Here is a 115,343-nt window from a genome sequence, read left to right as displayed (position 1 = left end):
CGGCAATGGTCTCAACGGATCCCGGGTCTTCATACCCAATTGCTTCAAGGGCCTCGTCCAACGCCAAACGGCTCATTTGCTCCCCAGATGCATTATGAGCGGGCCAGTAGCCCACACCAACTGCCGCAAGCATTTCCCAATCAAACAGCTCTCCAGGATCCTGTTTTCGTTTTGGTGCAATATCCGAATGTCCAACAACGTTTAAGGGTTCAATTTCATAGCGATTAACGATTTGCTGGCTCAACGCCTTAACGGCCAGCATCTGTTCTTCTGGGAACGGGACATACCCAAACTCATGACCAGGATTAACGATCTCAATTCCGATGGAGGCTGAATTGACGTCGGTAATCCCATTCCAATAACTGACCCCTGCGTGCCAGGCACGTTTATCCTCAGCCACTAACTGATGAATTAGTCCCTCTTCCGTGATCATGTAGTGAGCGCTCACACCTGCATCCACATCACACATCCGCCTCAAGGCACCTTCGGCCGTTTGCATGCCGGTATAATGAAGGACGAGCATTGAGACAGACATTTCGTTCCGACGTTCATTACAGTTCGGAGATGGTGACTGAAGGATGTTAAGCTGCTTCATCAGATGTCTCTGACTTTTGCAATCTCATCATAAGCTGCATTAATTTTGGCCAACTTATTATTAGCGAGGTCGATTGCTTCTTGCGGCAGACCCTGAGAAATAACCGTATCCGGATGGTTTTCCCGGATTAGCTTCCGATAAACTTTTTTCAACTCAGCATCTGAAATGGAAGGTTCGACGCCAAGTATTCTATAGGGATCCTCTGCAGGGGCTCCAGAATGCAGGCTGCGAAGCCGATCATAATCATGATCCGTCAGTCCAAAGATACGAGCGATGGTCTTCAAATACTCATCTTCATCTGGATGAAGCACTCCGTCTGCCATGGCAATAGCAAACAGACTGATCAGCAAATCCTCTTTAATTTGAGGGTTATTACGAAACATTCGGGCAATTTGCTTGGCATAAGCCTCATACCCAGCTGTATGCTGCCGGGCCTTATCAAAGAATTTGCCAAAATTGGCCTCTTCTTCTTTTGGTATCCGGAAAACCCGCTTAAACGCATCCACCTCGTCACGTGTAACAACGCCATCAGCTTTGGCCATTTTGGCGCCCAGAGCGACAACAGCAACCGTAAAAGCCACTTGCTTCAATCCGGTATCGATCGTTTCTGGGGCGTCGTCTTCATCCTCGGCCTCGCGATACTTATCAACGACATGACCAGCAACACCTCCGAGAAGTGCACCAATAGGCCCACCTAGGAACAGTCCAGCCGCACCTCCCAGTAATTTTCCCCAAATCGCCATCCGGTTTCCTTTAACTTACCCTTTGGCCGACTATAACAAGCACAAGATCATTGGACCAGCCTCAGAAGCTGTGACATTTTACCACTTCCTAGAAATTCAGATCACCTTGCATTTAAACAGTGACCGGTTGAATTGACTTTTCTATAAAAATATGGCGTTGTTGGACTTCAATCATTTTTTAAACCGGACCTAACAAAAAACCGGGCTAAAAAAAAGAGTGTGTAAACCCCTTACATGAGACGCTTGCCATGACGACACGTGACTGGAGAAGCCCAGAAATCCTTCTGATGATTACGGCTGCTGCGTGGGGCGCGGGTTTCGCCGTCTGGATGGCACTTCTGAATAATTTTGCTGTCGATATTGTCAATTTCACAGGTAAGGAAATTGGGATATTGCAGTCCTTAAGGGAAGTTCCAGGGCTTCTTGCTTTTACAGTTATTTTTGTCCTGATGGTCATTGCTGAACAGAGGTTACTGGTACTCTCGCTTCTGGTATTTGGCATCGGTGTTTCAATTACCGGGTTTTTCCCGACGGAATATGGCTTCTATTTCACGACTGTCCTGATGTCAGTCGGATTTCATTACCATGAGACACTTCGCCAGTCCTTGACCTTACAACTGGTCAGCAAGGAGAGAGCGCCGCTGGTCATGGGTAAGCAGCTTTCAGCGCAAGCTTTTGCCTCACTCGCTGTTTACGGGGTCATCTATGTCACCACTAAGTTCTTGGGACTTGAGTTTGCGACCCTCTATGCGTTAGGTGGAGCGGTTTCCATCTTTGCAGCGCTCGTATGCTGGGGGGCTTTCCCACAATTCCATGTGGAAGTGATCCAAACTAAAAAAATCATTTTGAGAAAGCGTTATTGGTTGTATTACGCCCTCACTTTTCTTGCAGGCGCTCGGCGACAGATCTTCATGGTTTTCGCAGGCTTCATGATGGTGGAAAAGTTTGGATATGATGTTTCCACCATCACAGCCCTGTATTTGCTCAATCACGCTATCAATATATTCCTGGCGCCGCGCATTGGTCGGCTCATTTCCCATTGGGGAGAGCGAAAAGCATTGGTCTTTGAATATTCAGGACTGGTTCTTGTCTTTATTGCCTATGCCTTCGTGAGCAATGCAACACTTGCAGGTGCACTCTACATTATCGATCACTTGTTCTTTGCCTTCGCAATCGGCATTAAAAGCTACTTCCAAAAAATTGCAAACCCCAAGGACATGGCAGCAACAGCTAGCGTCAGCTTTACGATTAACCACATTGCCGCCGTGGTTATACCTGTCGTTTTTGGAATTCTATGGCTAACGTCACCGGCAAGCGTATTCCTTGCAGGTGCAGTAATGGCTGGGCTTTCCCTGATCGCATCTCTGAATATCCCCCGACACCCAGAACCCGGGAATGAAACCCTAAAGGGTCCCCGTTTCCCTGAGGATGATGTACTAATCCAGACAAAAATTGCGTAGGTAGGATTTAGCTTTCTGGTTTGTCATCATCTAGAAGGATGCGGTTCGCCGCTCCGTCCAGATCATCATACTGACCAGATTTAAGACTCCAGAGAAAAGCAACTAAGCCAAGGGCACCCATAAAAAGTGCGATTGGGATAAGGTAGATAAGTACGTTCATGAGGCTGCCCCTTTACGCCGGCTCAAACGCATGGAATTCGCGCAAACTACGAGCGATGACGCTGACATGGCAATTGCTGCAAAAAGTGGTGTAACAATACCGAGGACGGCGAGCGGAACTGCAATTGCGTTGTAACCAAAGGCCAAACCAAAATTCTGCATAACCAGTCGTTGGGAAAATCTTGCAACCCGCACCGTTTCTATAACAGCTTTCAGGCTGCGCCCTTGAAATACAAAATCAGCTGCAGTCTGACTAACATCTGCCGCCGTTGCGGGTGACATAGATGCGTGGGCGGCGGCCAATGCGGGCGCATCGTTCAAACCATCCCCCACCATCAACACCTTCCGACCTGAGGCTCTTAATTCCTCAATCCGTTGAACCTTGTCTTCTGGCTTCACTTCTGAGGTCCAGCAATCAATTCCAGCAGCCTCAGCCATTACACTCGCAACTTCTTCGCGATCACCAGACAGAAGTTCAACTGACAGACCAATTTTCTTTAAAGCTTCAATGGTCGCTGCAGCATCAGGGCGAAGATGATCTTCAAACAAAAACTGGACTGGTTGGTGATCAGGCCTTTTAAGCCAAAGCTCCGGTAAATTGTCTCCAGATCCAGCCATTTGAGCAACCGCTTCCTCATCAAGACACCAACGGCGACTTCCGAGCCGGATCTCTCCGTTTCCAGTATTTGCGCTTAAGCCACGCCCCGGATGCTCTGCAACACCTGCAATTGGGACAACCTGACCTGCCGCCCTGCTTACGGCTTGAGCGAGTGGATGACGGCTGGATATAGCAAGGCTTGCAGCCACCTGGAGGGCTTCAGGATCAATTTGATCCCCATTGACCAAATCAAGTCGTCCTTCTGTTAATGTCCCAGTCTTATCCAAGACAACTGTATCAATTCCAGCAAGCCGTTCGAGCCCGTCCGCCGCCTTTACTAAAACACCACTGGCGAGCAGCCTACCGCTGGCAACAACCTGCACGACTGGCACTGCAAGTCCAAGCGCACAAGGACAGGTTACAATTAAAACAGCAACAGCATTCAACAAGGCAACTTGCCAGTCTGTGCCAATTAGCCACCACCCGGCAAAGGTTATGGCGGCCAGAATATGAACGGCAGGTGCATAATATTCCGCAATCCGATCAGCAATCCGCACATAAGTCGCCCGGCCCTGCTCTGCGTTTTCCATAAGCCGGACAATGTCTCCAAGCAGCGTATCTTCCCCAGTCTTGGTGGCTTCCACAACAACTGGTGCAGTCAGATTGAGCGTCCCGGCATAAACGGCTGTCCCCTCTCCAGCTTGAATGGGCAGGCTCTCTCCAGTTACGAGGCTATTGTCCACATCACTCTGGCCTTCCAGAACAATTCCATCCACTGGGAAGCGATCACCGACGGCAACGTGCACCCGACTTCCAGGCACAACAGCGTCGACAGGAACAGAACGATGGCTACCGTCTGGATCAATGACTGTCGCAGCTACAGCCTTTAATAGCAGCAACCTTTCAGCCGCAGAACGAGCTTTGGTTCGAGCTCTATTATCGAGATAACGGCCAATCAAAAGAAAGAAGAGCAAGGTTACCGCAGCATCAAAATATGCATATTCGCCGCTTTGAATGGTTTCCGCCAGGCTCATTCCCACTGCAAGAATAACGGCAAGGGAAATTGGTACATCCATATTCAAACGGCCCGCTTTTAAAGCGCGGACAGCGGATCGGAAAAAGACCTGTCCCGAATATGCAACCGCAGGCATCGCAATTAATGCTGACATCCAATGCATAAAGTCCCGTGTTGCAGTTCCCATATCGTCTGAGAAAATACCTGCCCAAACGGAGACAGACAAAAGCATCACGTTTGCAGCTGCAAATCCTGCAACCCCCATCGCACGGAGTAGCTTTTTATCTTCCTCATCTGCAGCGGTCGATAACAGAGCCTGATCATAAGGTGTTAAGGCATACCCAAGATCAATAATAGGATGGACAAGGTCGGCAGCGTTAGCCTCCGCCTCCTTCCAGCGAACCAGAAGTCGCCGGGTAGAAAAATTCACACGCGCTTCAAGCACAGCTGGATTTGCTTTCAGCGTCCCTTCAATATTGCGAATGCAATTAGCGCAGTGCATCCCCTCGACAAGTAAGTGCAGCAGGGCATCACCATGTTCATCGTGGGTCACGAAAGCGGAAGGGTCTGCAGCGACAAAATTGGCGAATTCCGCTTCCGGGCTGTTGCTATCTGCAAGTGACAGAGCCCCACCAGAGCAACAGCTTGCCCCTCCCCGAAAAATCGGAGGCTGTAATGGTCCGTCAACTTGCCTTGCTACTTCACCCATAACCTTTTCTCGATATGGTAGGCCTTTTCATAGTTGCCAGCGTCAGCATATAGTTTCATGTCCCAGTTGCCAGGTGCCGAGACAACTGATTCTGCAACCAATCGATCGCCATTCCTGTTGAATTCAAGAACCACATCCTGACCTTCAACCGTTGGACGCACAAGTATTCCCTGAACGGATCTGATATCAACGGCACGTCCGTTAGCATCCTCCAACGCGAGGCTAATGCTGACCTGGTTGTTTCCAGCGGCAACAATGTCCACGCGAGGGGTCCATCCTCTGGTCAGCTGTTCCCGCTGCGTAGCCAGCTCAGCGTTATAGTTCAAGCCTTTCTTATAGGCGTCTTCAGTCGTTAAGCCCGAAAAACTAGTCAACGCAAAGTAAACAAAGAAACCATTGGCTATCAGCATAAAGGTAAAAAAACCTATTAAAATGAATAGAACATGCCGACCTTCGAGTTTCTTTTCAGCCATAGCAACCATCACCTTGGTCCTTTAAATGTCGTTTCCTGGGAGTCAGTTTTTCCGGTCACAATATCTTTAATGACAATATCCAAATCTAAACTGCTCTCATCCCCCATGACCTCTGGATCAACCGCGATAAAGAGTTTAACCGCGGAAACGGCGTCACCTGGTACCCGAACAATCATGTCATGGTTTCGGGGTCCTTCAGTCTGTAGCCAAATATTACTGGTTTCAAGACCTTCTACCTGAATCTGATATCTTCTTGTTTCATGCAGCTTATTCAGAATTTTAACAGTATACCCGTTTCGAATTGTGCCATCAGAAAGCTGAACGAATAAGGGGTTCCGATCCCGAATGACATTCACGTCCAACTCTGAGCGTGTCAGCAGCGTGAAGAGCATAATTGACCCGACAACACAAAGGAGTGCTGCGTAAGCAATTGTTCTTGGGCGAATAAAGCGAACATTCAGTTTCTTGATTGGCTCGGCGGTTTTTTGTCCCGTATAGGTATCGTAACTAATTAACCCTTTCGGCAGGCCAATTTTCTCCATCACACTATCGCAAGCATCAATACAAAGCGCGCAGGTAATACATTCAAGCTGTGCGCCATCACGTATATCAATACCCATCGGGCAGACCGCGACACATTGATTACAGTCGATACAATGCCCACGCCCTTCCCAGCTGTCATCCTTCTTATGAGGTCCTCGAGGCTCACCACGTTTTTCATGATAAGTCACGCTCAAGGATTCCTCATCGATCATTGCACCCTGAATACGCGGCCATGGACACATGTATGTGCAAACCTGCTCCCGCATCATGCCACCAAAAACATAAGTGGTAGCGGTCAGGACAGCGATCGTCGTGTAAGCAATAGGACGCGCATCAAAATAAACCAGATCTTGAAGAAGCGTTGGGGCATCTGCAAAGTAGAAAACCCAGGCTCCACCAGTGAAAAGCCCAATCAGTAGCCAAATGATATGCTTTGAAACCCGTTTCCGGATTTTATCAAAGGACATAGGCGCTTTATCCAATCGAAGGCGGGCATTCCGGTCGCCTTCGATGGCGCGCTCCACAAAAATAAATAAGTCCGTCCAAACTGTTTGCGGGCAGGAATAGCCGCACCAGGCACGACCAAATAAAGATGTTACCAGAAACAAGGACAACGCCGCGACAATCAGTATGCCCGTAATATAATAGACTTCTTGCGGCCATAATTCGATGAAGAAGAAATAGAAACGATTGTGTTCCAGATCGATCATGACAGCCTGATCTGGCGCGCCACCCGGCCGATCCCACCTAATCCATGGGGTCACATAATAGATCGCAAGGGTAATTCCCATGATGATCCATTTGAGTTGACGGAAAGTACCCGTCGCTTTCTTTGGGTGGATCTTCTTGCGTTTGACGTAAAGGGAACGATTTTCTTTTTTATTGACGGGTTGAACGTCAACCTTTTCAACGGGGGCACTGCTCACTGGTCTAGCTCCAAACTGGTGCGCCACTTTTGGGAGCGGCGCACCTCATCAAGCAATGGAAAAAAGGTACTTCTAAGGGCGGCTTATTCGCCACCGCCCAAAGAATGAACATACAGGCTGATCTGGCGGACAACGCTGTCATCCAGTCGATCAGTCCAGGCTGGCATTACGTTAGCGCGGCCATTTGCGATTGTTCTGACAATAGTTTCCTTGTCGCCACCGTAAAACCAAATGGCGTCAGTCAAGTTTGGCGCACCAAGCTCATAACTACCTTTTGCATTTTCACCATGACAAGCTGCACACTCATTGGCGTAGATTTCCTGGCCACGTGCAACAGCCTCTCCATCACGCCCTTCCTGTGACAAGGACAGAACATATTCAGCAACATCCAGAACTTGTTCTTTTTCAAGAATTTCGTCTCTCAGAAAAGCTGGCATTTCCCCGGTACGGGTCTCTTCATGATCTGAACGAATGCCGAATTTGACCGTCTGATAAATGGCGTCGACAGAGCCACCCCACAGCCAGTCATCATCATTGAGGTTCGGAAAACCTGGGCCGCCTTGAGCACCGGATCCATGGCACTGCGAACAATTCACAGCGAAATGGGAACGGCCACCGGCCAGAGCAAACTGATAGAGCTCCTCATTATTCTTAACCTCAGACAGGTCGGCAGTAACCAGAGCGTCGGTAATTTCAGACCGACTAGCCTCAACCTCAGCAATTTCCTGCTCAACTTCACTTCGGGAAGAATATCCAAAAGTGCCTGCTGTATAATCGCTAATCATTGGCCAGGCTGGGTAAACGACCCAATAGCCGATTGACCAGATGATTGTGGCGTAGAATGTCCACAGCCACCACCGAGGCATCGGTGTGTCTAGCTCTTTAATCCCGTCCCATTCGTGGCCGGTTGTCTCAGTACCTGAGACTTCATCTTTTTCCACTTTGGACATTATTCTTTCTCCTCAAGCGGGATCTGTGCTGCTTTGTCAAACTTATCCTTGTTTTTTGGCCACAAGGCGTAGACGAGCACGATCAAAAATAAACCGAACAGATATACCAGCCCATATGTCTGGGCGAAGTGAGAGGCGTCTTGAAACGTTACATCCATTTCTTCCTCCTATCTGTGACCGGATTCCGGATCATATGAAGTGAAGTCCACCAAAGTTCCGAGCATCTGCAAGTAAGCAATCAACGCATCCAACTCAGAAACCATATCTGGATTTCCATCAAAATTCCGAACCTGTGCCTTTGGATACCGAGCCATTAGGTCATCATAACCATCTGAGTCTGGATCCACTTGAGCCTTCAGATCAGCTTCCGCATTTTCGATCATTTCATCTGTATACGGAACACCAAGCATCCGGTTTGCAACCAAGTCACCTTTGATATCCGGTACCTTAAGCTCAGTTTTCTCAAGCCAAGAGTAAGATGGCATTACACTTTCTGGCACCACATCCTGTGGACGGCGCATATGGGTGACATGCCATTCATCTGAATAACGCCCCCCCACACGAGCCAGATCTGGACCAGTCCGCTTAGAACCCCACTGGAATGGATGGTCATACATACTCTCCGCTGCCAGCGAGTAATGGCCATACCGTTCAGCTTCATCCCGAAGCGGACGAACCATCTGACTATGACAGTTGTAGCAACCCTCACGAAGATAGATATTACGGCCCGCCAGCTCTAAAGGACTGTAGGGACGAACCCCCTTCACCTTCTCAATGGTGCTTTCCAGATAAAACAGCGGCGCAATTTCGATGATACCGCCAATGGAAACCACCACAAGAGTGAGGACCAGCATCAGTATGGAATTTTTCTCAATAATTTTATGACTGAACATATTCCTTACCTCCCAACAGCGACTTCAGCGTTGAGGATAACTGTATCCTCTTCGGTTTTACGAACATCACCACGGGCTGTTCTCCAGAGGTTGTAGGCCATGATGCCGGATCCGATCAGGAAGAGGACACCACCTAGGGCCCGAATTACGTAGAAAGGATGCATAGCTTCAACAGTTTCACTGAATGAATACTCCAGGAAGCCAAAGGCATCATAAGCACGCCACATCAGACCTTGCATGATACCGGATACCCACATCGCAGTGATGTAAAGCAGGATACCAATTGTTGAGACCCAGTAGTGAACTGAGACCAGTTTGTCTGAATAGAGAGACTTCCGTTTCCAGACAACTGGAGCAAGGAAGTAAAGGGCGCCAAAGCTGACATAAGCAACCCAGCCAAGCGCACCTGAATGCACATGACCAATCGTCCAGTCAGTGTAATGGCTAAGCGCGTTCACAGCCTTCACAGACATCAGCGGACCTTCAAATGTACTCATGCCATAGAAAGCTACTGAAGTGACCAGGAAGCGAACAACCGGATCAGTTCTCAACTTATCCCAAGCACCAGAGAGTGTCATCAGGCCGTTGATCATTCCGCCCCAGGATGGCATCCACAACATGATTGAGAATGTCATACCCAAAGTCTGAGACCAGTCAGGCAAAGCTGTGTAATGAAGGTGATGAGGGCCTGCCCAAATATATAAGAAAATCAAAGCCCAGAAATGGATAATGGACAGTCTGTAGGAATAGACAGGACGATTGACCCGTTTCGGAATGAAGTAATACATAATTCCGAGGAAGCCAGCTGTCAGGAAGAAACCAACCGCGTTATGACCATACCACCACTGTGTCAACGCACTTTGAACACCAGCGAAAAGTGAGTAACTCTTCGTTCCTGTCAAGCTAACAGGCAACGCCAAAGCGTTCACAACATGCAACATCGCAATCGTAATGATGAAGGCCAAATAGAACCAGTTGGCCACATAAATATGTTTTTCCTGCCGCTTCCAAAGCGTTACCAAGAACACCAGTAGGTAAACGACCCAAACAACCGTCAGCCAAAGATCAACATACCACTCAGGTTCAGCATATTCCTTACCTTGGGTTACACCCAGTAGGTAACCTGTTGCTGCCAGCACGATAAAGAGCTGGTAACCCCAGAAAACAAACCAAGGGGAATAAGTCCCTGCTAGCCGAGCCCGACAGGTTCTCTGGACCACATGGAAGGAAGTTGCCAGCAGGATGTTGCCCCCAAAAGCAAAAATCACTGCAGACGTATGTAACGGACGCAAGCGTCCAAAAGAAGTCCATGGCAAATCCAGGTTGAGAACCGGGAAAGCCAGTTGCAAGGCAATTACAACACCAACGAGAAAGCCGACAACACCCCAAAATGTTGATGCGACAACGCCATATTTGACGATCTCAGTATTGTATTCAATTTCACCCGCGGCTACCGCTGGTTTTGCTTTTGTACCATATGCTCTGGAAATCAGGGCATATGCTGCCAAAACAGAGGCAACTGCGAATGTCATGCCGTGAATCATCATTCCTTGGTCTTGTGCCTTGGCAGACATCAAGAGGCCAAGGACCGCTCCGATGATTGAAAAGCCTATCCATAACAGATTCATACCAGTCATCCGTTTAATTTTGTTTCATTGCTTGATGATGAGAAACGTCAGAAATCAATTCTCATTGAGCCAGACCTAACCCCTCAGGCTGCAAGATGTTCTCATCGTTCGATTACTGCATTGACCTCAGTCAATTCACTCAGACTTATAACTTTATTGATACTAAACTTCTGAACTGAATTAAGCATAGGTTAATATTCAGGAAATTCTCAAATCGCACGAGAATGTTTTCCAACACCCCGCCCCATATATGTATCAAAAACAGCACATATGGTTCGAACTAAAAATCTACCTTCTTCGGTGACTTCTATTGCCTTACCTTTAATATTTACCAAGCCGTCCACCTTGAAATTTTCAAGTTTACTTAGCTCATCATCAAAAAAATCTGGCGAAATACTGTGCTTCGTTAACACTCCAGCAAGATCAATTTCCAAATTACACATCAGGGTTTCGATCACTTCGCGGCGGAGGATATCCTCGGCCGTCACTTCCAGCGCCTTAGCTAAAGGAAACGCACCAGAAAAGACCGTTCTCTTATATTCCGGAATACTCACAATATTTTGGGTATAACCCTGAGGCAGGCGACCGATGGCTGAAGCCCCGATACCGATCAGCGCCTCAGCATCATCTGTCGTATACCCTTGGAAATTCCGTTTCAAATTATTGTCCGCAAGGGCGACCGCCATAGGATCATCTGGGTGAGCAAAATGATCCAGTCCAATCATGACGTAACCCAACTCTTGAAGACAATCCGCCGCTACGGTTGCTTGCTCAACCCTGGCCTTAACTTGAGGAAGAGCTTCCTCGCGGATCATCTTCATATGGGTCTTCATCCAAGGAACGTGGGCATACCCAAAAAGCGCTACCCTGCTTGGCTTCAGTTCATGGGACAGCTCTATAGTCCTTCTGACATCATCTGTGGTTTGCAGAGGAAGGCCATACATCAAGTCAAAATTGAGCTGAGTGATACCTTCATGTCGCAAATTATCGACAACCTCTTTCGTCAGCTCAAAGGATTGAATTCGGTTTATCGCTGCCTGCACACCGGGATTAAAATCCTGGATACCAAGGCTCGCCCGATTGATTCCGGCTTCTGCAAGGGCTTTTACTTTAGCCGCGTCAGCTGTTCGAGGATCAATCTCGATCGCCCGCTCAGCATCCGGCGTATACTCAAACCCTTCTTCCAACATACCCATGATGGACTTAAAATCATCTGCCGACAAAATACTGGGTGTACCGCCACCCCAATGAACATGAGATAAAGCAAAGCGCCCAGGCAAGACGTCCATCAACTTATTGAGCTCTGCCCGCATCGCCTCCGCATAGTCTGCGATCGGCTCATATTTTTTAGTGACCTTTGTATGGCATCCACAGTACCAACACATCTCACGACAAAAAGGCACGTGAAAATACAGTGACAACGGCTTGGTTGGATCCAGTTCCGAAAGCCATTTCGCATAAAACCCGCTATCAGTGACAGGTTGAAAGTGCGGGGCTGTCGGATAGCTCGTATACCGGGGAACGGGCGCGCTGTATTTTTCAGCGAGGGCTGTAACCATCTTACACCTCTAACTCTAGATTAGGTTACTCGTCACTATTTGCCTGGACCCGAAGTTCATCCAGATCACAGATTTTCACATCCTGAGACGTCTTCAGCTCAATCAAACCGCTTTTCTTTAGTTTGGTGAAGGTACGACTAACCGTCTCAATCGTCAGACCCAGAAAATCAGCGATATCCACCCTGCTCATTGGCAAGTGAAATTCAACTTCATTGACATCTTCAGCTAGCCCATTTCGTTCGATATGTCGCTCCGCTCGGTCCAAAAGAAAATTAGCAATTTTTTCAATCGGTGTTTTCCGGCCCAAAAGAAGCATTTGATCCTGCAGATCAATAACCTCTGCCTGCATCATCTCCATCAGGCGCACTTGAACAGCTGAAAAATTTTCCAGAGATTTATTTAATCCTGCGAGTGAAAACTGGCAAACGACAACATCATCAATAGCCTCTGCGTCCGCAGTGTAGAGACCTTTGGTGCTCAGCCCCAAAAAATCCCCTTGCGATTTGAACCCGGTGATCTGACGACGCCCGTCATCTAACATGCGTGATAACCGCACTTCACCAGATACGACAGTATAAAAAGAGGTTGCCTCATCATACTCGCTGTAAAGGGTCTGGCCGGCATCGATTTTCCGATGGGTGCTATTCGCTCCAAAAGCAGCAAGCGCTTCTCCGTCAAGCTTTGAGCACAGAGCATACTTGTGTGCAGAGCAACTTGCACAATAGCTTACCTTGGACTTATTCGCATCTTGATTGAAACGACACCCGCCGAGCTGACTATCTAAAGTTTCTTCGGAAGTTATACCAATGGCCATCACTCCATCCCCTCTTTCTCGCTTCTCCACAACCAAGATAGTGCGAAAAAACTCAAAAGGGAACCATGTGGTAGGATGTCGCAGGGAATTAAATCAGAATTTTTAAATACATACGCCGAAACAATTAGTCATTCAAAAACAATATCTTAAATAAAATTATGCGGGGTGAAGCGACAAAATGCCACATCCACCCCCACAATTTTTTAATTTGATATCAAACGTCTCGCAATCAAATCTGGAGCAAATCTGTTGCTTCTTCCAATGTCACAAGATCATCGCTCAGCAACCGATTTCCGGCTTCAATCTCAAATTCGGTCTCGCCTACCACCAGCGGATCTGACGGCTTCAGGTGATGGTCCCTTACAAAACGAGATAACAACAGACGCCTCGCATCCTTACCCTGCCGACCCAAGATGGTTCCCTCTTCAGCAAAAAGAGTAGCAGTCGTTGCATGATAAAGAGCATTTGAAGCCTGACGCGCCAGAGTTTCATTCTCTGTTCGTGCCACTTCGTCGGCAAAACCGCGAGCTCGATCGACTAAAGCCACCATCTCTCCAGCAAATTGACCCGGCAGAGCCTCTGTTTCTGTCAGGCGCTTCTTCAAATCATCTGCGAGATCATTATGGGCACCAACCTTCCCAACCGCACGCGTTGTGATATCCAGCGCGTTAATGTTGGATGTTCCCTCCCACAAAAGGCCTGTGTAAGCATCACGCACAAGGCGTGGGTTGACCCAATCCTCGATAAACCCATTTCCCCCACGAATTTCCAGCGCCCCGCCTGCGACATCCACATTGTCGCGGCAGGTCCGGAATTTCAGTAACGGTGTGAGAATTCGATTGAGCCGCTCCGCATCCTTGTCTCCTTGGTCGCTCTTATGGAGTTGAACAGCGACGTTCAAGAACATGGAAAGGGCCTGTTCTGTTGGAACCATCATTTTCAAGAGCTGGCGTCTCAACAATGGTTTTTCCAAGATCGGCTCACCAAAAACCTCCCGGTTCTGAGCGGCAACCAAGGCCTCGTTCAAGCAACGACGCATCATTCCTGCAGCGCGAACGCCATGAGACAGGCGTGACATGACCACCTGATCCATCATTTGCCGAAGACCAGGGTTCTTTTTCGCGCCGACATCCCCAAAGGCGTACCCGACGGCCCCCTCGAACTTGGCCTCGCCTGACGCCATAGACTTGGTTCCCATCTTGTCCTTCAGGCGGACAAACCGGTATTTATTCCGGCTACCATCTTCAAGATGGCGAGGAACCGCAAAAATCGCCAAACCGGAGTTTCCTTTTGGCGCCCCTTCCGGGCGAGCAAGGACAAGCGCCACCTCCGCACCCGCACATGAGCAGAACCACTTATCACCATAAAGGCGCCACTGGCCATCCTCAAAACGAGCTGTCACTTCCAGGTTGGCCACCTCAGAACCGCCAACTTTTTCAGTCATAAACTGTGCACCCATATGGATTTCATCCATATTTTGGCTCAGCATCTGCCACCCAAACTTATCCATAGCTTCCTTCGGACCATGTTTTTCAAGCAAGCCGTAGGATGTATCTGTGACAGATATCGGGCACATTAATCCGAATTCAGACTGCACAAATAAATAGGTGAAAATGTATTTTGCCATGGGCGGAATTTTCTCAGGCCACCCATGAACACCCGATTTGTGAGACATGCAATGGATACCAAAATCTCCATATGCAATCTTTTCCATTTCCTGATAGGCAGGATGGAACTCAATCCACTCCTCATCTTTGCCGCGTGCATTGCGCGGATGAAGAACCGGTGGGTGACGCTCGGCTGTTCTCGCCAGATCGTCAAGACGGTTACCCACCACCTCGCCTAGATTCTGGTAAACTGGGGTCATATGTTCCCGCAGATCCTGCGGCAAATAGATCTCCATCAAGCTCTTGAGACTACTATCAATGTCAAAAAAGTTCAGTCCATGACAATCGGGAGCAACCCAGTCTTCCAGTTCACGGTCCGCACGATCTTTCAAGCTTTTCGCAAAAAACATGATCTATCCTATTGAGTGATTTTTATTTCGACAGAATTTCTTTCGCCTGGTCGAGAGTGACATGGCCTTCAAACAAAAGCGCATCTCCTGCCAGACGATCAAACTCGCCGTTTTCCATTGAGAACGGATCTTCTGAGCCCAAGCGACGATCCACAATCATCCGGGACAGGAGCAAACGGCTGGCGTCACCGCCCGCAGCGCCGATTTTTGCCCCCTCAGTTGCCATCAAACTGGCTGTTACAGTGTGATAGAGTGCACTCGATGCCTTGCGGGCCACGGTTTCCTTACCTTCTTTGGCAACTTGATCGGCAAATGAAATTGCCCGATCAACCAGACCCTTTAGTTGACCAGCAAACTGGCCTGGCATATTGGCTTCGCCTTCAAGCATCTCTGTCACCGCTTCCCCAAGTGCTTTGTGGGCACCCGTTTTGGCAACTGCTCGGTTTATCACGTCAAGAGAGTTGATATTGGACGTCCCCTCCCACAGCACACCCAAGTGAGCATCCCGGACAAGTTTGGCATTCACCCAATCTTCGATATATCCGTTGCCGCCACGAACTTCCATGGCGCCAGTAGCAACCTTCACATTGTCACGGGCAGTCCGGTATTTCAAAAGAGGCGTCAGGATCCGGGTAACTTTCGCGGCATCGGTATCCCCCGCATCCCCTTTTTCCATCATCACGGCTGTGTACATATACATAGACAGTGCCTGTTCCGTCGGCACCATCAGTTTCAGCAATTGTCGCCGCAACAGGGGCTTATCAATCAGCTTGCTACCGAATGCGCGTCGATAGCCAGAGACCATCAAAGCTTCGTTAAGGCATCGACGCATCATGGCCGCAGCCCGAACACCATGTGAAAGGCGCGACATATTCACCTGATCCATCATCATTTTCAGACCACGGTTCGCCTGTGCACCCACCTCACCCAGCGGATAAACTGTTGCGCCATCGAAAATGATCTCCCCAGACGCCATCGAACGGGATCCCATTTTTTCCTTAAGACGGACAATCCGATATTTATTCCGGCTCCCATCCTGCAGATTGCGGGGAAGTGCAAAAAGCCCAAGCCCAGCATTTCCGGCAGGCGCTCCCTCAGGGCGGGCCAGCAGAAGTACGACATCTGCATCTGCACAGGAACAGAACCATTTCTCACCGTATAACTTCCAGGTGCCGTTTTCATCTTGCCGCGCGGTCAATGCAATGTTGGAAACATCGGAGCCACCAGTTTTTTCGGTCATGAACTGCCCCCCCTTCAGGAGGTCGTCCATGTCTTGTGTCACCATCCGGTCAAACAACAAAGCACGCGTTTCTTCATCTGCATATCGATCGATTAGCATGGCTGTTGTTTCAGTTGCAGAAATTGGACAGAGCTGCCCAAACTCCGACTGGCCAAACAAATACTGAAAAACATATTTAGCGATGGGAGGAACCTTAGCGTCCCATCCGAGCACCCCCGGTCGGTTCGTCATGGCATGAAGACCAAACTGTCCAAAGGCAACCTGCTCCATATTCCGATAGGACTGGTGAAATTCGATCCAGTCCTCATCCCTCCCACGGGCGTCCCTTGTGTGGAGGATTGGCTGATGCTTGTCGGATTGCCGTGACCAATCATCCAAATCGGTGCCAGATATTTGGCCCAACCGTTGATAATGGGGCACCATGTGATCCCTCACATCTTTCGGCATATAGACATCAAGCAAGCCCTGTAATGATTTATCAACGTCAAAGAAATTCAATCCATGACAATCGGGCGCAAGCCAATCGGAAAGGCTCTGGGGACTAAACTCTGCACTGCTCTGATAAAAAGTCATCGCGTTTCCTCACTCCACATCAGGGGAATTTGTTTTTATTTTTTGAAAGTGTGCCTGAACGACTACCTCTCGACAAACGATAAATCTTCAGTTTATAATTGAGAAAAACTCAATCGAAAGCACGACATGCATGCTTACAATTCCTTCAATTTCAGGACTTAGAGCATTTGAAGCCTCTGCTCGTTACTTGAGCTTCAATCAGGCAGCAGAGGAATTAAACGTTACCCCTGGCGCGATCAGCCGACAAATTCAATCCCTGGAAGAATTTCTGGGCAAATCTCTGTTTCACAGATCCCATCGCAAAGTGACCTTGACGGCTGTCGGTCGCCAGTATCTCTCAGAAATTGCACCGTCACTTCAAAAAATTTCAGCAGCCTCCCAAAGGCTAAAAAGCGAACCCAGACGAAACAAGATTTCGATCTGCGCCTATCCCACCTTTGCTATTCGGTGGCTAATTCCTAGATGGGCGGCGCTCCATGAAGCCTTTCCTGACATGGACATCCAACTGACCACTTCCCTTAACCCCACAGATTTTGAAGATGAAAGCTTTGATATATCGCTACAGGTTGTCAAAGAAGGAACAGAACGAAAAGGCTTTCAAATAGACAAACTTCTGGATGTTGCAACCTATCCCGTTTGCAGCCCAGAACTCGCGAAGCGAATTCAAAAACCTGAGGATTTGGCTAACGTTAACCTCCTGCATGAAAGTCCGCGCCCGACCGATTGGCCCCGCTGGCTAAAAATTGCTGGCATTGAAAGTATCGATGGAAATAAGGGGCTGAATTTCGAAAGTGCGGATATGGCTCTGCATGCGGCCATAGAGGGAGTTGGGGTCGCTATCGGAATTGACGCCTTGATTGAAGAGGATGTTGCAAGGGGCCGACTTGTAAAATTGTTCGACATACCGCGCCTGTCCCGATTTCCGTTTCAGGTCGTAACACCACTCAACAGCATGTCGAACCCAAGGCTTGTAGAGCTCCGAAATTGGCTTATCACAGAGGGAATGGGCAAGGCTCCCTAGTCAAGCCCGTTTTCCCCTGATATAAATCGTCACAACAAGAGTTAATAACGATCAGATATTGGTCCGAGCGAACCACCGAAGGTTATTCATGAAAGCCCTCATTATCCCAGTGACACCATTTGCGCAAAACTGCTCATTGATCTGGTGCGAAGAAACAAACAAGGCCGCCATTATTGATCCCGGAGGAGACCTGGATCACATTCTGAAAGCGGCAGAAGATCAAGGCGTTGAAATTGAAAAAATTCTAATCACTCATGGTCACCTTGATCATGCAGGAGGCACAGAAGAATTACGGCAACGCTTGAATGTGCCTATCGAGGGACCTCATGAAGCGGATAAATTCTGGATTGACCAGCTACCAAGCCAGTGCGCACGTTATGGCTGGCCTCCCTCATATGCATTTACGCCAGATCGGTGGCTGCATGATGGTGACAAAGTGACCGTAGGAAATGTCGAACTGGATGTGGTGCATTGTCCTGGTCACACACCCGGACATGTGGTTTTCATTAGCAAATCAGATCGTGTGGCAATCGTCGGTGATGTCCTGTTTCAAGGGTCAATTGGACGGACTGATTTTCCGATGGGTAATCACGAAGATCTGATCAATTCCATTCGAAACAAGCTTTGGCCCTATGGCGATGATATTGCCTTTATCCCAGGCCACGGCAATATGTCGACATTCGGTCAGGAGCGACAAACCAATCCGTTCGTCTCCGATTTGAACTTTGGCTAATCTGTTCTTTTAACAGACCAAACCTCCACAGCTTCTTCACGCCCTCGAATTTCCTGAGGGCCTGCAGATCTGTAATTCAAATCGGACGCCAATTCTTTACCGGCCCCACGGATAACTGCGTCGCTCGCCACAATTGCGGCACCCATCGGTCTGGTGATCGCCTCCAACCGGCTGGCTACATTCACAACATCCCCGAGCACTGCATATTCAAGGCGACGTTCAGATCCAATATCTCCCAAAACGACATCGCCATAATGCATCCCGATGGAGAGCTTGACCGGAGCATGACCTGCTGCAATCCGCTTCTGGTTCCACTCCTCCATACTTGCCTGCATTTCAACAGCACATTTCAAGGCGTTTTCGGCATCTTGAGGTGTCGTATTTGGTGTTCCGAACGTGATCATCAAACCATCACCCAGAAACTTATCAAGCGTACCATGATGCTCAAACACAACCTTTTCCATGCGCTTGTGAAACTCCCGAAGAAACGCAACAACCCGCTCTGGTCGTTCATGCTCAGCCATTTTGGTGAAACCGACGATATCCACGAACATGACAACTACAGGTTGCTCCCGCACTTTGCCCAGAGGATCATTTGTTTCCGCCAAATGATCAACCATGCTAGGCGCAAAGTATCTTGCAAGATTAGCGCGCTCCCTGGCAGCATCGGCTTGACGCTCCAACAGTCGGTTTGAACGCCACATATTCAAAGACAAAATTCCGCAAACGATGACGAAAATAACAACTTCCTGAACGCGACTATGCCAGCTCAGATTTTCAAGTGATACCTGCTCCAGAATATCCGGATAGTCAGCCAGAAGGACATTGATCTGCGCACTGATTTCGGGGAGGACATTTGGCTGATAAGTTGCCCACCAGAATAACCCGCCCCAAATAAACACTGTATACCAGGCAAGCGCAAACATAGTGCGCCAAGAATAAATCAAGGTGGCGCCTGCCAAAATCACATAAAAGTAGGGGAAATTTCCCCACTTATACTGAAGGGCAACCGACCAGGTTTCATTCATGAAGGGATTGGGCACCCCAACCGTTATTGCCATTAGGGTCAAATCAGCAAACAATAACAACAACTCTTTACGCGATCTGGCGACCCGGCCAACTTTCAACTGCAAATAGCCGTTCAGCATGAAGAGTGCGATCAGGGCGTGATAATAAAGAACACTCCAATCCCCGACCAGAAAGGTTGTCAGAATGGCGATGGCTATTAGGGAAATAAACCTGGCCCGGACGGCTAGTTGCAGCCCCTCCCGTTTATTCGTAATCAACGCATCCTTCAGATACTGGTTTTCGATATCATTCTCATCGACGATATAACGACCCAGTTTTTCTCTCTCGGTCATCGCAGCCGGTCTCACTGAGACGTCAGCCATAGCACCCCCTCTGTCGTATGATTGAGAGTTCAGATGAGTTTTATATAAGGCCTCACTCACTCATTTTCCAAAGAAAAATAAAAAGCCCGATCAAACAGTTAGATCTTCTTTTAATTCCTTTAATCTGTTTTTGACTTTTTCAACCGCAGCCTCTTTCACCGGACCATACCCTCTGATCTGTAACGGCAAAGAGACGAGCTCGTTCACTAAATCTGGTTTATTGACAACATCCTCCGGACGCAGCTGGTCCACTTCCTCCCGATACCAGTCGATCAGCTGCCGCTCCATTTTCCGTTCTGCATGATAACCAAACAGGTCAAATGGCGTCCCCCTCAGCACCTTCATTTTTGCAAGAACAGGAAACACCTTTCGCATCCATGGTCCATATGTCCCTTTTTGGGGCCGTCCTCTTTCATCCTTTGCACTTGGTACAAAGGGAGGAGCCAGATGGTGATGAATTTTAAATTCTCCCTCAAACTGACGACTAATCTCATTCATGAATTCTGGATCGCTTTGAAGGCGGGCAACCTCATATTCGTCCTTGTAGCTCATCAACTTGAACAAGGACTTTCCTATTTTATCCAGCAGGTGCGAACCATCCTCAAGACTTCCAAATTTGGCTTCCTGCTTTTCCATGAATTTCTGATATTGAAAGGCCCAGGCCTTGCTTTGGTATTCAGTCAAGAATTCCTCATGCCGTGCTTGAAGCGCCTTACCCTTGAGTTCCGTTTGCTGATTATGCTCTTCCTCGATAATTGCAGGCTGAACAAATAAAACGCGCCCCCAATCAAACGCCTGTTTATTGGCTTCGATAGCCACGCCATTTAGCTCGATCGCTCTAAACAACGCCTCCCGGCTTAACGGAACAAGTCCCTGTTGCCAGGCAAAACCTAAAAGAAGAATATTAGCAAAGACACTATCACCCAACAGCTTCTCAGAGGCTCGATTAGCGTCAATTCCCCTTAAGCGATCCTCCCCAAAAACATCGGTCAAGGACTGGTACCTTTGATCCATTTTCAGGTCAGCATCCGGGTTCAAGGTAAAATCCCCAGTTGGCATTGCAGCCATGTTAATCGCCGCCTTTGTTTTACCCTGCCGATATGTGGCTGATGCTTTTGGAGATGAGCTAACAACCAGATCACATCCGATCAGTGCATCAGCAGATGCCTTATCGATCCGAACCTGATTTAACTGATCCGGATGAGCCGCAAGACGGACATAACTAATGACGGGTCCAAATTTCTGCGCAAATCCCATGAAATCAAGGACAGAACCACCTTTACCCTCTAGGTGAGCCGCCATTGTGATCAGTTGCCCGACAGTCACAACACCTGTGCCGCCAACGCCAGTTACGATCACATCATGGGGCACTTCCAGACTACTAAATTCCGGCTCTTCGATAGTGTCCAAGGCGGCTTTTAAACGCGCTTCATTTTCTGTTGGTGATGGTTTTCGCCTTTGACCTCCCTCGATGGTCACAAAGCTTGGACAAAACCCATCGAGACAAGAGAAATCCTTATTACAGGCATTTTGGTTAATTTGCCTTTTGCGGCCAAACTCAGTCTCCACCGGCTCTACTGACAAACAATTGGAGGCAACGGAGCAATCACCACATCCTTCACAGACAGCCTTGTTGATGTAGGCAAACTTAGGCTTATCCTGGATCAACCCCCGCTTGATCCGCCGACGCCGCTCTGTTGCACATGGCTGATCATAGATAAGAGCTGTTACCCCAGGTATTTGCCGAAGCTCTCGCTGGACACGATCCAGCGCGGACCTGTCATCAAAAGTCACATTGGCAGGAAAATCCGATTTATCAAATCGCCCAATATCGTGGGAGAGAAGCGCAATTCTCTCGATCCCTTCTGCCCGAAGGGAGTGAGCGATAGATTCTACACTTACCGGACCATCGGCTGGTTGCCCGCCAGTCATGGCCGTCACATCATTAAATAGGATCTTGTAGGTAATATTTGTTTTAGCCGCGATGGCTTGGCGAATAGCCAGAATTCCCGAATGATAGTAAGTCCCATCACCCAGATTTTGGAAAACATGCTCCCCACCATTAAACCTGGAATTGGCCACCCAATTGACCCCTTCACCACCCATCTGGATCAGGTAATTGGTATTTCTATCCATCCAACTCGCCATGAAGTGACAACCAATCCCGGCAAGAGCCTGTGACCCTTCAGGTACCTTGGTGGAACGATTATGAGGACAGCCAGAGCAAAAATACGGTGTTCGAGTTGCCCCTGGGGTATTCAAGCATACAGCTTGTTCGGCCATAATTTTATGAGCCCGATCCGTCAGTCGAAGATCTGGAAAGACAGCATCCAAACGCTTAGCCACAATCTCAGCTAGTTGCAACGGGGATAACTCTCCAATCCAGGGGATCAGGCGTTCACCATTTTCGTCATTCTTTCCAACCATCCGCGCTGGCTTTGCACCCGGATAATCATAGAAATATTCTTTAAATTGGCTTTCGATAATTCCCCGCTTTTCTTCAACGACGAGAACCTCACGCTTTCCCTTCACAAACTCTAGAGAGGACTTCTTCGCAAGCGGCCAGACCAATCCTATTTTATAGATATCAATACCGATCCAGCGCGCCTCCGCCTCGTCAATCCCCAGCAAACGAAGGGCTTCCATTAGGTCGAGATGGGCTTTGCCTGTTGTCACTATTCCGTAAGTCGCATCAGGCACATCATAAATATGACGATCAATGGGATTAGCTTCACAGAAGGCATAGACAGCATGTTTTTTTGCTTCCAGCCGTTCTTCTATTTGGGGGCCCGGCAAATCAGGCCAACGATAATGCAAACCAGTGGCAGGAATTTCGAATGCCGGCGTAATGAAACTGCGCGGTGTTGGTAGCTCAACGCTCATGGCACTTTCAACAGTCTCGGTCGCCGCCTTAAAACCAACCCACATGCCGCTATAACGGGACAACGCGTATCCATACTCCCCAAAGCTGAGATATTCAGCCACACTGGCAGGGTTCAGGATTGGCATAAAGAATGTGAGAAAAGCAGCATCAGACTGATGGGGCATGGATGATGAGACACTGCCATGATCATCACCGGCCACGACCAAAACACCTCCATGCGGAGAGGAGCCATAAGCATTTCCGTGTTTAAGGGCATCACCAGCCCGGTCAACCCCCGGCCCCTTGCCATACCACATGCCGAACACACCCTGCACTTGGCGTTTGGGATCTGTCTCAACTTGCTGGGAGCCGAGAACAGCTGTTGCAGCGAGCTCTTCATTTACGGCTGGAATAAACTCAATCTGACTAGCTTTCAATCGATCCGAGATGGACCAAAGCTCTTTATCCAGCATCCCAAGAGGTGAGCCTCGATACCCGCTAATAAAGCCTGCCGTTTTTAAACCAGCTGCTTCGTCACGTCTTTTTTGCATCAAGGGAATGCGAGCCAAGGCCTGAGTGCCGGTCAGAAAAACCCGCCCGGTTTCCTGATCATATCGATCCAGCAATTGATAGCTTGTGTTGACTGCTTGTTGTGATCGGCTCTTTTTCAGCACGTTTTGCGCTCCTGCTCTCATCCCATAGACCGAATAGGATTTTATCACGCCAAGGCTGAAAACTTATTTCATTCTAATCCGCATTCCCTACAAATATGATAGAATTTCCAAATTATTTATATAATATGAAAAAATCTACCGAACTTGAATAGAATTTTGAAATGCTGGACAATACAGACAAGCAACTTTTAGAACTTATTCAAAAGGACTGCCGCCTCACCAATGCGCAGCTGGCAGCAGAGCTGAATATCTCTGCATCTTCCTGCTGGCGACGGATTAAAAGTCTTGAAGATATTGGCCTTATAACTGGCTATCACGCCTCGATAGATCGGAACATTGCTGGGTTTGCATTTTCAGCCATTGTTCATGTCAGTCTGTCCCGACAAAAAGCGGATACAGTTTCAACTTTTGTGAATGCCATTCGCAATCGGCCGGAAATCATGGATTGTTATGCAACCACTGGCGATGCAGATTACCACCTGAGGGTTGTTGTTGAGGATATCAACGCCTTCAATAAGTTCTTGGATGAGTTTCTCTTTCCCTTACCGGGAATAGCTCATGTTAAATCCAATATCGTGCTAAAGGACGTTAAGCAGGGAGGGCATCTGCCTTTCAAGATAGTAGGCCGTTAAAATACTGTCCGCCAGAATAAGTAAGCACCTGCCCCCTGGCCCTATCGCCAGAAAAAGAACAATGAACCCAACCGCTTGACGGGACATCCGGGCGATAACATTCAAGGATCAGTTGATCAAACACAAGATGTTCTCGGATCCAGTGGGCCAGCCTCAGATTAGAAACCCCTGGAAGTTCCAGATCGACAGCTTCTCCTCGTACATGTTGAGATCCTTCTGATGAACCCAACAACCGATTTAAAGTGGCAGATCTGTATCCACTGGAAGGACTGAAAGGCGTGTTAAACGCCGCTCGAATTGGCTCCAAGATATGGACGGCTACCAATCCCAGCCTTTCAACAACATTTGTAGTTGGCCAATTATTCAAACCATTGCGGTTTGCGGTTTGGCTACGGCATAGCTCCGCAACCGTGAAATGCGAAGTTAAACGCATATCCTCCCCCATCTAACATTTTTTATTGACGAAACTTATTTCGAATTTTGACTAGCTAGTCGCGTGTCGCCCATCCGATATTGATCCAGGTGTAATTCCAGCATACCCAGTTGCGTTTTAACCTGCATACGGACAGGAACAGGTCTTGTATCATTTGTAGGAGAAGCAACCCAAACGACTAAATCCGAAGGATCTTCTAACTCGTAGCTTTTTTCCTTACGAAAGCCGCCTTTTTCAACTACTTCAAAGGCACATCCCCGGGCTTCTCCCCGAAAGACTGAATAGTTTGATTTTTTAAAGCTCCGAACACCCGCGTCCCTTAGAAGGACATCATATCTGCGGCGCCCGTCATAGACGGGATAACTTCCTGAACAGCTTCCATTTTTTTCAAACCTGTTAAGCGCGGCCAACACCATGGTCAATGGATCCATACTGCCAGAAATACTGCCAGACTTGACCGGTGTATATTTGTTCATATCTGAATATGGTTTTCCAACCAGGTCAACCTTAACATCACCTGAGTTGGTGTAGGTCAAGTCTGCGCCGCGTTCTTTATCCCGCCACTTACTGTAATGCGTGTGCATTTCAGGCTTGAATTTCAACTCCTCAAACGTTCCTTGGCTAGCCCCCTTTGCTATCCAGCTGAACATCCAGCTCATTGACTTATTGGTCGCAGCGTCAGTCTGTATAAGATAACGGTTCTTGTCCTGCTCAACTTCTGTGTTGAAAGACCCCATATACAATCCGCCCAAATAAACCGTGTGCGTAAGCTCCAGTGTATTGGCAGCGACTACACCGCTCCATGCATTGACGAGCACAAAGGCTCCCGCCGCTAGCGATCTTTTAAATCTGGTGAAATGTGAAAGTTGAATAGACAAATAGATTCCCCACTGCAACCTGCTGAAGGTTATATGGATATTAGATTAGCCTATTACAAGGAAGTGGCAACAATATGTCCGAGTGAAGATTTTGAGGCTCTGATTAACCTGACCATCCAGTAAGGTAAAGGCCCAAGAGAAAGCCCCCCAGGCATAACCGGTAAATAACAAAGGGCATGAAGCCGATCTTGTCTATCCAAGCCATCAAACTCCGGATCACCACATAAGCGACAGCAAAGGACACCCCGGCTGTTATCAATGCGTCATGACCAAATTGAACGTCTTCCTCCAATATTCCTTTCAGGCTAGCAGCGGTGCCCGCCGCCATAATGATGGGAACGGAGAGAAGCATTGAAAATCGTGTGGAAGCCTGACGGTCAAGCCCCCGTATCAAGGCCGCTGTCATGGTTACACCGGAGCGACTAGTTCCCGGGAACAGTGAAAAAATCTGAAAAATTCCGATAAACAAGGCATCCCAGCTGTTCATGTCCCTGATTTTTCTGCTGCCTTTCAGGTAATAATCAGCAATTCCAAGTGCCACTCCGAAAAATAGAGTTGTCATGGCGATTAAAAGAAGGGATCGCAAATCCAGCTTCAGGATAAAGAACAATAAACCGCCAGCAACCAAAGCAGGAATGGAGCCAACAATGACATGAAAGGCAAGTTGTCGCCCTTCGATAATCTCGCTTGCAGAACCACGCCCCATGAGGGCTAAAATCATGTTGATGAAATCTTGGCGGAAATACAGAAGTACCGCGAACAGGGTTCCAACATGGGTTGCAATGTCCAGACTGAGCCCTTGGTCCTGCCAGGTCGTCAGCAAAGGGACGAGCAAAAGGTGACCACTAGAGGAGATGGGAAGAAATTCGGTAATTCCCTGAACAAGCGCCAAAACCAAAATATGAAAATATGACACGCTAACCCATTCCCCCAAGCTGAAGCTCCGCATGGTCGAACCTCAGTAAGTGGCAACCATGTCAAAACCGTGACAATTTGTGTCAAAACTTATTGGTAGTGTCAAAGGCTTAAGAAAGCGTTCAATTCTCTGGAATGCACAACCATTTCGGATATTAGGATGTAGTTACCTCGTTGACGGCGCCATTTTCTTCTCGGATAAGCCAAGCAACAAAGCGTTGATCTGCATCTTCAAACAAGCCCTCGAATGGATAGCAAGTCACCAATAGGATCAACTCTTCACCAACATCCTCTGGGATAGAGAGATCACCTGCTGAGACAATATCAAACTTTGCAATTGTCCATTTTTCCTCAGGCAAGCCAGCAAACTTAAAGGACACTCGGTCCTCAAGAGCCATTTCCCTCAAAAAATGAAAATGGGTATCCCGGTGCGCAAAAATCACACGATGGTCACCAACCTTTTGAAGACTAGGCCCAAACGCAAGATTGCGCATGTTGGCATCTGACAAAACATATCGATGAACACCTAATTTCGGTACGTCAATTTTTGCCACTGGATAGGCATCTGACCAAGACCAGGGTTTTACAGGCTTGCCTAGAGTTTCTGATTGCAAAAAAGCATGTTCAATCATTATAGGTGCGGCCCAAGCCTTTGCTGCAAGCAAGCCAGCTTTACCGACTTGCCAAATACCCAAAGCCGCGAAAACGGTAATCCCAAGAATTAGAAAAAAACGGATCACTTTCGCACACCTCCTCTCATCGCGAACACGAGCAGCACACCGGCCAAAGCAAAGGCAATCATTGCGAAAAGAATGTTCGCCTTAAGGGGAGTTGCAGTTGCAAGCGCACTCACTCTCATAGATTTGGCAAGATTAGCGGCCGGCGGCTGCATTTGAGCTCGCTTCTTGAACTCCTCCCGGATACGTGCTGGCGTCTTATCAACCGCGACAAAACTAGTGTAGGGGCTCATAATTTGATGATGTAGCGCGACATCCAAGATACCTTGACGTACCATCTCATGGTCCATACCACGCGCACCTGCATCTATAAGGGCTTCGACCTTTTTATGAGCCCATAACTTCGATATTCCGGCCTGATCAAGGGAACCTGACTGATTAACTTCCAACTCGGAGAATTTTCCGTCTGCAGACAGCCCCTTCAAACTGATTGTGTCTGAACCCTGACGTTGACGGGACAGAAAAACAACCGGTCGCTGACCAAACAAATCTGGGATCAAACGGGGATAGGTTTCTGATCCATGACCTGCATCCAACTGAACATCCCGAAAACTCGGAGCTGACATGTCATGAAATAGCTCGCTCAGTTTTTCACTGGTATTTTGGATATTATCGATCTGGATATGAACACCGCGACCAAATTCTGCGGCTTTTCGCATAAACCAGCTGTTAGGTGCGTACCCCAAACCAACCGTGAAAAGACGGGCCCCGTTCAATTTCCTGTCCACCAGATTGAACATCTGCTCTTCATTTGTGACTGCGCCGTCAGTTAGGAAAACAACCTGCCGGTTAAGATCTGAAATCATAGGCTGATCTAGGGCAGCTTCCAACGCAGGGTACATCTCCGTTCCCCCATCCGCCTTCAGCCGAGCAATTCCATAGGCTGCAAGTTTAATATTTTTCTCTGTAGCTGGCTGAGAGATCGGAAAAAATGTTGCGGATTGATTGTTAAAAATGATGACTTGAAAGTAATCTTTCTCCCGCAATTGGCCGAGTGCCTTCGTCAAGGCCTGCTTTCCCTGCTCAATACCCTCACCTTGCATGGAACCAGATACATCAAGAATAAAGATAACCTCACGCGGTGGCCTGGGTAATTCATCTGTGCTTTCAGGTGGCAAGACCAAACCCAGCACATAAGTCTCTCCATCCTTTTGCTCTTTAAACAGAAGCGTTTTCGCCACATCCGCTTGCACAAACTGCCAGTTCAGGGTGAAATCCTTCCCTGCAGGCATCTCCCCTCCTTTCAGGGACACGATAATCTCTCCGTTTTCACCTTCTGCTTTATTGATCAGATGGCTATCACTCCAGATATCCTTGATCTCTGAACCTTGCTGAAAATGAATGGAATAGGAAACCTGAGGACGATAACCACCATTAACATTTTGTGGAATTTCACCCTCTGGTGTCAGCTCGAAGCCAGCTAGAACCAAGAGATCCGGATTGTATCGCGGGGTGATGATCTGCGGCATCACATAAGAAAAGATATTACTCTTTTGGCTCGCCAGTGTTTGAAAGGCAATCTCTACGCTGATCTCACTTCCCGGCTCGATATTGGCAACCTTGGTTGAAAAGGTATTCGGCCGATATTGCTCCAGAAGCGCTGCCACTTTCCCTTGTTTGGCTGCATCCTGATATGTTTTCTTGGCCTGCTGCTTTTCCTGGATCTCGGAGACAATGGTCCGATCCCCGATTTTTAGTTTCATACGGTCGACTGCCGCCTTGTCGGGCAAGGGGAAGTAATAAACTCCCTCAACCCAGCTATTGCTCGGGTTTTGGAATTTCTGAATGACCGTTGTCCGGATAATGTGTCCTGTCACAACAGAATGAACCTCTGTTTCGATCGACATCGCAGGCACAGGATCTGGAATTTCCGACCCTTGCTCCAAATACATTGGACGGATCAATAGCTCTGCCGGACTTTCTGCCGCATGCGCCGCTGTTACCCACAAAGCAAACAAGCCGACAAGATTTAGGCAGATCAACAGACGGTTTAACCGCTTCCAGCCCAAAAGAATTGGATAATTTGTTCTACTGAAAATCCGGTGTCTTTTCCGGACTGATATTGAGTGTTGATTTGATGCCATAATCCGCGTCCCCAAATGTTGAGGAGAGCAGATTGCATAGAGATTGCGGCTCTTTTTTACCGAGAAGTAGGCATTCCTTGGGTAAGATTGAGGCAGCGATTTGCCTCAATCTCAATATTAATCAGCCTTAATCAATGAATAGCTGAGAATTTTGTAGGCCAGTTTCGCCGCAAGGAAATCTGGTGCATGGAAGTTCTCCATAGGAGCAAGTTCGTTGATATCAGCCCCTACGATTGTCCCAACCTTTGAAGCTCCTCGGATAATCTCAATAGCGTCATCCCAGAAAACACCTCCTGGTTCCGGCGTGCCGGTTGCCGGCATAACAGAGCTATCGAACCCGTCCAGATCAAAGGTGAGATAAATTGGACGCCCTTTCAAAGGTGCAATTATTTCTTCCACATTCCACTTTTTGCGGTCTTTTCCCCAGTGAATTGTGATCCGATGCCGGTTTGCATCCAGGAAAGGAATTTCCTCAGCTGAAATATTCCGAATGCCGATCGACACAATCGGTAGGGTCTCATGATCCAATACTCGGCGAATGGCAGCTGCGTGGGAAAAGTGTTCTCCCTCATAACCATCCCGAAGATCCGCATGAGCATCAAAATGCAACACGATCAAATCAGGATATTTCTCCAGATAAGGTCGAATGGCTCCCGGCGTAATCGAATGCTCTCCTCCAAAAACCAGCGGAAACTTACCGAGCTCCAAGACTTCTCCAGTTAGGCTTGCCAGTTTGTCGAGGGCCGCTGGAATATTGCCGCCATCTACGGGATCATTGGATAAAGTTACCACCCCATAATCCAGATAGGCTTCCTTCCAGAACTCCTCATCAAACAGCTCAACCTGATGGCTGGCTTCCAGCATGGCAGCAGGACCTTTTGCAGTCCCTCCGCCATAACTCACACTCGCTTCCAGGCCAAACGGGATGATGACGGCTTTCGCAGTTTCCAGCGTAAAGCCATCTTCGCCCTCAAGTCCCAGAAACCCCTCCTCAGAGGGGATTATCTTGAGATTTTCAGTCATTCCCAATCTCAGGCCGTAACTGGTGTTTTTTCAAAAAGGGTTGCAAAGTTCCGTTTCTTGCGGCCCTTCCATTTACCTTCATGATAAACGGCGGATCCTAGAAGTGGGACGACAGATGTTGCTTCCGCATAAACCATCTGCTCCCATACTGTATCCACCTTACCCCAGCTGGAGGCTTCTTTCAGGGTAGAAGATGAACAAGCGCCGTCACGCACATCTGCAACGGTGATCTGTACCGCATAACGATGCATTTCTGCTTCGACACCCAAGATTTCGGCACAAACAACTGTATCCTGAATGAAGTTCTTCGGAACACCGCCACCGATCATGAATAAGCCTGTCCGGCCTGCTGCAATTTTCACATCAGTCAACTCACGAAAATCAGCAACACTGTCGATGGACATGTAGTTACCTGGATTTTCCACCTGATGCTTAACCAATCCAAAGCCAGCGGAGCAATCAGAGAATGCAGGCACAAAGATCGGAACATTATGATCGTAACAGGTTTCAATCAGTGAGCCTTTTTTGACTGAGTTTTCTTTCAGCCAGCGGCCCATTTCCCAGATAAATTCCCGAGAGGAATAAGGACGGGGCTCCAGGCTATCTGCAATGATTTTGATGGTTTCATCGCAAGCTTGTAACTCTTCCTCATCAATGTAGGTATCGTAAATGCGGTCGATATAATGATCCCGGAGAAAACCGTCATTTTCAGTCGGATCTCCTTGATAATGTTTGTAGCCAAGAGCCTCGAAGAAATCCATATCCACAATTGAAGCACCTGTAGCGACAATCGCATCAATCATACCATTAGCAACCATATCCCGATAGACATGCATGCAACCACCGGCAGACGTCGAACCCGCTAGGCTCAAAATTAGTGAACAGTCCTGGTCTTCAAGAGCCATATTCACAATCTTGGTTGCCCGGGCAAGGTCCCGCGAGGTGAAGGACATTTTGTCCATAGCGTTGATAATAGGCCGTGCATCGAAAGAGGAAATATCGACATGCTCGACGGTTTTTGAAAGAAGTTCAGCCTTCTTTGCTGCCTTTGATGTTTCTGTCATCACAAGCTCCAGAGAATAGAATAAGTGGCCACCCGTAGGTGGCCTTAAGAATGGGATTATTGATTGAGAATGGCAACCGCTGTATCGGAATAAAATCCGTTGAAGCGGGTTTGCATGGAATAGCCGTAAGCACCAAGATGATGGAAAAGGATCCAATCCCCCTCCTCAATATCATCAGGCAACAGGAATGGTCCCTGCATCACATCAAGGCTGTCACATGTTGGACCGTATAGGCGAAAAGCCTCATCTCCAACAGGTGAAAGTCGCTGATCATCCACATCGATCATGTCGAGCGGATATTGCCAGGCAGGTGTTCCTGCATCGAACAGTGAGCCATAGGTTCCATCGTTAAGATACAGGCTGGTACCTTTGCGCATTTCAACGCGAACAGCCACACTCCCGCTTTCTGCAACCAACGCACGGCCGGGTTCACAGTAAATTTCGATATCATCGAAACCGTTTTCGCTAAGAGCGTCTTCAATGACCTTAAAGTAGGACAAGAGGCAGCCAGCTTCCATTCCAGGATAAGCAACCGGGAACCCACCACCAACGTCCAGAGCATCAATTTTGATGCTGGCTTTGGCAAGCATATCAGCCACTTGCCAAATCGCATGACGATATGACTGTGGGTCCATGCATTGTGAGCCGACATGGAAAGTAACGCCAACTTTTTGGGCATGTGTCGCAGCACGCTGAAGCAACAAGGGCGCTTCGCTAAGTTTAGCGCCAAATTTGCCGCTCAAAGGATGCGCCGCAGCCCCTTGATCCACGCCTAAGCGCAGGAACAAGTTTAAATCTTCTGCATATCCAGACTCTTCTTCAATCTTGATCAACTCCTCAAGGCAGTCGAAAGCAAAATTGCGCACGCCACGATCATAGGCAAAGCGGATCGCCTGCCGACTCTTGATCGGATGCATGAAATAGATCTGTGCGTCTGGGAAATTATCAGTGATGTATTCGATTTCGCGGAGAGATGCGACTTCAAATTTTCTAATACCACAATCCCACAAATGATCCAGAACTACTGGATGGGGATTGGATTTCATTGCATAGAGGCAATTACCCGGGAAGTTATCCAGAAAGAGCCGGGCTTTTTCTGTAAGTTTCTGCGGATAGAACAGATGCACAGCATCATTGCATTCCTCAGTAAAAATGGCATCAGCCGCAGAGGAATACACGTTCAATCCTTTAAACACCCCTTGGTCGCACACTTTTGCTTTAAGGGTTGGCCTAACATACTGCATATCGGTTTTCCTACTCGAATACAGGTGGACGATCTTTAATTGTTCGAAGATAACAATCTGATCAGTCGCCGTATGCTAGGACCTATTTCAACTGGAAATAATCTCGGCTAAGTCCATCAAATTGTCAAAAATGCATTTGCGATAATTTGCTTCCAAAATCAAGCACTTTTTGCAAAATTTTGAAATCTATTTCTAGGAAATTGGATTTCAACTTTTGTGCCCTTGCCAACCTGGCTCGTCAACAGCAGTTTTCCGCCATGCAATTCGACTATGGATTTTGATAACGGAAGACCAAGACCAGTTCCTTCAACCGAGCTTGAAACTGCATTCATCGTTCTGACAAAAGGCTTTAGAACTGTTTCCAACTCCTTTGCATCAATTCCGATTCCATTATCCTCAACGAAAAGGCTGTAATGCTCGGGACCTGTCATCTCAGCATATAAGCGCACTTTCCCGCCATCAGGGGTAAATTTGATCGCATTGTTAGTAAGATTAATCAGGACTTGTTTAATTTTGCGTTCGTCACCGCGCATGATGAGATCTTGTGGAATATCATGCGTAAGACTGATCTTTTTCTCCATTGCTTTGGAGTTTAGCAACAGTTCAGTCCACTTAACCACTTCATAAAGACTAATATCAGTCTCTTCCAAATCATGTTTGTCAGCTTCCAATCTTGAAAAATCCAAAATATCATTAATCAAGGACAGAAGATGTTGACCAGACGACAAGATGTTATCTGAATATTCTTTGTACTTATTGTTGTTAATTGGGCCAAAGATTTCTTTCGTAATCACCTCAGCAAAACCAATAATCGCGTTCAGAGGTGTCCTGAGCTCGTGACTCATATTCGCAAGGAAAAGCGATTTTGCTCTCGTTCCTTCTTCGGCCCGGACTTTGGCTTCCATTAACTCCATTTCTGTTTGGTGCTGAGCCGAAATATCCTGAATAGTGCCTCTGAAAAATTCTGTCTGACCACTGCTATCTTTTTGGACCCGACCAATTTCCCTGACATATACAATTTCACCATTCGGCCGGACCATCCGATAATCAATCTGATAGTTCTCATCATTCTGCTGCGCCCAGCGTACCAAAGAGCGCATCCGATCCATATCATCTGGATGAACCCGATCCAAATAGGCATTGGTAGTGATTTCAAGGGTATTCGGATCATATCCCATAATCCTGGAAACCTCATCAGACCAGTCGTGCCGCTCATTCTTAACATCATAGGACCAGTGACCGATATGAGCGACGGATTGTGCTTCCTGCAATCGCTCATTCAGGATCCGCAAGGCTTTTTCCCGAGTTCTCAGATCAGTAATATTTGTCCGGATCGCAACAGTACCGCCGGATGGCGTCTTGACTTCACTCAAGCGGTAGATCTCGCCGGTCTCGAAAACCTGCTCTTTCGTTCCAACCGGGTTGTTATGCTCTTCCAAACGCCGTTGGATCCACTCTTCAAGCGCCGCCTCATCCTCAAATATACCTAGCTGTTTTGCTTGTCGGCGGATCAGTTCCTCGAAAGTAACACCTGGCTTCAGGTATGCTCCCACGCTTTCAAACAGCTCCCTGTAGCGGGAGTTATAAGCCACTACTCTGTCGTTTTTATCGAAAATAATGAAGGCTTCGGAAATCGTTTCCAGCGCTTCAAACAAAAACTTCTCTGCATCTTCCGCCCGCATTTTCGCAGACTGCAAATCATCTGCCTGAGACTGAAGACTCTGTTTTTCCTGTTCCCGATCTTCAACTTCCTGACTCAGTAGCGCCACTGACGGCAGGAACATAAACATTCCGATAAGAACGCCAATAATTCCAGGCAAATAGCCTGCTACATCCCAAACACGGGCAATTTCATAGGGAAGCTCAATTTGTGGGAATAAAACGGTTGGACCGATAATAAAGACATCCAACAACGCATTCAGCGAGATCAGGCACATCCCTATTGTTAATAGCTTATAGCCGAGATTGACTTTCGAATACCGGACGGCCTGACGCACGAAAAAACTGGTGCTCAACGCCAAACACAGAAACAGTATAATTTCCGCAATAATCATCCCTGTTTCCGCCAATTCATCTTTTTCATGCGACTAAACCTGTTCAACACACACATCCGATACGTCGGACAATTGCTAAAATATGGAAGGTTTCGCATCTCGGCTTCGCGATCACGTACCAGCACTCACCCTTGAAACAGATCTTTTATCTGAATTCCGTCAAAAATATGGAGAGAGTGAAAAACACCAGCTAAAACAGATACTTTAGCTATTCTGACAAATTTCATACCTAGCGTCAACTTTCCCAAAAGACATAGGTATTTACTCGCTCAGAACAAGTTTCATTCTTCTCCAAGGCAGATATTTTACTTCGAAAATTACTGACAGTTGGTTAAAGTGGTTGAGGGAATTTCAACAACTAAACAAAAAAGGAAAAACCATGATAAATGTTGTTGCTGTCATCACCACAAAACCCGGCAAAAGAGCTGAAGTCCTTGAGGCCTTCAAGGCAAACACCCCCGCTGTGTTAGCTGAAGATGGATGTATTGAATATGCCGCAGCCATTGACACCGAAGGCATGGGATCGTTTCAAGCCCAGTTGGGACCAGATACATTTACCGTCATTGAAAAATGGGAAAGTAAAGAAGCCCTAATGGCGCACGCAGTGTCCCCCCATATGAAAGAATATGGTGCAAAAACCAAAGACATGATCGCGGATCGAAAAATCCATATTTTGAGTAATGTCTGAAATTATAAGCACTAGCTTGCCACCATCAGGATCTGACTAATGGTTGGGGATAAAATTCTAACAGAAAGAAATGGCGATATAACAATTATCACCATCAACCGGCCAGAAGTCAGAAACGCTTTGGATCAGGAAGCAAGCCAGCTTCTTAAAAGTCATTTACTTGCTTTTGATCAAGACGCTGAACAAAGAGTTGCAATCCTAACTGGAGCTGGAGGCACTTTTTGCGCTGGCGCTGATCTCAAGGAAACAGCGGAAAAAGCTGACTACAAAGCCTGGGCAGGACATCCGGATGGGCCACTCCATAAACCTTTGAGCAAGCCACTGATTGCAGCGGTCGCTGGCCATGCAGTCGCCGGTGGCCTTGGTATCGCCCTTTATTGTGATATCCGCATCGCTGAGGAAGACGCTGTTTTCGGCATTTTCTGCAGACATTGGGGTGTTCCGATGAGTGACGGGACACCAACACGCCTTCCACGGATCATTGGGACCGGCCCTGCCATGGACATGATGCTAACTGGGGATCCTGTCCCCGCATCACGCGCCTATGAGTTAGGTCTTGCAACGCGGCTGGCGCCAAGAGGCCAATCACTTAGTGAAGCTTTGAAACTTGCAAAGCGGATCGCCGCTTATCCTCCTCTGGCAATGCTCTCTGACCGTCATGCCCTTCTTTATCAGGAAGGCCGTGAAGAAGAAGACGCGATAGCTGAGGAATGGCGTGCAGCTCAGGAAGCGCAAGCGAAAGAAGCCCAAAAAGGCGCAAAACGCTTTGCTGAAGGAGCCGGTCGTCACGGGCAATTTGACGGAAAATAGAACCTGATATCAGGTATAATCCCGACCTGCCCGGCTCTTATACCCGGGCAGGACCCACCCAAACTGGATAGCCCCACCTCGGACAATAAAACCAGCCATGGCTGCTGCAAGAACTGCAAAAAGTGCTGGAATAGCCATCAAATTTGCTAGCACATATAGACCAGATGCGACCAAAGCAGCAGTTACATAAACTTCCTGCTTCAGAGCAAGAGGCGTCTCGCCAGCGACCACATCTCGCAATAAACCGCCAAAGGTGGCCGTCATAACGCCGAACACTGTCGCAATAACGGGCTCGGAACCAGCTCTTAGGGCGATATGCGCCCCCATGACCGCAAAAACTGAAAGACCAACAGCATCCGCCCACAAAAGTGCTACATAACGCCGTTGCAAACGATGGGCACTAATGAAAACCAAGACAGCAACGCCAAAACAAATTAACAGGTAAATCTGATCTTCGATCCAGAACACCGGACGATCCAGAAGAATATCCCGAAGCGTCCCACCGCCTACACCTGTCAGGGTCGCCATAAGCGCAAATCCGATAATATCCAGCTGCTTCCGGCTGGCCGCAAGACTACCGGTTGCTGCAAAAACAGCAACACCGGTCAGATCAATAATTCGGATAAGATCAAGTATTTCCATGCGCCTTCCAAAACAGGAAAAGGATAGCCTTGCTAGCTGCCCGTCTGGACAGCTGTCGCATTAGGCACGAACAACTGCTCCCCTGCAAGCCGGTAATCCGCAATGAGTTGCTGTCCCTTTTGACTTGTGAGCCAACCCTCCAGTTTTTCCGCTAACTGTCGTTTTACATGCGGGTGTTTCTTCTCGCTGACCGGTAAGAAGGCATATTGGTTAAAAAGAACTGGATCCCCGGAAAACAGCAGTTTCAAATCCCGCTTATTCTTAAAATTCAGCCAACTTGCGCGGTCCGCCATAACATAAGCGTTCAAACTACTGGCCATATTCAGGGTCGCCCCCATCCCCGCGCCAGCTGCTTTGTACCAACTAGCCTCGAACTCTGACGGATCCAGATCTGCGTTTTTCCACAAGGCCAATTCCTTGCGATGGGTTCCGCTATCATCTCCACGGCTCACAAATTCGAAAGACTTTTGCTGGATCCTTTGAAGTGCATTTTTTGCGGTTTTGGCTGCCTTGATATTGACTGGATCGGTCGCAGGACCAATCAGAACAAAATCATTATACATGATCTCTCGCCGGTACGGGGCGTAGCCTTCCTCGACAAATTTTTGCTCTGCTTTCTTTGAATGTACTAAGATTGCGTCCACATCGCCCTGACGCCCAAGCTTTAAGGCTTGTCCGGTCCCAACCACCAATAAATGTACATCAAGATCCAGATCTTTCTTAATCGCTGGCAACAAAATGTCTGAAAGTCCGGAATTGTGAAAAGACGTCGTAACCGCAACTTTAATGTCCGCTGCGCTTGTGATTGACGGCATAAGCATTGCTATAACAATGCACAGTCTCAAAAATAGTTTTCTCATATCACGATTTCCCCCTTCAAGAATGAATGTGCCTCTTCCGTTTCCGGTGCCTCAAAGAAACTGGTGAGATCAGAGTTCTCCCAAATCCGCCCCTTATTCAGAAACAAAACCTCGGTTGCCAATCGAGTAGCCTGCCCTAAGTTGTGGGTAGCCATAACCAAGCGGACCCCAGCCTCCAACGCTTCCTGCAAGATAACTTCGATGGCCTGAGTGGATGACCCATCAAGATTGGCCGTAGGTTCATCCAGAAACATAACTTCCGGTTCAGCAATCATTGCTCGTGCCAACGCCAGTTTCTGTTTCTCACCTCCCGAAAGGCTGAGTGCATCCGCCTTTGCATGGGAGGTCAAACCAACCTTTTCCAACCAGAACAATCCTGCTTCAATGGCTTCCTCCTTGGCAATTTTACGAAGACGAAGCGGGTAGATCACATTTTCGATAACCGTTCTTCGCAGGACCACTGGAGTTTGGAAGATAAATGCCTGACGGCGATAAAGATCGGCTCCTCTTCCCGACCAGGTCACCTTGCCGGTTTTTGGTCTTTCCAACCCATGCATGAGCCGTAAGAGCGTGGTTTTCCCAGCACCATTCGGCCCTAGCAAAATTGTACAGCCTGCCCCATTCAACTCCCAATCCAATGGACCGAGGATCGTTTTACCTCCCTTGCGAACGGTCGCTTCAGAAAGACGTGCCGGTAGGATTGTCTTCACCATACACCTTGCCTTTCAGTACGCGACAGAACATGGACCGCCAGATTAACCAGAATGGCAAGCGAGATCAGAATAATCCCAAGACCAATTGCCAGGGCGAAATCGCCCTTTCCAACCTCTAACGCTATGGCAGTTGTCAGGACACGGGTTAAATGTTCGATATTCCCGCCTACGATCATAATCGCGCCGACTTCACCGATTGCACGACCAAAACCGGTGAGCGCTGCAGTCAACAGCGCGCGCCGACCATCCCAGATCAGTGTTTTTATTCGCTGAACCTTACTTGTGTGCAGCGAAATCAGTAGATCATGATACTGGAACCACAACTCTCGCAAAGATTGATGAGAGAGAGAGGCAATAATTGGTGTCACAATAATTGTTTGAGCAATAATCATGGCCGTTGGGGTAAACAATAGGTCCAGCACGCCAAAAGGTCCGGCACGGGATAACATCAGATAAACAAAAAGCCCAACAACGACTGGAGGTAGTCCCATCAACGCGTTCAACAACGCAATTGTTAACCGTCGATAACGAAACCGACTGACCGACAGTAATGCCCCAAGAGGTAGCCCGATCAGAGAGGAGATTAGAACAGCAGTCAATGTTACCCGTAAGGACAAGAGCGAGATCTCCACGAGATCAGCGTCCAAGTTCCAGACCAGATCAATGGCTGATTTCAAACCTGAGAACAGCTCTAACATCTATTTTTGGTGTCCTCCCCTCAAAGAAACAAACCAAATTATCGTGCGTTCGAACAAGCTCTATAGATTTATTGGACTTTGTTCCATCGGTATTTCACGATTATACTTGTCCCATCGTTACACACCAATCAGAATAAGTTCTTCAATTGTTCGGACAGCAAAAACATGACATCAAATATTCTGACCATAATACTCTTTATACTGATCGCCCTGGTTGTGGCATTAGTCCTCCTAAGGCTCACACCAATCTGGGACAAATTTCTCTCTGCAGGTGAGTTTAAACCGACGGATTTTAGTAAGCTCACGACAACAGGAAAACCGAACTGGTATCTTGTGTGCCCACCAGAATATTGCAGCAACCTCAACGTTCATCTGGAATCACCAGTGTACAAGCTTTCCAAAACGACACTTGCAGATCGTTTGAAATCTATAGTCCTAAAGGATCCAAACATTGAAATTCGCCAGGATGATGGGACAAAATTGGAACTGGTAGCGAGAACCCCAACTGTGCGGTGGCCGGATCTTGTTTCCATTGAGTTCATTGAAAAGGACGAAAACTCTTCCACGCTCGCCATTTATAGCCGTGCAATATACGGAATTCGGGACTTTAGCGCTAATAAATCCCGCGTAGACCGCTGGCTGAAATCACTGAGAGCCGAAATTGGTGAAGATGCTATTGACACCTCGGCCAATTAAGCTTGCTTCTAGCTGGGACCTTCTCTTTTGACACAAAGCGAAGGCCAAACTAGCAACATACGGACCCGTGAGTTCGTTCAATTCGAATGGCGATTTTTGCTGTTTGGCTTTCTTCTGACTTTTTGGTCAGGACCTGGGCAAACTTTTGTTATTTCCCTATTCGGTGGACATTTCAGGGAGGAGTTTAACCTCTCCCACGGCGATTTTGGCTTACTCTACACAGTTGCCACTTTGGTCAGTGCCTCTCTTTTGTGGAAAACCGGTCCCCTGGTCGATCATCTTCCCCTACGAAAATTTGCTATTTTTCTTGTTTGTCTGATGATCCTTGCGATGGCCTTGATGTCAGGCGTTCAGGGCCCCATTACTCTCTTCGCCGGAATTCTTTTTGTTCGCTTTATGGGGCAAGGCATGCTCAGCCATACAGCTGTAACGGCGATGGCCCGGCGATATGAAAAAGAAAGGGGTCGTGCGATTGCTTTTGCGGGACTTGGCTTTATTGCCGGGGAAGCCGTTTTCCCGCCTGCGATCGTCCTCGCCCTCAGTCTTTTTGACTGGCGCTTAATCTGGCCAAGCATTGCAGTTCTGGCCGCGATAACGTTTCTTCCGTTTATTGGAAAACTGATAATTCATACAGAACATCAGGACGGTAAAGGCGCAGAAGAACTGGAAGCATCCTTGCCGACTTCGGAAAAGCACTGGACGCGCGCTGAACTGCTTCGAGACAAGCGCTTCTATATGCTTTGCCTGATCCCAATAGCCCAATCAGGAATAATCACCGGTCTGTTCTTTCATCAGGTCCACATTATCGAACTAAAAGGATGGAGCTTCGAATGGTGGAGCATCTGTTTCACTATTTTCGCTGCTTTCAGCCTCATAGGCGGTCTAATGGCCGGGTTTCTGGTAGACCGATTGAGTGCCAGACGGATTGTCCCTTTCTCTCTTCTCTTTATGGACCTCGCTCTGATCCTTCTCAGTATCTTTGACCATGAATGGTCTGCCCCATTTGTCATGGCCGCGCTCGGAGTTGGTGCAGGATATACGACACCTTCACTTTCCTCCTTGTGGGCGGAACTCTACGGAACACGCCACTTGGGCGCCATCAGATCAGTTGCGAGTGTTGTGATGGTTTTCGGCTCAGCACTTGGTCCCGTCCTCATGGGTTTCGCCTTTGACTTGGAGATGGCACTCAGCACAATAACACTGGTGTCAGCATTACTAGCTTTCGCTGGGGTTGGTGCCGCTTTTCAAGCTCTTAAACCTCGATGAAAACCTACTGTTGCTCAGGTTGACGCCTCGGCAGACGGACAAAAACTGATGTGCCTTCTCCCAATTTGCTTTTGATCTCCAGCTGGCCTGCATGCATCTGCACCAAGGAATTAACGATAGCAAGACCAAGTCCTGATCCTTCTTGGGTTGTCTGCGAGTCTATTTGCCCTCGCACAAAGGGTTTCGTCAAATTCTCAATTTGATCTTCGGCCAGCCCGGGTCCGTTATCGCGCACACAAACAATCTGTTGGCCATCCTCTTCCCAAACTTTCACAGAAACCTCACCACCAACTTGTGTAAATTTGATGGCATTTGAAATGAGATTGATCAGGATCTGAGACAAAGACCTGGGATCTGCCTCAATGGGTTTTAGATTACTTGCGACATCTTCACTGTATGTAATCTGTTTTTTAGCAGCCAGATCACTCACAATAATCGAACAGTCGTGCATGATCTCAGACAGATCAACAGTCTTAAAATTAAGAACATGCTCATTGGCTTCGATAGCTGAAAGATCCAGGATATCATTCACAAGATTGAGCAAATGTTTGCCACTGATTTGAATGTCTTCGGCATATTCCTTATATCGAGCGGACCCCAATGGGCCAAAAATTTCCCCGTAAATCACTTCCGAAAACCCAATAATGGCATTCAACGGAGTTCTCAACTCATGACTCATGGTCGCCAGAAATTCAGATTTCGTCTTGTTCGCCCGCTCCGCTTCCATTAACGCGTTTCGCCTCGACACCTCGGCAGCCTTCATCTCACTTATATCTCGCAAAAACCCAGTGAAGTAGCCTTGCCCGTTGACCTTATAATGGGTAATGGCCAGTTCCATTGGAAATTCCTCACCGGATTTCCGTTGACCGGTTGTTTCAAAACGTGTGTTGAGTAAAGGGTGGGAGGACGTTGTCTCCATCGCGCCAACAAGTTCATAATACTCTTTTTGCAAGCGTTCCGGGATCAGGATTCTGATCGCGTTCTTATCAAATAATTCCTTTTCATCATAACCGAAGATATCGCAAACAGATTTGTTATATTCAACCACGTTGCCCTGGGAGGAAACGGTTAGGATACCATCCAACGAAACACTGAAGATCTTTCGGCGGCGCAATTCCCCTTCCCTGATATTCCGCCCTTTTCTCAACAAATCGAGCTTGGCAGCCATCAAGGAAGCAATAAACGTCAATGTCTGAACATGGTGCTTAGTATAAAATCCTAGCTCAGGATCTTCACTGTCAATAACCCCCAGCGTACGCCCTTCGGAAAGGATCGGCACGCAAGCCTCTGATTTGGTTTCTTCAACATCCGGAATATAAAAATCGCAATTGGCCAAATCATCAATAACGATTGCTTTTTGACTTTCGGCTACTCTGCCAGTCACTCCTTGCCCGACAGGAATTTTGAGATGGTTTACGATGAGATCTCCGATAGGATTTTTTACTCCAATCGCCGCCATCTGAACCAGTTCGGAAGGATTTTCCATGCAGTAATAGACAACGCAATCCTTGAAACCAAGTTTACTGACAACTTCTCTTGCCACATACCAGGCAAGTTCTTTCTCATCAGAGATACTGATTAAATCTACAGCGAATGCGTTCATAACCTGAACATAGTCAGCCCCCAAAGGAGCTAATCCCAGGTCAGTCTTATCACCCACATCTGCCTCACAAACTGTATACTATCCGATACACTGATTACAAACAGCTGACCTCAAATCCAAACTTGAAGATGGTTGAAACCGGCTGCCAGCTACACTTCATTTAGTTGGAATATTAGCATATTTTGAGTTCAAAGTCTTAGCTAATTTGTTCGAAGCAAAACATTCACTTCCATCCGTAATTGATAATAGACTGCTGACTTTCTGGATTTCTTGCTCTAGAGTTTTTTTCGGAAAACAAAAAGAGAAGCGCAAAATGAAGAACAAAAATGCGCAGCTGGGGAGGATAAAATGGCACTCATAAAATATCATAACGAAATGGAGATCGATTTTGGGGCAATCAACAAGATTGGCGACACCCTGAAACGATTTGGCATCAAGCGCCCCTTGATCTGCACAGATAAAGGAATTGTTGAAACCGGCATCTATGACAGCTTGCGCCGGGCACTACCAAACGATGTTGAGGCGACACTATTTGATGAAACACCCGGCAATCCAACGGAGGTTGCGGTCAAAAAAGCGCTCGAACTCTATAAGGACAATGACTGTGATGGCGTCATTGCTCTTGGCGGTGGTTCTTCAATTGACCTCGGAAAAGGTGTTTCCCTCATGTCAACTCATGACGGTCCTATTGAAAACTGGGCTGTTGTTAAAGTTGGGCGGGATGGAATTGGCGCAACAGCCCCGATCATTGCCATCCCCACAACAGCCGGAACCGGCAGCGAGGTAGGCGGCGGCTCTGTCATCATTACCGAGGACGGTCAGAAAATCGTCATTTCAAGCCCAAACCTTTTGCCTAAAGTTGCGATCTGCGATCCGGAACTGACGCTAGGCCTGCCCAAGCACCTGACGGCTGCCACTGGCATGGATGCCATGGCTCACTGTATTGAAGCTTACTTGACCCCAGTTGTGAACCCTGTTGCTGCAGCGATTGGTCTTGATGGACTTGAGCGGGTTGTGACTTACTTAAAGCGTGCGGTTGAAGATGGCTCTGATCGGGAAGCTCGCTGGAATATGATGATGGCCGCAAGTGAGGGAGCAATGGCCTTCGCTAAAGGACTTGGGGCGGTCCATTCAATGAGCCATGCGGTGGGCGCCAATGAAGAACTCCGCGCTCATCACGGGACTCTCAATGCGGTTCTTCTGCCAACCGTTCTTCGCTTCAACGCCCCTCACGTGGGTGACAAGTTCGTTAAACTTCGACAGGCAATGGGTCTCAGTGAAGGTGCGGACATCGCCACCTGGATTGAAGGGTATAACGCCGAACTTGGACTACCTTCAAACCTTGCTGAAATGGGGGTGACTGAAGACATGATCCCCGATCTGGCCAAGCACTGCCTGACAGATGCCTGCCATTTTTCAAACCCGGTTCAGCCAACCCAGGAAGAGTATGAACAAATGTACCGGGATGCGATGGGCCTATAGAGCTATTTAAACTGTTGGTGTCAGGCGAAGGGAAAGGCAGGACATTCCGCCATCGACCTTCGCCGCTTCACTATTTGGCAGCTCCACAACTGTGAAGCCTCGCTCAATAAGACGAGCATGCGTCTTTGGAAACCCTTCTGGAAACAGAACGACATCGTTAAATCTGACCGCGTTGGCCGAAGCCTCCTCGCCAGAGGCTGTCAAAATGACCTCATACCCCTCAAAGCAACCTGTTGCAGCCAGCCGCTCCGTAGAGAGAATTACATTGTCATCCAACAAACCGCAATCAGTCTTGAAATGCAGAACTTCTGGTGGCGTTTCAAGTTCCCTTACCTGATAGCCCCAATCAGCAACCAGAGCCCGCAAGGAAGCAATGCCGTCGGCATCCGTTCTTGCCGATTTCCCGACAAGTATTTCCTTCGGTGTAACTAGAATATCGCCGCCCTCAATAAAGCCTTCCGTAATTTCCCGAACGTCTTCAAAAAGAGACTCCAAAGCTGGCCTCATTGCAGCTGTTTCACCGCGGCGGGTTGAGGCACCGGGTCGCATTACGATTGCCCCTTCTTTGAGGCATAAAGCAGTATCCTCAACGAAAACACTATCTGGAAAAGCTTCAAGTGCTTCGAGAACCATCACCTCAGCGCCCGCTTGCCGAAGCGCTTCCACATAGGCACGGTGATGCTCCTGAAAAACTTCTGCATCAGGGTTACCCGTATCCGCAGCCCGAAGACCATCAACGATAGACTGGGCGGGTTTGCGGGTGATAGCGTTAGAAAAGCGAATAGCAAACGACATGGAATTTAACGTTCCTCAGGTCCGGACATGATAAGGGGTGCACCCTAGTGAAGAGCATGCCGGCTGTCTATCCTTAGTTACTGCAATGCCCTCAACAAAAATTTCCCATATTTTTCAGGTGCAAACCTCTGAATCAGATCTAGTATTTTAGCGTCTTTGCCAACAAGGATCCGTCTTTTCCGTTTCTGAACACCCTGCAAGATAATTTTTGCGGCCTGCTCTGGCGTTGTTTTGACCATCGCTTCAAACCGCTTTGCAATTTCCTCCCGGGTTGCGCCATTTGTATACTCACTGACTAGCCTTGAGTTACGTGCGATGTCAGTCCCCACACCCCCCGGATGCACCGAAGAGGCATGAATGTTCGTTCCATCAAGCTCCAGCGCGAGGGCTTCTGTGTAACCCCGAATGGCAAATTTACTGGAATTATAGGCGCTTTGACCGGGGTAGCCGACCAGTCCAAACAAGCTTGAAACATTGATCACATGCCCCTGTCCAGCTTTCTTGAAATGCCTTAGAAAAGCTTTCGAGCCATAGATCATTCCCCAGAAATTGATGTTCATAATCCATTCGAAATGCTCGTATTCCATACTCTCTGCACTATCGAACAGCGCAACTCCGGCATTGTTGAAAACATAATCAACATGGCCGAACTCATTAACGACCTGGTCGGACCAAGCTTCAACTGCCTTTCGATCACTGACATCCAGCGAAGTGACAAGACACCCAACGTTCATAGTTGCGACTTGACTCCGGGTTTCTTCAAGTCCCTTTTCATCCAGATCGGAAATCGCAACATTGCAGCCCAACCCTGCCAGTTCAATAGCAAGTGCACGCCCAATTCCAGACCCTGCCCCTGTAATTGCGGCAACCTGTCCTCTAAAACTCATTCTGTCTCCCCATCTACATACCAGGCCTAGATTATGATGCTTTTTTTGCTTTTTCTTTCAGCGGTGCAAGGAATGCAGCGAAATCTTCTGCCATTTCATCCACCTCCGGGAATAAGGCCGCAGCCCCGATAAACCCGTGATAAAGGTCCTGATACTCCTTGTGCTGAACCTCTGCCCCAAGAGCTTGCAGTTTAGTGATCAGTCCCTCACCCTCATGACGCAAGGGATCAAAGCCACAGGTCATAATCCAAACCGGCCCTATATTCCCTTTTTGGGCTTCGGAAAGAGCTCTCACATATTCATGATTTTCATTAAGCTCATCCGTTGCAAACTGGTTTTGAAACCAATCCAAAATTTCCTTGGTCAGGACAATATTTTCATTCGCCAGCATATCCCGGGTCGGGGAAGTTTGAACCATCAAATCTGCAGGATAGATCAATCCTGTTGCTGCTGGCTGGACGCCAATTTTCCCTTTTGAGGCGGTCGCTGTGACTAATAGAGACAAAACGGCCCCCGCACTATCCCCGGCAACATAAAGCTGCGTCGGATCAACTTTCAAATTCTCCGCCTGTTCCTGCAGCCAAACCCAGCTATCAAGTGCATCATCCAAACCAGATGGGAATGGATGTTCTGGTGCCAAGCGATAAGCAACGGAAATAACCTTGGCTCCGGTGTATCTGGCAATCCGCCGGCAAACGCCATCGTGGGTTTCCAAATCTCCTATGACAAATCCGCCCCCATGAAAAAAGAGTAAAGCAGGCTTATAATCCTCTATTGGTCGATTGTCATAAACACGGCCTTTCAGGTTTCGTCCCTTCAGCTCCAGGGTGATGTCCCGGACTTCCCGGACCGCCGGCTTGGGTCCATCAAACAACGCCACTGATTTTCGGTAGGCCCCGCGCATATTTCGCACCGTCCAGTTCTGCGGCGGCACGGCAAACATCTCCTGAAGGTTCATTAATGCTTGGGCACGAGGCTTAAATTGGCGACCATCGAGTTCCAGAAGCTGACCACTCATTTTGCGCTGCCAATAGGCATCGCTGGCGCTCATTAACATGCGCCGTTTGTATAAAAAATACGGTATCTTCAGCAGCATTATGTTCTCCTTTTTCGCCACTTTTCGAGGCGCTCAACCCGACCGGGACCAGATCTTCATGTCTTTAAGGTTTAGTTTTTTCCGCTCCCGCCAGAAAAATCTGGCCGGTTTCGGATAAAGCGTGAAGTTCCGACCCTCTTCATCTTTGTACCAGCTTTTGCAACTCCCAGCCCAAACTGTGTTCGTCAATGCCCCCTGTAGAAATTGATTGTAGCGTGCAACAGCGTCGGGCGTTGGCTCTAAAAGATGCGTATTGCCAGCCTTCTTCAGGCATTGCAGAACAAATTGCATCTGTGCTTCGATCATATGCACAATTGAGGTTGAGCCGACACCCGTATTGGGCCCCGTCATGAAATAAAGGTTTGGAAAGCCGTCAACCATGGCGCCAAGGTAAGCTCCCGGCAAATCATCCCACCTCTCACTCAGGTGCACTCCTTTTCGACCCTGAATATCAATAGCCGTCATCTGACCCTGTAGGTCAAAGCCTGTCGCCAGCACAATAAGATCTGCTGAAATGCGGTTCCCTGCCCGATCAATTACGGCAGAGTGATCGACATAGTGAATGCCATTTGTATTTACATCGACATTTTCTCGGGCCAGGGCTGGGTAAAAATCATCAGAAATCAAGATCCGCTTGCACCCCATGTCATAGTCCGGGATCAGACTTTTCGCCAACCTCCGATCAGAAAATGAGGACAGAATATGCCTTTTCACCCGGTCTTCAATCTTCGATCTCAACCAAGAGTGTTTCTTAAAAAAGGGCGACAAAACATATTCAAAGCGCAAATAGATTTTCAGTCGCTCCAGCTTTAACCGCCATTTTGATTTGCGAAAGCGAGCCTTTTCCGCTTCTGTGTAGGCTCGATCTTGCCGAGGGATCACATAGTTAGGTGTTCGCTGGAACATTGTCACCCGTTTAGCCATCTTGGCAAGCTCAGGAACTGCCTGAACCGCGCTGGCTGCGCTTCCAACAACCACAATTTCTTTATCCTTTAGCTCGACATCATCTCGCCACTTAGCTGTATGGAAGACGGGTCCTTTGAAATCTGAAAGACCATCTAGTTCGGGCTCATAGGGTGTATTCAATCCTCCAGACCCTATAATTACCTGCCGTGCTGCAATTACCGTCTCTTCATCTATTTGAGCACGCCAGATTTGGTCCTTTTCATCAAATCGGATTGATTGAACCTCCTGATTAAACTTCAGGTGGGGCCGCAGCTCAAACTCGTTGGCGCAGTTTTCCAGATAGGCGAGTATTTCTGCTTGAGGTGAATAAACACGGGACCAATCAGGATTGAGCGCAAAAGAAAAGCAATAAAAATGGGAAGGAACATCGCATGCAGCGCCCGGATATCGGTTCTTGTTCCAAGTTCCCCCGACATTGTCAGTTTTCTCAAGGATCAGGAAACGCTGAACACCCTCTTTTTTCAGATAGTATCCAGCGCAAAGGCCAGAAAAACCAGCTCCGATGATCAGGACGTCCAACACGCCACTTTCATCTGCAAACTCTGTCTGTAGCCCCTTTGCGACCCCCATCACAGGACTATTCACACTTTCCCCCAAGTCTTCAGTCTTAAGTTTAGTCTTTTCCTACACCTTAGTACCCTTATTCCAAACAACTGGATCACAAAGATTGCCGGATTGCAAACTCCCATCCACTTGACGTAGGGGCTTTCTGCGCTGTGAGTTACCCTAAATTGATGAACGCCTGGAAACAAAAAAAGCGCTGAATATCGATTCAGCGCTTTTCAATTCTGGTCCGACAGTTTCTTAGGCGAGATGATCAATGATTTTCATTGTTTCCCCACCAGCCTTCAGAGCCTCAATCCACTTGCCAGCGATTTCCGGATCACTTGGTGCAGCATGAACACCTGGCTTAATTTCGCCTTTCAACACGGCCTCTACGCCGTAACTAACCGGTGTTGACACCAAACGAGCCATCGCTGTTGATTTGTCATCACCATAAGCATCCATAACAAATGATTTATCATATACGGTTTTGCCGTCTTTTTTGGCTGTAATGTCCACACTGAGGACAACCCGATCAGCTTCTCCATCCTTGACGGCATGCTTATCCCAAAGATCCTGACTGATCTCCTCAAGACGGGCATCCCCTTCAGGTCCGCTCAGTGTTTCCACTTCCTTGAAAATATGATCCCAAGCTTCGGACCATCCCCCATAACGCAATGTACCGCGGACGAACTGGCTAAGGTTCAGATTATCAAACCCATATTCTTCGATATAAGGGAGCGAGTCTCTATTTGGGTAAACCTCAAATGTTTCAGGACCTTTTTCAAGATCCAAACTATAACTTTCAACAGCATCCCAAGGACGAGAAACATCATACTCCGCTCCATCTTTCAGGCTTTTCGATGGAGACTTTAGAGCTTTCAAAACCCCAAGTGGTGACCAACTGAATTTATAGCAAAAATCGTTCTTCACCTCTGACAGCCCTCCGCAATAGGACCGGAAGTAATGTTCATTTTCAGGTGAGTATGCTGGCGATGCCTTATAATCTGCCATTAATAAATGGGCCATCAAATGATCAATGCCTGGATCCAGGCCAATTTCATTCAGCAGCACCAAGCCTTTTTCCTTGGCAGCAGCATCCAGATCCCGCATTGCAGGCGCAATGTAAGAACTGGACACAAAGTTCGCGCCCTTCTCCAAACAGATCTTCGCAACAATCGGATGGAAATCACCGGGCAGCATGGAAACAGCTACATCCCCAGCGGTCAGTGCATCTTCCAATGCCTCAAGGCTAAACGCCCGAACTTCAAAATCACCAGTCAGACCCTTTACCGCCTCTTCCGCTTTTGAAACTGTGCGGTTCCAAAGAACCAGCTTATATCCTTGCTCGATCAACCGCCGAATGCCGGGGACTGAAGACAGGCCTGCGCCTAGCCAATGAATTGTCGCCATAACGTTCTTCTCCAAATCTTTGCGTCTTAAAGACGTGCAGTATGTGTTTTGAAATCGGCCAGTGCTCGGCCCCAGATACCCTCTTCAGGCTGGTCCAGTTCCAACAAGGCCTTTACTAATTGTCCCGAATAATCATCACTGGATTCCAGTGGCAGCATGGATGGTAGATGGTCAATCGCTGTCACCTCCAAAGGATTATCACCATCAACGACCCGAATAACAGGGTCGTCAAAAGTCGTGCTGCGATTATAAATCGGGATTGGGTTGTAAGTGCTTTCCGGATCGCAGCTCACGTCTGAGATGACGGCTAATTTCCGATCTGGAGTTTCAATATCCTCAGCGGTAACAAAGCGCGGGCAATCCTTGTTCGCCAAAATACAGTTCACAAAGATTGAATGTTGCTGGATTTCCGGAAACGGCCCTCCAGAGGATGTCTCTTTCATATCCCATCCGGTAACATCCAAATTCAGATGTTTTCCTAGATCTACTGCGCCGCTACCGCTTCGCCCCAAGGCTCCGATGACAATGAGGCTCGGCTTTTCCTCAAATTCGGCCAACTCTCCTCTGAGTTCATTCAGCAGGCTATCCACATTTGGATAATCCGTAACTTCACTCAAGGAAGGGTTTCGACCTGCCTTGATCCCACTCCAGGTTTTTACAGCAACCGCTGCGCCTGCAAAGCCGGCCCAGTAACCAAAAGCTGCGACCCGACGACCATTTTCATCGACCAGACATTCGAGGTCATAAAGAGTCCCTTTGCCTGTTACAAAGCGGCCAAGGGTTTTCTGCCAGCCTGGCTGGTCCTTATAGACGTGACCAAAATAAATATGTTTGTGAACTAGGTCTGTTTCTGCATTGGGCAATTCTTTCACGCCCAACACATATGCATCCCTAGGCGCCTCTGGCCAACTGCCTTGCTCGGCAATTTCGCAGCCCACAGCTTCATATTGTTCAATCGGAATGCATCTATCAGGGGATTTCTCGACGGTCACCCGGTATCCGGCGTCCATCAAGAGTTTTACATCCCGAGGAACAAGTGCAACCCGCTTCTCATGAGCTTTATGTTCAGTACGGACCCAGATATGGGCCTTGTATGCTGTGTCAGACATTCTACAAAATCTACCAGTTTCAGATTCCAGAAGCAGGGACACTACTCAAAAACGATGGCGACTTCCACCCCAATATCTGAGTTATGCCCTGAAAAAAACAGGGTCCGAATTGTGGGAAGACAAACAAAGGGCATCTGAATGGGAGAACCCGCACTTAACGTCAGATATCAGCACGAAATGATTAAAATCAACGACAGCGATTTCACTAGTAGATATAATCGCATAACGGGAGGTATCTTATGACGATAGATCAAATAACCGAATTTCTGGGCTGGTGCTCCGTCCTCAATATTGCTCTTCTCACTCTGGCAGCATTGAGTATCATGGTTTTGCGAAACCCAATCATGAGCCTGCACCACGCACTGTTTGGAATTGAAAAAGAAGCTTTGCCGGATCTCTATTTAAAATACCTGGCTGCGTACAAAATCTTGATATTGATGACAAATCTGGTGCCTTACATAGCCCTGAAGCTAATGGCAGGCTAGATTAGCCGCCAACCTGGTATAATGGCGGCTGGTCTCCATCCGCGAGGCCGGTATCGAGCCAGCGGGTCCAGGCTTTCTCGATGTCTTCGTATGTCCCGTTTACGGTGATATGGCTAAGACCCGTATCCAATAATTTTGCTGCCCGCTCAGCCTTTTCCCCCAATGCGCGGGAAAAAGACACGTAAAGACCGTAAGTTGCATGAAGGGAGACAGGTTCAGGCAATTGCTTGATCAGCTCACGATGATCAGCCATCTGGTATTTGGCGACCTTCTCATAAACAAGCGCATAATCTGCCCGCCCTCTGGCCACCATCGCCAAGGTTTGCAGATCTGAGTCAACGAAGACCTTCTTGATTTTTTCATCCTGATCGAATTCATCTGTGTACGTATACCCACGAACAACAGCAAACCGAGCGTTATGATATGATGACTGATCAAACTCTTTTGGATGTCCCTTACGGGCGTAAATCAGGATTTTTCCATAGAGCAATGGCTTGTTATGCAGAATATATTTTCGGCTATTTTCATAGGAATTGGTTGTGTTGAAGCAGCCGAGGAAGGTTCCGTTTTCGACCTTTTCCATGCACCGGTTATAGGGAACGTAGAGAAGGTTCAGCTGACAGCCAACCGCTGCGTAGGCGGCCCTGACAATATCGAACGAAAATCCGCGCTGTTTACCATTGTGAAGACCAGAATAAGGGAAAAAGGAATCCTCGGCAGCAAGCGTAATTGTCTCACCCTCCGTGCATTGAACCTCAGCAGCAGATGCTGGAGAGATGCACAGGACAGTTAGCACAAGGACTACAGCCAGATGGTAAACCGTTTTGATTTTCGCCCCCTTTGTGTGTTGAGGGCTTGCCGCAACATTAAGGTCAGAATTCTCACTGATTTAAGGCTGTCAAAATATCCTTTATAAAACCTTAAAAAAAGAGCCGCGACTTGGTTTAGCCGCGGCTCTTTCATAAAAAAGTATACTATCGGTTGCGTTAGTCGTCTGACCACCCACTGACAGATTTCACCTCAAGGAAATCTTCAAGGCCCCAGACACCGCCTTCGCGCCCATTACCTGATTGCTTGTATCCACCAAACGGTGCACCTGCGCCGCGTGCCTGGCCGTTCATTTCAACCATGCCTGAACGGAGGCGACGCGCCATGCGGCGAAGCCGTGCTGGATCCTGAGTCTGAACATAGTTTGTCAGACCATAAACTGTGTTATTGGCAACTTTGACAGCTTCTTCTTCAGTATCGAATTTCATGATAGACAAAACTGGACCGAAGATCTCTTCACGAGCAATCGTCATATCTTCCGTGACGTCAGCAAAAACTGTTGGGCGCACGAAATAACCTTTGTTCAGGCCTGCAGGTCGGCCTGGGCCACCCGCTACCAGTGTTGCACCTTCTTCAATGCCTTTTTCGATCAGACCCTGGATCTTGTTGTACTGAGCTTCAGAAACAACAGGACCGATGTGACGGCCTTCCTTATCTGACAAATCAACTGCAGTTGCCTCAGCAGCCTGCTTAGCTGACTCAACAGCATCATCATAAATGCTGCTTTCTACAAGCATCCGTGTTGGTGCGTTACAGGACTGACCAGAGTTATTAAAGCAATGCATCGCACCGCGTTTTACGGCTTTCTCATCAGCATCTGCGAAAATGACATTGGCACCTTTACCACCCAGCTCCAGCGCGACCCGTTTCACGGTATCCGCTGCATTTTTGGAGATGGCAATACCTGCACGGGTTGACCCTGTGAAGGAGATCATATCCACATCTTCGTGACCAGACAGCTGCGTACCCACACCCATACCGTCGCCGTTCACCAGGTTGAAAACACCGGCTGGGAAGCCAGCTTCATCCATAAATTCAGCAAACAACATAGAAGAAAGCGGAGCAATCTCAGATGGCTTGAGGACAACAGTACAACCAACAGCTACCGCAGGAACAACCTTCAAAGTTACCTGGTTCATTGGCCAGTTCCATGGCGTAATCAGTCCGCAAACACCCACTGGCTCATATAGAATCCGATCATTCGGCGCATGTGGGCCCAGTGGGCGCTCAAATTCAAACTTCTTGAAAGCCCGAATGAAGTTCCGGATATGGAAGGAGCCAGAACCCTGCTGCGCTGTTTTGGACATGGAGATCGGAGCCCCCATTTCCATTGAGATGGCTTGACCCATTTCCTCAGCACGTGCTTCATAGATATCTGCCAGTTTTTCAACTTTGGCTAGACGCTCTTCCTTCGGAGTTTCACTCCAGGGAATAAAAGCTGCTTTTGCTGCAGCAACCGCCGCGTCTGTATCAGCCTGGCTGCCCAGTGAAATCACTGCACAGGCTTCTTCAGTCGAAGGATTGATGACTTCAAGATCATTTGGCTGCGAAGGATCTACCCACTGGCCATTGATATAAAATTTCCGTTTATCTAACACCTTGTTTTCTCCCATTTATTTTTAGTTCTCCCCGGCAAGCCTTCTGAATTGGAGGTATTTCAGTGGGATTGCTCACCTGGGGTATCACATAGAATATTCACACCGCCGGCAAAACCGACCGCCCATTTCTGCGGGCTACCTTGCCCCTTCCCCAACGTCAGCGCAAGGCCTATTTCTTAAAATGATACAGTTTGATCATAAAAAATATATTTTTTGTAGCATTTCAGGTAACGGTCGGCCCCACCGCCCATTATATTATTGTTTACTTATTTTCTTTAAAGCTCTTCTTAGCGGTTTTAACAATGGAGAGTTTAAATGACACCCAAGCAAATTGAATTGGTTCAGACCAGCTTCAAATCCGTTGCGGCCATCAGTGAACAGGCTGCGGAACTGTTCTACAACCGACTTTTTGAACTGGACCCTTCATTGAAGCCACTCTTTAAGGGCAACATGAAGGAGCAAGGTAAGAAGCTGATGGCTACGATAGGGGTCGCTGTCTCAAGCTTGAAAAACCTGGAAAAGATCCGTCCAACAGTTGAAGCCCTTGGCAAATCCCATAAGGATTACGGTGTTCAGGACCGGCATTATGATACCGTTGCAGAAGCCCTGATCTGGACCCTGGGAAAAGGCTTGGGCGATGCCTTTACAGAAGATGTAAAAGCGGCTTGGGTTGAAACTTATACAACATTGGCCACAATCATGAAGGAAGCGGCGAAACCGAACCCTGCGGAAATACTCGCAAAAAGCCTGCTATCAGAGGCAATCTATCGGATACCGGAATTCGAAAAGCAACGAGCCGCGAATTGAAACTCGTCACGAATTAGACTGGATTTTCTGGAGCTGAAAAGGTAAGAAGCCTGACCCGGAACTGTCACTAATCAGGTTATAACTTTGATCACCAGCACTCGAAACCGCATCTTGTGTTTTGCGCTCTGCTTTCTCGGCGTTGCCCTCCTCTCCACCAGCCTTTTGTGGGCGCCTGCGGCGGCTGTCTGGGAAAAGGTTGATAGCCAGGCATTTTATCTGCTGAACGGTAGCCTGACGGTAAGTCCTGCTTGGACTTATTTCTGGGCTTACCTCAACATGCATGTGGCAAATGTGGTCGCAGGCGTGTTCATGGTTGTACTGCTGCTCTTCTATGTTTTCACGCATCGTGAAGACACTGGAGAGAAAAAACTGGCAGCCTTTACGCTGGTTGCCCTGTTTGTATGTCTGGGCATTGTTGTGAGTAAAACAGGATTTCAGGAAATGGAACGGCTGAGCCCCTCCCTTGTCCTGACGCCTTTTTATAATCTCAATGAAATGACCGTCGGATTAAAAACCAAAGTTCAGTCCAGCCACTCGTTTCCTGGCGACCATGGCGTTACGACTTTCATCTATTCCATCCTGGTCATCCTGCTGATCAAAAGCCGAACAATCACAACACTCGCTGTTATCTTTGCATTCCTCAACAATCTGCCGCGGCTTTTCAGCGGCGCTCATTGGCTGAGCGATGTCATCGTTGGCGGGGGCGCGATTACACTGCTTGTGCTGCCTTTTGCCATTGCAACACCTGTCGGTGCATATATTGAAAGACTTTGGTATTTTCTTGGCGCCCGGATCCGCCCTCTGGGTTACCTGATCTCTTTGATGACCCGAGGGCAAAGAACCTGACCTGCTGACAAAACGCCGCTCAGTCAAATCCGAGAAAGGTTGCCACATTCTCCAGTTCTTCGCGCTGGCTGACCAAGGTGTTTTCAATCGCCGAAGTATCTTCATACCCCATTGCCAGACCGGACAGTAAAACCTGATCTTCTGGAATATTCAGATGGCGGAAAATTGGCTCCTGAAATGAAATCCATGCTGCCTGCGGGCAGGTATGCAGCCCCTCTCCCCGTGCTGCCAGCATTACTGTCTGCATATAAAGACCAGCATCAAACCAGCTTCCACGCCCAAGATAGGCATCCGTCGTAAAGAAAAGCCCAACTGGCGCATCAAAGAATTGGAAATTTCGGCGAGACTGCTGTGCCGTTCTCTCCCGATCCCCTTTTTCAATGCCAAGCAAGCCATACAGCTCCCAGCCGAGCTGGCGCCGCCGATCCCGATGAACAGGCTTCCATTCTGCGGGGTAATAATCATAGTCCTCATATTTGCTGGCTTTGCCCTGATCAAAAAGAGCGCAAACATCTCGAACAATGGCATCCTTCACCTCGCCGGTGCAGACATACACATGCCATGGCTGCGTATTTGTGCCACTTGGCGATCTCTGGGAGAGCCTTAGAATTCTCTCAATCGTGTCTTTTTCCACTGGTGTATCAAGAAAGGCCCGGACAGATTTTCGGGATTGGATGGCGTCTTCAATATTCATTTTTATCGCTCCAATGCGTTTTGGCGCGATTATGCCGCTGCTTTTGAAATCCGTAAACCCCCACGCCACCTGCTGCAGCGAATTAGCAAAAAAATGCCCGCTAATTTGCGGGCATTTTCAAGTCAGTCGTCAGGATGGTTATCCTTCTTTCGTCTGTTTATGTACTCGGCTAAGTCCCAGATATAAACTGACACACATCAACAGCAGCACGATGGCAAACGGGAAACCGGTGGAAACGGCCATGGCCTGCAGTGCCGTCAGGGCACTGGCACCACCAACCAGCAACAGGGTTGCTGCAACGATCCCCTCAAAGGAACACCAGAAAACCCGTTGCGCTACTGGGGCATCCACCTTTCCACCTGCTGTGATGGTATCAATCACCAGCGAGCCGGAATCGGATGAGGTGACAAAGAACACCAGCACCAGAATAATTCCCAGGAATGATGTAATGGCTGCCAACGGAAGAGGTTCCAGCATGACAAAGAGTTTGAGCTCAAGTGCAGCATCTTTAACTGGGGCTGTTGCATCAGCAAATACCTGCGAAATAGCTGTCCCACCAAAAACGCTCATCCAAACGACGGTTACAAGTGTTGGAATGATAATCACACAGAAGACAAACTCCCGAACTGTACGCCCTCTTGAAACACGAGCGATGAACATTCCGACAAATGGTGACCAGGAAATCCACCAAGCCCAGTAAAAGGAAGTCCAGCCTTGCGTAAAGTTGTTATCTTCCCGGCCGAATGGCATGGACAGCGGAACAACGTCTTTCAGATAGGCAAGGCTCCCTTCAAACATGGTCGTGAAGATTTCGCCTGTTGGTCCGACGAAGAGCACAAAGATCAACAACAGGCCCGCTAGCGCTATGTTAACCTCAGAGAGGATTTTAACGCCGCCATCAAGACCGCGCAGAACGGATATCAATGCCAGGATTGTAATGAACGAAATCAACAGGACCTTGGCCAGGTTGCCCGTGCTCCAGCCAAATAGGAAGTTTAAGCCAGCCAAAGCCTGCTCTGTTCCAAAACCCAAAGACGTTGCCAGCCCAAATAACGTTGCGAATACCGCAAGCGTATCAATGATGTGACCAGTCCAGCCCCATACCCGTTCGCCAAATAGGGGATAGAATGCTGAGCGCAGTGTTAAGGGTAGATGACTGTTAAATGAGAAGAAAGCGAGAGCCAGAGCGACAACAGCATAAATGGCCCAAGGATGAATGGCCCAATGAAAAATCGTAGCTGCCATTCCAAGGCCAAGCGCTGCATCATGATCACCAGCAGCAGCACCAAGAGGAGCCCAGTCTGTTCGAACCCCATTTTCTACCGCTGTCCCTCCCATGGAGGACGCAAAATGAGACATCGGTTCTGACACGCCAAAGAACATCAGGCCAATACCCATACCAGCGGCGAACAGCATCGCGAACCAGCTTATGTAACTGTAATCCGGCTCAGCCTCCATTCCGCCCAATCGAATTTTCCCAAGCGGCGAGACCAAAAGGTATAGGCAAAACAGCACAAATATATTTGCTGCACTCAGGAAAAACCAATCAAACTTGGACGTGAGAAAAGGCCGTAGCCAACCAAAAAACTCAGTAGCCTCAGCCTGAAACATTAATGTGATCAGAACAAACGCAACAATCGCGATGCCTGAAATCAAGAAAACAGGATTATGAATATCTAACCCAAATGGGGAAACATTATGTTGTCCTATTTCATGATCAGTATCGATTGGATTCAGATGGGTATCGTTGATATCTGTCATGTCATCACCCTCCCTAATGTTGACAGTTCCACAGCCCCAACGGGATGCGTCACTGGGCTTAAGAAAACTCACCCGACCTTAACAGCCTAAGCCTTTTTACGGTGGTCAAAAAACCAGACAGCAGCCTCTTCCTGTTCAAATTTCGCCATTTCCTAATAAATAAATTCCGCAAGTACCTCTGAGCAGCGCGCTGAGACTGGATTAGAGTTGGCTGTGTCTGCTATGTCACAAATCCTAGATTTTTTTGTAGGTTCCAAAACAGAACTTATATATAACCGAATAAACCCACACACGGGTCATGTGAAGGAGAAGAAGAATGGATGCGAAAATTGTTGGCTGGGGTCACACGCCCTTTGGCAAACATGAAGATAAAACGATTGAAGATCTGATCATTACGGCAGCAAAAGAAGCCATTGATCACGCTGGCTTAGAACCCTCAGACATTGACAGTATATGGCTGGGACATTTCAACTCCGGTATGGTTCCAGATGGATTTGCCTCTTCACTCGCGCTCAATCTGGATGACAGCCTTCGGTTCACACCTGCCACGCGACTTGAAAACGCCTGTGCTTCCGGATCCGCTGCTGTGTACTCAGCTCGCAATGCCATTAAGGCTGGATCCTCCAAGGTCGCTCTGGTGATCGGTGCTGAGAAAATGACAGAACTGGATACAGCTGGCGTTACCAAAGCCTTGGCTGGTGCGTCCTACCAAAAGGAAGAGGCTGACCTCTCCTTCCCTGCAATTTTTGGTAAGTTTGCGGCCGCATACTTCAATGCGCATGGGGACAGTTCCGAAACTCTGGCCCGGATTGCAGAAAAAAATCACCGAAATGCACTCAATAATCCGCTTGCTCACATTCGGAAGGATCTGGATTTCGATTTCTTCAATACGGTGACAAATAAAAACCCGCTGATTGCGCCCCCGCTTCGACTAACCGACTGTTCCCCCATCAGTGACGGGGCTGCAGCCTTGATTATGGTGTCAGACGACCGGGCTGCTGATTTCGATAATGCCATTGCCTTCCGCGCGGCGGCCCATATCAATGACTTCCTTCCCATGTCCAAACGGGACCCCCTAAAATTCGAAGGACCAAAAACAGCTTTCGCTAATGCCTTTTCTGAGGCCGGAATTTCTGTAAATGATCTGGATTTTGCAGAAGTCCATGATTGCTTCACCATTGCAGAATTGATGATCTATGAAGCAATGGGTCTTGCTGAACCGGGTAAAGGGGCCAACCTTATCAAAGAAGGCACCGTCATGGCGGATGGCCGCTTGCCGATTAACATTTCAGGCGGATTGAAAGCCAAGGGGCACCCGGTTGGTGCAACCGGTGTTTCCATGCACGTCCTCGCAGCTATGCAATTGACTGGAACTGCTGGTGGCATTCAGAAGGAAGGGGCGGAGCTCGGCTGTGTCTTCAATATGGGTGGTTCAGGCGTTGCCAACTATTGCAGCATTTTAGAAAAAGCAAGCTAACCTTGGCTGGGCCAGCAAGATGAAATGCTGGCCCAGTTTACACTCAAGAACACTCTTATCCCCTACGTTAATTTCCCCGCACTGCTGAAACGGGGATTCTTGTAGTTTCTTCCTTAAAGAGCTTCCCGCCATATATATTTAAACCTGAAGTTGCTAGCGATGAAATATTAGGCAATTATATGGTCTGAAATCTAATATTTCTCTTTTGATTGCGGATATTTACTAAATTTTCTCTAAATTACACTTGCAGAAACGGCGAAGCATATTCACAATCATTTTCAGTGAGACATCAACAAAGTAACGAAACAAGTCTCAGGTAAAATAATAATCGGGAGGAAATCTATGCACATTTCACGTACAGGAAATTTCGGCAAAGCGATCGCAGTCGCAGCTGGTCTGGTTGCAGGTATTGCAACTTCAGCTGGCGCAGCCGATTTGCCAAAGTCCCTGATTTGGACAGCCTACGGCACCACATCCAGTGGCTATGCCCAGTCTGTTGCAATGGGAAATATGCTTAAGAATGAATACGGGACATCTATTCGGGTATTGCCTGGTAAGAATGACATTTCCCGGATGACACCATTGAAAGTTGGTAAAGCAGACTACTGTGCTTGCGGTATCGCCAGCTATTTCGGCCAGGAAGGCGTAATGCAGTTTGCGACTCCTGACTGGGGTCCACAGCCTCTTCGGGTTATTATGACCTCTAAAGGTTCATTCGGCCTTGGCCTTGCTGTTGCTGGTGACGCTGGTATCAAAACGCCTGCTGACCTGAAAGGAAAACGCATTGCCTGGGTTCGGGGTTCAGATGCGTTGAACATCGGTGCTGAAGCCATGATGGCTTTTGCTGGACTAACTTGGGATGATGTTACGAAAGTTGAATTCCCTGGCTTTAAAGACTCCATCGACGGCGTCATTAACGGCCAAGCTGACGCAGCTTTCTCATCCACAGTATCTCCACATCTGAAACGTCTGGCTGCAAGTCCACGTGGTATCACTTGGACACCAATGGCTGCTGATGACGCAAAAGGTTGGAGCCAGCTAAACGGTGTTGCGCCATACTTCTCACCAACCAAAGCGGTTGTCGGTGCAGAAATTTCAAAAGACAAACCATGGAACGGTGCAGGTTACCCTTACCCAATCCTGGTGACGAACGCACCACGTTCAGCTGATGAAGTCTATACGCTGACAAAAGCGCTTGTTGAAAAGCATGATGCATACAAAGACAACGCTCCTGGCGCCAAAGGCTGGCATATTGACAGCCAGTCATTCGAGTGGATCCTGCCTTACCATGAAGGTGCAGTGAAATACTTCAAGGAAATTGGCAAATGGTCTGACGCTGCTCAGGCTCACAACGATGGCCTCATCAAACGTCAGGATGTTTTGATGAAAGCCTATGCAGCCTACAAAGCAACAAACCCATCTGACGATGAGTTTAAAGCTGGCTGGTCTGCCGCTCGGATCAAAGCTCTTGAAGCAGCTGGCCTTCCTGTCGGTGTAAAATAATACTTCAAAATTGGGGTTTGGCGGAGCTATCCCTTCGCCAAACCCTTCTCCTGACTCTAACCTAAGATGAGGGAACCACTGATCTACTGGGAGATCAGTAAAACCGGACTACAACAAGAAGCCGGAAAAATGAAAACCTAACGGGAGACACCGAAAAGTGACATCTGCTCCTACCAAAAAAAGAAATCGAGCAGTCCCTGTAAGGCAAGCTTTGAACGCTTTCGCCTCAGGGTTCTTTATGGTCAGACCTGTCGGTCCCTGCAGAACTGCAATCCTTTACAAGTGTGACTAACATGACAGACAAAGTAACCGCTCCAGACGTTGTGGAAGAGCCAACCCGCCGCCGTCAACTCTCTGGTCCCTGGGCCTTGCTGCCCTATATCTCTGCGATCGTTGTCCTGATCTTGTCGATCAACCAGCTATTCAACTTCGGCTTTTTTGTCGGCTATACATTTCTCTCAAACCAATATGCCTACATCATTGCAGGTCTCCTGCTGCCGCTGATTTTTATCATGTGGCCAGCAACAACTAAATCCAGCCGAACATCTGTGCCAATTTATGATGCGATCCTGGCATTGGCCACGTTGGTCATCTGTTTCTTTTTCGCCTATAGCAGCGAAAAAATCCTGGATGAAGGCTGGGAATATCTCGCGCCTGACTATGCGATTTATATGAGCTACCTGTTTTGGGCTCTCATCTTTGAATGTACTCGACGGGCCGGCGGCCTAGCCATCTTCACGATCGTGGTGGTTATCTCCTTCTATCCGCTGTTTGCAGATGTAATGCCAGGTCCTATTGCAGGCGCGGCAGCAACCCTACCGGATACAGCCATTTTCCATACCATGAGTTCGGAAAGTGTGCTTGGCATTCCGTTGCGGGCGTTTACCAATCTGGTGATTGGCTTCCTGGTCTTTGGTGTTGCTCTTCAATATACGGGCGGCGGCAAATTCTTCATTAACTTTGCCTTTGGCCTTCTGGGTCATGTTCGGGGCGGACCTGCGAAAGTGGCTATTTTCTCAAGCGGCCTGATGGGCTCCATGAGCGGTAGCGTGATCACAAACGTTTTGACAACTGGTGTTCTCTCCATTCCTGCTATGCGACGCGTGGGTTTCTCTCGCTCCTATGCGGGTGGTGTTGAAACCTGCGCCTCCACGGGCGGCGTCCTCATGCCTCCGATTATGGGGGCAACCGCCTTCATTATGGCCACCTTCCTTGAAGTTCCCTATATCGACATTGCGATTGCAGCGATCATTCCATCTCTGCTGTATTTCTTTGGTCTGTTCATCCAGATAGACTCTTATGCAGCAAAGAATGACCTGAAGGGGCTCCCACAGGAAGAACTGCCATCCCTGAAGCAAACCTTGAAAGAAGGGTGGCACTTCATTGCCGTCTTCGTCATTCTGGTTTGGCTTCTGGTGTTCCTGAAACAGGAAGCGATTGCACCTTTCTACGCAACGGCTCTACTCATCATCATTAACCAGATCTTCCCCTACTCCCGTTGGGGCTGGGAAGATTTGAAGAAATTCGTCATGGGTACAGCCAGCCTGTTTGCAGAACTTGCAGGCATCCTTTGCGGTGTTGGTCTGATCGTTGGTGCATTGGCAGTGACTGGTATGTCCGGCACCATCGCCAACGACCTGATCTTCCTTGCAGGTGGTAACGCTCTCGTGCTGCTTTTCATGGGCGCACTGACAAGCTTTATCCTCGGGATTGGAATGACTGTGACAGCCGCCTATATCTTCCTGGCGATTTCACTGGCACCAGCGGTGATCAGTGCAGGTCTGGATCCTATGGCGGTTCATCTCTTCATCCTTTACTGGGGTATGCTCAGCTTTATCACCCCACCGGTTGCTCTTGGCGCATTTGCGGCGGCAACAGTGGCAGGTGCCAAGCCAATGGAAACTGGTTTTCAGGCAATGAAGCTCGGAAGTATCATTTACTTCATTCCCTTCTTCTTTGTCCTCAACCCAGCCCTCATCCTGCAAGGGGATGCCTATACGATTACTAAAGTCGTTTTGACCGCTCTCGTTGGTGTCTGGCTAATTGCCAGTGGTCTACAAGGCTATCTTGCCTGGGTCGGCAAACTGGACATCCATCCACAAGGCGGTCTTGTCGTTCGGGCTTTGATTATCCTTGCCGGGTTGGCCTTGGCCACACCGGGCGGCGGATTGATACCGTTCACCAACTATGAGCTCGGAGCCTATGCCTTAATTCTGCTGGCGCCCGCGATCATTGTGACTTTGCTTGTCAACAAAAGGAAAAGCATTGCCACCGGTTGACGGCAACCAATAAGTCGAAACCTGAAAGGCCGCTAAAGAAATTTTTAGCGGCCTTTTATTTTTTGTTATTTTCTATATACTTAAGCCAAAGTAAGTGGTTGTAGTAAAACAGAATAACAATGAGTACCAGCCATTTCAGATGACAAATTCAGGTTTTAAATACTTCATCGACCCTCCCCATACATCTATGTTTGCGCGAATTTTTGGGGTCCTGTCTTTTCCAATAGCAAAAGAAATGGCGATAACTGCCCGAACCGATACCAGCTATGAAAACCACTTTCATACCCTGACGGAACTCAGCGGCGTTAAATTTGAGCTCACCTCAGAGGAACTTCGCCAGATTGCCATTTTCATTAACACCAACTGGCCGACAGACGGAAAAATTCACGCCTGCATGATTCTGGACAGTGAACTCGCCCATGGGCTTGTCCGAATGTATGACACCTTTGTCGAAGGTCGAGCTGACAGCCCTCAGATATTCAGAACTGATACTCCGAATTTAAAAAACAAAGTAATCGAGTATATGGAACTCCCTTCCGATCATCAGTTCCCTGACTTTCTCAGTTTCGCCTGATCAAACTCCAGAACAAAAAACGGGAGGCAGAAGCCTCCCGTCAGTCTTTTATAGTTAGGTCGGTTAGCCAATAACGCTACCGTCCTTTTTGGTTATGGCAATTACGGCAGAGCGCGGCGCTGCATCACCACCATCTGGGAAATGGCTGTCACCACGTTCACCAGGATGCTGAATACCGACAAACATGGTACGGCGATCCGCACTCCAGGTAATACCTGTAACCTCACACTCTTTTGGACCAACCAAGAAGCGTTTGATTTCACCGGTTTCCGTGTCCGCGCATAGCATCTGATTGTTGCCCTGACCTGCAAAGTCCTTGGCATTAGAATAGTTACCGTCCGTCTGGATCCAAAGGAAGCCCTGGCTGTCAAATGCCAGACCGTCCGGGGAGTTGAACATATTCTCCTCGGTGATGTTTGCAGACCCCTTTCTCAGGTCATTGTGAACTGCTGGGTTGCCAGCCATGGCGAACAGATCCCAACCAAATCCTTTAGCTGTGTGATCGCCGCCTTCTGGGCGCCAGCGGACAATCTGGCCAAACAGGTTTTTCTCCCGTGGGTTTGGACCACCAACTGGGGTTTCATCGCCGCCTTTATTTGGCTTCACACCCCGGTTTTTGTTATTGGTGAGTGCGCAGTAAACTTCAGCCTTGGAAGGATGAGAGGTAACCCATTCAGGACGATCCATCGTCGTCGCACCAACAGCAGAAGCGGCCATCCGGGTATGAATACAGATTTCAGCCTTGGATTTCATGCCAGTTGTTTCAGGGGTCAGGGCAAGCCATTCGCCTTTGCCATCCTCATGAAATTTCGCCACATAAAGCGTGCCATCTTCCAGAAGATTGCTGTTGTCGCCGCCTTGAACATATTTGCCAGCGGACACAAAACGATACAGGAACTCACCCCGCTCGTCATCGCCAAGATAAACCACTACATGACCATCATTGGCCACGACCAATTCCGCGTTTTCATGCTTGAACCGACCAAGCGCGGTGCGTTTTTTCGGTGTTGAAGTTGGATCCAGCGGATCAATCTCAACGATGTAACCAGCACGGTTTGGCTCGTTCGGGTTCTTGGAAATATCAAACCGCTCATCCGTCATCGCCCAACCATAGCCCCAGTCTTTGAGGCCAACGCCGTAGCGTTTTAAGGCTGGATCCACCTGATAGTTTTCATCACTGCTGGAGAAATAACCGTTAAAGTTCTCTTCGCAAGTCAGGTACGTGCCCCATGGTGTGCGGCCGTTTCCGCAGTTATTCCAGGTTCCAAGGCTCTTTGTACCGGAGGGGTCCGCAGCGGTTTTCAGCAACTCATGTCCGCGGGCCGGACCTGTGATTTCCATTGGGCTATCTGCTGTCAGACGGCGGTTATATTTTGAGTCTTTTACAACAGTCCAATATCCATCCGCATTGGACAGCTCAAGCACAGAAATACCATGGGCGGCTTTGCCTTTGCGAACATCATCGGCCGTTGCTGGCTTGCCGTCGTTACCAGGATAGATGATTTTCCGGTTTGTATATTCATTATTCACAGCCAGAATGTAGCGCCCTTCATGGGTAAAGAGGGCCATACCGTCGTTATTGTCTCCAAAAGACAGCTCCTGGCTTTCTCCGTTTCCGCGCGTGGCATGATCGAAATTCACGCCTTTTGACCAAAGCGGATCACCCCAACGGACAACAACCTGCCAGTCATATCCGTCTGGAACTGTGATGGTGTCGTTGGAATTGGCTGCTACAGCCTTGAAGGCCAAACGGCTGGTTGCCATTGCATCGCGGCTGGAAAGGACAGTGGAGCCCAGAACCAGGGACCCCAGACCAAGGGCAAGCCCCCCTTTCATAAAGCTGCGGCGGGCCAGCATCTTGTCTGTCAGGATTTCAAAGTCGGTCTGTTCAGGACCCGGGTTTTCAATTTCATCAAATTCATCAAAAGTCAGATCTTCACGATCAATCATCTTCGCCTCCTAGCTCAGGATCTTTGTGGTCCGGATTATCGGGATCGGCTGTGACAGTTTCTTTTCAGATTGATGAAAGTCCCGCTTCAGGATGAAAGAAATACGGATCAAAGCGTCTACAGGATCACTTGATCCCGGAGCGCATGAAAGACTGCACGAATTGCCGTTGAAATAGCAAAAAAGCAATCAACAACGGCGCCGATGTCATCAGGGTCGCCGCATTGATCAGCGCCCAGTCCACTCCCTGATCGATGGATGCAAAAATACTAAGTCCTACTGTCAGCGGTCGTGTCTCTTCCGAGTTGGTGACAATGAGCGGCCAGATATAATTGTTCCAGTGATGACTGACGGAAACCAGTCCGTAAGCCAGATATACGGGCATGGCAAGCGGCACATAAACCTTCCAGAGAATTTGCAGGAGATTAGCGCCTTCCACCTTTGCTGCTTCTTCCAGCTCTATAGGTACTGTCTTGAACGTCTGACGGAGCAGGAAAATCCCGAAACCAGAAGCCATATAGGGCAACCCGATTGCAGTAATGGTGTCAATGAGCCCGAGTTTTCCCATAGTCTGATAGTTCTCGACAATCAGAATGTCAGGCATCACCAGCAGCTGCAGCAGAACAAGTACAAACAGAAGGTTCTTGCCCGGAAATTCGAAGCGGGCAAACGCAAAAGCCGCAAGGGTACAGAGCACAAGCTGAGCTGCCAAAATCAACGTCACCAGCATGACCGTATTGAGGAAATACCGCGCAAAGGGAGCTGCGTTCCAGGCTTTCTGGAAATTCTCGAATGTCAATGGCGCGAAGAGGTCAAAACTCGCCGAATAGGCCGTCGGGTGAATGGCTGTCCAGAAGGCATAAAAAAGTGGCAAAAACCATAGTAATGCCAATGTCCACGCCCCAACGTTATGAAGCAGCCTGTCATAGTCAAACGAACGGCGGGCAGATGAAATCTCAGTCATGTCACTCATTGGTAATGTACCTTCCGGTCCATCAAATAGAACTGACCAACCGCTATCAACCCCAGTATCAGCAATAGAACCGTCGTCAGCGTCGCGCCATAGGACGTATCCCAGAATTTGAACGCGGTTTCATAAATGTAGAATAGCAGCAGGGAACTGGAATTATTCGGACCACCATTGGTCATCACGAAAATATGGTCAATCAGGCGAAACGAATTGATCACTGCGTTGATGGAAACAAATAATGTTGTGGGCATCAAGAGCGGGAATGTAATCCGCCAGAACATATACCACCTGCTCGCGCCTTCAATTTTTCCAGCTTCATGCAGGCTGGGTGGGATAGCTTGCAGGGCAGCCAGATAGAAAATCATGAAAAACCCCGCTTCCTTCCAGATCGCCACCGCCATGACGGCGTAAAGAACACTGTCCGGATCACCGAGCCAGTTCTGTGAGGGAAAACCCAGAAACGCCTGAATTTGGGAGATCAGTCCAAAGCCGGGCGTATAAAAAAACATCCAGATATTTGCGACAGCAATCAACGGCAATACGGTTGGCGTGAAATAGGCCATGCGAACAAAGGCCCGGCCCCGGATATGACCGTTCACCCAAAGGGCCATGGCCAATGACAGGATGATAGAAAGCGGAATGGTGCCAAAAGCGTAGATCGCGTTATTCCAAAGGACCTGCCAGAAAACACTGTCGGTCAATAAATATTCGTAGTTATCCAGCCCAATAAACCTGGCCGGACGGCTTCCCTTTGGCGTCGTGAAGAAACTGTTCCAGATCGTGGCAATAGTCGGATAGTGGGTAAATGCAAACAGCAAGACCAACGCTGGCAAAACCAGCAACCATCCATATAACCGGGCGGGGCGGTGTAACATATAAACCTCAAGAAAAACTGGGTCAGGACGACAGGGAGAGGAACGCCCTGACCCAAAGCTGAGTTCTTAGCGATAAGCCTTCAGAACGCGATCAGCTTTCTGCTGGGCATCCTTCAACGCAGAGGCGGCATCCATCTTACCTGTGATGACGGTTTCCAGCGCTTCATTGAAGATTTTAGTAACCCGCTGGTTTTCAAATGTGGAGAGCTCCGCAACGGCATATTCCAACTGGTCACGCGCGACGAGGGCTGGTGGGAAGTCTTTCACATAGGCCTTCATTGCAGGAGTTTCCCAAGCATCCGGACGCGGGGCAACATAGCCTGTTGCAATCGTCCATTTTGCAGCCTGTTCCGGCGCGGTGATCCATTTCACGAAATCAAGGGACGCTTTCTTCTGCTCATCAGAGGAGCCTTCGAAGATGTAGAAGTTACCACCACCTGTTGGCGCACCGCGGCGTTTATTGGCTGGCAGCATGGCCACGCCGAAATCAAACGGGGCATTGTTGCGAACATTGGTCAGGTTACCTGTGGATGTCCACATCATGGCTGTCTGACCCTCAAAGAAAGCCTTCGGTGTTGTTCCCCATTCCAGAATACCTGGGCCCATCACTTTATGCTTGGTGGAAAGATCAACCATATATTGAAGGGCTTCAACAACTTTTGGATCGTCAAAGTTGGTTTTGTTGCCTTCGGAGTTGGCGAGGATCACATCATTCTGTGTGGTCAGGCCCTGAAATAGCCAGTAAGGAAAGCCGGATGATGGAATGCGAACACCCCATTGAGTGACGTTGCCAGACGCATCTTTTACGGTCAGCTTCTTGCCCATCTCAACCATTTCTTCCCAGGTTGCAGGGGCCTTATTTGGATCAAGACCTGCCTTTTTGAAAGCTTCCTTGTTCCAGTATAAAACCGGAGTGGACCGCTGAAATGGAATGCCGTAAGTCTTGCCACCCGTTTGACTGTTTTCCATAAATGCAGGATAGAAACCTTTCAGCCATTTCTTCTCTTCATCAGTGCTGATCAGGTCATCAACGGCAACGATCGCACCCTCATCGATCAGGGTAAACATGTCCACAGACAGGATCACGGACAGCTGAGGTGGCTTGCCACCCCGAACAGCTGTCAGCGCCTTGGTGACTGTGTCCTGATAAGAGCCGGCGTAAACCGCATCGATAGTTACATCTGGGTTGTTCTTCACATACTCAGATGTCAGGCTTTCAATGGTTTTTGCGGCCTTACCGCCAACAGCCACCGGAAAATAGAATTGCAGATCTACAGCAAAAGCTGCCGAAGACGCCATTAAGGTCACGGCGGTAGCAGCTACGCCCAGTCCCATTTTTTTCGCTAGTTTTAACATTGTCTCTCTCAAATCGGTTAGGTAACAGGTCAGGCATGTGCCCGGTATTGCAGGTTTCCGAACAGGTCTGATTTCTCCAGACGGGAACCCGAATTCGCATCAAAGACATGCAGGTCGTCCTCTTTCCAAGACAGGAAAAGGCTCTCGCCCTGCGCAAAATTTTTGTTTTTATCTGTTCTGAGGGTCAGGGTTTCAGTGCCGATCCGGCAATCCACCAAGGTATCGGCCCCCAAAAATTCCGAGCTGATAACTGTCGCCCGGATCCCCTGCTCACCAACAAGGACATCTTCCGGGCGCACACCCATCACTAGCTTTTCCGGCGCACCTTCGCTCCGGACCTCAGCGATTTTTTCATTGCTTCCCGAAACGCCAAAAACACCTTCTGAATTCTCAAGAGAGAGAAGGTTCATCGGCGGCGTGCCAATAAATCGGGCCGTAAAAGCTGTCGCTGGGTTTTGATAAATTTCGGTTGGGGTGGCGATTTGCTCAATCTGCCCATTATTCAGCAGGACAATCTGGTCCGCCATGCTGATCGCCTCCACCTGGTCGTGGGTCACATAGACCATCGTAATGCCAAGTTTCTGCTGCAATTCCCGGATTTCAACGCGCATCTCGTGACGCAGTTTTGCATCCAGGTTGGACAGCGGCTCATCCATTAGGCAGATCGGTTTTTCAGATATGATCGCACGGCCGAGGGCAACCCTTTGCTGCTGTCCACCAGATAGCTGAGAAGGCTTCCGATCCAGCAATCCTTGCAAATTAAGAAGGCTTGCCGTTTTCTGCAGCTGGGCTTGCTGGTCTGCTTTGGAGACCTTGCGGATCTTTTGTCCAAACAGGATATTTTCCGCCACACTCAGGTGAGGAAACAAGGCATAGGACTGGAATACCATTGAGAGATTCCGCGAAGACGGTCCCTGATGGGTCACATCCTCACCATCAATCAAAATTTGTCCCCCGCTACAGTCCTCAAGCCCGGCCAAGAGGCGAAGCGTTGTGGATTTCCCACAGCCTGAAGGCCCCAGAAGTACGGTAAAACTCCCTTCTGGTACGGTGAAGCTGATCCTGTTGACAGCAACAGCATCAGCCCATGATTTAACGACACGGTCAAACGTGATTGACTTCAATTGCGACACCTTGAACTGAAAAAGCGACCGCCCCTGATAGAAGATCGCCTGATAATGACATCGCTGAAGAAACTAGATTTGGACGATTTCTCTTTTATTGCGGTATTTTTTCAAATTTGTTACGGGCGCAACTTTCGAAAGCTCTAATATGACTTTTGAAATCCAAATGATATGAATTCGAAACTCCAAAATTTTACCTATTTTTAAGCTGCTTTACGTAAACTAACGGTCTGTTACTTTGGCCTTCCCTTTGCCTTGCTTTTTGAAGGCCAGAGAAGGTTTGACCAAAACAATTGCGGTGAAAGCGCTGAGACCTGAAGTTGTTAGTTGGGCTATGTATGGTGAGTAAAATGTCTTATCTCTTTGCGCGGCTTCTCGCCTGTTGCCTGGCTGCCTTCAGTTGGTTACTGCTGTCAGCGACCCTTTCCTTAGCTCATGAGAAAAAGACTATCATTTGGGGCATTGTGGACGAATTTCCCGTCTGGATTACCTCTGGTGCGAATAAAGGCATGGGCATCATGGATGTTCGTTTGCGCCTGCTCATGGCGGAGCTGTCAGATTATAATCACCGACAAATCAGCATGAGCCTTCCCCGCGTTGTTGAGGAACTCAAAGGCGACTCGCGTTTCTGTTTTATGGGTATCCTGAAAACCCCGATCCGGGAAACATTCATGCATTTCTCACCGGCTGCACTCCTAGCCCAGCCGACAAGCCTGGTGACAACCAAATCCAATTTGGAAAAACTCGCGCCCTATCGAGACGAGGCGGGAAAGCTGGACCTCAAGGCACTTCTCCAAAACGAGACTTTTAGCCTCTTTGTCATGCAGGATAGATCATATTCCCCATCGCTCGACACAATGCTCCGTGATTTGAGGCATGAGGAGAACGAGAATCTCAGACTGCATCGCGGAATGCCGCGTTTCAATTTGCGAGCAAAACAATTGCTGGCAGGCCGCCTTTCAGGGCTCTTGGGCTCTCCTCTTGAAATTTACAACATCGCGCTTTCAAGCGGTGAAGAGCATGAACTCTCATTGCTCCCTATTCAAAATGAACCTAATGAAACTGTTGCCTATGTCGGATGTTCCAAAAACGGTATCACACATAAAACCATGAGTGATATTTCCAGCGCGGTTTTAAAGCTCCGATCAACTGCCGACTTTGTCACTCCTTCACTGACTTGGTCACCCAACGTGTTCAGAAAAGACTACGAAAAACTGGCAAGGCGTGCGCTTGCTGACGACTTCCCCGATTGACGGACATTGGCCTTGGCAGGGTTTAAGAAACTCTGCTACCCTGAACCAAGTACAATTGAAAAAGCCCGCGCAAATAAAAACAAAATCGGCGGGATATCTAACTGAAAGTTCTCTGTTATGCTTGCCTGGTTTCTGGCTTTGGGTGCGGCCTTCTGCTACGGACTTGGATTGGTCCTAATCCAGCTGGGCCTTCGATACCTGTCCCCACTTCAGGGGGCTGCCATTACAGCACCAGTTGCTGCTGTTCTGTTTACCCTGCTCTCTGGTGTTCAGGTCGATTTCAGCCAGTTCAATATGACCGCGATCTGGATCTTCATTGCCATTGGCCTCATGTTTCCGGCCTCTGTCACGCTGCTCGTCTTTGCCAGTAACGCCCAACTTGGCCCCAATATCACCAGTGCCATCGGCAATTTGACGCCCGTCTTTGCGGTCTTTTTAGGTGTTCTTGTCCTGGGGGAGCAGATCGGGGTCTATCAGGTTGCCGGGATTGGCATCGTCATCATTGGCGCCACGTTGCTGACTTTCACCCGCCTTGCCAGTGACAAACCATGGCCTTATATCGCGCTGCTGCTGCCGCTTGGCGGGGCTTTTGTAAGGGGCATCACTCAACCCGGTATCAAGTGGGGACTTAGCTACTGGCCTGAACCACTTGTAGCAGGCACCATCGGCTATATTGTCTCTGCCATCATGCTCTCTGCCTATTTTGTCTTCAAGCGCGGCAACAGCCGGGCAATTTGGACTTCTCCTGGCAGCCCCTGGTTTATCTCTGCCGGTCTGGTCAATGGCGTCGCGGTCCTGCTGACCTATAGTGCCCTGAATATTGGAGAGGTGGCCGAAGTCTCCCCTCTCATTGCCACCTACCCGTTAGCCACCCTTCTGCTCAGCTCGCTGGTCTTTAAAACAGCTTCCTGGAATGTGCGCCAAGCCCTTGGCATTCTCACCACCGTCGTCGGTGTCGGGGTCATTCTAATCGCCGGCACCTGATGCCAGCAGCCCTAAAGTTTTGAATGTTTTCATTTAGGCTAGAACTTACCCCATTCTTTGGCTAAATTTTTTATCTTCAATCACGAAAAGAGTTTCCTTCGCACCATGCCCCTCTCTCTCATCGAAGCCTCCGGCACTCCTTTTGAACTTGGTCATCAAATCGGAACTGCCATTAAAGCCACAGTCCAATCCATCAGTATCCATAATGAAGAGTTTGTGGCGGCTGAACGGAGATGGACCGGTAGTGACTATATCAAGCAAATGATGTCCCTAACCAAGGACGTCTATCCCGCCTTTATGGAAGAATTACGTGGACTGGCCGAAGGAATGGACATTGGTTTTGAGCGGGCCTTCATCTGGAATTGCCGGGGGGATCTGCGCTGGCCGGATGATATTTCACCGGAAATGGCTGCCAATCTTGCCGAAGGCTGCACCTCTGTCATCATCCCACCCGCAGATGGTAATCCCGGAATGATCGCCCATAATGAGGACGGCTCCTTCGATTACGAAGGGCATTGTTTCTGGCTGAAGGCAAATCCCTCAAACGGTCCCGCTTTTGAGAGCTTTCTGTATCCCGGCATGATCGCTGGACATTCCATGGGGGCTAACTCTGCAGGCATTGTGCAAACCATTAACAACATCCGGGTACATGATCTGAAACCTGGCCTACCCCGTCATTTCATCTGCCGTGCGATCCTTGGCAGCAGCAGCATGGACGAAGCCATATCTCACCTAAAACGAAAAGACCGAGCGTCTGGCTTCCATCATAATCTCGGATCCGCCAAAGAAGAAAAATTCCTCTCAGTTGAGGCACCGGCGAGCGGCTGCGCCATCAAGGAAGTCTCCGGCGCACCCTCAACACATGCTAACCATCTCGTGTTTGAGGAATTTAAAGGCATCGATCAAGAGATCACGACTTCTTCCGGTAATCGTCAATGCCGTTCAGAAGCTCTCGTCGAGGCCCTGGAAACCCCGTATCCTGATCCAAAGAACATCCTCTTTGATCAGAAGAGTGGCGAGGAAATCTTGCGGATGCCAAAAGATGGGGGCGATGATTACGGTCAAACTCTGGCCACCGGTATCTTCACGCTGGGTCAGTCAGAGATCACCATTGATATATATCGGGACTACTCAAAGAAAGACACCGCGCAACACAGACTTCCGCTTATAAGCTGAATTTCTACTTTCTTATTTGCCCCATATAGATAATTGACTAATACTAGCTCCATAACAAAAAACTAAAATTAGATGGAGTGGTAAAATGAGGGGAATTTCGTATCTGTTCTTGGGAACAGCATCTATTTATGTTGTGCTCGGGATGATCTGGGGCATTCAAATGTCCGCATCAGGGGATCATATGTTGGCACCGGCCCATGCGCATCTCAACCTGATCGGCTGGGTCGGCATGGCGATTTATGGCTTCTATTATCATCTGGTTCCAACTGCCGGTGAAAAGTTACTCGCCAAGATCCATTTCGGGGTCGCCACACTAGGGGTTATTATTCTCACACCGGGAATTGCGCTTGCCCTCGATGGGACGACTGAATCACCAGCAAAGGCAGGATCTGTGCTGACCTTAATCTCAGGCTTGATCTTCGCCTACACCGTTTTGCGGAATAAATCAAAGTAACCGGTTAAAACAATTAAACTAGAATTCAGGTCTTGCAGCCCAGCGCTTCGTGGAGCAAATCCGGGGAGATCTGGGCTCTTGCCAAATTGGCGCGCCAGAAATCTGTTGAATGCAGAATGACATTACAAAGGTTGCTGCCGATCAGATTTGCCTCTGCTAGAGACGCATTGCTGAGGTCAGAGCCTTGCAGATCTGCACCGCTAAGATCAGCCCCGGTCAGGTCTGCACCGGTTAAATTTGCGTTCTTGAGATTAGCGCCGCTCAAGTTTGCATTGGCCAGACTTACCATGGTCAGGTTCCGGCCTTCCAGGTTAGCACCGGCAAGATCTTCCGCGGATAGATCAGCCCGCTGCCCTTCCCGGTTTCCCTGTAACCATTGATGATGGGTCGTCAGGGTTTTCAGAAGATAGCGGCTTCGGGCTGCGATCTGCTCTTTATACTGCTGCTCAACAATATCTTTTTGGGTAATGCGGGTATCAACCGGCAAGCGCGTGACCCCAAGGATTACGTTCAAGACCCTGCGGGCATGGGGCAGATCGAAGGCCTGCAGCTCGCCGGATACGGGACTTGCCCCCGGATAAAACCGAACTTCATAGACATAATCGACAAGCTCTGGAGCTGGCGAGCCTGCCGCACCGGTTCGGGCTTCTGCAGCTTTCAGCGCTTCGAGTTCAGCGGCCAATTCTTCTGGTGGAATATGCGCCCGGTTATGTCCAAGGCCAACTTCTAAGTCATCATTTCCGCTGGATCGATGCGCCGGGTTCATCATGGCTGCTTGTGTCCTTTACCTGATCGCTGAATATGCGAATTCACCTAATATTAGGAGGGTAGAAAGCAACCTTTAACTTTTCATTAAGAAAACCGGCCCCATGAAAAAAGAGGGCGCAAAAATGCACCCTCTTCTCATCCATCATTTTTAACTTTGGCTTACGCCGCCGCCAGAACCTCGAGTTGCTCTTCAGCGGACTGAACTGCTTCTGTTTTTGGATCCTCACCGAGGGCCAGGCCTTCCGCATACACATACTCAATATCTGTGATGCCAATGAAGTTCAGGAATGTATTCATGAAACCTGTCTGGGTGTCGGCTGGCGTGCCTACATATTTGCCGCCCCGGGTCGCGAAGATGTAAACCTTCTTACCCTGAACCAGACCCTGAGCACCCATTTCGGTATAGCGGAAAGTTTTTCCGGCAACCGCCACATAATCGATCCAGGCTTTCAAAGCCGATGGTACACCGAAGTTGTACATGGGCAGGCCAAGGACGATAACATCAGAGGATTTCAATTCATCAATCAACTGATCAGACAGGTTTGCGGCTTCCACCTGTGCAGGGCTCCTGTCTGCCTCATCGGCGCCAAAACCACCAAGGGCTTCGCCTGTCAGGTGTGGAATCGGATTTGCACCCAGATCGCGCTCAATCAGTTCACTACCGCTATGGGTTGCCAGATACTGATCGACAAATTTCTGGCTCAGGCCATTGGACGCACTATGTTCACCCAGGATACTGCTTTTGAGATAAAGAATTTTAGTCATGGTCTGCTCCTTCGGCTGACAATCAATTTTGCATGACTTGAATTTAGTATCTGTTTTTCTGATTTAAAAACGCTATTATCTGATAATTATGATCTAAAAAATTGATAGGTTTATCATGGCAAGCCCGAAAGTCAGTCTGGAACAGTGGCGCATCCTGCATAGCATCATCACCGAAGGCGGCTTTGCCCAGGCCGCCCAGAAGCTGAATAAAAGCCAGAGTGCTGTCAGTTACGCTGTTGCCAAGATGCAGGAACAGTTGGGCATGGAGATCCTGACCATCCGGGGGCGAAAAGCAGAACTGACCGAGGCAGGTGAACTTCTCCTTCGTCGCTCTCGCACCCTGCTGGAGGAAGCGGAAAATCTGGAAGCCGCTGCCCGCTCCCTTAATCAAGGGTGGGAGCCGACCATCTCCATCGCTTCAGAAGTCCTTTTTCCAACGGGAATCTTGATGAGGGCTTTGGAAAGGCTCTCCGAAACTGCTCCTCACACTCGGGTTGAAATTATTGAAAGCGTCATGTCCGGGACCGAGGATCTGATCCTGCAGCAAGCCGTTGATCTGGCCATCTGCAGCGGACTTCCAGCTGGCGTCAGCGGTGTACCCTTAATGGATATCCAGTTTAATCTGGTCTGCTCCCCGGATCACCCCCTTGCCCAGCATCAGGGGAAAGTCACCTTTCAGCTTCTCTCCCGTCACCGGCAAATCATTGTCCGGGATAGTGGCATGAGCCGTCGGGGGCAAGGAGGCTGGCAAAAAGCAGAGCAACGCTGGACCTTCAGCAATCTTGGCTCAGCCCGGCAAGCCATCGTGAACGGTCATGGCTTTGCATGGATGCCAACCTGCCTGATGAGTAATGAATTATCATCCGGACACATCATCCGGTTGGAGATGGAAACGCCAACAAAAAGACAAGCAACATTAAGCCTCACCCAGCCCAACCCTGATCTCGTCGGACCAGCCGCCAGGCTGCTTTATGACATCCTTCTGGAAGAAGTGGTTGTCCATCAAAATGAGTTTGAAAAGCACCAGGGTCAGCTGGCCGTTGGTTAGGCTTTCTTCGCCGCTTTTCGTCGGGGGGCGGCTGCTTTCCGCCGCTTGACACCCTGCTCAATATATTCGATCACCTGACTGGCAATATTAAGACCGGTCACGTTCTCAACGCCCTCAAGCCCGGGCGAGGAATTGACCTCCAACACCTTTGGCCCATCGTTGGAGCGCAAGAGATCCACACCAGCAAACCGAAGCCCCAATGCTTTTGCGGCCCGGACCGCTGCGGCCCGTTCTGCAGGACTGATTTTCACTTTGGACGCTGTTCCGCCCTGATGCAGGTTGGAGCGAAACTCCCCTTCCTCAGCTTGCCGTTTCATGGCGGCAACCACCTTATTGCCAATCACGACACAGCGGACATCCGCGCCTTTACTTTCGGCAATAAACTCCTGCACCAGAATATTGGCTTTCAAGCCCCTAAACGCCTGAATAACAGACTCGGCCGCTTTCTGGGTTTCCGCAAGCACCACACCGCGCCCTTGTGTTCCTTCCAGCAGCTTCAGCACCAAAGGCGCCTTACCGACAGATTTCAGCATGTCGCGAATATCTGATGGGGAATGCGCGAAACCGGTTACCGGCATACCAATGCCTTCACGCGCCAGTAACTGATGCGCAAACAGTTTGTCTCGGGATTGACCAATTGCTTCTGCATTATTCAGTGAATAGGTCCCCATCATCTCAAACTGACGAACAATGGCCATACCGTAGAAGGTAATGGAGGCACCGACGCGCGGAATAATCGCATCATAGGCAGGCAGGGAAACCCCCTGATAATGAATGTCCGGCTTATCGGACGTGATGTTCATATAGCAGCGAGTTGTGTTAATCACATCCACGGAATGACCACGGCTCACCGCAGCATCAACCAGACGCTGGGTAGAATAATTCTCAGGCTCCCGGCTCAGGATCGCCATCTTCAACCGCTGATCGCCTGTATGCTCTTTAATGATCTCATCATAAAGGGCTGGGGAAAGTTCCCCGCACAGCATGGATTGATCAGGATCCACGACAATCCGTCCTGACATGGTGGAACGCCCTACCAGCATCCGGTATTGCATATCTTCCCGGTTGGTCAGGGACAGCTCGACCGGCCACTCCTGCCCATCAATTCGAAAAGGTGTCCTGACGATATACCGCTCTTCAGATTCCCCGTTGGAGCTGATGATATTGCGGACATCCACTACTTGGGAATCACATTGAATTTCCACGTCAGGCCGTTCTGGCAAAGGATGCACAAGATACCGGACCCTTTGAACGCCGCCCTTCTCATAGGCTTCGATGTTGATTGCATGTAGCGATGAGGTTTGCGCGCCGGTGTCAATCTTGGCTTTGATCGCATAGAGACCGAGCTCGGGCAAAGATACCCATTCGTCCCATCCGACCACAATAGATTGATTTTTCTTCGCCATAAACGTCTCCCCTTGTGCCATCGCCAGCTCCCATTGAAACCCACTTTTCCTAAGGAGGCATTCCAATACACCTGAAGTCTGGAAAAGGGAAGCTGGTTTCTAACGTCTTTCCCAGACTTTGGTGACGGCTCTATGACGTCGGATCATCCTTAAAAGTCCCCAGAAATTTCCGAAGCAGTTCGTTTAGGGACTTTTGCTCCGCCTCACTCAGGCCTGAAACCAGGTTAGCCTGAGTCATAACATGTTCCTCAACAACCTTGTCAATGAGGGTGAAGCCTTTTTCTGTCAGGGAAATCATTCGGCTGCGGGCATCTGCCGGGTTCACCACCCGCTTAACCAAACCTGCTTTTTCAAGCTGGTCGATACGATTTGTCATGGTGCCCGAGGTCACCATGGTACTTTTGATCAGATCACCTGGGGACAGCGCATAAGGCTTACCTGCGCGCCTTAAAGTCGCCAGCACATCAAAACTCGCTGCCTGCAAACCATGCTTGGCAAAGGTTTTTCCCATGTCCTGCTTTAAATGAGCTGTCACCCGCCCCATGCGACCGATCAGGGCCATGGGCGTAACATCAAGGTCCGGTCTCTCCCGGCCCCATTGCTCCGTAATCATATCAATGTGATCCATGTCACGGACTTTATCCAAGAATTTATCTTGACGTCAAGATTTTATGTTTTATCTTGACATCAAGATAAATATGGAGACCCCCATGACCCGATATTCTGATCTCGCTCTTACGGCGCTGGCCCCCGCTATCTGGGGCAGCACCTACATTGTAACCACCGAACTGCTGCCAGCTGGCTATCCGATCACAGTTGCTTTTCTCCGTGCATTACCGGCCGGACTTCTGTTGTTGCTGCTGGTCCGGCAACTGCCCAGCGGTATCTGGTGGCCGCGAATCTTTTTGCTCGGGGCATTTAATTTTTCCATTTTCTGGACATTGCTTTTTATTGCCGCCTATCGCCTGCCGGGCGGGGTTGCGGCAACCGTCGGCGCCTTGCAGCCCCTGATCGTCATCTTCCTCGCCCGCTTTGTGATCGGAAGCCCAATTCGCGTTTTATCCATCATTGCGGCCATCCTCGGCGTCGGCGGTGTTTCCCTTCTCTTATTGGGGCCAGAGGCAACACTTGATCCGATTGGCATCACTGCGGGTCTTGGCGGGGCTCTTTCCATGGCGCTCGGTACTATCTTTACCCGGAAATGGGCGCCGCCCGTCTCACTCCTGACCGTAACGGCCTGGCAATTGACTGCTGGCGGGATTTTACTCGCCCCCCTCGCTTTCTTTGTGGAACCCTCTTTACCAACCCTGACCACCAACAACTGGATCGGTCTTGGCTATCTCAGCCTGATCGGCGCTGCTGCAACTTACATGATCTGGTTTCGCGGGGTTGCCCGAATAGAACCGTCGATCATCTCGACCCTTGGCTTTTTAAGCCCGACTTCAGCGCTCCTGCTCGGCTGGATAGTGCTTGGTCAGCCGCTCACCAGCATACAGCTGCTCGGCATTGTGGTCATCATGGTCAGCCTCTATCTCAGCCAATACCGACCGCGCCCTCAGCCCACTTTGGCAACCGCCCAATCCAACTGAACCCACCGCTATTTCAAAATTTAAAGGAAACTCAAATGAATATTCTTCTCTTCGGTGCTGCTGGCGATGTCGGTCGACGCGTTCTCGATGAAGCCCAGTCCCGCAACCTGACCATCACCGCCCATGTGCGAAACCCGAACAGAGCCGCAACGCTCCCCAGCGGAACCAGCACCGTCTTTGGTAATCTCACCCCGGACAGTGACCTTAAAGATTTAATGAAAGGCCATGACTTGATCATCAGCGCTCTTCGCCCGCCGGAAGGTGACGAAGACTTGCTTCCAAAATTAACTGCCATGCTGATCAGGAACGCTGAGCAGGTCGCCACTCCCCTTCTTGTAGTCGGTGGTGCAGCCCGCCTGAAACTTCCCGGTAAAAACACCACAGTTTTAACCGAACCGGGGTTCTTACCCGATGCTATTCGCCCCATTGCCGAGGCTTGCCAGCGACAATCGGATTTGTTCGAGCGTGTCGATCAAGTCGACTGGACCTACATTTCCCCGCCAGCTCTCTTGCAACCGGGTGTTCGAACAGGGACTTATCGGATGGGTCAGGATGAACTTGTCACGGCTGCTGATGGCAGCTCCCACATCAGTATGGAGGATTTTGCTATCGCCATTCTGGATGAAGCCCAAAACCGGCGACACATCCGGCAGCGGTTCACCGTTGGTGCCTGACACCATCGGCTGAGGGGTTGGTCAATTTTGTGTGCCTTTGGCCGACCCCTTATTCCCCACCATAGGAAATGGCACTCAGGATCAGGTCAACCGTTTCGCCGTCGCTCGCCAGCGGCAGAAGAATCCATTCAACTGATTTGAAATCCAGATTATAGCGTAGTTTTCCCTGACCGAAGAAATGCTTGGGCATTCCCGTTTCCGCGACTTCTTTGCGTTGATGATACCCAACCGAGTTCTCATAATCAGGGAACACTTCGTCAAAATACTTCCCAGTAAAATCCCGTTCAAACGCATTATTGATGGCGGTTCCTAGAAGCCGGATCTTCAATCGGAAGGGATCGCGCTCCACATCCATCATGGAAATATGCGGCAGCAACCTGGGGATATCCATGGGATCAAATTCCTTGCGGCTCGGCAAGTGATCTCCGGGATGGATCTTCACCCAGTAATCAATCAACGACTTCAATTGCCATTGCGTTATTTTGTCTGCGAGTGCCTTGCCGCGCGCCAAACTTTCTTCTGCTTTTGACGTCACGATCCTACTCCTGCCATCTGAGTTCGTTTTCTTGCTTTTGGCATGGACCCGGATTGTCGGCTTTTCATCTCTAACCCTTCACAGACTACTAAATAAGACTTCTTGAACATAATATCCCGCAACCTGGCTTTGCATCAATAGGGCACTCAAAACAGGCTTGAGATTCTTTGATTTTTGCCCTTTATGCCGATCCTACCCACCGGACCGGAACCAGAAACTCTCCAGGAGATCATGAAGTTCTCTATATATTTACTCTTTATAGTGGTTCTAAAACAAAATGATCGCAAGCGGATTATTAGTTGCCAAAAGCACATATTTTAGATAATTTAAACAACAATAAAACGAACGAGACATCCAATGACTGGCAACACTCTCGCCTCCCGCAGCGCCTACATGCGCCATTTTACCCGGTTTTATACACAAAAAGCTGGGGTCCTGAACGAAGTCTTATTGGACAGCGCCTATGGGCTTACCGAAGCCCGGCTGATATACGAAATGGCAGTCCGGCAAACCTGTTCAGCCAAGGAATTATCCGCCGATCTGGAACTGGATCCCGGATACATCAGTCGCTGCCTGAAAAAAATGCAAAAACTAGGCCTGATCCAGAAATCTCCAGCCTGTGAGGATCGGCGTCAGATGAATATCACGCTGACCGATCGGGGGCAGAGTGAGTTTAACAATCTGGATCAGAAATCATCTGCCCTCTTTGGCAATTTGCTCAAAGACCTTTCGGATGCTCAACAGGCCACCCTGCTGGAGGCAATGGGCACAATCGAAACTCTTCTGAAGGGCTCCCGGTCGCCTTCAGACCCGGTCATCATCCGCCCACATCGACCTGGAGATCTGGGCTGGATTGTGTCCGCGCATGGGCGCCTGTATTTCGAAGAATATGGCTGGAACACGGATTTTGAGGCCATGGTGGCTGAGATCGCCGCAGAATTTCTCAACAATTATAAACCGGGCCGGGAAATCTGCTGGATTGCAGAGCGAGCGGGTCAAAATCTTGGCTCTGCTGTGGTTGTCGAGGAAGATGAAAAAACCGCTAAACTGAGACTGGTGATCCTCGATCGTCCGGCGCGCGGGACCGGCATCGGCAAGCGTCTGGTAGAAGAATGTCTGAATTTCGCTCGCTCCGTTGGGTATGAGCGAATGAATCTCTGGACCAATGCCAATCTACACGCGGCAATCGCCATCTATGAAAAGCTTGGTTTTGAAAAAATCTCAGAGGAGCCGCATCACAGTTACGGCAAAGACTTGGTCGGCCAGTTCTGGACCAAAGACCTATGAGCAAACCTCAGCATCTTCTGGCCATTCTCTCCGCGATGGTTGCTGGTGCAATTGTCGGGGTTGCGGTTGTTCTGTCCCGCTATGTAATGAAGGAAACCACACCGGAGATACTTGCACTGCTCCGCTATAGCTTCGGGGTTCTCTGTTTTCTGCCCATCGCAATCCCTGCCTATAAAGGATGGTTCAAACTCAAAGACATCCTTCCGGTTGCTATCTTGGGGATCGGTCAATTTGCGATCCTCATTTTGTTGCTGAACCATTCCCTGAATTACATTTCATCTGCCCGGGCGGCACTGGTTTTCTCGACCCTTCCCTTGCAGACCATGATCCTTGCGGCAGTGCTGGGCCGGGAGAAACTAACCTGGCAGAAATCTCTTGGCATCATTCTAACCATTCTGGGACTTGCAGTAACGGAATGGCGCACTCTCTTTTCTTCTGATGGCAATGATCAGGCCTGGATCGGTATTCTACTGGCAGCCGCAAGCGGATTGTGCGGGGCCACCTGCAGTATCTTCTACCGCCCTTATCTGGAGCGATATGCTACAACGACTGTCAGCACCTTCGCCATGTTTGCCTCCGTCGCCTTCCTATTTCTTTACTCCCTGCCAACTGACGCCTTTTGGGAGATCCCAACCCTGTCAGACGGTGTTTGGTGGGCGCTTGTCGCCGTTGGCGCAAGTAGCGGGATTGGCTATTTCACCTGGCTCTGGTCACTCAAACATCTGGCGGCAACCACTGTTACCATGTTCCTTTGCCTGGGCCCCATTACAGCCACGCTGCTTGGCGCCATCTTTTTAAGGGAAGCCATCACCACCTCGTTTCTGGCTGGGTTGATCATCGCCATTGCCGGTATCCTGATTGCCCTTGCCGCAAAGGAAAAGGTCACCCCAATCCCGCAGGCCTGACACCACCCCAAGCAGAAGACGGTTCTATTCAAAATCAGAAAAGGCGGTGAGTTCTCACCGCCTTTTCCTTCTACCCCTCGGCTCGGGACTGACTAGTCAGTCGTTGCCCGTTTCAGCTGCAATGGCTGAGGAGCCGGGGCAACCTTGTCGAGGCTTGGTTTAGGATCCACTGGATCAGTTGGCGCCAGTTTCGCCCGTTTTGGTGCTGGATCTACAGGTTCAGCTGGGGCCCGTTTCTTGGGTAATTTTGGCTCAGATGGCTCCGTTGGGGCTTTATCCAGTTTTGGAGAACCGCCCTGTTCACCGTAACCAAGTTTTCCACCTTGACCACCCAGAGGAACAGCGACCTGTGGCTTGCAAGTATGTTTGAAAGTGCCGGTATCAAACTCCTGAAAAGCACCCCATTCACCATCTGGCAGAGTTTTCCAGCGGGCTTTAATGCGCATGTTATGGTGATAGGTTTTGCCGTCATGGATAGCCATGTAAGAATATTTATCCTGAGACAGCATATCCTTCAGTGGGAACGAGAAATCCACATGAGCGTCACCAACTTCAGGGTTATACACAATCCCGGATGCCTCGTAGTAGTTTCCGTAGTTTGAATATGTGTTGCTATGCGAGTAGACGACCAAGTGAACTGCGCCCAACTCAGAACCAGTCGCCTTCATATTTACCCGAAGCATCGGATTCTGACTTGGAAGACATTTGCCATTGTGGTGGGGAATATTGGCCATGAAATCAGCAGCCGTCAGTTTGAACGGAACTTCTGGCGCCTGCTTTCCGCCATTGCCACCCAAATTGCTAACCAACTGTGGGTTCAACTGGGCTTTGTCTGTGATTTCCGGATCGCCCTTATAGGTAATCTGGATCGTGTGAAGCTTAGTGTCATAGCCGAAGCTGCCTTCTTGATTGGTGTATTTCCGGCAAACAGCCGCCAATGATAACGGCCGCTGCAGCACCAGATGCTGATCCTGACGGTAGAAATCCACCAGCGTGCCACCGCCTTGGACATAGGCCTGGGCCTTTTTCTTCAATTCCTCAACAGCATCAACCCGAAGGGCTGGATGCCCCTGCTTCACCTTACTCAAGGGAACTTCATAGGTATCGTACTGGGCTTCGACAACTTTATCACCATCATGCCAAGCGATATTCATGCTGCCCTGTTTGTGCAACGTATTGAAAGAGTTCAGCTTATCACCGTTAATTGATACAGTTCCGAAGAACATGTAGGCACCAACACCGTTGATCGAGCTGCCTTTCTTACAGGTCGCATTGCCTGAAATATCAAAGTACAGTTTGCTTTCCTGCACCTGTGGGTTCAGAAAATTGATGTGTTTCTTTGTAGCTTCGTTCTTAATTGTGATCTGCGCTGCCTGACCAGTGAATGTCAGGGTCACATCCTTCACAAATTTAGAAGTGCCGGAGGCAGCTTCTGCGCCTCCGCCCAGGCCGGCCAAACCAAAACCTGTCGCAAACAGAAATGCACTGGCTTTCAAAAGTGATGTTGTTTTCATTTTAATGCCCCCTCAAGTGACATAAATCTAAAGTAATCTTGGCAGCTAAACAACGCTGCAGTTACTTCGTCTGTCGTCACTTATCAGGGAAAGGTTCAAAAAAAATTTACAACCCCTTTCTGGTTAGAAAAAGCCTCAACTATATGACCGCTTTGCATAGCCTCATGCCTGACGAAGCCTAATTCCGAACAACCCTTTAAAACCGCCTGATACCTGTTTATCGGCTTGTGTGTTCGTAACCTCAGCACCCTGAAGGGCGATGCGATGGAAGGCTTCACTGCGATGCAGGCGCGCTGTTTCTGCATATGCGGCTGTATCGATGCTACCATCTGGACGGCGGTGAATTGTTGGGGTGTTAAAATCTGTCATGGTCTTTCTCCTCGTTTGGAATACCCTTACTAAACACCCATTCTGAAAAGCCTGCTTGATGAAAAGCTTGTGGTTTTCTTTAGAATTCCCTTATTTTAGTTAACTCAATAATTACAATGTTAAATCCAAGCTCGAGACCACCGCCTGATGATATACTCATTCGCTGATTGCACGCTTGATACGACCCGGCATGAACTGGTTCGGGCCGGAGCACCGGTCAAAATTGAACCGCAGGTTTTTGAACTACTGACACTACTCGTCAGCCGCGCAGGGGATCTGGTCACAAAAGAAGAATTGATCGAGATTGTCTGGAAATCGCTGAACATTTCAGACTCAGCCATCAGCGCCCGCATTAATGCCGCACGTAAAGCCATCGGGGATACGGATAAATCAAACCGGCTGCTGCAAACAGTGCCGCGTCTTGGATTTCGCTTTGCCGCCGAGGTGACCACCGACAAGGTCGCAGACACAGAAACAGAAACACAAAGGCCCGAGATAAAAATCGAAGATCATCAGGTCATTGCCTACACCCGATCTGCTGATGGGCTTTCCTTCGGTTATGCAAAATCCGGGGAAGGGCCACCACTTCTGAAAGCCGGCCACTGGCTCTCCCATCTGGAGCTGGATTGGCACAGCAATATCTGGCATTCCTTTCTGGAACGACTGGGGCAGCATTTCACGCTCTATCGGTATGACCAGCGCGGAACAAGCTTTTCTGAAGGTGATATCAGTCACTCCTCACTTGGTGACTTTGTTGGCGATATCGCGGCTGTGGCCGATGCCGCCGGATTGGATCGGTTCCCCATCTACGCGCCGTCTCAGGCCGCCCCCATCGCCATCGAATATGCAGCTCTCTACCCTGAACGGGTCAGCAAGCTGATCCTGCACGGCGGCTATGCAACGGGCCGCCTAGTGCGGGAAAACCTGCAAGGGGATATCGACGAGGATGCGATCCTCTCCCTCATCCGAAATGGGTGGGGCAAACCACAAAGCGCATTTATGAAGGCGTTCTCATCCCTCTTCCTGCCCGATGCAACGGCCCAGCAAATTGACGAGCTTGTTAAAATTCAGCTAGCGTCCGCAAGCGCCGAAACTGCTGTAAAGCTCAGGCAAATCGTCGACGGCTTTGATGTTCGCCACCGCCTCTCCAGCTTGCAGGTCCCGACCCTTGTCATCCATTCCCGTTTTGATAGCGTTCAGCCGATCGAGCAGGGCAAGCTCCTCGCCAGTGAAATTCCCAATGCCCGATTTGTCATGCTGGACAGCCCCAACCATATCCAGCTACCCCAAACCCCGACCTGGGAACAGCTTAATCAGGAAATCATCCGCTTCCTGGAGGAAGACTAAATCCGTCACTGCCCCGCCGCAAAGGGCTTCATAGCTACATAAAAAGCCTGATGCACCGGTGTTCGCACCCCATGCTTTTGGCCGCGTCTAACGATTTCACCTGAAAACCAGTTCACTTCCAGCGGCTTGCCGGCCTCAAAATCCGTCAGCATGGATGATTGGGCGGACGGGGCCATCCCAGCAGTCATCTTAACGGTACTCTCGACCACATCTTCATCCAGCGTTACTCCTTCTGCGGCCGCAACTGCAACAGCCTCTGTAATGGCTTGCTGAAACAGATCCATGGCCAACTCCTCTGACTGCAGGTAAGCCACCTTCTGACGAGTGGTGGCCGTGATACCTGCAAAACTGGCCAGGAACACAAACTTCTTCCAAAGGGACTGCTTGATTTTAGTCGTGTAAAGGGCATCCACCCCGGCCTTGGCGCACATATCGCTAAATTCATCCAGCCGGGCAGATTTCTCCCCATTGAGCTCACCAAAGGAAATGCTGGCGAAATTGCCCTCATGGCGGATCACACCCGGGCTTTCGATGGCAATCGGTGCATAGGCAATGCCGCCAACGGCATTTTGCGGTGAATAAACCTCAGCAATCCGATCCTCGGTCCAGATCCCGTTCTGCAAGGAAATAATCGCCGTATCCGGCCCTACCATGGGACGGATCTGCTCCAATGCCGCGTCTATGTCATAAAGCTTCACAGCGAACATAATCACATCCACCGGTCCAACTTCCGCAGTATTGTCTGTCACCTGAACGGGGGATATTAACGTATCGCCCAGAACACTTTTCAGCTCCAGCCCCCGATCCTTCATGGCCTGCATATGGGCTCCGCGCGCAATAAAAGTCACATCATCTGGAAAGCGAGCCGCTAGCCGTCCCCCAAAATATCCGCCGATCCCTCCGGCGCCCATCACTGCAATCTTCATGTCTGTTCTCCTTAACCGCGGGCAAGTGCCGCCCGTTTTGGGGCGTGTTTGTTTTTTAACTAAAGCTTACATCCGCAAGGGCAAGCAGACCAGCCTCAGTCTGAGATTTTTGCAAGCTGCTTGTCATGAAGTTTACCCAGCAGAATAAGCGCAGCGATCGCGCCAATCAGCGCGTAAAACATGTCAGATTGAGTATCCCACACATATCCTTGCGTGCCGAGGAAAGCATCCGCCCCCTCTCCTGACAGAAGTGCCACCCACCATTCGATCAGCTCGTAAAATGCACTGAAAGCGAGGCAGATACTCACAACAAACAGGTTCCGCCAGGCAGGGGTCGAGACAACTGCCCGCCGGATCAGGATCTCCCGCGCGAGGATTGCAGGAATGAACCCCTGCGCCAGATGTCCCACCTTGTCATAGTTATTCCGCTCAAAGCCAAAGATCGGCTTGATCGCGTCAAAAAGCGGTACTTCGACGTAGGTGTAATGTCCGCCGACCATCAAAATCACCGAATGCAGCAGGATCAATCCATAAAGCAGGGTCGTCAGCGGAAACCGTTTATAGGTGAGCGCCATCAGCACAAAGCCGATCATGGCCGGTACAGTTTCCAAAAACCAGGTCAGCTGATCTTTGGGATTAATTCCCGACCAGATGAGAACCGCAAAAAAGATCCCCATCCAAATCATCATACGGATTGAAACTGTCATTCTCAGATCAACGCCTCCACCCCGTAATCTGCCTGGGACTTCAGCTCGGCCGGGCTGGCACTGGACCTAGCCCGAAGACTGATCCCAAAGCTCATATCCACAATAACCTGCGCCAGTTTTTCAATATTCACGTCGGCAGGCAGATCCCCTTCATTCTGGCCCTGCTCCAGCCGCTTCTGGAGGGCTGCATCAGACTGGCCAAGGATTTTGTCATACCGGCGAAGGAAAGTTGGCTCCTCCGACACCTCACTTGGCAAGGTGCAGGCCACGATGCAACCGCCCCGCTCCTCCGTTGTAATCAAGTCAATAAAGGTGTGAAAATAGGCTTTCAGGTCGTCTTTCAGGGAACCACCGGTGAAAAGGGCTGCAAGGTAACTCCCTCCGGCTCGGTTCCAATAGCGTTTCACCGACCCATCATATAGGGCCTGCTTGTTGCCAAAAGCCCCATAAAGGCTTGGCTTATTAAGCCCCGTTGCCGCTGCCAGATCGTCCATGGACGTGCCGCTATAGCCCTTCAGGCGAAAGACCTCCAGCGCTGCATCGAGAACCTTGTCCTCGTCAAATTTTCGGGGCCGGCCGCGACTTCGCGCCTCCCGTTTTGCCGTTTTTGTCATGGCGCCACTCTTTCAGAGAATACAAATTCCGTCAATCAGATCGCCCTAATGCCTGCCCTCTCTGACCATTTATATACTAAATAGTAAAATAAATATTGTCAGCCAATTTATTTTTGTTATAAACGGTACATAAATTATTCAGGAGGAAGACATGAAACTTTACTTTAGCCCCCTTGCCTGTTCCTTGGCGTCCCGCATTGCTTGTCTGGAGGCAGGCCTTGAGGTTGATTATCTTGAAGTGAGCCTTCTAAAAGGCCGTATCACAAAGACAGGCACCCCTTTTTCCGATGTGACCCTGAAACAGAAGGTTCCAGTTCTGGAAACGGATGATGGGGAGCTGCTCACCGAAAGCGCCGCCGTCCTTCAATATATTGCGGATCATGGCAATAATGACAGCCTCGCCCCGGCACCCGGCACACTGGAACGCTACCGCCTGCAGGAACTTCTCAGCTTTGTCGGGACAGAGCTTCATAAGGGTCTTCTCTATCCTCTTTTTCAGGCAGATACCCCAAAAGAAGTGAAAGCCTATGTTCACACAAAGGCACCGATTATTCTGAACCAGCTTGCCCAAATTCTGGAAGGCAAGACCTGGGCGATGGGAGAGACATTCACCCTCGTCGATGGGTATTTGAGCTGGGCACTGTACCTCTGTAACTTCGCCGGATTTGCACTCCCTGACACCATCAAGGAATATGTCGAGCGGCTGAAGACCCGGCCCTCCATCGCCAAATCGATCGCCATTGAAATGCAACTTTGGCAGGTCCAGCAGGATCAACTCGCCAAAGAGAAGGCTTCCGCATGAAGCTTTCAATCCTCATTTACGATGGTGTCACCGCGCTTGATGCCATTGGCGGCTATGAAATCCTCGCACGTCTGCCGGGGATGGAGGTTGAGTTTTTCTCTCAATCGCGGGAGGTTATCGCCGCCGACACGCGAAGCTTGGGCCTTCTGTCCTACCGAAATTTTGAGGAAGTCACCGCGACCGATATCCTCTATATTCCGGGCGGTCCCGGAGGCTATCCCCTGGAAAAAGAAGACAGCTGGCTTCAGAAAATACGGGAGCTGGATGCGACCAGCACCTGGACTATCGGCATCTGCAACGGGGTTGGTTTGCTGGGGGCTGCAGGGCTCTTAAAAGGCAAAGAGGTAACCACCAACTGGTTCTATCAGGACTATCTCAAATCCTATGGTGCCACCTTCAAGAACGCCCGTTACTGGCAGGATGGGAAATATATTACCGGCGCCGGTGTCTCAGCGAGCATTGATACCGGTCTTTTCATGGCAGACCTTCTGGCGGGGGAGAAAGTGGCCAAGACCCTTCAGCTCGGGATCGAATATTATCCGGACCCGCCTTTCCCTGAAAAAGCCCCGGCTGATGCCCCGGACTATGCCAAAACCAGCATCGCAGCTTTTGAAAAAGTCGGCGGGGCTGAACAGCTCAAGCTCAAACCCAACTTTAATCCCCTGAAAGATCTGGAACCCACCTGATCTTTCCCCAAAGGATCGGCACCCCCCGGCCGATCCTTTGTTCGTCAGGGATTTCGAACCACGATATTCTGGCTGGTGATTTCTTCTTGGCAATCGGGACAAGTGAGCGTCGGTGTGATTGTATGGCCGCAGCTTAAATGCTCCACCACCTTGGGCGGGGCCGCCGCTTGAAGATGTTTATCTCCCCACGCCATCATGGTCAGCAGAACCGGGCGCAGCTCTTGGCCCATCTCGGTCAGTTGATAGAGGGACCGCCGTCCATGTTCGGGGTCCGGGATCCGCTCCAGCACCCCTTCCGCAACAAGGCTCTTCAAACGCTCCGACAGCAGGGCGCGGGGCATACCAAGCCGCGCCTCAAACTTGTCAAAGCGGGTCACACCCCGGAAACATTCCCGCAAAATCAAGACCGTCCAGCGCTCCCCAATGATGGAGAGGGTCTTGGCGATGGAACAGGGTTCAGCTTTCAGCTCTTGCCACTTCATAAGCGATCCTTCTTTAACTGGAACTGACAGTCATTATAGCTTGACAGGTTCAAAATATGAACCTAAAACTTAATTAAGTTCAAAAAATGAACTCAAATAAAAAAATAACAAGAACAGGACCTTTAAATGGCAACGCTGGAAACTGACGGCATAAGTCCCGCCCCCTCGGCCCAATCCCTTCGCATGGCGGCAATCCTGAACGGGTCCATTCTGCCCATGCTCCTCAAATTGGCGGCACCAACTATGGTGGGGTTCCTGTTATTGGCGGCCGTCGCCATTGCCGAAATGTGGTATGTGGGACAGCTTGGGACTGACGCCCTCGCCGGATTTTCCGTGATCTTTCCGCTGGTCATGCTGATGAATATGCTCAGCAACGGCTCCATCGGTGGGGTCATCGCAGCTACAACCGCCCGCGCCCTTGGCGCCGGTGACGTTCGGCTTGCCCATCGAATCGTCTGGCATGCGGTTGCCATTGCCATCATTGGCGCGCTTCTTTTTACCTTGATCTCTACCTTCTGGGCCCGGGATATTGCTGCTGCCATTGGCGCCAAGGGGGCCGCCCTTGATCACGCCGAAGCCTACGCCCATACCGCGTTTGGCGGGATTATCTCCCTTTGGTTTTTCAATATTTTCTGCAGTCTCTTGCGCGGAACCGGCGATATGAAAACTCCGGCCGTTGGCATGATTATCACTGCCTTTTTACAAATCACCATAAGCGGTGCGCTGACCCTTGGCTGGTTTGGCTTGCCTGCCCTTGGGGTGGCTGGCGTTGGCCTTGGCCTTGTCATTGCCATGATCGCGGGAACCCTGATCACTGGCCTCAAGATCTGGAATGGCAGCACCGGGATCAGCTTTGCACGCCCTGATATGACGCTGGACAAAACCCTTATTCGGAACCTTCTGCGCGTTGGCGGGTTGGCTGCGATCAATCCTTTTCTCACCATCACCACAGCCGTTCTTCTAACCGCGCTCATCAGCCGCTTTGGTAATGCCGCCATTGCCGGGTTTGGGATTGGGGCTCGGCTTGAATTTATCATGATCCCTGTGGTCTTTGGAATTGGCGCTGCCCTCATCTCCATGATCGGCAGTAATATCGGCGCGGGTCAGATCCACCGGGCAGAGCGGGTTGGCTGGACCGGCGCCATTCTCGCCGCCGTCTCCTGCTCTGTGATCGGTGTTTTTGTCTATCTGTTCCCGGGTTTCTGGACTGCGCTTTATTCAGATAGCGCCACCGTGCTGGAGGCTGCGAACCTTTACCTCACAACAGTTGGCCCCGCCTATTTCTTCTTTGGTCTTGGCCTGTCTCTTTATTTCGCATCGCAAGGAGCGCATGCGGTCATCTGGCCCGTCCTTGCCGGTGTTGGCCGGCTTGTCATCGCGGTTGGGATTGGCGGTTATTTCGTCCGCGATCACGGCATCGATTTCAGCCAGCTCCTTTATTTTGTCTCAGGCTCGCTCTGTTTCTTTGGTGTTGTACCGGCCCTCGCCCTCGCCCTTGGCGCCTGGCGTCACGCCAACCGACACATCTAAGCTTTTTCCTCCTGCCTCTTCCCATTTGGCAGGCCTTAAGTCGCCCGTGCCGCCTCCCCTTGGCCGGGCGACTTTTCTTGTGTTTACAGCAGCCCAAACTCCAGCTTACCCTGATATGCGTGACAGTGGCTAAAAACAGAAACGGGGACGGGTATGAGCAAACTGGACTGGCATGCGGATCGGGGCACACACCCGGATCTGGCGCTCCTGGATCTAGCCCCGGAAAGTGTCGACATCGACCTTGCCGCTGTTCGCCTGTATCGCCTTGGGCGGGTCCGCGCGGAAATGAACAAACGCGATATCGGGGCCGTCATTCTCTCCGACCCCATTAACATTCGCTACGCCACCGGGACCCGCAATATGCAGGTCTTTTCCATGCGCAACGCCCCGGCCCGGTATCTCCTTCTCACGGCGGATAAATCCATCCTGTTTGAATTTACCGGCTGCCTGCATCTGGCTGAAGGGTACGAGACGGTGGATGAAGTTCGCCCCTCCAGCACCGCAAGCTTTGTTGCTGCCGGTGCGGATATCGAAGCGCGGGAAAAAGCCTGGGCGGCAGACATTGGCAACCTGATCGCCGCCCTCGTTGGAAAAGGTGCCCGTGTCGGGCTTGAGCGGCTCAACGCAGGCAGCGCCATCGCCCTTAAAGCCGAAGGGTTCGAGATTGTCGATGCGCAAGAGCCAGTTGAGATGGCCCGCTCCATCAAGTCTGATGAGGAGATAAAATGCGTCATCGCATCTTTACGCGCAACCGAGGCTGCGGTTGCAGATATGCGCGCCGCCATTCGCCCTGGCATCACGGAAAATGAGCTTTGGTCCGTCCTGCATCAATCGGTCATTGCCCGAAACGGCGATTATTGTGAAACCCGGCTCCTCAATTCAGGCCCACGCAGTAATCCGTGGTTTCAGGAAAGCTCGTCCCATGTGATCGGGGAAAATTGCCTGATCCTGCTCGATACCGATGTTGTTGGCTGTCACGGGTATTACTCTGACTTTTCCCGCACCTTCCATTCCGGCCCGGACAAACCAACCGATGACCAACGCACCCTCTACAAAACTGCGCTTGAACAGCTCCATCATAATATGGATATTCTGAAGCCCGGCCTCACCTTTCGGGAATATTCCGACAAAGCTTGGAACATCCCGGAGATATATGAGCCCAACCGCTATTATCTCTCCGCCCATGGCTGCGGCATGACTGGTGAATACCCCTATCTCTATCACCACAGGGATTTTGCCGATGCAGGCTATGACGGGGTGGTTGAGCCGGGCATGACCCTCTGCGTTGAAAGCTATATCGGCGCTACCGGCGGCAGAGAGGGGGTTAAGCTGGAACAGCAACTGCTCATCACCGAAACCGGCACCGAACTCCTCAGCCTCTTCCCGTTTGAGGAAGACTTGATGTAGTAGGCTTTAGCCCCCTCACCACATGGTGCGGAGGCTGTCTTTCTCTTCCATGATCTCAGATCCGACCAGCCGGTCCCAAAGCTCCACTCCGGCATATTGCTCGACCTTGCTTGTCGGCACCTGATAGTAAGTAAAAGGCTGGCCCAAATCCTCGTTCGGCAGGATGAAAGACCACATATGTAGATTGCCGCGCTTATCCTCGGTCAGGATAGATTTGAAGTAGGCATTGGGGATGGGGAGCGTCACGCCGTTATCATCCTCCGCCCCAATAAAATCAACGGGCTGGTCAAAATAGAAGATGGGTCCACAAATTACGTAGGTTTCCAGAATATGTTCAAAGTCGTTGAGGCGGCGAACCTCTGTTTCCAGATTGCGCCAATGCCGGCGGTTAAACTGGGGCTGCTGCGGCGACATGTTGGAGAGCAAAAAGGTCTCGCTATTCTGGATTTCCGTCTCAATCTGGTTCGCGCTGGCGACCAGATGGCCCCGATCATAGCCGGAATGCACATAATCCGCCTTGTCAGCACGAAACATCTGGGGAATGCGGTAATCGGGGCGAAAATTATCTGCCCGCTCCAGCCCGGTGGTATCCGGATCGACAATCTCCAGTGCCCATTTGGCCTGCCGAAAATAGTAGGAATAGCCGAGCACATAATGCCGGTTAAACAGGATCTGGTCGGCGGCTGGCATGCCATAGCGGGTTTCCCGCCGAAGACTGGGTCCGTTATTCATGATGCAGCTCCCCCTCTGACATTCGGATAACCTTTAAGATAATTATAATACTGGATACACCCGCACTGTGAAGCGAAAATGACGGCTCTTAGGCCACAAGCTCTGTCCCCTTCAGCCACCCTTGCCCCGGCAATTTTAGACCCCTATGCTGCTGCGTTCAGTTTGTATTCAGCGAAAGGGAAGTCGCATGCCACTCAGCCTTACCTATAGTTTTCTGATCGCGGCAGTCGCCGCAGAAGTGATCGCCACCCTTTCTCTGGCCCGCTCGGAAAGTTTCTCGCGCCTCTATCCCAGTCTGGTGACAATCATCGGATATGGCATTGCTTTTTACCTCCTGAGCTACCCCTTGCGGGTGATGCCCGCAGGTGTGGTTTATGCAATTTGGTCTGGGCTGGGGATCGTATTAATCGCCTTGATTTCCTGGCTATGGTTTGGGGAGAAACTGGACTTACCTGCCATCGCAGGCCTCAGTCTGATCCTCGCCGGCGTTCTTGTTGTTAATCTCTTTTCAAAGGTGGTTCATTAACGCTCAAGCGTGCGAATGCGTTTCACCAGATCTAAATTCCCATTTTCTGATCGTTTAAGGATGAAAATCTCGCCGGAACTGGGAAAGACACCCGTAAGCGAGGTCATCACAACCTGATGAGTGACAAGGATCAGCGGCTTTTGAAGGGGCTGTTTACTCAACCAGTCCCTTAGATCCTTCATCTGGCCAGCTTCCCGTTCATACCGTCCAAAGAAAGAATTCAGCGGCGGTAGCTCCCTTACATCCCCAAGCTCCATTTCCCAGGCTGTATCCATGCATCGGCACCACTGACTGCTGTATATATCTGCAGATTTCACTCCCGCCTGCCGAAAAAGATCACCAATGGTTTTGGCCTGATCCCGACCTTCCGCGTTCAGGTTTCGCTGGGTCTGACAATCGTTCAGGCTGAAATTTGCTGGGTCACCTGTTCCCGGCGCATAGGCATGTCGGAGCATGACAAAATAGCCAGGCTCCTTGGCTAACGAAAGGTCACTTGCCAGGGTCGCCGCCGGGAACAGGATCAGGGCCACGACCAGACTAAAAACGAAACGCATGTTCGGGCCTCCACTTAGCTGGTATTAGGTTTACGCTCATGCCCCTCACTTGGATCAGAGGTCCGAGAAAGCAAGCGGATGTCCGCCTCGCAAGTTCGCCCTATTGATTGAGTGTCTTGGCCCACCCTTCCGCCCATCGATCCAGAGCGGAAAATTCCTCAACCAGTTCTCGCCCCATTTTGGTCAGGGCATATCCACTATCCGTCAGTTCCACAAACTGCACCTGACGAAGGTCTTTCAGCCGCGTGTTGAGTAACGTCGGCGACACCCCATCACACACCTCCCTGAGGGCTCTAAAGGTCATGGCGCCCGCCTTCAGTTCCCACAAAATGCGAAGCGTCCAGCGCTGCCCAAGCAGATCCAGAAGCGCCATGATCGGACGGCCTGTCGTCGATCCCCGAACCGGATGACCCGGTAATTTTGCCATTACAAACCTCTCTTGACGCTACAAAAAATGTAGCATATATGTCTGTTACACATTTTGTAGCACAAGGATCCCCCAATGAGCAATCCACTTACCCCCCTGACCGCCCCCTTCTCTGCAGAGATTGAAGACATGCTGGCGCCCTACCCGCGGGTTGAGGGATATCTGCTCAGCCTGTTTCGCACTTTTGCCAACAGTAAGCGCTTTTTGAAAAACGGGGTCCCCAACCTGCTCGACAAGGAAAGTCCCCTGCCCCTGCGGATCCGGGAAATCGCTATTCACCGCATTACAGCAAGATACCGCTGCGAATATGAATGGGGCATACACGCCGCTGTCTTTCAACAAGCGGCCGGGTTTTCGGACACTCAGTTGAGGGACCTTTGCCGGGATAAAATCGACCCAGCCCATTGGACCCCAGAAGAATACCGCCTGATCCGGTGCCTGGATACCCTGATTGACCGGGCGGATTTGAGCAAAGCCGAATGGCTCGAATTTACCAGTGACTGGAGCCGGGAGCAGCAACTTGAACTTATCAATCTGGTTGGCGCCTATCACACGGTGAGCATGGTCGCGAATGTGGCCAAACTTCCCAATGAAACCTTCGCCAAACCCTTTCCAGACAGGTTGTCAGCGACTAATAAATAATACTTATTCCACTTTTTTGAGGAAAAGGCTTGAAGCTTTGGGGGTGGGGTCCCACATGAGCCGTCTTGCGTAAGAGTGGGGGTGGCAGCCTCCGGTGATCAGGCGCTGGATCGTGCGGGCGGGAACTTGTATCGGCAAGTACTCAACCGGGGACAGAGGGCTCTAGTGGCAGGAAGCCAAGGAAGACAGGGCCGTTCCAAAAGACCGGTACAACAGATCTGATCCAAAATTCGTCACGTGCAAAATCAACGATAAATAACCTTGTCGCCGGTGATGCACCAGTCGCGTAACCAGTCAGCAGTAGTAACAGAAGTACCGTATCAAGTCACCGCATCATCGGCGATCTTTTTTGAGAGGATCCGTTGATCAATCCGAAATTAGCGCCCTAAAATCATTGAATTATAACAATAAATTCAATCCTGGCGCCCTTAACCCACATAGATATCACGCCCTTGCAGAGCACCCCTCTGGCGAGGCTTTTGGTGCTTGCCACATGCTTCAGGCGGCCTCTTGCACGGCGGGTAAGAATAAGGAGACTTTAGTCCCTTTATTCAGTTCAGACTGGATTTCGACAAATCCGCCAGACTGGGCTGCGAAACCATAAACCATGGAAAGCCCAAGACCCAGGCCCTTGCCAACATCCTTTGTGGTGAAGAACGGCTCGAACGCCTGCTCGCGGATAATCTCATGCATCCCCTTGCCATGGTCCTGCACATCAATCCGCACGTAGTCTTTTTGGGTAGCAGCCATGCCCGGCTCCTGCGCCGGCGCTTCGCGGCGCTCTGCCTGACAATTAATCTCAATACGATTATCATCCAAGCGGGCATCATAGGCATTAGCGATCAGGGCCATCATCGCCTCCTCCAGATGATAACGGTCGACCAAGGCATGAGAGAACTGGTCAGGTATCTCGCAATGGAACTGCAGACCTGACCCATATTTTTGGGAGGCCTTATCAATAATTTCCTGTAGACGCTGTGCCATTTCCTCTGGTTTGGAAAACATTTGCTGCTGTTTTGAAAACGCCAGCAAATGATGAGTGAGAACTGCACTATGCTTCGCGGCGTCCAGAATATGACGGGTTTCAGGGACGCCTGGCCCTAGTCGCTCTGCCAGCAGTTCAGTATTTCCCATAATGACAGCGAGTTTGTTGTTATATTCCTGGGCAATGCCGGCCGTCAGTAACGACAAATCATCCATGCGTTTTTTGGTATCAATATCGGCCTGGAGCTTCAGCTCACTTTCCAGTCGCCGATCATATTCCCGCAGGAACTCGTTGCGCCGCCTCAGTGCATACCAGAAGAACATCACCGAAGCTGCACCACAGACAATCAAGACCTCATCAAGCTCCCAATCTTCATGGGATTCTGAAAACTCAATCCATCTTTCACTGAGGTCAAAGGTGTGGGACAGCGCCAACGCCACAACAATCCCGATAAAACAGATTACCAGATCCAAAAAGCGGCTACTTCTGATATACGGCTGCGACACTAGACTATGTTCCCACGACAGACTTGCGAGGTAAGATATTGGGGAAATTTTCTTTAAAAACCTTTAATCTCTAATACAAAAACATCCCTTTTTGAGGACTGGATTTCTAGCTGTAAACCCTTAGACTGGAGGATATCGCAACAGCCTTATCTGACGCCGGTTTAAAGCGGCCTTGGAAGCAGCCAAACATGTAAGAGGACCCCCATGCTGGATCGCTGGATCAATCTTGAAGCCTATCCGATCACCTCGCCCGATTTTATTCAGGCATGTCGGGAGAAACTGGATGCGGATGGCTCCCTGCTGCTGCCCGGTTTTTTAAAAGACGAGGCCCGCTCAGAAATCATCCGGGAGGCGGAAGCGCAGAGTGATCTGGTCTATTACACGGCCCAGACCCATAACATTTACCTGACCGATCCGGATCCGAACCTGCCAGAGGACCATATCTTCAATCGCCAGCTCAGCTCCACGAAAGGCTGCATCACCACCGACCAGGTGCCCGAAGGCTCCGGCCTTCATGCCTTATATGATAGCCCGGAATTCAAGAAATTTGTGGCTGAAGTTGTGGGCGAAGAAGCAATCTATCCTTATGCCGATCCGCTTGCCGGAATTAACGTGCATTTCGCCGATGAAGGGCGGGAGCTCAACTGGCATTTTGATAACAGCTCTTTTGCCACGACCTTGCTCCTGCAAGCCCCTGAAGGCGGCGGGGAATTTCAATATGTCCGTGACTTGCGCGATGCAGATGCCGGGGAGATGAATTTCGACGGGGTCGAGGCCGTCCTGAATGGGACAACAGCTGTGAGCACCCTGCCCATCGAGGAAGGAACACTGTCCCTCTTTCGAGGCCGCAATTCCCTGCACCGGGTCACCCCGACAGAAGGATCAAAAACCCGGCTGATGGTTGTCCTTGCCTATAACAGCGAGCCGGGTATCGCCCTTTCAGAGCCTGCCCGCATGACGTTCTTTGGACGACTTGGCTGAACACCCCAACTATCGGCTCAGATAAGTTGGGCACAAAAAACCACCCCAACTGTCGGCTCAGACAAGTTGGGAACTCAACAAAAACGTCGGCCCAGATAAGTTGGGCAAAAAAAGACCCGCTGCAAGGGGGAATGCAACGGGCCGAAGCTAGAGACTAAAAGGGAGGTTAGCCGCCCCTAGAAGCGGTACCCAATACCCACACCAAAGATCCACGGATCGATCTTGGCGTCACGGGCATTGATAGCGCCGCCATTTACCTTCACATCGGTTTCCAGGAAAATCTTCTTCACGTCGAAGTTCAGGGACCAGTTGTTATCCAGCTGGTAATCGAAACCCGCCTGCAGGGCATAGCCGAGGCTATCTTCATATTTCACGCTGGTCACAGCCGGATCACCACCCTTATCCTCACCATAGAAGAAGGTGTAGTTCAAACCCGCACCAATGTAGGGGCTAAACGCAGATTTCGGCATGAAGTGATACTGCAGGGTCAAGGTTGGAGGCAGTAGCCATACATCGCCCAGATCCACATCCCGTGAAAGGGAGGTGTCCTTGACCTTCACATTGTGGTTGGCCGTTGCCAAAATCAGCTCCGCCGCAATGTTTTCAGTAAAGAAGTAAGTGAAATCAAGCTCGGGCATATAGGCATCGCCAATATCCACTTGCCCGCCAATCGCATCAGTGCTCCCACCTTCGTTCGGGATCACTGCAATGCCGCGAACCCGCATCAGCAGGTCACCCGCATCCTTCGCCAAAACTGGCTGCGTCAAACTTGTCAGCGCCAGCGCAGTACCGGCCAGCAGGGACAGCATCGTTGCTTTTTTCATTCCACTCTCCTGTTCTGGAATTTGAACGGGATCACCCCGAATTTACCCCTATCTAACAGAGCAACGGACAAATGAAATTGATTGAGGTCAAACGAGGTCGGAAATTATGAAGGCTCACCTCTTTGCTTGCCCGGTGGAGCGCTTTCTGCTTTGCTGGCAGCACAGAGATTAACGGAGGCGGTAAATGGCAAAACTGGTGCGGCGGGGCTGGGTGCCCGAAGGGTCTGAGGATCTGGTTCAGGCTTATGCAACTTCGGTAGAGGCAAGTGCCCCTCACGACATCGGGGATCGGATTGATGCCCTGATCGCGCGCAACAAGGAAATCCACGAAGACGACTGCTTTAACCTCAATCCCGCAACCAATGTGATGAACCCCAAAGCCGAAGCAGCGCTTGCCGCTGGTCTTGGCTCCCGCCCGTCCCTCGGTTATCCCGGTGATAAATATGAGATGGGACTGGAGGCGATTGAAGAGATTGAGGTAATCGCCGCCGAGTTGGCCGCTGAGGTTTTTGACGCGGATTTTGCAGAAATCCGCATCGCCTCCGGCGCGCTTGCCAACCTCTATGCCTTTATGGCGACGTGCAAGCCGGGCGACACTATTATCGTCCCGCCCCCTGCCGTTGGCGGTCACGTCACCCACCATGAAGCAGGGGCTGCCGGGCTTTATGGCCTGACCATCAAAGCTGCCCCGGTGGCGAGCGATGGCTACACGGTGGACGCAGCAAAACTGGAGGAAATGGCGAGGGAAATCAAACCCCGACTGATCACAATCGGGGGCAGCCTCAACCTCACCCCGCACCCGGTGGCGGAAATCCGTAAAATCGCCGATGAAGTAGGGGCAGACCTTTTATTTGATGCGGCTCATCAATGCGGAATAATTGCAGGCGGCGCCTGGCCCAACCCCTTGGCTGAGGGGGCAGATCTGATGACCATGAGCACTTATAAAAGTCTTGGCGGTCCTGCAGGTGGCCTGCTGGTCACCAACCGGGCGGACCTTGCCGAAAAGATTGACCAGATTGCCTTCCCTGGCCTTACCGCCAACTTTGACGCAGCCAAATCCGCAAGCCTTGCCATTAGTCTGCTCGACTGGAAAGTCCATGGTCGGGATTATGCCGCCGCCATGGTCCGAACGGCTCGCGCCCTGGCGGAAAACCTGCAGGCCCTTGGCATTCAGATATTCAAATCGGGCAACGTGATGACCGCGTCCCATCAGTTTGCGGTGCTCGCTGCCCCTTATGGCGGGGGACAGGCAGCCTCCCAGCATCTTCGGAAAGCAGGATTTCTGGCTTGCGGGATTGGTCTGCCCACCACCCCGGTGGAGGGAGACTTGAACGGGCTTCGGATCGGCACCCCGGAACTGGTTCGCTGGGGCATGACCGAGCAAGACATACCCCGCCTTGCAGAATTGATCGCGGCCGCACTGACATCAAATGATCCAGAGAGCCTTGCGACTGAAGTTAAAGCCTATCGAAGCCAGTTCAAGGACCTTCACTTTATTCGCTGAGATCAGGAGCCGAAGCTTTTCCGGATCAGGTGATCGATGGAGAAAACACCAGGCCCTCGGGCCATGATAAAGAGGAGCACTGCCGCCCAGGTGAAATGGTCAGGCCAGCTACCTGGATAGACAAAAATCTGGATGACCAGCGTCATGAAAAGGAGCGCGGCTGCGCTGAAGCGACTGGCAAGACCAATGATTAGTAGCACCGGGAAGAGATGCTCCGCAATGCTGGCGAGATGGGCCGCAAACACTGGATCCAGAAGAGGAAGTGCATATTCATCCTCGAACAGATAAAGAGTGCTGTCCGTCACCGTAAAGCCATCAACCTTTGTCTGGCCGGAGCGAAAGAAGATGCCTGCAATCCCGATCCGGGCAACCACCGAAAGGGCGCTATCGGGGATGGCTTCCGCATATCCAAAAAGACGGTTGATCAAGCCTTTCAGACCTCTGCCATCATTGACTGAAGCTGTTGTCATATCGGTCTGTTCACTCATGGGCATTTCGTCCTTTCATAGACTAAAACAGGGGATTAAGGATGCCGAAACACCCCTTTGAGAAGCAGGCTGCCGAGCGAGCCTTCCAATGAAAAATCCGGTGCTGCTGCCATCGCAGCGACTGCAGCCGCCTCAAAATCAGGGCTTTTGGCGAGCGCCTCCAGAAACGCGAAACTACCCGCATCCAACGCAAATACTTCTGGCATCTGTCCGGATCGAATAATCAGGTAATGATAATCAGCCGGCGCCAGATCAATATCGTCGGGATCAAGCGCCCCAAAGCGGGCCATCTCCCAGATTTTTGCAAGCGGATAGGGAGAGCGGATCAGCCGAACCGTCGGATGTAAAAACAGATCCAGCGGAGCTTCTTCCGTGGCATTCGTGGCGAGCGCGGTTAATTCCTCTGCGCTCAACGAGGCTGCATCCGCCTCATGAAAGGCTTCATTCCAGTGCCACTCAAGGCGCGCAACATCCGCCAGATACGGAAAGGGATTTAGCGCGTCATTTTCTGCCAAATGATCTGCAAAGCCGCAGCCATATTCCGCAAGGATCGCACCGGGAGGCGGCGATGCCTCCACAAAGCGGCGGGTCACATGCTGAAAATAATCCTCCCCAATGAGGGCGAGGATCGCTGGAAAATTGGCCCCAAGCGCATCGCTTAATGAGCTTCGAAAATGGTTCTGGTGAATAGCGAGCAGATCAGTCCCGGCAAATTTACCGCGCCGAATATGCGTGACAGCTGGTTCCGTCTCATAGGCTTCAATCGCATTACCAACCAGGTGCTGCAAGCTTTTCAAACTTTGCTGATCAGGCTGTTGCGGCATGGAACTGCTCCTCTGGCAGGGAAAGGGTGTCCAGATAGGCTTGCGCTTTTGTGGCTTCAGCGACCAACACATCAAGGGTCGGGACATTTGTGTCCCACTCGATCAGGCTGGGCAGCTCGCCGGTTTGCCGCAAAACTGTTAGATAAAGTTCCCAAACTTCAGGTTTGACGGGTGATCCGTGATCATCAATCCGCAAAATCTCGCCGTTCACTTCCCGAACGTGATGCCCGGCCAGATGCACTTCCTGAATGTTGCTAAACTCAAGGGCGTCCAGATACGCGGTCACTTCAAATTCAAGGTTGGAGGAGCTGACAAAAACATTGTTCACATCAAAAAGAAGCCCACAGCCGCTTCGCTTGCAAAGAGCGTTTAAAAACTCAGGCTCACTCATGTCAGTCGTTTCAAACCCAAGGTAGGCCGCCGGATTTTCAATCAGGATCTGCCGGCCCAGGGTATCCTGCACCTCACCCACATGGGCGCAAACAACGTCGAGGGCTTCCGCTGTCATGGGAAGGGCCAGAAGATCATTGTAAAAAGCCCCGCCCCGGCCACACCAGGCCAGATGTTCGGAGACCAGACCTGGCTCGATCCGATCCACTAGGGTCTTAAGGCGTTTCAAATGATCTTTGGATAAAGGGTCTGCCCCACCAAGGGACATGCCAACCCCATGCACGGAGATGGGATAGGACTGGCGGATCTGCTCCAGTGACCAAAGGGCAGGACCACCCCGGCTCATGAAGTTTTCCGCATGAATTTCAAACCAGGCGACATCCGGCCGGGTTTCAATAATTTCGGCAATATGGTCAAATTTGAGGCCGATCCCGGCCTTGGCCGGGATCGGTGCGTTCGCGAAGTCTAGAGGTGAAATCTGTTGAACCATGAGATTTTCCTTCCCGAACAAAAAGCGGAGGTCTTAGCCTTTTTTCATTGGCTCCAAGCTGCCACCGGCCAGCTTTTCACAAAGACCTTTTGGAACCGCAACGAAAGCATCTTTCTGATGGTCAACTTTTGAAGTTCCGGCGCAGGAAGAAGTCGCTGTTGCGCAGTCATTTTTGCCAGCAGCAGCAACGCCGTAACATTTTTCTTTATCGCCAGCAGCGGCCGCAGGACCTGCAGACAGAGCCATTACAGTGCCCATAGCAGCGGCAGCCATCAAAACGTGTTTCGCAGAAATCTTAGAAGTCATTTTTCATTCTCCAAGTCATTGGTTTTGGTTAAGGCCGGTATCGACCTTCCACAACTTGAAGATGCGCCTTTCCGCTCGCGATTTGAAATATCAGTTAGCTATAGAATCCATACCTGTCACGCATGGCGATTTCAGATATGGTGAAGCCGATTGAAAACCGCTTTGCCCCGTAGGACTTTCCCTCAATGTCCAGTTTTGAAGAAATCAGCTGCATTACCGCTCCGCTCCCGGAAAAACTATCCCGGTATGAGCAGGTCCTGGCGGGGCGTGCACCAAATCTGGCAAGCTTGTATGCGGATCTGATCCAGCGACTTGAGCAAACAAATGCAGGGGCCGATGCCCCCATGACAGGCGATAACCTGCCTGATTTTTTGCTGCCCGACCAAAATGGGCGACTGATGAGCCTTGAGAAACTGACCGCATCTGGTCCACTAGTTCTTAGTTTTAACCGCGGCCATTGGTGTTCATTTTGTCGGCTAGAATTGCTGGCCTATCAGGCAGCCTATCCCCGAATTCGGGAACTTGGCGCCAATGTCATCTCCATCCTGCCGGAAACCGCCGCCTACAGTCGGCGATTGGCGGAAGATCTGGACCTTCCCTTTCCGTTGTTGAGCGATATGGATAATGCTTATGCTCTCTCCCTCGGCTTAATGATCCCCATTGGAGAGATGCTGAAAGAGGCTATGCTCGCTTGCGGGACCAATCTGGCCAATAGTCAAAAAAATGCAGGCTGGTTTGTGCCGATCCCGGCAACATATGTGATCGATAGAAATGGCAAGGTGATCGTCGCCGATGTAGACCCGGATTTTCGTAAACGGCTGGATGTTGAGAGAGTCATTACGGCTCTTGAACGTCAGGCGTCATAATCGGCTGGCCACTCAGCCGCCCGCATCATGCGAATAAAGGTCGCTGCCGCGGGCGAATATTGACGCCCCGCCACCGCAAATAACGAAACCGTCCGCACAAGACCCGGCTCATCCAGCGCGATAGAAACCGTTTTGTCCGAATGCTGCATGCTGCTGGGTGCAATCCCAACCCCAAGTGCGCCTTCGACAAAGGCACAGAAATCGGAAGGATCCGACAATTCATGAATATGGCTCAAGGAAATATTGCAGCCCTCAAGCCGCCCCGCCAACAGCTTGAAATGCTCACAAAGGGCATTACTGACCAGTTGTTCCCCCTCCAGATCCTTCAGGCAGACTTTCTTGGCTGTTGAGACCGGATGATTGGGACTGGCCAATAGGCGAAAGGCTTCGGTAAACAACTGCCATTGATCAACCCGCTCCCATTTGGTTTCTTCTGTCGCGGTAATGCAAAGCTCCAGTTCACCCTCTTCCAACTGTTGCATCAGGCTATCCGCGCAGCCGCGCACCATTTTCAGCTTAAGACCCGGCATGGCGCGGGAAAGCTCCCGAAGCTTTGGCATTATCATATCAATATCGATGGAGGCAGACATCCCAAGCTTTAGCGGCGCAACCTCGCCGCTGCCATAGCATTGCGCATGATGTTTCGCAGCCTCTGCACTTTCCAGACTTTTCTTGAGAAACGGCAGCATGGACCGGCCCAGCTCCGTGAGGTGAGTGCGTGCCCGCTCCCGCCGGAAGAGAACCCCGCCAAGTTCTTCTTCGAGTTTTTGAACCGCCCGCGTAAGGGACGGCTGGGAAACATGGCACTGCTCCGCCGCCCTTGTAAAATTAAGGGTTTCGGATAATGCCAGAAAATACTTAATCTGATAAAGTTCCATGGTCAGCCATTGCCCCGCCTCAAAACCATGGATTAAATATAACCGGACACCCCTCTAACCACCAGTGGCCGGGCGTTCACCAGTTGTCATATATTTGTGAACAGCGGTGAGGTGCCGTTTTTGGGATCAGTCCCCAACCTTCTTTACAAACTGGGATTTCAGGCCCATCGACCCAATCCCAGGGATCTTGCAATCGATGTCATGATCACCGTCAACCAGTCGGATGTTTTTGACCTTTGTGCCGACTTTCACCACCGAAGAGGATCCCTTCACCTTCAGGTCCTTGATCACCGTTACCGTGTCGCCATCTTTCAGTTCAGCCCCGTTGGCATCGCGCACCACCGGCTCATCCGACGCGCCAGCAGATCCAGCGGCCCATTCATGAGCGCATTCAGGACAAATCAGCAACCCGCCATCCTCATAAACATAAGGGGAATTGCAGTTTGGACAGGGAGGAAACTCGCTCATGGATCATGCCTTTCAAGGGAACAGGCGTTCTTCTTAAGCCGCCGCCGCCGGACCCGCAAGAGATTTTCCCGCCAAACCTTTGAGAAGTCCTTTATTCAGTTGCCGTCCAATTCAGAACAGTGTAGCAAATCAAGGGATTAGAGGGGGACGCTGCATGGAACTGCCACCAGAAGGCTCGAACATAATCGTTGATCATCACAATGGGTTGGACCAGATTACCCTGCCCATGAACTCCAAAGGGCCTGCCCAGTATTTTGTGATGCTTTTCCTGCTGTTTTGGCTCGGCGGCTGGGCCGTTGGCTTTAAGAGTGCCTGGGACCAGATCGCAGAAGGCAGCGGTGGCTTTTTCCTTATTTTCTGGCTGGGAGGTTGGAGCGTTGGGGGCCTTTTGGTTGTCTGGATGCTGTTTCAGGGATTGCGCCCATCAAAACCGGAAAAACTTCTGCTGAACAAACCCAACCTTGGCTATGACAGCGGTTTCCAGTCGGGAAAATTCGGTCGGCAAGGTCGAAGCTCCAAGGCGCGGATCCAGTCCCTGATCCGACGCCGGAAAATCTATAATTTTGATAAGCCAGAGATCAAAACCCTTATGCTGCGCGATCAGGACCATCCAAGCCGCCTGACCATTGATCATGGCAAAGACCGAATTGAAATTGGGAAAAGCCTGACGGAAGTGGAGCGGGAATGGCTCTATCGGCAACTGAAGCGCGCCTATCATCTGAACTTCTAGTCCATTAGCCTCTTCTAAGACCTACACAAGAGGATTAAGTCTTTCGCTCAGTTGCGAAAAACCCACCCTCGTTTATACTGACGCCAAGGCAGGATCACTGCCCTGGTCTGAGTTGAGTACCCAAGTTATGTCTGATGAAGAACGCAAGCTGATCAAGTGGGAATATGGCAAGTGTGCGCTAGACGCCAATCCCGCTGATTTCGGCCCTTTTCAATCCATAGTTTCCTTATGGCAATCAAAACGCAAAGGGAATGAGCTACCCTTGCGCCGGGATTTTGAGTTTTCTGATTTCAGAGGTTTATGGGGGCGAGTTGCCATCGTCAATCTGGAGCGGGATCCCTTTAATGTGCGGTTTACCCTGTGGGGGACCAAACTGGCCGAATGGTGGGGCGTTGATTACACCGGCAAGTTACTTGGCGAAAAAGCCATAAATCCTGAAGCCTGGAAAACGGTTGAAGGACGCTATTTTGTCGAAATGTCCGAGCGCCCGTTCATCGGCCTGATCCAGGGCCACTTGGATCAGTATAAACGCTCCCACCGGCGGGTTGTGGGCGTGGATTTACCACTGAGTGACGGCAAGCAAGTCTCTCAAGTCTTCCTCATTCACATGGAGTTGCCAGAGGGGCAGTGCTTTGAGGATCTGTTTCCAAACGCCCCGATCGATCAGTTCTTCTAAACGCCGGCTTGTGCCAGCTCACCCTAGATCCCGGATCATGGCAGTTGCCGTTGCCTTGGCAATCAGGGTGTCATCCTGATAGAGCTCCCCTTCCAGATAACAAATTTGCCGTCCGCGGGAGATAACACGCCCCTTCCCTTCCAGCCGTCCCTGCTTGGCAGCCCTGATAAACTGGGTTTTTAGCTCCAGCGTGGGGGCAAACTGGGTCGGGGGAAGTGAAAAGACCAGCGCCGGCCCCATGGTGTCGTCCAGCATAGCGGAAATGAACCCGCCCTGAATGTTGCCTGCTGGATTGGTAAAGGTTTCTCGACCCTCAAACGCCACATGGATCTCAAGTCGATCCGGGCAATAGTCGATGAGCTCAAAACCCAGCGTTTTGGCGCATTCCGGGGGCGGCATCTTGCCCGACTTGATCAAGTCATAAATAATCATCCGATCTGATTTCCTTGTGCTTAGAGACGGTCCTGGATCGCGGTCCAGAACCCTGCAGGATCCACCACAAAAGGATAGTGCCCGCCGCCCGGCAGAAGGGTTACCGGATAGCCAAGGCTTTCCATGCCTGCGGGAGTTGCAACCGGATCCTTGTCCCCACAAAGGAAATGAACCGGGCATCTGGCCAAAGCTGCCAGACCCGCAAAATCAAGGGGCGTGACCCCGTTTGTTTTCGGATCGGACGCTAACCGGTAAGCGCTTCCCTGAAGCGTAATCCCAACCTTGGCGCTCTCACTTGTCGGCTCCACCAGCCCAAAAAGACCCGCTACCTTTAAGTAGCGATCGATTGCCGCCTCTTCCGTATCAAAGAGCTTGGGCGCTTGTGCCGCCAGATGCGCAGCGCGGGCGAAATCCTCCTCCGGCCAGTTGGTTTTGATACCAACAGCCGTGCAGGAGCGGATGGTCAATCCATAAAGACCGGAAGCCAGTGCCAGCGCGACAACACCGCCAAGCGAATGTCCGAGCAAGGCGATCTCCCGATCTGCCGGGATCAGGGCGGCAATATCCGCAGCATAATCGCCAACTGAGTAACGCCCGGGATGACCTGATCGACCATGCCCCCGCATATCAACTGACATCCAGCCACCGGACCAGTTTGCGGAGACCTCATTAATCAGATTATCCCAAACGGTGGCATTGGCCCCAAGCCCGTGGATAAGGACCAATAAAGGCCCCGTATCGGCCCCGCCTTTCGCTGTCCAGATATTGCTTGTTCCTGTCATTTTTACCCCCGCTTTCTTTTTTCCCATAATCCGCACCAGTGGGCAGAATTGTCAAGAAACAAGCGGAGACCTTCCGGCCATTCTTTTTGCGTCTTTAACTATTTATGAATGCCTTCTTTCTATGCTTTTGGAAAATGAAGAGGGCTAAAATGTCAGTAACAGAAGCAAAACAATTTACCTGCAACGGTCAATGCGATGATCTGGAGCAGTTTCCCATCACCATGGCCTTTCAGCCCGTAGTCAATGTTGAAACACAAACCATTCACGGATATGAGGCCCTGGTCCGGGGCTTAAACGGTGAAAGCGCCTACCAGGTTTTGTCGTCTGTCACGGAAGACAACATGTATGCCTTCGATCAGAGCTGCCGGGTCAAAGCCATCGAGATTGCAGCCCGGCTGGGTCTGAAGAAGCGGCTGAACATCAACTTCATGCCCAATGCCGTTTATCATCCAACAGCTTGCCTGCAAAAAACCATTAAGGCCGCCGCGGAACATAATTTCCCGTCCAACCTCATTACCTTTGAATTTACCGAGGTGGAAAATGTCCAGGATACGAACCACCTTAAGAACATTATCGAGACCTATCGACGCAATGGTTACCTGACAGCTTTGGACGACTTTGGCGCCGGCTATGCAGGGCTAGGGCTCTTGGCCGATTTCCAGCCGGACAAAATCAAGATCGACCGGCATATAGTCTCTGGTTGCGACGAAAGTGAAGCCCGTCAAGCGATCCTCAAAGGTATCCTGCAGATCGCAAACTCGCTGGATATTCGGGTCGTTTGCGAAGGCATTGAGACAGCAGCGGAATACAAATACCTGAAGGGACTTGGTGTTGAGTACATGCAAGGGTATCTGTTTGCCAAACCTCAGCTGGAAAGATTGGTTCCAGAAAGTGAAATTTACTGGCCAGACTGACGCCCTGGTCCTGGCCCGCTTTTTTTGATGTCCGGTTTTCCCATTTCCTGTATATTAGGGATACCGGCACAAGAGTCTGAAATGGTTGATTTTAAATGACTTTTTACCACCATCGTCAAAAGGTTACTCCCTAGGACACCAAAAATAATTATGGGTGTGATCCGTAATCGAATGAAATGAATGGGTAAGGATGGGCCATCAGTTTTATTTTGATCGAGAGGCAGGCGCCTTCTTCGTTAAATATGGCGAAGTCCTGAACAAGGACATCATTATCGGCGCGTCAAAAGAGATTAACGCATTGCCAGATATCTGGCCCGGCATTCCGGTTCATGTGGATTTCCGGGACTGTAAAATCATAAATCTCAGCAGTGATGACACTCGGGAAATTGCAGAATTTATGGCCAAGCATAATGACCGGCGGGGCCAGTTCAAAATTGCCCAACTGGTCTCCTCCAAGCTGATGTTTGGAACTTCCCGAATGACCTCCGCGACCATCGATCAGGCGATGATTGAGATTGGTATTTTCGAAGACCCCAAACAATCCCTGGAATATATCGGACTGCCAGCCGACTATCAGCTTCCCTTCTGAAAACGGGCTTATCGGTTTTTGCTGACCATCTCTACCCGGTTGCGGCCTTTTTCCTTAGCAAGGTAAAGCTGGGTATCGGCGACCTTCAAGGCTTCATCAATATCCGTGGCATCTGCTTTTGTAAAAGCAATCCCGATACTCATGCTGATCCTGAGATCAGGCTGATCGCTGAGTTGCAGGGTTGCAACCGCTTTTCGGATCCGCTCTGCGACACGATAGGCGGCATCAGGATCTGTATCAGACAATACAGCCGCAAACTCTTCACCGCCAAGACGGGCAACGATATCATAAGGGCGAATACTGGCCCCCAAAGTCTCCGCCACCAAGACAAGTAGCTTATCCCCTGCATCGTGGCCAAAATCGTCATTAACCTGCTTGAAATAATCAATATCCATCATCAACACCGGCAGGCCCCGGCGTTTATGCGCGGAAAGGGACAGCATCTGCAGCGACCGTTCATAAAAGGCGCTTCTGTTGGCCAGCCCCGTAAGTGCGTCGGTAGTCGCCGCTGCCTGCAGCTCCAATTCAGCTTTTCGCCGTTCCGTAATATCCGTGTAAGTGATGACCCAGCGTCCCGCTGGTGTGAAACGAACGAAATTCTCGATCACCCGGCCACTGGCAAGATTGATGAAACTGGTAAACTCGGTTTGACCTTCTTCTACAAGCCGGGTTCGCTCCGCAATCACAGCATCTACATCCTCGGCTGTCACGCCATTCTCCATCAGGACAACCCGCAGGATATCCCGCAAATTAGGATGGGCCGCGACAAAATCTTCATCAATATCCCAAAATTCCAGGAACCGGCGGCTATAGAGCAGAATATTTAAATCCCGATCCCAAACAGCAAAGCCGTGGGCCATGTTTTCCATCGCGTCCTGCAAGATAGAGGCCTGCTCACCCGTTTCCGGTTGAAGAAGGGAAAAATGTGTGGAAGTAGAGGCCATAACCTGTATCGCTCTTGAACTCGGAACATAATCTGATCGACGCATAAATCGATCATTCTTTGCATTTTAGCGCGCAATGGATAAGAGAGGGTTAAGGAAAGCGGGTAAGGTGTGCCCTTTAAAAAACCAAAGGCCCCGAAGGGCCTTTGACACTGTGCTTAAAATCTTGAGCCTTACATGCGGTGCAGGGCGCAGATTTTGTTGCCAGAAGGATCACGGAGGTAGGCGAGATAAAGATCGCCTTTCGCACCTTCGCGAACACCTGGAGGATCTTCGCAAGTTGTCCCGCCGTTGGCGAGGCCAGCTTCGTGCCATTTGTCTGCCGCATCTGGCGAGGCTGCTGCAAAGCCGATGGTGCTGCCATTCCCGCAAGAGGCTGCTTTGCCATCAAGTGGTTTGGTCAAGGCAAAGGTACCTTCTTTGGTGAAGTAAAAAACGCGACCTTTCGGGTCTACGACGCCTGGCTTAATGCCAAGTGCGCCCAGAGTGGCATCGTAAAAAGCCTTGGCCTTTTCCAGATCATCCGCCCCCAGCATAATATGACTAAACATGTTACCTTCCTTTTTTGGTTCTTGCTTGTTTATTCGGCAGTCATACTAAACTGCTTAGGAAGGAAAGAGAAGCACCTAAGATCAAACATCCATAAGATTAGATCACGCTCATTCGACGAATACATTGGGTTTGGGATAGGCACAAACACCGTTCGTGCAGCAGGTCCGCCGCGAGCTTTTAAGCGAGATGGGCCCGCGAATTTTCCGGCCATCGGCAAACTCGGTGATCAAGGTGTCCTTGCGCCGGACAATCCGGGATAGCTCAGGCCTCTCCTGCCCGCTCGCATCTTTAAACGTTCCACAAAGCTGGGCATCCGGCCGGGTCAGGATATAGGCAACCCCAACCGTATACTGTCGGCCCTTGCCCTCCGCGGCAACAATGGACGCCGCGGCCAATAGCAGAAGATAGACAATCAAAACGACTGCCAGCGCCTGCACGCGGGTAATTGTCATCAAGTTAAGTGGAGCCAAGAGTTTCATCCGCTAACCCCATCTGGATAGGCGAAGTTGCACAGCCTTATATTAGCACAGTCAGAATTAGGGGGAAAGAATTTGATAATGCCAACTACAAGTTACGGCGACGATCAGCCAATTGCTTTGAAAGCGTCCGTCCAAGACAAAGTCGGAGTTTCAGGGGTTTGTGCGTCTCCACCCCCGGAATTTTTTTATTAAGGCAAAACCCGCCCAACACCTTGATATCCAGCATTTTGAGGAGGCCTGCCTTGAGAGCTCCATCCATTTTTTTTATTTGCGCGGAGGTTATACCACTCGGCTTTTCAGGTGCCTTTTCCCAAACAGCTTCTGCAAATTGATCCAGAGCAACATCGATGCCCTTTTCTTTTGGGGTTAAGAGTATCTTCAAAAGCCAATATTCTCGAACTTCGGGTAACTCATCTGAGGTCAACGCAATTGCCTTATCAGTTTCCTGTATAGCTTTTTCATACTGCCCAAGGAATATGTAAGCGTAGGCGCTAAAAAGATGCGCTTCTGGTGCATAATTCTCGTATTCAAGCGCATTGTCTGCATGACTTAAAACCTGCTCATACGCGCCTTTCCGAAGGGCTTCGTCAGCCTCCTTTAACGCCTTGGAGGCATCAGTCTTGCCCCACGCCATCAATTTAAAAATCACGAGAAGCACCAGGACAAATGATAACGCGACCAAGGTTCCGATCACCTTCTCGCGAAGGCGCAAGGCTTGAAGTCTTCTGAGAGCAGACTGTGACGACTGAAACCGGGCGCCCGCCATTGGCACTCGTTCAACGCCCTCATCATAATTCTCTCCGGACATACCTTCTCCAATAGCACACGCGCTTACCACTACCTAAAGTTTAAATATTTTCGATTTTTAAACAATAATTAATTGTGACCGTCCCATTTGCCAGTCGCAATCACTCAACGCCTGAAAACGGGGCTATCCTGACCGAAGTGAATAACATTATCCCATTCCGGATAGGTTTCTTTGGCGGGATACGCGCATCGACCCATCCTTGGGGAGCTGCTGGATTTGGAAAGGTAAAGACGACTTGGCCTGAAATGGAATTTGCCTGTTTCTGATTTCCAAAAGTGTTTGAGCGTGTTCATGAGGGTCTGCATGGTTGGTCTCCGTTCGGGCTTGAATTCACCCAGCATAGGCAACTGGAGATTTGATCGTGAGATGCAGATCTTCTAATATAGGGGCAAATTGACCACTTGAGTGATGACTTATGGCAAATCCCCTATCCGTCCTGATCATGGCCACACCAGAGACCAGCGCGTCCAGTGTGTCCGGGCTATATGAAACCCTGAAGGCTGCTGGGCAGGATTGGGAAATGCTGGTCAGTGGGGAGCCTGCGGCCCCGCTCTTTGACCTGAAACTGGTCGGACCGAGTACTGAGCCATTCTCCTGCGGGAGCGGAATGATGATTGCACCAGATGTCACCTTTGAGACAGCAGCGCAAAGTGATCTGATCATTGTGCCGGGCCTGAACCTGTCCCCTTATGAGCGGATTGATCCAAAAGACCATCCAGGCCTTGCGTGGCTGAAAAGCAAAAGCCAGACCAACACCCGCGTTGTTTCAGCCTGTAGCGGGGCTGTTTATCTTGCCGAAATTGGCCTGCTCGATGGGCTTGAGGCAACAACCCATTGGGCTTTTGAAAACCTGTTCAAAAAATTCTATCCAAAGGTTCGACTGCGTCTTGATTTGGGCCTCTGTTTTCGATCCGCGGAACAGGGGGTTGTAACGTCAGGCGGCAGCACAGGATGGCAGGAACTGGCCCTTTTCCTGATCAGCAACTATGGCAGTTTGCAACAATCGTCCCGCGCTGCGAAGATCTGGTTAATGGCGGACCGGGGGGAGTTGCAAGCCCCTTATCACTCAATGATCCGGACCGCGCCCCATGATGACCAGATTATCGAAAACGCCCAAATCTGGATCGCTGATCATTATGCCGTGGACAATCCAGTCGCCGAGATGGTGGAAAATGCCAAACTGCCTGCCACCACCTTTGCCCGCCGGTTTCGAAAGGCAACAGGCAGAAGCCCCATGGAATATATCCAGTCAGTCCGGATTGAAGAAGCCCGGCAACTGTTGGAGACAACGGATCTTTCCATCACTGACATTGGTGAACAGGTCGGCTATATGGACACCCCTTCCTTTCGGCGGCTCTTTAAACGGAAAACGGGCCTGACACCAGCTGAACATAGACGCATGTTCGGCACCTCTCGTTTTGCAAGATATCGCTAAACGCGACTTCCCCTGAAATTGACCAAACCAAACAAAAAATGGCGGGGTTTTGGGCCCCGCCATTCTTGATACTCCTTAAAAAGGGTCTCTCAGATTACTTGTCCAAGGACACCACTTCTCCGATTGGGACAGGGCGCTGGCCGTCAAATTTGACCGGCATCATGCCTTCAATTGGATAGAAGTCTGTCGCGCTGGTTTTAATCTTCACGCCCGGCAGGAACATGTCGATTTCAAAATCCAGATTAGCAGCTTCTTTCATGATGTTTTCGCGGGTCAGGTTATCACCAGCCTGCTTCAGCACCTGCACCAGTGTCTGGGCGTTCAAATACCCGTAGACGTTAAAGGTGTTCAGCATATCGCCTTCTGGGTAATATTCCTTCATCCAGGCAGCCCATTTTTTATAGGCTTCGGTTTCCTGAGTTTCAGGGGCTGTTGGATCCATGTAATACTGCAAAGAAATGATATCCTTGGAGTTTTCAAGACCAGCTGGCTTGTAAACCGCACCCACTGAGTTGGAGACGGAGTTGTTCAGGAATACAGGATACCATTCCAGTTCCCGGACTTTCTTGATCGCTTGCGCCGCAAATTTTGGTGTTGCCACGTTAAAGAACACGTTAGCGCCACTGTCTTTGAGCTTGATGATCTGGGAGTTAATGGTTGGATCTGTTACCTCGTAGCTTTCTTCGGCCACGATCAGTTTATCCGCCATGTCACCCAGCTCGTCTTTCATGCCGTGCACATAGTCTTTGCCGTAGTCGTCATTCTGATAAAGAATGCCGATCTTGGCGTCTTTCACATTATCCAGCACGTAGCGGGCAAAAAGTTTCCCCTCGGTCTGGTAACTTGGCTGCCAGCCCATGGTCCATGGGAATTTATCTGGCTGACCCCATTTGGTGGCCCCTGTCGCGACAAAGAGCTGAGGCACCTTTTTGTGGTTCAGATACGCATGAACCGCGGAGTTGGTTGGGGTTCCAAGGCCTTCATACATCAGCAGAACACCTTCCTGCTCGACCAGTTTCCGGGTCTGTTCCTTGGTTTTTGGTGGGCTGTAACCATCATCGAGTGAGATAAACTCAATCTTACGGCCGTTGATCCCGCCTTCCGCATTGATTTTGGCGAAATAAGCGGCAGAGGCCTTGCCGATAGTGCCATAAGCAGCAGCTGGGCCACTATAGGGCATGGTATTGCCAATTTTAATGGACGTGTCGGTGACACCTGGTCCATACATTTTGTCGGCGGACGCTGACTGTGTGGACAGGCTGAGGCCTGCCGCCGCAATCAGAGTCATTGCCAGTTTTTTCCCGGTTAGCATGTTTTCCTCCTGTTATCTGCTTGATTAAAGTGAGCTTCT

The 115,343-nt window shown here is 49.9% G+C and carries 114 protein-coding genes (1 of these 114 cut by a window edge); 40 read left to right on the top strand and 74 right to left on the bottom strand.

Features of this window, described 5'->3' with window-relative positions:
* Positions 1–595: the 5' portion of an N-acetylmuramoyl-L-alanine amidase gene (locus HH301_RS08320; RefSeq protein ID WP_169568416.1), read on the bottom strand. The gene continues 98 nt to the left of window position 1, outside the view; the window shows 595 of its 693 coding nt (coding positions 1–595); its start codon is at positions 593–595; the stop codon falls past the left edge of the window.
* Positions 595–1,338 carry a TerB family tellurite resistance protein gene (locus HH301_RS08315; RefSeq protein WP_169568414.1) on the bottom strand — a complete coding sequence of 248 codons (744 nt, stop codon included), beginning with the start codon at positions 1,336–1,338 and terminating at the stop codon, positions 595–597. Before HH301_RS08315 ends, HH301_RS08320 begins: the two co-directional genes overlap by 1 nt.
* 248 nt (positions 1,339–1,586) lie before the next feature.
* Here HH301_RS08315 and HH301_RS08310 point away from each other — a divergent pair, with 248 nt between their 5' ends.
* Complete coding sequence (locus HH301_RS08310; RefSeq protein ID WP_169568406.1) at positions 1,587–2,798, top strand: MFS transporter; 1,212 nt, start codon at positions 1,587–1,589, stop codon at positions 2,796–2,798.
* A 7-nt stretch (positions 2,799–2,805) separates the two neighbouring features.
* Here the strand turns inward: HH301_RS08310 and ccoS are convergent, their stop codons facing one another.
* From ccoS to HH301_RS08250, 12 genes are all read right to left on the bottom strand, one after another.
* Positions 2,806–2,958 (bottom strand): cbb3-type cytochrome oxidase assembly protein CcoS, encoded by a 153-nt coding sequence (ccoS, locus tag HH301_RS08305; RefSeq protein WP_169568404.1) that lies wholly within the window; start codon positions 2,956–2,958, stop codon positions 2,806–2,808.
* Entirely contained in the window at positions 2,955–5,279 is a 2,325-nt protein-coding gene (locus tag HH301_RS08300; RefSeq protein WP_169568402.1) for a heavy metal translocating P-type ATPase, read from the bottom strand. The genes ccoS and HH301_RS08300 overlap by 4 nt, the downstream gene beginning before the upstream one ends.
* On the bottom strand, positions 5,267–5,752 hold the full coding sequence (locus HH301_RS08295) for a FixH family protein (RefSeq protein WP_169568400.1): 486 nt from the start codon (positions 5,750–5,752) through the stop codon (positions 5,267–5,269). The genes HH301_RS08300 and HH301_RS08295 overlap by 13 nt, the downstream gene beginning before the upstream one ends.
* 8 nt (positions 5,753–5,760) lie before the next feature.
* The gene (gene ccoG / locus HH301_RS08290; RefSeq protein WP_169568398.1) at positions 5,761–7,221 is read right to left on the bottom strand and encodes a cytochrome c oxidase accessory protein CcoG; all 1,461 of its coding nucleotides are present in this window, start codon (positions 7,219–7,221) and stop codon (positions 5,761–5,763) included.
* A gap of 83 nt (positions 7,222–7,304) precedes the next feature.
* Entirely contained in the window at positions 7,305–8,171 is an 867-nt protein-coding gene (gene ccoP, locus HH301_RS08285; RefSeq protein ID WP_169568396.1) for a cytochrome-c oxidase, cbb3-type subunit III, read from the bottom strand.
* Positions 8,171–8,329 carry a cbb3-type cytochrome c oxidase subunit 3 gene (locus HH301_RS08280; RefSeq protein ID WP_169568394.1) on the bottom strand — a complete coding sequence of 53 codons (159 nt, stop codon included), beginning with the start codon at positions 8,327–8,329 and terminating at the stop codon, positions 8,171–8,173. Before HH301_RS08280 ends, ccoP begins: the two co-directional genes overlap by 1 nt.
* A 9-nt stretch (positions 8,330–8,338) precedes the next feature.
* Positions 8,339–9,064 carry a cytochrome-c oxidase, cbb3-type subunit II gene (ccoO, locus tag HH301_RS08275; RefSeq protein ID WP_169568392.1) on the bottom strand — a complete coding sequence of 242 codons (726 nt, stop codon included), beginning with the start codon at positions 9,062–9,064 and terminating at the stop codon, positions 8,339–8,341.
* Positions 9,065–9,069: 5 nt separating this feature from the next.
* Complete coding sequence (gene ccoN, locus HH301_RS08270; protein WP_240969441.1) at positions 9,070–10,692, bottom strand: cytochrome-c oxidase, cbb3-type subunit I; 1,623 nt, start codon at positions 10,690–10,692, stop codon at positions 9,070–9,072.
* 209 nt (positions 10,693–10,901) lie between these two features.
* Entirely contained in the window at positions 10,902–12,251 is a 1,350-nt protein-coding gene (gene hemN / locus HH301_RS08265) for an oxygen-independent coproporphyrinogen III oxidase (RefSeq protein WP_169568388.1), read from the bottom strand.
* 25 nt (positions 12,252–12,276) lie between these two features.
* Entirely contained in the window at positions 12,277–13,065 is a 789-nt protein-coding gene (locus HH301_RS08260) for a Crp/Fnr family transcriptional regulator (protein WP_169568386.1), read from the bottom strand.
* Positions 13,066–13,294: 229 nt separating this feature from the next.
* On the bottom strand, positions 13,295–15,082 hold the full coding sequence (locus HH301_RS08255) for an acyl-CoA dehydrogenase family protein (protein ID WP_169568384.1): 1,788 nt from the start codon (positions 15,080–15,082) through the stop codon (positions 13,295–13,297).
* Positions 15,083–15,104: 22 nt separating this feature from the next.
* The gene (locus tag HH301_RS08250) at positions 15,105–16,895 is read right to left on the bottom strand and encodes an acyl-CoA dehydrogenase family protein (RefSeq protein WP_169568382.1); all 1,791 of its coding nucleotides are present in this window, start codon (positions 16,893–16,895) and stop codon (positions 15,105–15,107) included.
* A gap of 130 nt (positions 16,896–17,025) precedes the next feature.
* On the opposite strand from HH301_RS08250, the gene HH301_RS08245 reads away from it, so the two are divergent.
* Entirely contained in the window at positions 17,026–17,916 is an 891-nt protein-coding gene (locus HH301_RS08245) for a LysR substrate-binding domain-containing protein (protein WP_169568380.1), read from the top strand.
* 88 nt (positions 17,917–18,004) lie between these two features.
* Positions 18,005–18,649 carry an MBL fold metallo-hydrolase gene (locus HH301_RS08240; RefSeq protein WP_169568361.1) on the top strand — a complete coding sequence of 215 codons (645 nt, stop codon included), beginning with the start codon at positions 18,005–18,007 and terminating at the stop codon, positions 18,647–18,649.
* Here the strand turns inward: HH301_RS08240 and HH301_RS08235 are convergent.
* Positions 18,646–20,040: an adenylate/guanylate cyclase domain-containing protein gene (locus HH301_RS08235; protein ID WP_169568360.1), complete on the bottom strand. Its 1,395-nt coding sequence runs from the start codon at positions 20,038–20,040 to the stop codon at positions 18,646–18,648. The genes HH301_RS08240 and HH301_RS08235 overlap by 4 nt on opposite strands.
* Positions 20,041–20,130: 90 nt before the next feature.
* Positions 20,131–23,598 carry an indolepyruvate ferredoxin oxidoreductase family protein gene (locus tag HH301_RS08230; RefSeq protein WP_169568358.1) on the bottom strand — a complete coding sequence of 1,156 codons (3,468 nt, stop codon included), beginning with the start codon at positions 23,596–23,598 and terminating at the stop codon, positions 20,131–20,133.
* 140 nt (positions 23,599–23,738) lie between these two features.
* On the opposite strand from HH301_RS08230, the gene HH301_RS08225 reads away from it, so the two are divergent.
* A complete protein-coding gene (locus tag HH301_RS08225; protein ID WP_169568356.1) occupies positions 23,739–24,209 on the top strand; it encodes an Lrp/AsnC family transcriptional regulator in 471 nt (156 codons plus the stop codon).
* Here HH301_RS08225 and HH301_RS08220 read toward each other — a convergent pair.
* The 9 genes from HH301_RS08220 to HH301_RS08180 form a co-directional block, all read right to left on the bottom strand.
* Complete coding sequence (locus tag HH301_RS08220; RefSeq protein WP_169568354.1) at positions 24,190–24,642, bottom strand: D-Ala-D-Ala carboxypeptidase family metallohydrolase; 453 nt, start codon at positions 24,640–24,642, stop codon at positions 24,190–24,192. The genes HH301_RS08225 and HH301_RS08220 overlap by 20 nt on opposite strands.
* A 35-nt stretch (positions 24,643–24,677) precedes the next feature.
* On the bottom strand, positions 24,678–25,460 hold the full coding sequence (locus HH301_RS08215) for a DUF3108 domain-containing protein (RefSeq protein ID WP_169568352.1): 783 nt from the start codon (positions 25,458–25,460) through the stop codon (positions 24,678–24,680).
* Between the two features lie 163 nt (positions 25,461–25,623).
* Positions 25,624–26,436: an undecaprenyl-diphosphate phosphatase gene (locus HH301_RS08210; protein ID WP_169568350.1), complete on the bottom strand. Its 813-nt coding sequence runs from the start codon at positions 26,434–26,436 to the stop codon at positions 25,624–25,626.
* Positions 26,437–26,590: 154 nt separating this feature from the next.
* Positions 26,591–27,175 carry a sortase domain-containing protein gene (locus HH301_RS17655; protein ID WP_169568348.1) on the bottom strand — a complete coding sequence of 195 codons (585 nt, stop codon included), beginning with the start codon at positions 27,173–27,175 and terminating at the stop codon, positions 26,591–26,593.
* Complete coding sequence (locus tag HH301_RS08200; RefSeq protein ID WP_169568346.1) at positions 27,172–29,256, bottom strand: marine proteobacterial sortase target protein; 2,085 nt, start codon at positions 29,254–29,256, stop codon at positions 27,172–27,174. Before HH301_RS08200 ends, HH301_RS17655 begins: the two co-directional genes overlap by 4 nt.
* Before the next feature lie 117 nt (positions 29,257–29,373).
* Positions 29,374–30,279 (bottom strand): agmatinase, encoded by a 906-nt coding sequence (gene speB / locus HH301_RS08195; protein ID WP_169568344.1) that lies wholly within the window; start codon positions 30,277–30,279, stop codon positions 29,374–29,376.
* A gap of 8 nt (positions 30,280–30,287) precedes the next feature.
* Positions 30,288–31,343, bottom strand: coding sequence for a 1,9-bis(guanidino)-5-aza-nonane synthase (locus HH301_RS08190; protein ID WP_169568342.1), 1,056 nt, complete (start codon positions 31,341–31,343; stop codon positions 30,288–30,290).
* 56 nt (positions 31,344–31,399) lie between these two features.
* Positions 31,400–32,521, bottom strand: coding sequence for a type III PLP-dependent enzyme (locus tag HH301_RS08185; protein ID WP_338091381.1), 1,122 nt, complete (start codon positions 32,519–32,521; stop codon positions 31,400–31,402).
* A gap of 224 nt (positions 32,522–32,745) precedes the next feature.
* Positions 32,746–34,641 (bottom strand): PAS domain-containing sensor histidine kinase, encoded by a 1,896-nt coding sequence (locus HH301_RS08180; protein ID WP_169568338.1) that lies wholly within the window; start codon positions 34,639–34,641, stop codon positions 32,746–32,748.
* Between the two features lie 379 nt (positions 34,642–35,020).
* Between HH301_RS08180 and HH301_RS08175 the strand changes: the two genes are divergently transcribed.
* On the top strand, positions 35,021–35,329 hold the full coding sequence (locus tag HH301_RS08175) for a putative quinol monooxygenase (RefSeq protein ID WP_169568336.1): 309 nt from the start codon (positions 35,021–35,023) through the stop codon (positions 35,327–35,329).
* Positions 35,330–35,368: 39 nt separating this feature from the next.
* A complete protein-coding gene (locus tag HH301_RS08170) occupies positions 35,369–36,139 on the top strand; it encodes a crotonase/enoyl-CoA hydratase family protein (protein WP_169568334.1) in 771 nt (256 codons plus the stop codon).
* A gap of 9 nt (positions 36,140–36,148) precedes the next feature.
* Here the strand turns inward: HH301_RS08170 and HH301_RS08165 are convergent, their stop codons facing one another.
* From HH301_RS08165 to HH301_RS08150, 4 genes are read right to left on the bottom strand one after another with little or no spacing between them, the layout of a single operon-like run.
* Entirely contained in the window at positions 36,149–36,781 is a 633-nt protein-coding gene (locus HH301_RS08165; RefSeq protein WP_169568332.1) for a trimeric intracellular cation channel family protein, read from the bottom strand.
* Between the two features lie 32 nt (positions 36,782–36,813).
* Complete coding sequence (locus HH301_RS08160) at positions 36,814–37,596, bottom strand: ABC transporter substrate-binding protein (protein ID WP_206378230.1); 783 nt, start codon at positions 37,594–37,596, stop codon at positions 36,814–36,816.
* A 41-nt stretch (positions 37,597–37,637) separates the two neighbouring features.
* Positions 37,638–38,354 carry an ATP-binding cassette domain-containing protein gene (locus tag HH301_RS08155; RefSeq protein WP_169568328.1) on the bottom strand — a complete coding sequence of 239 codons (717 nt, stop codon included), beginning with the start codon at positions 38,352–38,354 and terminating at the stop codon, positions 37,638–37,640.
* Positions 38,348–39,052: an ABC transporter permease gene (locus HH301_RS08150; protein WP_169568326.1), complete on the bottom strand. Its 705-nt coding sequence runs from the start codon at positions 39,050–39,052 to the stop codon at positions 38,348–38,350. Before HH301_RS08150 ends, HH301_RS08155 begins: the two co-directional genes overlap by 7 nt.
* A 165-nt stretch (positions 39,053–39,217) precedes the next feature.
* On the opposite strand from HH301_RS08150, the gene HH301_RS08145 reads away from it, so the two are divergent.
* A complete protein-coding gene (locus HH301_RS08145; protein ID WP_169568324.1) occupies positions 39,218–39,748 on the top strand; it encodes a DUF1499 domain-containing protein in 531 nt (176 codons plus the stop codon).
* 27 nt (positions 39,749–39,775) lie between these two features.
* Positions 39,776–41,014, top strand: a complete 1,239-nt coding sequence (locus HH301_RS08140; RefSeq protein WP_169568322.1) for an MFS transporter — start codon at positions 39,776–39,778, stop codon at positions 41,012–41,014.
* A 4-nt stretch (positions 41,015–41,018) separates the two neighbouring features.
* Here HH301_RS08140 and HH301_RS08135 read toward each other — a convergent pair whose 3' ends face one another.
* Positions 41,019–42,674, bottom strand: a complete 1,656-nt coding sequence (locus tag HH301_RS08135) for an ATP-binding protein (RefSeq protein ID WP_169568320.1) — start codon at positions 42,672–42,674, stop codon at positions 41,019–41,021.
* A 291-nt stretch (positions 42,675–42,965) separates the two neighbouring features.
* Between HH301_RS08135 and HH301_RS08130 the strand changes: the two genes are divergently transcribed.
* Complete coding sequence (locus HH301_RS08130) at positions 42,966–44,099, top strand: iron-containing alcohol dehydrogenase (RefSeq protein WP_169568318.1); 1,134 nt, start codon at positions 42,966–42,968, stop codon at positions 44,097–44,099.
* Between the two features lie 6 nt (positions 44,100–44,105).
* Here the strand turns inward: HH301_RS08130 and HH301_RS08125 are convergent, their stop codons facing one another.
* The 6 genes from HH301_RS08125 to HH301_RS08100 form a co-directional block, all read right to left on the bottom strand.
* On the bottom strand, positions 44,106–44,894 hold the full coding sequence (locus tag HH301_RS08125; RefSeq protein ID WP_169568316.1) for a dimethylarginine dimethylaminohydrolase family protein: 789 nt from the start codon (positions 44,892–44,894) through the stop codon (positions 44,106–44,108).
* Positions 44,895–44,971: 77 nt separating this feature from the next.
* Positions 44,972–45,781 carry an SDR family NAD(P)-dependent oxidoreductase gene (locus HH301_RS08120; RefSeq protein ID WP_169568314.1) on the bottom strand — a complete coding sequence of 270 codons (810 nt, stop codon included), beginning with the start codon at positions 45,779–45,781 and terminating at the stop codon, positions 44,972–44,974.
* A gap of 31 nt (positions 45,782–45,812) precedes the next feature.
* Positions 45,813–46,832 (bottom strand): alpha/beta hydrolase, encoded by a 1,020-nt coding sequence (locus HH301_RS08115; protein ID WP_169568312.1) that lies wholly within the window; start codon positions 46,830–46,832, stop codon positions 45,813–45,815.
* Between the two features lie 78 nt (positions 46,833–46,910).
* Complete coding sequence (locus HH301_RS08110) at positions 46,911–48,428, bottom strand: NAD(P)-binding domain-containing protein (protein ID WP_169568310.1); 1,518 nt, start codon at positions 48,426–48,428, stop codon at positions 46,911–46,913.
* Between the two features lie 219 nt (positions 48,429–48,647).
* Positions 48,648–49,799, bottom strand: a complete 1,152-nt coding sequence (locus tag HH301_RS08105) for a saccharopine dehydrogenase family protein (protein ID WP_169568308.1) — start codon at positions 49,797–49,799, stop codon at positions 48,648–48,650.
* Positions 49,800–49,825: 26 nt separating this feature from the next.
* On the bottom strand, positions 49,826–50,908 hold the full coding sequence (locus tag HH301_RS08100) for a saccharopine dehydrogenase (protein ID WP_169568306.1): 1,083 nt from the start codon (positions 50,906–50,908) through the stop codon (positions 49,826–49,828).
* Positions 50,909–51,147: 239 nt separating this feature from the next.
* On the opposite strand from HH301_RS08100, the gene HH301_RS08095 reads away from it, so the two are divergent.
* On the top strand, positions 51,148–51,393 hold the full coding sequence (locus HH301_RS08095; RefSeq protein ID WP_169568304.1) for a DUF6868 family protein: 246 nt from the start codon (positions 51,148–51,150) through the stop codon (positions 51,391–51,393).
* Position 51,394: 1 nt separating this feature from the next.
* Here the strand turns inward: HH301_RS08095 and HH301_RS08090 are convergent, their stop codons facing one another.
* Entirely contained in the window at positions 51,395–52,189 is a 795-nt protein-coding gene (locus HH301_RS08090; protein ID WP_169568303.1) for a transporter substrate-binding domain-containing protein, read from the bottom strand.
* Positions 52,190–52,379: 190 nt separating this feature from the next.
* Complete coding sequence (locus HH301_RS08085; RefSeq protein WP_169568301.1) at positions 52,380–53,819, bottom strand: aldehyde dehydrogenase family protein; 1,440 nt, start codon at positions 53,817–53,819, stop codon at positions 52,380–52,382.
* Between the two features lie 315 nt (positions 53,820–54,134).
* Between HH301_RS08085 and HH301_RS08080 the strand changes: the two genes are divergently transcribed.
* Both HH301_RS08080 and HH301_RS08075 read left to right on the top strand, forming a co-directional pair.
* Positions 54,135–54,626: a globin family protein gene (locus HH301_RS08080; protein WP_169568299.1), complete on the top strand. Its 492-nt coding sequence runs from the start codon at positions 54,135–54,137 to the stop codon at positions 54,624–54,626.
* Between the two features lie 84 nt (positions 54,627–54,710).
* Positions 54,711–55,472 (top strand): phosphatase PAP2 family protein, encoded by a 762-nt coding sequence (locus HH301_RS08075; RefSeq protein WP_169568297.1) that lies wholly within the window; start codon positions 54,711–54,713, stop codon positions 55,470–55,472.
* Positions 55,473–55,491: 19 nt separating this feature from the next.
* On the opposite strand, the gene HH301_RS08070 is transcribed toward HH301_RS08075, so the two are convergent.
* Complete coding sequence (locus HH301_RS08070; RefSeq protein ID WP_169568296.1) at positions 55,492–56,166, bottom strand: nitroreductase; 675 nt, start codon at positions 56,164–56,166, stop codon at positions 55,492–55,494.
* A 138-nt stretch (positions 56,167–56,304) separates the two neighbouring features.
* Entirely contained in the window at positions 56,305–57,927 is a 1,623-nt protein-coding gene (locus HH301_RS08065) for a BCCT family transporter (protein ID WP_169568294.1), read from the bottom strand.
* A gap of 316 nt (positions 57,928–58,243) precedes the next feature.
* On the opposite strand from HH301_RS08065, the gene HH301_RS08060 reads away from it, so the two are divergent.
* From HH301_RS08060 to HH301_RS08045, 4 genes are all read left to right on the top strand, one after another.
* Positions 58,244–59,404: an acetyl-CoA acetyltransferase gene (locus HH301_RS08060; RefSeq protein ID WP_169568292.1), complete on the top strand. Its 1,161-nt coding sequence runs from the start codon at positions 58,244–58,246 to the stop codon at positions 59,402–59,404.
* 342 nt (positions 59,405–59,746) lie between these two features.
* Positions 59,747–60,907, top strand: coding sequence for a TAXI family TRAP transporter solute-binding subunit (locus HH301_RS08055; RefSeq protein WP_169568290.1), 1,161 nt, complete (start codon positions 59,747–59,749; stop codon positions 60,905–60,907).
* A 293-nt stretch (positions 60,908–61,200) separates the two neighbouring features.
* Positions 61,201–63,186, top strand: coding sequence for a TRAP transporter permease (locus tag HH301_RS08050; RefSeq protein ID WP_169568289.1), 1,986 nt, complete (start codon positions 61,201–61,203; stop codon positions 63,184–63,186).
* A gap of 139 nt (positions 63,187–63,325) precedes the next feature.
* Positions 63,326–63,760 carry a hypothetical protein gene (locus HH301_RS08045; RefSeq protein WP_169568287.1) on the top strand — a complete coding sequence of 145 codons (435 nt, stop codon included), beginning with the start codon at positions 63,326–63,328 and terminating at the stop codon, positions 63,758–63,760.
* 63 nt (positions 63,761–63,823) lie between these two features.
* Here HH301_RS08045 and HH301_RS08040 read toward each other — a convergent pair whose 3' ends face one another.
* The 5 genes from HH301_RS08040 to HH301_RS08020 form a co-directional block, all read right to left on the bottom strand.
* Positions 63,824–65,710: a PhoX family protein gene (locus tag HH301_RS08040; RefSeq protein ID WP_169568285.1), complete on the bottom strand. Its 1,887-nt coding sequence runs from the start codon at positions 65,708–65,710 to the stop codon at positions 63,824–63,826.
* 124 nt (positions 65,711–65,834) lie between these two features.
* Positions 65,835–66,671 carry a carbohydrate ABC transporter permease gene (locus HH301_RS08035; RefSeq protein WP_206378319.1) on the bottom strand — a complete coding sequence of 279 codons (837 nt, stop codon included), beginning with the start codon at positions 66,669–66,671 and terminating at the stop codon, positions 65,835–65,837.
* A gap of 5 nt (positions 66,672–66,676) precedes the next feature.
* On the bottom strand, positions 66,677–67,552 hold the full coding sequence (locus HH301_RS08030; protein WP_169568282.1) for a carbohydrate ABC transporter permease: 876 nt from the start codon (positions 67,550–67,552) through the stop codon (positions 66,677–66,679).
* A 66-nt stretch (positions 67,553–67,618) separates the two neighbouring features.
* Complete coding sequence (locus HH301_RS08025) at positions 67,619–68,908, bottom strand: ABC transporter substrate-binding protein (RefSeq protein WP_169568280.1); 1,290 nt, start codon at positions 68,906–68,908, stop codon at positions 67,619–67,621.
* 29 nt (positions 68,909–68,937) lie between these two features.
* A complete protein-coding gene (locus HH301_RS08020; protein WP_169568278.1) occupies positions 68,938–70,032 on the bottom strand; it encodes an ABC transporter ATP-binding protein in 1,095 nt (364 codons plus the stop codon).
* A 350-nt stretch (positions 70,033–70,382) separates the two neighbouring features.
* On the opposite strand from HH301_RS08020, the gene HH301_RS08015 reads away from it, so the two are divergent.
* From HH301_RS08015 to HH301_RS08000, 4 genes are all read left to right on the top strand, one after another.
* Complete coding sequence (locus HH301_RS08015; protein ID WP_169568276.1) at positions 70,383–71,285, top strand: TIGR02285 family protein; 903 nt, start codon at positions 70,383–70,385, stop codon at positions 71,283–71,285.
* A 117-nt stretch (positions 71,286–71,402) separates the two neighbouring features.
* Positions 71,403–72,269 carry a DMT family transporter gene (locus HH301_RS08010; protein ID WP_169568275.1) on the top strand — a complete coding sequence of 289 codons (867 nt, stop codon included), beginning with the start codon at positions 71,403–71,405 and terminating at the stop codon, positions 72,267–72,269.
* 105 nt (positions 72,270–72,374) lie between these two features.
* Positions 72,375–73,445 carry a C45 family autoproteolytic acyltransferase/hydrolase gene (locus HH301_RS08005; RefSeq protein WP_169568273.1) on the top strand — a complete coding sequence of 357 codons (1,071 nt, stop codon included), beginning with the start codon at positions 72,375–72,377 and terminating at the stop codon, positions 73,443–73,445.
* Positions 73,446–73,530: 85 nt separating this feature from the next.
* Complete coding sequence (locus tag HH301_RS08000; RefSeq protein WP_169568271.1) at positions 73,531–73,899, top strand: hypothetical protein; 369 nt, start codon at positions 73,531–73,533, stop codon at positions 73,897–73,899.
* Positions 73,900–73,924: 25 nt separating this feature from the next.
* On the opposite strand, the gene HH301_RS07995 is transcribed toward HH301_RS08000, so the two are convergent.
* Positions 73,925–74,668: a pentapeptide repeat-containing protein gene (locus HH301_RS07995; RefSeq protein WP_206378228.1), complete on the bottom strand. Its 744-nt coding sequence runs from the start codon at positions 74,666–74,668 to the stop codon at positions 73,925–73,927.
* A 158-nt stretch (positions 74,669–74,826) separates the two neighbouring features.
* A complete protein-coding gene (locus tag HH301_RS07990; RefSeq protein ID WP_169568270.1) occupies positions 74,827–75,432 on the bottom strand; it encodes an FMN-dependent NADH-azoreductase in 606 nt (201 codons plus the stop codon).
* Positions 75,433–75,547: 115 nt separating this feature from the next.
* On the opposite strand from HH301_RS07990, the gene HH301_RS07985 reads away from it, so the two are divergent.
* Positions 75,548–76,480 (top strand): LysR family transcriptional regulator, encoded by a 933-nt coding sequence (locus HH301_RS07985; protein WP_169568268.1) that lies wholly within the window; start codon positions 75,548–75,550, stop codon positions 76,478–76,480.
* On the opposite strand, the gene rimK is transcribed toward HH301_RS07985, so the two are convergent.
* Positions 76,477–77,886, bottom strand: coding sequence for a 30S ribosomal protein S6--L-glutamate ligase (rimK, locus tag HH301_RS07980; protein ID WP_169568266.1), 1,410 nt, complete (start codon positions 77,884–77,886; stop codon positions 76,477–76,479). The two genes, HH301_RS07985 and rimK, sit on opposite strands and share 4 nt — an antisense overlap.
* A 130-nt stretch (positions 77,887–78,016) precedes the next feature.
* The gene (locus HH301_RS07975) at positions 78,017–78,514 is read right to left on the bottom strand and encodes a MarR family winged helix-turn-helix transcriptional regulator (RefSeq protein WP_169569538.1); all 498 of its coding nucleotides are present in this window, start codon (positions 78,512–78,514) and stop codon (positions 78,017–78,019) included.
* Between the two features lie 82 nt (positions 78,515–78,596).
* Between HH301_RS07975 and HH301_RS07970 the strand changes: the two genes are divergently transcribed.
* Both HH301_RS07970 and HH301_RS07965 read left to right on the top strand, forming a co-directional pair.
* A complete protein-coding gene (locus HH301_RS07970; RefSeq protein ID WP_169568264.1) occupies positions 78,597–79,475 on the top strand; it encodes an EamA family transporter in 879 nt (292 codons plus the stop codon).
* A gap of 35 nt (positions 79,476–79,510) precedes the next feature.
* Positions 79,511–80,149, top strand: a complete 639-nt coding sequence (locus HH301_RS07965) for an NAD(P)-dependent oxidoreductase (protein ID WP_169568262.1) — start codon at positions 79,511–79,513, stop codon at positions 80,147–80,149.
* 49 nt (positions 80,150–80,198) lie between these two features.
* Here the strand turns inward: HH301_RS07965 and HH301_RS07960 are convergent, their stop codons facing one another.
* Positions 80,199–80,684 (bottom strand): PAS domain-containing protein, encoded by a 486-nt coding sequence (locus HH301_RS07960; RefSeq protein ID WP_169568260.1) that lies wholly within the window; start codon positions 80,682–80,684, stop codon positions 80,199–80,201.
* Positions 80,685–81,041: 357 nt separating this feature from the next.
* Between HH301_RS07960 and HH301_RS07955 the strand changes: the two genes are divergently transcribed.
* Together HH301_RS07955 and HH301_RS07950 are read left to right on the top strand one after the other, a co-directional pair.
* Positions 81,042–81,971, top strand: a complete 930-nt coding sequence (locus HH301_RS07955; protein WP_169568259.1) for a bifunctional helix-turn-helix transcriptional regulator/GNAT family N-acetyltransferase — start codon at positions 81,042–81,044, stop codon at positions 81,969–81,971.
* Complete coding sequence (locus tag HH301_RS07950; protein WP_169568257.1) at positions 81,968–82,876, top strand: DMT family transporter; 909 nt, start codon at positions 81,968–81,970, stop codon at positions 82,874–82,876. Before HH301_RS07955 ends, HH301_RS07950 begins: the two co-directional genes overlap by 4 nt.
* A 92-nt stretch (positions 82,877–82,968) precedes the next feature.
* Here the strand turns inward: HH301_RS07950 and HH301_RS07945 are convergent, their stop codons facing one another.
* Together HH301_RS07945 and HH301_RS07940 are read right to left on the bottom strand one after the other, a co-directional pair.
* A complete protein-coding gene (locus HH301_RS07945; protein ID WP_169568255.1) occupies positions 82,969–84,390 on the bottom strand; it encodes a hypothetical protein in 1,422 nt (473 codons plus the stop codon).
* A gap of 162 nt (positions 84,391–84,552) precedes the next feature.
* Positions 84,553–84,759, bottom strand: a complete 207-nt coding sequence (locus HH301_RS07940) for a hypothetical protein (RefSeq protein ID WP_169568253.1) — start codon at positions 84,757–84,759, stop codon at positions 84,553–84,555.
* Between the two features lie 147 nt (positions 84,760–84,906).
* Between HH301_RS07940 and HH301_RS07935 the strand changes: the two genes are divergently transcribed.
* Complete coding sequence (locus HH301_RS07935; protein ID WP_169568251.1) at positions 84,907–86,106, top strand: alpha/beta hydrolase; 1,200 nt, start codon at positions 84,907–84,909, stop codon at positions 86,104–86,106.
* 5 nt (positions 86,107–86,111) lie between these two features.
* On the opposite strand, the gene HH301_RS07930 is transcribed toward HH301_RS07935, so the two are convergent.
* From HH301_RS07930 to HH301_RS07920, 3 genes are all read right to left on the bottom strand, one after another.
* Positions 86,112–87,032 (bottom strand): ketopantoate reductase family protein, encoded by a 921-nt coding sequence (locus HH301_RS07930; RefSeq protein ID WP_169568249.1) that lies wholly within the window; start codon positions 87,030–87,032, stop codon positions 86,112–86,114.
* 95 nt (positions 87,033–87,127) lie between these two features.
* On the bottom strand, positions 87,128–87,739 hold the full coding sequence (locus HH301_RS07925) for a DUF2238 domain-containing protein (RefSeq protein ID WP_206378226.1): 612 nt from the start codon (positions 87,737–87,739) through the stop codon (positions 87,128–87,130).
* A 2-nt stretch (positions 87,740–87,741) separates the two neighbouring features.
* Positions 87,742–88,353: a TetR/AcrR family transcriptional regulator gene (locus tag HH301_RS07920; protein WP_169568247.1), complete on the bottom strand. Its 612-nt coding sequence runs from the start codon at positions 88,351–88,353 to the stop codon at positions 87,742–87,744.
* Positions 88,354–88,504: 151 nt separating this feature from the next.
* On the opposite strand from HH301_RS07920, the gene HH301_RS07915 reads away from it, so the two are divergent.
* Positions 88,505–89,155, top strand: a complete 651-nt coding sequence (locus HH301_RS07915) for a glutathione S-transferase N-terminal domain-containing protein (protein ID WP_169568245.1) — start codon at positions 88,505–88,507, stop codon at positions 89,153–89,155.
* On the top strand, positions 89,152–89,841 hold the full coding sequence (locus HH301_RS07910) for a DJ-1/PfpI family protein (protein ID WP_169568243.1): 690 nt from the start codon (positions 89,152–89,154) through the stop codon (positions 89,839–89,841). Before HH301_RS07915 ends, HH301_RS07910 begins: the two co-directional genes overlap by 4 nt.
* Before the next feature lie 44 nt (positions 89,842–89,885).
* Here HH301_RS07910 and HH301_RS07905 read toward each other — a convergent pair whose 3' ends face one another.
* On the bottom strand, positions 89,886–90,323 hold the full coding sequence (locus HH301_RS07905) for a winged helix-turn-helix transcriptional regulator (RefSeq protein WP_169568242.1): 438 nt from the start codon (positions 90,321–90,323) through the stop codon (positions 89,886–89,888).
* A 126-nt stretch (positions 90,324–90,449) separates the two neighbouring features.
* On the opposite strand from HH301_RS07905, the gene HH301_RS07900 reads away from it, so the two are divergent.
* Positions 90,450–91,853: an MATE family efflux transporter gene (locus HH301_RS07900; RefSeq protein WP_169568240.1), complete on the top strand. Its 1,404-nt coding sequence runs from the start codon at positions 90,450–90,452 to the stop codon at positions 91,851–91,853.
* Between the two features lie 153 nt (positions 91,854–92,006).
* Positions 92,007–93,260 (top strand): M24 family metallopeptidase, encoded by a 1,254-nt coding sequence (locus HH301_RS07895; RefSeq protein WP_169568239.1) that lies wholly within the window; start codon positions 92,007–92,009, stop codon positions 93,258–93,260.
* Between the two features lie 15 nt (positions 93,261–93,275).
* On the opposite strand, the gene HH301_RS07890 is transcribed toward HH301_RS07895, so the two are convergent.
* Positions 93,276–93,992 (bottom strand): DNA/RNA non-specific endonuclease, encoded by a 717-nt coding sequence (locus tag HH301_RS07890; protein ID WP_169568237.1) that lies wholly within the window; start codon positions 93,990–93,992, stop codon positions 93,276–93,278.
* Between the two features lie 187 nt (positions 93,993–94,179).
* On the opposite strand from HH301_RS07890, the gene HH301_RS07885 reads away from it, so the two are divergent.
* Complete coding sequence (locus HH301_RS07885; protein WP_169568235.1) at positions 94,180–94,518, top strand: DMT family transporter; 339 nt, start codon at positions 94,180–94,182, stop codon at positions 94,516–94,518.
* On the opposite strand, the gene HH301_RS07880 is transcribed toward HH301_RS07885, so the two are convergent.
* Positions 94,515–95,072, bottom strand: coding sequence for a histidine phosphatase family protein (locus HH301_RS07880; protein WP_169568233.1), 558 nt, complete (start codon positions 95,070–95,072; stop codon positions 94,515–94,517). The genes HH301_RS07885 and HH301_RS07880 overlap by 4 nt on opposite strands.
* A gap of 100 nt (positions 95,073–95,172) precedes the next feature.
* Positions 95,173–95,499, bottom strand: a complete 327-nt coding sequence (locus tag HH301_RS07875; protein ID WP_169568231.1) for a winged helix-turn-helix transcriptional regulator — start codon at positions 95,497–95,499, stop codon at positions 95,173–95,175.
* Positions 95,500–95,574: 75 nt separating this feature from the next.
* Between HH301_RS07875 and HH301_RS07870 the strand changes: the two genes are divergently transcribed.
* Complete coding sequence (locus tag HH301_RS07870) at positions 95,575–96,141, top strand: carboxymuconolactone decarboxylase family protein (protein WP_169568229.1); 567 nt, start codon at positions 95,575–95,577, stop codon at positions 96,139–96,141.
* A gap of 498 nt (positions 96,142–96,639) precedes the next feature.
* Here HH301_RS07870 and HH301_RS17885 read toward each other — a convergent pair whose 3' ends face one another.
* Positions 96,640–97,632, bottom strand: a complete 993-nt coding sequence (locus HH301_RS17885; RefSeq protein WP_169568227.1) for an ATP-binding protein — start codon at positions 97,630–97,632, stop codon at positions 96,640–96,642.
* 204 nt (positions 97,633–97,836) lie between these two features.
* Between HH301_RS17885 and HH301_RS07860 the strand changes: the two genes are divergently transcribed.
* Entirely contained in the window at positions 97,837–98,613 is a 777-nt protein-coding gene (locus HH301_RS07860) for a HalD/BesD family halogenase (RefSeq protein WP_169568225.1), read from the top strand.
* A 176-nt stretch (positions 98,614–98,789) separates the two neighbouring features.
* Here the strand turns inward: HH301_RS07860 and HH301_RS07855 are convergent, their stop codons facing one another.
* Positions 98,790–99,437: an OmpW/AlkL family protein gene (locus tag HH301_RS07855; protein WP_169568223.1), complete on the bottom strand. Its 648-nt coding sequence runs from the start codon at positions 99,435–99,437 to the stop codon at positions 98,790–98,792.
* Between the two features lie 184 nt (positions 99,438–99,621).
* Here HH301_RS07855 and HH301_RS07850 point away from each other — a divergent pair, with 184 nt between their 5' ends.
* Entirely contained in the window at positions 99,622–100,941 is a 1,320-nt protein-coding gene (locus HH301_RS07850; RefSeq protein ID WP_169568221.1) for a serine hydroxymethyltransferase, read from the top strand.
* 2 nt (positions 100,942–100,943) lie between these two features.
* Here HH301_RS07850 and HH301_RS07845 read toward each other — a convergent pair whose 3' ends face one another.
* The 4 genes from HH301_RS07845 to HH301_RS07830 are packed head-to-tail and all read right to left on the bottom strand — an operon-like array spanning position 100,944 to position 103,406.
* Positions 100,944–101,429 carry a DoxX family protein gene (locus HH301_RS07845; protein ID WP_169568219.1) on the bottom strand — a complete coding sequence of 162 codons (486 nt, stop codon included), beginning with the start codon at positions 101,427–101,429 and terminating at the stop codon, positions 100,944–100,946.
* Positions 101,430–101,464: 35 nt separating this feature from the next.
* A complete protein-coding gene (locus tag HH301_RS07840; protein ID WP_169568217.1) occupies positions 101,465–102,253 on the bottom strand; it encodes an HvfC/BufC N-terminal domain-containing protein in 789 nt (262 codons plus the stop codon).
* Positions 102,237–103,133, bottom strand: coding sequence for an MNIO family bufferin maturase (gene bufB, locus HH301_RS07835; protein ID WP_169568215.1), 897 nt, complete (start codon positions 103,131–103,133; stop codon positions 102,237–102,239). The genes HH301_RS07840 and bufB overlap by 17 nt, the downstream gene beginning before the upstream one ends.
* A 33-nt stretch (positions 103,134–103,166) precedes the next feature.
* Entirely contained in the window at positions 103,167–103,406 is a 240-nt protein-coding gene (locus tag HH301_RS07830) for a BufA1 family periplasmic bufferin-type metallophore (protein ID WP_420821182.1), read from the bottom strand.
* A gap of 218 nt (positions 103,407–103,624) precedes the next feature.
* On the opposite strand from HH301_RS07830, the gene HH301_RS07825 reads away from it, so the two are divergent.
* The gene (locus HH301_RS07825) at positions 103,625–104,305 is read left to right on the top strand and encodes a peroxiredoxin-like family protein (RefSeq protein ID WP_169568211.1); all 681 of its coding nucleotides are present in this window, start codon (positions 103,625–103,627) and stop codon (positions 104,303–104,305) included.
* On the opposite strand, the gene HH301_RS07820 is transcribed toward HH301_RS07825, so the two are convergent.
* Together HH301_RS07820 and HH301_RS07815 are read right to left on the bottom strand one after the other, a co-directional pair.
* Positions 104,293–105,183 carry a LysR family transcriptional regulator gene (locus tag HH301_RS07820; protein WP_169568209.1) on the bottom strand — a complete coding sequence of 297 codons (891 nt, stop codon included), beginning with the start codon at positions 105,181–105,183 and terminating at the stop codon, positions 104,293–104,295. The two genes, HH301_RS07825 and HH301_RS07820, sit on opposite strands and share 13 nt — an antisense overlap.
* A 126-nt stretch (positions 105,184–105,309) precedes the next feature.
* Positions 105,310–105,651, bottom strand: a complete 342-nt coding sequence (locus tag HH301_RS07815) for a zinc ribbon domain-containing protein YjdM (protein ID WP_169568207.1) — start codon at positions 105,649–105,651, stop codon at positions 105,310–105,312.
* Positions 105,652–105,805: 154 nt separating this feature from the next.
* Here HH301_RS07815 and HH301_RS07810 point away from each other — a divergent pair, with 154 nt between their 5' ends.
* Both HH301_RS07810 and HH301_RS07805 read left to right on the top strand, forming a co-directional pair.
* Positions 105,806–106,381: a hypothetical protein gene (locus HH301_RS07810; protein ID WP_169568205.1), complete on the top strand. Its 576-nt coding sequence runs from the start codon at positions 105,806–105,808 to the stop codon at positions 106,379–106,381.
* 127 nt (positions 106,382–106,508) lie between these two features.
* Entirely contained in the window at positions 106,509–107,057 is a 549-nt protein-coding gene (locus HH301_RS07805; protein WP_169568203.1) for a PAS domain-containing protein, read from the top strand.
* A gap of 18 nt (positions 107,058–107,075) precedes the next feature.
* On the opposite strand, the gene HH301_RS07800 is transcribed toward HH301_RS07805, so the two are convergent.
* Together HH301_RS07800 and HH301_RS07795 are read right to left on the bottom strand one after the other, a co-directional pair.
* The gene (locus tag HH301_RS07800; RefSeq protein ID WP_169568201.1) at positions 107,076–107,489 is read right to left on the bottom strand and encodes a PaaI family thioesterase; all 414 of its coding nucleotides are present in this window, start codon (positions 107,487–107,489) and stop codon (positions 107,076–107,078) included.
* Between the two features lie 20 nt (positions 107,490–107,509).
* Complete coding sequence (locus HH301_RS07795; protein WP_169568200.1) at positions 107,510–108,271, bottom strand: alpha/beta fold hydrolase; 762 nt, start codon at positions 108,269–108,271, stop codon at positions 107,510–107,512.
* 149 nt (positions 108,272–108,420) lie between these two features.
* Here HH301_RS07795 and HH301_RS07790 point away from each other — a divergent pair, with 149 nt between their 5' ends.
* Together HH301_RS07790 and HH301_RS07785 are read left to right on the top strand one after the other, a co-directional pair.
* Positions 108,421–109,185: an EAL domain-containing protein gene (locus HH301_RS07790; protein ID WP_169568198.1), complete on the top strand. Its 765-nt coding sequence runs from the start codon at positions 108,421–108,423 to the stop codon at positions 109,183–109,185.
* 190 nt (positions 109,186–109,375) lie between these two features.
* Positions 109,376–109,774, top strand: coding sequence for a hypothetical protein (locus tag HH301_RS07785; RefSeq protein ID WP_169568196.1), 399 nt, complete (start codon positions 109,376–109,378; stop codon positions 109,772–109,774).
* Between the two features lie 8 nt (positions 109,775–109,782).
* Here HH301_RS07785 and HH301_RS07780 read toward each other — a convergent pair whose 3' ends face one another.
* The 4 genes from HH301_RS07780 to HH301_RS07765 all read right to left on the bottom strand — a co-directional run bounded on the left by HH301_RS07780 (position 109,783) and on the right by HH301_RS07765 (position 112,557).
* Positions 109,783–110,718, bottom strand: coding sequence for a GGDEF domain-containing protein (locus HH301_RS07780; protein WP_169568194.1), 936 nt, complete (start codon positions 110,716–110,718; stop codon positions 109,783–109,785).
* 173 nt (positions 110,719–110,891) lie between these two features.
* Complete coding sequence (locus tag HH301_RS07775) at positions 110,892–111,269, bottom strand: VOC family protein (protein WP_169568192.1); 378 nt, start codon at positions 111,267–111,269, stop codon at positions 110,892–110,894.
* Positions 111,270–111,377: 108 nt separating this feature from the next.
* Positions 111,378–111,749, bottom strand: coding sequence for a hypothetical protein (locus tag HH301_RS07770; RefSeq protein ID WP_169568190.1), 372 nt, complete (start codon positions 111,747–111,749; stop codon positions 111,378–111,380).
* A gap of 85 nt (positions 111,750–111,834) precedes the next feature.
* On the bottom strand, positions 111,835–112,557 hold the full coding sequence (locus tag HH301_RS07765) for a tetratricopeptide repeat protein (RefSeq protein ID WP_169568188.1): 723 nt from the start codon (positions 112,555–112,557) through the stop codon (positions 111,835–111,837).
* Positions 112,558–112,972: 415 nt separating this feature from the next.
* On the opposite strand from HH301_RS07765, the gene HH301_RS07755 reads away from it, so the two are divergent.
* The gene (locus HH301_RS07755; protein ID WP_169568184.1) at positions 112,973–113,992 is read left to right on the top strand and encodes a GlxA family transcriptional regulator; all 1,020 of its coding nucleotides are present in this window, start codon (positions 112,973–112,975) and stop codon (positions 113,990–113,992) included.
* A 94-nt stretch (positions 113,993–114,086) separates the two neighbouring features.
* On the opposite strand, the gene HH301_RS07750 is transcribed toward HH301_RS07755, so the two are convergent.
* Positions 114,087–115,304 carry an ABC transporter substrate-binding protein gene (locus tag HH301_RS07750; RefSeq protein ID WP_169568182.1) on the bottom strand — a complete coding sequence of 406 codons (1,218 nt, stop codon included), beginning with the start codon at positions 115,302–115,304 and terminating at the stop codon, positions 114,087–114,089.
* Between the last annotated feature and the right edge of the window lie 39 nt (positions 115,305–115,343).

Source organism: Sneathiella limimaris (assembly GCF_012932565.1).
Classification (GTDB): Bacteria; Pseudomonadota; Alphaproteobacteria; order Sneathiellales; family Sneathiellaceae; genus Sneathiella; species Sneathiella limimaris.
This window is presented reverse-complemented; position numbering and strand designations above follow the sequence as displayed.

Excerpts from the sequence above, each read along its gene's own strand:
- HH301_RS07880 (WP_169568233.1), bottom strand. The coding sequence starts at position 95,072 with ATGCGTTTCGTTTTTAGTCTGGTCGTGGCCCTGATCCTGTTCCCGGCG.
- HH301_RS08175 (WP_169568336.1), top strand. The coding sequence starts at position 35,021 with ATGATAAATGTTGTTGCTGTCATCACCACAAAACCCGGCAAAAGAGCT.
- HH301_RS07870 (WP_169568229.1), top strand. The coding sequence starts at position 95,575 with ATGAGCAATCCACTTACCCCCCTGACCGCCCCCTTCTCTGCAGAGATT.
- HH301_RS08235 (WP_169568360.1), bottom strand. The coding sequence starts at position 20,040 with ATGGCTGACGTCTCAGTGAGACCGGCTGCGATGACCGAGAGAGAAAAA.
- HH301_RS08295 (WP_169568400.1), bottom strand. The coding sequence starts at position 5,752 with ATGGCTGAAAAGAAACTCGAAGGTCGGCATGTTCTATTCATTTTAATA.
- HH301_RS08310 (WP_169568406.1), top strand. The coding sequence starts at position 1,587 with ATGACGACACGTGACTGGAGAAGCCCAGAAATCCTTCTGATGATTACG.
- HH301_RS08180 (WP_169568338.1), bottom strand. The coding sequence starts at position 34,641 with ATGATTATTGCGGAAATTATACTGTTTCTGTGTTTGGCGTTGAGCACC.
- HH301_RS08115 (WP_169568312.1), bottom strand. The coding sequence starts at position 46,832 with ATGAGCGCCAGCGATGCCTATTGGCAGCGCAAAATGAGTGGTCAGCTT.
- HH301_RS08150 (WP_169568326.1), bottom strand. The coding sequence starts at position 39,052 with ATGTTAGAGCTGTTCTCAGGTTTGAAATCAGCCATTGATCTGGTCTGG.
- HH301_RS07765 (WP_169568188.1), bottom strand. The coding sequence starts at position 112,557 with ATGTCCGGAGAGAATTATGATGAGGGCGTTGAACGAGTGCCAATGGCG.
- HH301_RS07920 (WP_169568247.1), bottom strand. The coding sequence starts at position 88,353 with ATGACAAAAACGGCAAAACGGGAGGCGCGAAGTCGCGGCCGGCCCCGA.
- ccoN (WP_240969441.1), bottom strand. The coding sequence starts at position 10,692 with ATGAATCTGTTATGGATAGGCTTTTCAATCATCGGAGCGGTCCTTGGC.
- HH301_RS08230 (WP_169568358.1), bottom strand. The coding sequence starts at position 23,598 with ATGAGAGCAGGAGCGCAAAACGTGCTGAAAAAGAGCCGATCACAACAA.
- HH301_RS08165 (WP_169568332.1), bottom strand. The coding sequence starts at position 36,781 with ATGGAAATACTTGATCTTATCCGAATTATTGATCTGACCGGTGTTGCT.
- HH301_RS08010 (WP_169568275.1), top strand. The coding sequence starts at position 71,403 with ATGCTTGCCTGGTTTCTGGCTTTGGGTGCGGCCTTCTGCTACGGACTT.
- HH301_RS07910 (WP_169568243.1), top strand. The coding sequence starts at position 89,152 with ATGAAGCTTTCAATCCTCATTTACGATGGTGTCACCGCGCTTGATGCC.
- HH301_RS08255 (WP_169568384.1), bottom strand. The coding sequence starts at position 15,082 with ATGTTTTTTGCGAAAAGCTTGAAAGATCGTGCGGACCGTGAACTGGAA.
- HH301_RS07820 (WP_169568209.1), bottom strand. The coding sequence starts at position 105,183 with ATGGAACTTTATCAGATTAAGTATTTTCTGGCATTATCCGAAACCCTT.
- HH301_RS08060 (WP_169568292.1), top strand. The coding sequence starts at position 58,244 with ATGGATGCGAAAATTGTTGGCTGGGGTCACACGCCCTTTGGCAAACAT.
- HH301_RS08030 (WP_169568282.1), bottom strand. The coding sequence starts at position 67,552 with ATGTTACACCGCCCCGCCCGGTTATATGGATGGTTGCTGGTTTTGCCA.
- HH301_RS08145 (WP_169568324.1), top strand. The coding sequence starts at position 39,218 with ATGACATCAAATATTCTGACCATAATACTCTTTATACTGATCGCCCTG.
- HH301_RS07780 (WP_169568194.1), bottom strand. The coding sequence starts at position 110,718 with ATGGCCTCTACTTCCACACATTTTTCCCTTCTTCAACCGGAAACGGGT.
- HH301_RS08070 (WP_169568296.1), bottom strand. The coding sequence starts at position 56,166 with ATGAATATTGAAGACGCCATCCAATCCCGAAAATCTGTCCGGGCCTTT.
- HH301_RS08045 (WP_169568287.1), top strand. The coding sequence starts at position 63,326 with ATGACAAATTCAGGTTTTAAATACTTCATCGACCCTCCCCATACATCT.
- HH301_RS08225 (WP_169568356.1), top strand. The coding sequence starts at position 23,739 with ATGCTGGACAATACAGACAAGCAACTTTTAGAACTTATTCAAAAGGAC.
- HH301_RS08005 (WP_169568273.1), top strand. The coding sequence starts at position 72,375 with ATGCCCCTCTCTCTCATCGAAGCCTCCGGCACTCCTTTTGAACTTGGT.
- HH301_RS08220 (WP_169568354.1), bottom strand. The coding sequence starts at position 24,642 with ATGCGTTTAACTTCGCATTTCACGGTTGCGGAGCTATGCCGTAGCCAA.
- bufB (WP_169568215.1), bottom strand. The coding sequence starts at position 103,133 with ATGGTTCAACAGATTTCACCTCTAGACTTCGCGAACGCACCGATCCCG.
- HH301_RS07800 (WP_169568201.1), bottom strand. The coding sequence starts at position 107,489 with ATGATTATTTATGACTTGATCAAGTCGGGCAAGATGCCGCCCCCGGAA.
- HH301_RS08130 (WP_169568318.1), top strand. The coding sequence starts at position 42,966 with ATGGCACTCATAAAATATCATAACGAAATGGAGATCGATTTTGGGGCA.
- HH301_RS07785 (WP_169568196.1), top strand. The coding sequence starts at position 109,376 with ATGGGCCATCAGTTTTATTTTGATCGAGAGGCAGGCGCCTTCTTCGTT.
- HH301_RS07985 (WP_169568268.1), top strand. The coding sequence starts at position 75,548 with ATGGCAAGCCCGAAAGTCAGTCTGGAACAGTGGCGCATCCTGCATAGC.
- speB (WP_169568344.1), bottom strand. The coding sequence starts at position 30,279 with ATGACTGAAAATCTCAAGATAATCCCCTCTGAGGAGGGGTTTCTGGGA.
- HH301_RS08015 (WP_169568276.1), top strand. The coding sequence starts at position 70,383 with ATGTCTTATCTCTTTGCGCGGCTTCTCGCCTGTTGCCTGGCTGCCTTC.
- HH301_RS07945 (WP_169568255.1), bottom strand. The coding sequence starts at position 84,390 with ATGAAAACAACATCACTTTTGAAAGCCAGTGCATTTCTGTTTGCGACA.
- ccoO (WP_169568392.1), bottom strand. The coding sequence starts at position 9,064 with ATGTTCAGTCATAAAATTATTGAGAAAAATTCCATACTGATGCTGGTC.
- HH301_RS07790 (WP_169568198.1), top strand. The coding sequence starts at position 108,421 with ATGTCAGTAACAGAAGCAAAACAATTTACCTGCAACGGTCAATGCGAT.
- HH301_RS07795 (WP_169568200.1), bottom strand. The coding sequence starts at position 108,271 with ATGACAGGAACAAGCAATATCTGGACAGCGAAAGGCGGGGCCGATACG.
- HH301_RS07860 (WP_169568225.1), top strand. The coding sequence starts at position 97,837 with ATGCTGGATCGCTGGATCAATCTTGAAGCCTATCCGATCACCTCGCCC.
- HH301_RS08065 (WP_169568294.1), bottom strand. The coding sequence starts at position 57,927 with ATGACAGATATCAACGATACCCATCTGAATCCAATCGATACTGATCAT.
- HH301_RS08300 (WP_169568402.1), bottom strand. The coding sequence starts at position 5,279 with ATGGGTGAAGTAGCAAGGCAAGTTGACGGACCATTACAGCCTCCGATT.
- HH301_RS07965 (WP_169568262.1), top strand. The coding sequence starts at position 79,511 with ATGAATATTCTTCTCTTCGGTGCTGCTGGCGATGTCGGTCGACGCGTT.
- HH301_RS08240 (WP_169568361.1), top strand. The coding sequence starts at position 18,005 with ATGAAAGCCCTCATTATCCCAGTGACACCATTTGCGCAAAACTGCTCA.
- ccoP (WP_169568396.1), bottom strand. The coding sequence starts at position 8,171 with ATGTCCAAAGTGGAAAAAGATGAAGTCTCAGGTACTGAGACAACCGGC.
- HH301_RS07825 (WP_169568211.1), top strand. The coding sequence starts at position 103,625 with ATGTCCAGTTTTGAAGAAATCAGCTGCATTACCGCTCCGCTCCCGGAA.
- HH301_RS07845 (WP_169568219.1), bottom strand. The coding sequence starts at position 101,429 with ATGAGTGAACAGACCGATATGACAACAGCTTCAGTCAATGATGGCAGA.
- HH301_RS08105 (WP_169568308.1), bottom strand. The coding sequence starts at position 49,799 with ATGGCGACAATTCATTGGCTAGGCGCAGGCCTGTCTTCAGTCCCCGGC.
- HH301_RS07940 (WP_169568253.1), bottom strand. The coding sequence starts at position 84,759 with ATGACAGATTTTAACACCCCAACAATTCACCGCCGTCCAGATGGTAGC.
- HH301_RS07890 (WP_169568237.1), bottom strand. The coding sequence starts at position 93,992 with ATGAATAACGGACCCAGTCTTCGGCGGGAAACCCGCTATGGCATGCCA.
- HH301_RS08055 (WP_169568290.1), top strand. The coding sequence starts at position 59,747 with ATGCACATTTCACGTACAGGAAATTTCGGCAAAGCGATCGCAGTCGCA.
- HH301_RS07950 (WP_169568257.1), top strand. The coding sequence starts at position 81,968 with ATGAGCAAACCTCAGCATCTTCTGGCCATTCTCTCCGCGATGGTTGCT.
- HH301_RS08155 (WP_169568328.1), bottom strand. The coding sequence starts at position 38,354 with ATGGTGAAGACAATCCTACCGGCACGTCTTTCTGAAGCGACCGTTCGC.
- HH301_RS08120 (WP_169568314.1), bottom strand. The coding sequence starts at position 45,781 with ATGAGTTTTAGAGGACAGGTTGCCGCAATTACAGGGGCAGGGTCTGGA.
- HH301_RS08095 (WP_169568304.1), top strand. The coding sequence starts at position 51,148 with ATGACGATAGATCAAATAACCGAATTTCTGGGCTGGTGCTCCGTCCTC.
- HH301_RS07775 (WP_169568192.1), bottom strand. The coding sequence starts at position 111,269 with ATGTTTAGTCATATTATGCTGGGGGCGGATGATCTGGAAAAGGCCAAG.
- HH301_RS08080 (WP_169568299.1), top strand. The coding sequence starts at position 54,135 with ATGACACCCAAGCAAATTGAATTGGTTCAGACCAGCTTCAAATCCGTT.
- HH301_RS07900 (WP_169568240.1), top strand. The coding sequence starts at position 90,450 with ATGGCAACGCTGGAAACTGACGGCATAAGTCCCGCCCCCTCGGCCCAA.
- HH301_RS08000 (WP_169568271.1), top strand. The coding sequence starts at position 73,531 with ATGAGGGGAATTTCGTATCTGTTCTTGGGAACAGCATCTATTTATGTT.
- HH301_RS08125 (WP_169568316.1), bottom strand. The coding sequence starts at position 44,894 with ATGTCGTTTGCTATTCGCTTTTCTAACGCTATCACCCGCAAACCCGCC.
- HH301_RS07990 (WP_169568270.1), bottom strand. The coding sequence starts at position 75,432 with ATGACTAAAATTCTTTATCTCAAAAGCAGTATCCTGGGTGAACATAGT.
- HH301_RS07935 (WP_169568251.1), top strand. The coding sequence starts at position 84,907 with ATGATATACTCATTCGCTGATTGCACGCTTGATACGACCCGGCATGAA.
- HH301_RS07995 (WP_206378228.1), bottom strand. The coding sequence starts at position 74,668 with ATGATGAACCCGGCGCATCGATCCAGCGGAAATGATGACTTAGAAGTT.
- HH301_RS08245 (WP_169568380.1), top strand. The coding sequence starts at position 17,026 with ATGCTTACAATTCCTTCAATTTCAGGACTTAGAGCATTTGAAGCCTCT.
- HH301_RS07850 (WP_169568221.1), top strand. The coding sequence starts at position 99,622 with ATGGCAAAACTGGTGCGGCGGGGCTGGGTGCCCGAAGGGTCTGAGGAT.
- HH301_RS08315 (WP_169568414.1), bottom strand. The coding sequence starts at position 1,338 with ATGGCGATTTGGGGAAAATTACTGGGAGGTGCGGCTGGACTGTTCCTA.
- HH301_RS07970 (WP_169568264.1), top strand. The coding sequence starts at position 78,597 with ATGACCCGATATTCTGATCTCGCTCTTACGGCGCTGGCCCCCGCTATC.
- HH301_RS08040 (WP_169568285.1), bottom strand. The coding sequence starts at position 65,710 with ATGATTGATCGTGAAGATCTGACTTTTGATGAATTTGATGAAATTGAA.
- HH301_RS08160 (WP_206378230.1), bottom strand. The coding sequence starts at position 37,596 with ATGCCGTCAATCACAAGCGCAGCGGACATTAAAGTTGCGGTTACGACG.
- HH301_RS07805 (WP_169568203.1), top strand. The coding sequence starts at position 106,509 with ATGTCTGATGAAGAACGCAAGCTGATCAAGTGGGAATATGGCAAGTGT.
- hemN (WP_169568388.1), bottom strand. The coding sequence starts at position 12,251 with ATGGTTACAGCCCTCGCTGAAAAATACAGCGCGCCCGTTCCCCGGTAT.
- HH301_RS07770 (WP_169568190.1), bottom strand. The coding sequence starts at position 111,749 with ATGAAACTCTTGGCTCCACTTAACTTGATGACAATTACCCGCGTGCAG.
- HH301_RS07750 (WP_169568182.1), bottom strand. The coding sequence starts at position 115,304 with ATGCTAACCGGGAAAAAACTGGCAATGACTCTGATTGCGGCGGCAGGC.
- HH301_RS08200 (WP_169568346.1), bottom strand. The coding sequence starts at position 29,256 with ATGGCATCAAATCAACACTCAATATCAGTCCGGAAAAGACACCGGATT.
- HH301_RS07955 (WP_169568259.1), top strand. The coding sequence starts at position 81,042 with ATGACTGGCAACACTCTCGCCTCCCGCAGCGCCTACATGCGCCATTTT.
- ccoS (WP_169568404.1), bottom strand. The coding sequence starts at position 2,958 with ATGAACGTACTTATCTACCTTATCCCAATCGCACTTTTTATGGGTGCC.
- HH301_RS08100 (WP_169568306.1), bottom strand. The coding sequence starts at position 50,908 with ATGTCTGACACAGCATACAAGGCCCATATCTGGGTCCGTACTGAACAT.
- HH301_RS07975 (WP_169569538.1), bottom strand. The coding sequence starts at position 78,514 with ATGGATCACATTGATATGATTACGGAGCAATGGGGCCGGGAGAGACCG.
- HH301_RS08250 (WP_169568382.1), bottom strand. The coding sequence starts at position 16,895 with ATGACTTTTTATCAGAGCAGTGCAGAGTTTAGTCCCCAGAGCCTTTCC.
- HH301_RS07875 (WP_169568231.1), bottom strand. The coding sequence starts at position 95,499 with ATGGCAAAATTACCGGGTCATCCGGTTCGGGGATCGACGACAGGCCGT.
- HH301_RS08260 (WP_169568386.1), bottom strand. The coding sequence starts at position 13,065 with ATGGCCATTGGTATAACTTCCGAAGAAACTTTAGATAGTCAGCTCGGC.
- HH301_RS07930 (WP_169568249.1), bottom strand. The coding sequence starts at position 87,032 with ATGAAGATTGCAGTGATGGGCGCCGGAGGGATCGGCGGATATTTTGGG.
- HH301_RS07755 (WP_169568184.1), top strand. The coding sequence starts at position 112,973 with ATGGCAAATCCCCTATCCGTCCTGATCATGGCCACACCAGAGACCAGC.
- HH301_RS07895 (WP_169568239.1), top strand. The coding sequence starts at position 92,007 with ATGAGCAAACTGGACTGGCATGCGGATCGGGGCACACACCCGGATCTG.
- HH301_RS07810 (WP_169568205.1), top strand. The coding sequence starts at position 105,806 with ATGGAACTGCCACCAGAAGGCTCGAACATAATCGTTGATCATCACAAT.
- HH301_RS08050 (WP_169568289.1), top strand. The coding sequence starts at position 61,201 with ATGACAGACAAAGTAACCGCTCCAGACGTTGTGGAAGAGCCAACCCGC.
- HH301_RS07840 (WP_169568217.1), bottom strand. The coding sequence starts at position 102,253 with ATGCCGCAACAGCCTGATCAGCAAAGTTTGAAAAGCTTGCAGCACCTG.
- HH301_RS07815 (WP_169568207.1), bottom strand. The coding sequence starts at position 105,651 with ATGAGCGAGTTTCCTCCCTGTCCAAACTGCAATTCCCCTTATGTTTAT.
- HH301_RS08025 (WP_169568280.1), bottom strand. The coding sequence starts at position 68,908 with ATGTTAAAACTAGCGAAAAAAATGGGACTGGGCGTAGCTGCTACCGCC.
- rimK (WP_169568266.1), bottom strand. The coding sequence starts at position 77,886 with ATGGCGAAGAAAAATCAATCTATTGTGGTCGGATGGGACGAATGGGTA.
- HH301_RS07885 (WP_169568235.1), top strand. The coding sequence starts at position 94,180 with ATGCCACTCAGCCTTACCTATAGTTTTCTGATCGCGGCAGTCGCCGCA.
- HH301_RS08280 (WP_169568394.1), bottom strand. The coding sequence starts at position 8,329 with ATGGATGTAACGTTTCAAGACGCCTCTCACTTCGCCCAGACATATGGG.
- HH301_RS07905 (WP_169568242.1), bottom strand. The coding sequence starts at position 90,323 with ATGAAGTGGCAAGAGCTGAAAGCTGAACCCTGTTCCATCGCCAAGACC.
- HH301_RS07915 (WP_169568245.1), top strand. The coding sequence starts at position 88,505 with ATGAAACTTTACTTTAGCCCCCTTGCCTGTTCCTTGGCGTCCCGCATT.
- HH301_RS08035 (WP_206378319.1), bottom strand. The coding sequence starts at position 66,671 with ATGACTGAGATTTCATCTGCCCGCCGTTCGTTTGACTATGACAGGCTG.
- HH301_RS07855 (WP_169568223.1), bottom strand. The coding sequence starts at position 99,437 with ATGAAAAAAGCAACGATGCTGTCCCTGCTGGCCGGTACTGCGCTGGCG.
- HH301_RS07830 (WP_420821182.1), bottom strand. The coding sequence starts at position 103,406 with ATGGCTGCCGCTGCTATGGGCACTGTAATGGCTCTGTCTGCAGGTCCT.
- HH301_RS08190 (WP_169568342.1), bottom strand. The coding sequence starts at position 31,343 with ATGACAGAAACATCAAAGGCAGCAAAGAAGGCTGAACTTCTTTCAAAA.
- HH301_RS08170 (WP_169568334.1), top strand. The coding sequence starts at position 35,369 with ATGGTTGGGGATAAAATTCTAACAGAAAGAAATGGCGATATAACAATT.
- HH301_RS07925 (WP_206378226.1), bottom strand. The coding sequence starts at position 87,739 with ATGACAGTTTCAATCCGTATGATGATTTGGATGGGGATCTTTTTTGCG.